The organism is Telluria sp. B2 (genome assembly GCF_051789535.1).
Taxonomy (GTDB): domain Bacteria; phylum Pseudomonadota; class Gammaproteobacteria; order Burkholderiales; family Burkholderiaceae_D; genus Telluria.
Genome location: NZ_CP196525.1, coordinates 848791 through 962628 on the forward strand (window position 1 = coordinate 848791; position 113838 = coordinate 962628).

103 protein-coding genes and 1 pseudogene (2 of these 104 cut by a window edge) are annotated in these 113838 nt (G+C 65.4%); 61 read left to right on the top strand and 43 right to left on the bottom strand.

The window, feature by feature from the left end; translation table 11 throughout:
• The 4 genes and pseudogenes from ACSUZJ_RS03865 to paaX all read right to left on the bottom strand — a co-directional run.
• Positions 1-1099 (bottom strand): annotated as a pseudogene (locus tag ACSUZJ_RS03865) (ATPase domain-containing protein); it reaches 418 nt to the left of the window's first position.
• A 181-nt stretch (positions 1100-1280) separates the two neighbouring features.
• Complete coding sequence (locus ACSUZJ_RS03870; protein ID WP_499413465.1) at positions 1281-1514, bottom strand: hypothetical protein; 234 nt, start codon at positions 1512-1514, stop codon at positions 1281-1283.
• Between the two features lie 66 nt (positions 1515-1580).
• Complete coding sequence (locus ACSUZJ_RS03875) at positions 1581-2714, bottom strand: M14 family metallopeptidase (RefSeq protein ID WP_499413467.1); 1134 nt, start codon at positions 2712-2714, stop codon at positions 1581-1583.
• Between the two features lie 145 nt (positions 2715-2859).
• Positions 2860-3789, bottom strand: a complete 930-nt coding sequence (gene paaX, locus ACSUZJ_RS03880; RefSeq protein ID WP_499413469.1) for a phenylacetic acid degradation operon negative regulatory protein PaaX — start codon at positions 3787-3789, stop codon at positions 2860-2862.
• Positions 3790-3894: 105 nt separating this feature from the next.
• Here paaX and paaA point away from each other — a divergent pair, with 105 nt between their 5' ends.
• From paaA to ACSUZJ_RS03945, 13 genes are all read left to right on the top strand, one after another.
• Positions 3895-4884 (top strand): 1,2-phenylacetyl-CoA epoxidase subunit PaaA, encoded by a 990-nt coding sequence (paaA, locus tag ACSUZJ_RS03885; protein WP_499413471.1) that lies wholly within the window; start codon positions 3895-3897, stop codon positions 4882-4884.
• Between the two features lie 136 nt (positions 4885-5020).
• Entirely contained in the window at positions 5021-5305 is a 285-nt protein-coding gene (gene paaB / locus ACSUZJ_RS03890; protein ID WP_020651929.1) for a 1,2-phenylacetyl-CoA epoxidase subunit PaaB, read from the top strand.
• Between the two features lie 8 nt (positions 5306-5313).
• Positions 5314-6066, top strand: coding sequence for a 1,2-phenylacetyl-CoA epoxidase subunit PaaC (gene paaC / locus ACSUZJ_RS03895; protein WP_499413474.1), 753 nt, complete (start codon positions 5314-5316; stop codon positions 6064-6066).
• Positions 6066-6584 (top strand): 1,2-phenylacetyl-CoA epoxidase subunit PaaD, encoded by a 519-nt coding sequence (paaD, locus tag ACSUZJ_RS03900; protein WP_499413476.1) that lies wholly within the window; start codon positions 6066-6068, stop codon positions 6582-6584. Before paaC ends, paaD begins: the two co-directional genes overlap by 1 nt.
• Positions 6585-6608: 24 nt before the next feature.
• Positions 6609-7685 carry a 1,2-phenylacetyl-CoA epoxidase subunit PaaE gene (paaE, locus tag ACSUZJ_RS03905; protein WP_499413478.1) on the top strand — a complete coding sequence of 359 codons (1077 nt, stop codon included), beginning with the start codon at positions 6609-6611 and terminating at the stop codon, positions 7683-7685.
• A gap of 145 nt (positions 7686-7830) precedes the next feature.
• Entirely contained in the window at positions 7831-8622 is a 792-nt protein-coding gene (gene paaG, locus ACSUZJ_RS03910) for a 2-(1,2-epoxy-1,2-dihydrophenyl)acetyl-CoA isomerase PaaG (protein ID WP_499413480.1), read from the top strand.
• Positions 8623-8624: 2 nt separating this feature from the next.
• Entirely contained in the window at positions 8625-10187 is a 1563-nt protein-coding gene (paaH, locus tag ACSUZJ_RS03915) for a 3-hydroxyacyl-CoA dehydrogenase PaaH (RefSeq protein WP_499413482.1), read from the top strand.
• A complete protein-coding gene (gene paaI, locus ACSUZJ_RS03920; RefSeq protein ID WP_499413484.1) occupies positions 10180-10641 on the top strand; it encodes a hydroxyphenylacetyl-CoA thioesterase PaaI in 462 nt (153 codons plus the stop codon). The genes paaH and paaI overlap by 8 nt, the downstream gene beginning before the upstream one ends.
• A 24-nt stretch (positions 10642-10665) precedes the next feature.
• Entirely contained in the window at positions 10666-11982 is a 1317-nt protein-coding gene (paaK, locus tag ACSUZJ_RS03925) for a phenylacetate--CoA ligase PaaK (RefSeq protein ID WP_499413486.1), read from the top strand.
• Positions 11983-12001: 19 nt separating this feature from the next.
• The gene (gene pcaF / locus ACSUZJ_RS03930; protein ID WP_499413488.1) at positions 12002-13207 is read left to right on the top strand and encodes a 3-oxoadipyl-CoA thiolase; all 1206 of its coding nucleotides are present in this window, start codon (positions 12002-12004) and stop codon (positions 13205-13207) included.
• 2 nt (positions 13208-13209) lie between these two features.
• Positions 13210-13809: a phenylacetic acid degradation protein PaaY gene (locus tag ACSUZJ_RS03935; protein WP_499413490.1), complete on the top strand. Its 600-nt coding sequence runs from the start codon at positions 13210-13212 to the stop codon at positions 13807-13809.
• A 74-nt stretch (positions 13810-13883) separates the two neighbouring features.
• Positions 13884-15935, top strand: coding sequence for a phenylacetic acid degradation bifunctional protein PaaZ (gene paaZ / locus ACSUZJ_RS03940; protein WP_499413492.1), 2052 nt, complete (start codon positions 13884-13886; stop codon positions 15933-15935).
• A 54-nt stretch (positions 15936-15989) separates the two neighbouring features.
• Positions 15990-16538: a cupin domain-containing protein gene (locus ACSUZJ_RS03945; RefSeq protein ID WP_499413494.1), complete on the top strand. Its 549-nt coding sequence runs from the start codon at positions 15990-15992 to the stop codon at positions 16536-16538.
• Between the two features lie 136 nt (positions 16539-16674).
• Here the strand turns inward: ACSUZJ_RS03945 and ACSUZJ_RS03950 are convergent, their stop codons facing one another.
• From ACSUZJ_RS03950 to ACSUZJ_RS03960, 3 genes are all read right to left on the bottom strand, one after another.
• On the bottom strand, positions 16675-17451 hold the full coding sequence (locus ACSUZJ_RS03950; protein ID WP_499413496.1) for a 3-hydroxyacyl-CoA dehydrogenase NAD-binding domain-containing protein: 777 nt from the start codon (positions 17449-17451) through the stop codon (positions 16675-16677).
• Positions 17452-17548: 97 nt separating this feature from the next.
• Positions 17549-19129, bottom strand: a complete 1581-nt coding sequence (locus ACSUZJ_RS03955) for an isocitrate lyase (RefSeq protein ID WP_499413498.1) — start codon at positions 19127-19129, stop codon at positions 17549-17551.
• 390 nt (positions 19130-19519) lie between these two features.
• Positions 19520-20263 carry an alpha/beta fold hydrolase gene (locus ACSUZJ_RS03960; RefSeq protein ID WP_499413500.1) on the bottom strand — a complete coding sequence of 248 codons (744 nt, stop codon included), beginning with the start codon at positions 20261-20263 and terminating at the stop codon, positions 19520-19522.
• A gap of 189 nt (positions 20264-20452) precedes the next feature.
• Between ACSUZJ_RS03960 and ACSUZJ_RS03965 the strand changes: the two genes are divergently transcribed.
• Complete coding sequence (locus tag ACSUZJ_RS03965; protein ID WP_499413502.1) at positions 20453-20896, top strand: TMEM175 family protein; 444 nt, start codon at positions 20453-20455, stop codon at positions 20894-20896.
• Between the two features lie 209 nt (positions 20897-21105).
• Here the strand turns inward: ACSUZJ_RS03965 and ACSUZJ_RS03970 are convergent, their stop codons facing one another.
• The 3 genes from ACSUZJ_RS03970 to ACSUZJ_RS03980 form a co-directional block, all read right to left on the bottom strand.
• Entirely contained in the window at positions 21106-21774 is a 669-nt protein-coding gene (locus ACSUZJ_RS03970; RefSeq protein ID WP_499413504.1) for an HAD-IA family hydrolase, read from the bottom strand.
• Positions 21775-21851: 77 nt separating this feature from the next.
• On the bottom strand, positions 21852-22079 hold the full coding sequence (locus tag ACSUZJ_RS03975) for a hypothetical protein (RefSeq protein WP_499413506.1): 228 nt from the start codon (positions 22077-22079) through the stop codon (positions 21852-21854).
• Between the two features lie 72 nt (positions 22080-22151).
• A complete protein-coding gene (locus tag ACSUZJ_RS03980; RefSeq protein WP_499413508.1) occupies positions 22152-22955 on the bottom strand; it encodes a lipid II flippase Amj family protein in 804 nt (267 codons plus the stop codon).
• A 335-nt stretch (positions 22956-23290) separates the two neighbouring features.
• On the opposite strand from ACSUZJ_RS03980, the gene rsgA reads away from it, so the two are divergent.
• Positions 23291-24319, top strand: coding sequence for a ribosome small subunit-dependent GTPase A (gene rsgA / locus ACSUZJ_RS03985; RefSeq protein ID WP_499413510.1), 1029 nt, complete (start codon positions 23291-23293; stop codon positions 24317-24319).
• Between the two features lie 59 nt (positions 24320-24378).
• Here rsgA and argH read toward each other — a convergent pair whose 3' ends face one another.
• Positions 24379-25776 (bottom strand): argininosuccinate lyase, encoded by a 1398-nt coding sequence (gene argH, locus ACSUZJ_RS03990; protein ID WP_499413512.1) that lies wholly within the window; start codon positions 25774-25776, stop codon positions 24379-24381.
• Between the two features lie 131 nt (positions 25777-25907).
• On the opposite strand from argH, the gene ACSUZJ_RS03995 reads away from it, so the two are divergent.
• The 5 genes from ACSUZJ_RS03995 (at position 25908) to ACSUZJ_RS04015 (ending at position 30467) form a co-directional block, all read left to right on the top strand.
• Positions 25908-26531, top strand: a complete 624-nt coding sequence (locus tag ACSUZJ_RS03995) for a hypothetical protein (protein WP_499413514.1) — start codon at positions 25908-25910, stop codon at positions 26529-26531.
• Between the two features lie 86 nt (positions 26532-26617).
• The gene (locus ACSUZJ_RS04000; protein ID WP_499413516.1) at positions 26618-27055 is read left to right on the top strand and encodes a GNAT family N-acetyltransferase; all 438 of its coding nucleotides are present in this window, start codon (positions 26618-26620) and stop codon (positions 27053-27055) included.
• A 69-nt stretch (positions 27056-27124) separates the two neighbouring features.
• Positions 27125-28336, top strand: coding sequence for a cyanophycinase (locus ACSUZJ_RS04005; RefSeq protein WP_499413518.1), 1212 nt, complete (start codon positions 27125-27127; stop codon positions 28334-28336).
• Between the two features lie 69 nt (positions 28337-28405).
• A complete protein-coding gene (locus ACSUZJ_RS04010; protein WP_499413520.1) occupies positions 28406-29821 on the top strand; it encodes an IgA Peptidase M64 in 1416 nt (471 codons plus the stop codon).
• Between the two features lie 157 nt (positions 29822-29978).
• Positions 29979-30467, top strand: coding sequence for a hypothetical protein (locus tag ACSUZJ_RS04015; protein ID WP_499413522.1), 489 nt, complete (start codon positions 29979-29981; stop codon positions 30465-30467).
• A gap of 431 nt (positions 30468-30898) precedes the next feature.
• Here ACSUZJ_RS04015 and parC read toward each other — a convergent pair whose 3' ends face one another.
• Together parC and ACSUZJ_RS04025 are read right to left on the bottom strand one after the other, a co-directional pair.
• Positions 30899-33226, bottom strand: a complete 2328-nt coding sequence (gene parC, locus ACSUZJ_RS04020) for a DNA topoisomerase IV subunit A (RefSeq protein ID WP_499413524.1) — start codon at positions 33224-33226, stop codon at positions 30899-30901.
• 161 nt (positions 33227-33387) lie between these two features.
• Positions 33388-35385, bottom strand: a complete 1998-nt coding sequence (locus ACSUZJ_RS04025) for a DNA topoisomerase IV subunit B (RefSeq protein ID WP_499413526.1) — start codon at positions 35383-35385, stop codon at positions 33388-33390.
• Between the two features lie 280 nt (positions 35386-35665).
• Here ACSUZJ_RS04025 and ACSUZJ_RS04030 point away from each other — a divergent pair, with 280 nt between their 5' ends.
• From ACSUZJ_RS04030 to ACSUZJ_RS04040, 3 genes are all read left to right on the top strand, one after another.
• Entirely contained in the window at positions 35666-36478 is an 813-nt protein-coding gene (locus tag ACSUZJ_RS04030; RefSeq protein ID WP_499413528.1) for a response regulator, read from the top strand.
• Positions 36479-36554: 76 nt separating this feature from the next.
• On the top strand, positions 36555-37541 hold the full coding sequence (locus ACSUZJ_RS04035) for a gamma-glutamyl-gamma-aminobutyrate hydrolase family protein (RefSeq protein WP_499413530.1): 987 nt from the start codon (positions 36555-36557) through the stop codon (positions 37539-37541).
• 249 nt (positions 37542-37790) lie between these two features.
• Positions 37791-38126 (top strand): hypothetical protein, encoded by a 336-nt coding sequence (locus tag ACSUZJ_RS04040; protein WP_499413532.1) that lies wholly within the window; start codon positions 37791-37793, stop codon positions 38124-38126.
• 127 nt (positions 38127-38253) lie between these two features.
• Here the strand turns inward: ACSUZJ_RS04040 and ACSUZJ_RS04045 are convergent, their stop codons facing one another.
• Complete coding sequence (locus tag ACSUZJ_RS04045; RefSeq protein WP_499413534.1) at positions 38254-39390, bottom strand: YbdK family carboxylate-amine ligase; 1137 nt, start codon at positions 39388-39390, stop codon at positions 38254-38256.
• A complete protein-coding gene (locus ACSUZJ_RS04050; protein ID WP_499413536.1) occupies positions 39380-40570 on the bottom strand; it encodes a cation:proton antiporter in 1191 nt (396 codons plus the stop codon). The genes ACSUZJ_RS04045 and ACSUZJ_RS04050 overlap by 11 nt, the downstream gene beginning before the upstream one ends.
• A 314-nt stretch (positions 40571-40884) precedes the next feature.
• Here ACSUZJ_RS04050 and ACSUZJ_RS04055 point away from each other — a divergent pair, with 314 nt between their 5' ends.
• Positions 40885-41481, top strand: coding sequence for a CPBP family intramembrane glutamic endopeptidase (locus ACSUZJ_RS04055; RefSeq protein ID WP_499413538.1), 597 nt, complete (start codon positions 40885-40887; stop codon positions 41479-41481).
• Positions 41482-41737: 256 nt separating this feature from the next.
• Here ACSUZJ_RS04055 and ACSUZJ_RS04060 read toward each other — a convergent pair whose 3' ends face one another.
• The 3 genes from ACSUZJ_RS04060 to ACSUZJ_RS04070 are packed head-to-tail and all read right to left on the bottom strand — an operon-like array spanning position 41738 to position 44353.
• Complete coding sequence (locus ACSUZJ_RS04060; protein WP_499413540.1) at positions 41738-42910, bottom strand: vWA domain-containing protein; 1173 nt, start codon at positions 42908-42910, stop codon at positions 41738-41740.
• A 4-nt stretch (positions 42911-42914) separates the two neighbouring features.
• Positions 42915-43502 carry a GNAT family N-acetyltransferase gene (locus tag ACSUZJ_RS04065; protein WP_499413542.1) on the bottom strand — a complete coding sequence of 196 codons (588 nt, stop codon included), beginning with the start codon at positions 43500-43502 and terminating at the stop codon, positions 42915-42917.
• A complete protein-coding gene (locus tag ACSUZJ_RS04070; RefSeq protein WP_499413544.1) occupies positions 43499-44353 on the bottom strand; it encodes an AAA family ATPase in 855 nt (284 codons plus the stop codon). Before ACSUZJ_RS04070 ends, ACSUZJ_RS04065 begins: the two co-directional genes overlap by 4 nt.
• 202 nt (positions 44354-44555) lie before the next feature.
• Here ACSUZJ_RS04070 and ACSUZJ_RS04075 point away from each other — a divergent pair, with 202 nt between their 5' ends.
• The 3 genes from ACSUZJ_RS04075 (at position 44556) to ACSUZJ_RS04085 (ending at position 46923) form a co-directional block, all read left to right on the top strand.
• The gene (locus ACSUZJ_RS04075; protein ID WP_499413546.1) at positions 44556-44891 is read left to right on the top strand and encodes a c-type cytochrome; all 336 of its coding nucleotides are present in this window, start codon (positions 44556-44558) and stop codon (positions 44889-44891) included.
• Between the two features lie 11 nt (positions 44892-44902).
• Positions 44903-45244 carry a c-type cytochrome gene (locus ACSUZJ_RS04080; protein ID WP_499413548.1) on the top strand — a complete coding sequence of 114 codons (342 nt, stop codon included), beginning with the start codon at positions 44903-44905 and terminating at the stop codon, positions 45242-45244.
• Positions 45245-45402: 158 nt separating this feature from the next.
• On the top strand, positions 45403-46923 hold the full coding sequence (locus ACSUZJ_RS04085; RefSeq protein ID WP_499416426.1) for a SulP family inorganic anion transporter: 1521 nt from the start codon (positions 45403-45405) through the stop codon (positions 46921-46923).
• A gap of 94 nt (positions 46924-47017) precedes the next feature.
• Here ACSUZJ_RS04085 and ACSUZJ_RS04090 read toward each other — a convergent pair whose 3' ends face one another.
• The 3 genes from ACSUZJ_RS04090 to ACSUZJ_RS04100 all read right to left on the bottom strand — a co-directional run bounded on the left by ACSUZJ_RS04090 (position 47018) and on the right by ACSUZJ_RS04100 (position 49840).
• The gene (locus ACSUZJ_RS04090; RefSeq protein ID WP_499413550.1) at positions 47018-47446 is read right to left on the bottom strand and encodes a DUF1841 family protein; all 429 of its coding nucleotides are present in this window, start codon (positions 47444-47446) and stop codon (positions 47018-47020) included.
• An 84-nt stretch (positions 47447-47530) separates the two neighbouring features.
• Positions 47531-49084 carry a retroviral-like aspartic protease family protein gene (locus tag ACSUZJ_RS04095; RefSeq protein ID WP_499413552.1) on the bottom strand — a complete coding sequence of 518 codons (1554 nt, stop codon included), beginning with the start codon at positions 49082-49084 and terminating at the stop codon, positions 47531-47533.
• Between the two features lie 129 nt (positions 49085-49213).
• Positions 49214-49840 carry an RNA pyrophosphohydrolase gene (locus ACSUZJ_RS04100; protein WP_499413554.1) on the bottom strand — a complete coding sequence of 209 codons (627 nt, stop codon included), beginning with the start codon at positions 49838-49840 and terminating at the stop codon, positions 49214-49216.
• A 204-nt stretch (positions 49841-50044) separates the two neighbouring features.
• Between ACSUZJ_RS04100 and ACSUZJ_RS04105 the strand changes: the two genes are divergently transcribed.
• From ACSUZJ_RS04105 to ACSUZJ_RS04130, 6 genes are all read left to right on the top strand, one after another.
• Positions 50045-51775 (top strand): proline--tRNA ligase, encoded by a 1731-nt coding sequence (locus tag ACSUZJ_RS04105; RefSeq protein WP_499413556.1) that lies wholly within the window; start codon positions 50045-50047, stop codon positions 51773-51775.
• 35 nt (positions 51776-51810) lie between these two features.
• The gene (locus tag ACSUZJ_RS04110; protein WP_499416428.1) at positions 51811-52434 is read left to right on the top strand and encodes a lytic transglycosylase domain-containing protein; all 624 of its coding nucleotides are present in this window, start codon (positions 51811-51813) and stop codon (positions 52432-52434) included.
• A 134-nt stretch (positions 52435-52568) separates the two neighbouring features.
• Positions 52569-53207, top strand: coding sequence for a hypothetical protein (locus tag ACSUZJ_RS04115; RefSeq protein ID WP_499413557.1), 639 nt, complete (start codon positions 52569-52571; stop codon positions 53205-53207).
• The gene (locus tag ACSUZJ_RS04120) at positions 53204-53803 is read left to right on the top strand and encodes an RES family NAD+ phosphorylase (RefSeq protein ID WP_499413558.1); all 600 of its coding nucleotides are present in this window, start codon (positions 53204-53206) and stop codon (positions 53801-53803) included. The genes ACSUZJ_RS04115 and ACSUZJ_RS04120 overlap by 4 nt, the downstream gene beginning before the upstream one ends.
• A gap of 84 nt (positions 53804-53887) precedes the next feature.
• Positions 53888-55366 carry an alkaline phosphatase gene (locus ACSUZJ_RS04125; RefSeq protein ID WP_499413560.1) on the top strand — a complete coding sequence of 493 codons (1479 nt, stop codon included), beginning with the start codon at positions 53888-53890 and terminating at the stop codon, positions 55364-55366.
• Entirely contained in the window at positions 55366-56766 is a 1401-nt protein-coding gene (locus ACSUZJ_RS04130) for an alkaline phosphatase (RefSeq protein WP_499413561.1), read from the top strand. Before ACSUZJ_RS04125 ends, ACSUZJ_RS04130 begins: the two co-directional genes overlap by 1 nt.
• A gap of 351 nt (positions 56767-57117) precedes the next feature.
• Here the strand turns inward: ACSUZJ_RS04130 and ACSUZJ_RS04135 are convergent, their stop codons facing one another.
• Together ACSUZJ_RS04135 and ffh are read right to left on the bottom strand one after the other, a co-directional pair.
• Positions 57118-57531 carry an SWIB/MDM2 domain-containing protein gene (locus ACSUZJ_RS04135; protein WP_499413562.1) on the bottom strand — a complete coding sequence of 138 codons (414 nt, stop codon included), beginning with the start codon at positions 57529-57531 and terminating at the stop codon, positions 57118-57120.
• 243 nt (positions 57532-57774) lie between these two features.
• Positions 57775-59142 (bottom strand): signal recognition particle protein, encoded by a 1368-nt coding sequence (ffh, locus tag ACSUZJ_RS04140; RefSeq protein ID WP_499413563.1) that lies wholly within the window; start codon positions 59140-59142, stop codon positions 57775-57777.
• A 271-nt stretch (positions 59143-59413) separates the two neighbouring features.
• On the opposite strand from ffh, the gene ACSUZJ_RS04145 reads away from it, so the two are divergent.
• The 10 genes from ACSUZJ_RS04145 (at position 59414) to ACSUZJ_RS04190 (ending at position 72277) form a co-directional block, all read left to right on the top strand.
• Positions 59414-60385, top strand: a complete 972-nt coding sequence (locus ACSUZJ_RS04145; protein WP_499413564.1) for an ABC transporter substrate-binding protein — start codon at positions 59414-59416, stop codon at positions 60383-60385.
• Between the two features lie 60 nt (positions 60386-60445).
• A complete protein-coding gene (locus ACSUZJ_RS04150; protein ID WP_499416430.1) occupies positions 60446-61234 on the top strand; it encodes an ABC transporter permease in 789 nt (262 codons plus the stop codon).
• 1 nt (position 61235) lies between these two features.
• The gene (locus ACSUZJ_RS04155) at positions 61236-62042 is read left to right on the top strand and encodes an ABC transporter ATP-binding protein (protein WP_499413565.1); all 807 of its coding nucleotides are present in this window, start codon (positions 61236-61238) and stop codon (positions 62040-62042) included.
• Positions 62043-62311: 269 nt separating this feature from the next.
• Entirely contained in the window at positions 62312-63124 is an 813-nt protein-coding gene (locus ACSUZJ_RS04160) for a cytochrome C assembly family protein (protein ID WP_499413566.1), read from the top strand.
• A complete protein-coding gene (locus ACSUZJ_RS04165; RefSeq protein WP_499413567.1) occupies positions 63121-63378 on the top strand; it encodes a PP0621 family protein in 258 nt (85 codons plus the stop codon). The genes ACSUZJ_RS04160 and ACSUZJ_RS04165 overlap by 4 nt, the downstream gene beginning before the upstream one ends.
• Positions 63375-65105: a sensor histidine kinase gene (locus ACSUZJ_RS04170; protein ID WP_499413568.1), complete on the top strand. Its 1731-nt coding sequence runs from the start codon at positions 63375-63377 to the stop codon at positions 65103-65105. Before ACSUZJ_RS04165 ends, ACSUZJ_RS04170 begins: the two co-directional genes overlap by 4 nt.
• A gap of 12 nt (positions 65106-65117) precedes the next feature.
• Positions 65118-66566 (top strand): sigma-54-dependent transcriptional regulator, encoded by a 1449-nt coding sequence (locus ACSUZJ_RS04175; RefSeq protein ID WP_499413569.1) that lies wholly within the window; start codon positions 65118-65120, stop codon positions 66564-66566.
• Between the two features lies 1 nt (position 66567).
• Complete coding sequence (locus ACSUZJ_RS04180) at positions 66568-66738, top strand: hypothetical protein (protein ID WP_499413570.1); 171 nt, start codon at positions 66568-66570, stop codon at positions 66736-66738.
• A gap of 591 nt (positions 66739-67329) precedes the next feature.
• Complete coding sequence (locus ACSUZJ_RS04185; RefSeq protein ID WP_499413571.1) at positions 67330-70269, top strand: ribonucleoside-diphosphate reductase subunit alpha; 2940 nt, start codon at positions 67330-67332, stop codon at positions 70267-70269.
• Between the two features lie 895 nt (positions 70270-71164).
• Entirely contained in the window at positions 71165-72277 is a 1113-nt protein-coding gene (locus ACSUZJ_RS04190) for a ribonucleotide-diphosphate reductase subunit beta (RefSeq protein WP_499413572.1), read from the top strand.
• A 777-nt stretch (positions 72278-73054) separates the two neighbouring features.
• Here ACSUZJ_RS04190 and ACSUZJ_RS04195 read toward each other — a convergent pair.
• Complete coding sequence (locus ACSUZJ_RS04195) at positions 73055-73597, bottom strand: hypothetical protein (protein ID WP_499413573.1); 543 nt, start codon at positions 73595-73597, stop codon at positions 73055-73057.
• A gap of 106 nt (positions 73598-73703) precedes the next feature.
• Between ACSUZJ_RS04195 and ACSUZJ_RS04200 the strand changes: the two genes are divergently transcribed.
• Together ACSUZJ_RS04200 and ACSUZJ_RS04205 are read left to right on the top strand one after the other, a co-directional pair.
• Positions 73704-74651 carry a transcriptional regulator gene (locus ACSUZJ_RS04200; RefSeq protein ID WP_499413574.1) on the top strand — a complete coding sequence of 316 codons (948 nt, stop codon included), beginning with the start codon at positions 73704-73706 and terminating at the stop codon, positions 74649-74651.
• A 152-nt stretch (positions 74652-74803) separates the two neighbouring features.
• The gene (locus ACSUZJ_RS04205) at positions 74804-75337 is read left to right on the top strand and encodes a YggT family protein (RefSeq protein WP_499413575.1); all 534 of its coding nucleotides are present in this window, start codon (positions 74804-74806) and stop codon (positions 75335-75337) included.
• A 168-nt stretch (positions 75338-75505) separates the two neighbouring features.
• On the opposite strand, the gene ACSUZJ_RS04210 is transcribed toward ACSUZJ_RS04205, so the two are convergent.
• From ACSUZJ_RS04210 to ACSUZJ_RS04245, 8 genes are all read right to left on the bottom strand, one after another.
• Complete coding sequence (locus ACSUZJ_RS04210) at positions 75506-76447, bottom strand: carbohydrate kinase family protein (RefSeq protein WP_499413576.1); 942 nt, start codon at positions 76445-76447, stop codon at positions 75506-75508.
• A 6-nt stretch (positions 76448-76453) separates the two neighbouring features.
• Positions 76454-78154, bottom strand: a complete 1701-nt coding sequence (locus ACSUZJ_RS04215; protein WP_499413578.1) for a zinc-ribbon and DUF3426 domain-containing protein — start codon at positions 78152-78154, stop codon at positions 76454-76456.
• A gap of 12 nt (positions 78155-78166) precedes the next feature.
• Positions 78167-79123 carry a 50S ribosomal protein L11 methyltransferase gene (gene prmA, locus ACSUZJ_RS04220; RefSeq protein WP_499413580.1) on the bottom strand — a complete coding sequence of 319 codons (957 nt, stop codon included), beginning with the start codon at positions 79121-79123 and terminating at the stop codon, positions 78167-78169.
• Entirely contained in the window at positions 79120-80508 is a 1389-nt protein-coding gene (gene accC, locus ACSUZJ_RS04225; protein WP_499413582.1) for an acetyl-CoA carboxylase biotin carboxylase subunit, read from the bottom strand. Before accC ends, prmA begins: the two co-directional genes overlap by 4 nt.
• Before the next feature lie 92 nt (positions 80509-80600).
• The gene (gene accB / locus ACSUZJ_RS04230) at positions 80601-81074 is read right to left on the bottom strand and encodes an acetyl-CoA carboxylase biotin carboxyl carrier protein (RefSeq protein WP_499413584.1); all 474 of its coding nucleotides are present in this window, start codon (positions 81072-81074) and stop codon (positions 80601-80603) included.
• A 97-nt stretch (positions 81075-81171) separates the two neighbouring features.
• Positions 81172-81603 (bottom strand): type II 3-dehydroquinate dehydratase, encoded by a 432-nt coding sequence (gene aroQ, locus ACSUZJ_RS04235; protein ID WP_499413586.1) that lies wholly within the window; start codon positions 81601-81603, stop codon positions 81172-81174.
• Between the two features lie 129 nt (positions 81604-81732).
• Positions 81733-82308 (bottom strand): TlpA family protein disulfide reductase, encoded by a 576-nt coding sequence (locus ACSUZJ_RS04240; protein ID WP_499413588.1) that lies wholly within the window; start codon positions 82306-82308, stop codon positions 81733-81735.
• On the bottom strand, positions 82305-82937 hold the full coding sequence (locus tag ACSUZJ_RS04245; RefSeq protein WP_499413590.1) for a hypothetical protein: 633 nt from the start codon (positions 82935-82937) through the stop codon (positions 82305-82307). Before ACSUZJ_RS04245 ends, ACSUZJ_RS04240 begins: the two co-directional genes overlap by 4 nt.
• 76 nt (positions 82938-83013) lie before the next feature.
• Here ACSUZJ_RS04245 and mpl point away from each other — a divergent pair, with 76 nt between their 5' ends.
• The 5 genes from mpl to ACSUZJ_RS04270 all read left to right on the top strand — a co-directional run bounded on the left by mpl (position 83014) and on the right by ACSUZJ_RS04270 (position 87895).
• Entirely contained in the window at positions 83014-84384 is a 1371-nt protein-coding gene (gene mpl, locus ACSUZJ_RS04250; protein ID WP_499413592.1) for a UDP-N-acetylmuramate:L-alanyl-gamma-D-glutamyl-meso-diaminopimelate ligase, read from the top strand.
• Complete coding sequence (locus ACSUZJ_RS04255) at positions 84381-84980, top strand: YqiA/YcfP family alpha/beta fold hydrolase (protein ID WP_499413594.1); 600 nt, start codon at positions 84381-84383, stop codon at positions 84978-84980. Before mpl ends, ACSUZJ_RS04255 begins: the two co-directional genes overlap by 4 nt.
• Positions 84981-85045: 65 nt before the next feature.
• On the top strand, positions 85046-85561 hold the full coding sequence (locus tag ACSUZJ_RS04260; RefSeq protein WP_499413596.1) for a chorismate--pyruvate lyase family protein: 516 nt from the start codon (positions 85046-85048) through the stop codon (positions 85559-85561).
• Positions 85558-87600: a ribonuclease catalytic domain-containing protein gene (locus ACSUZJ_RS04265; RefSeq protein WP_499413598.1), complete on the top strand. Its 2043-nt coding sequence runs from the start codon at positions 85558-85560 to the stop codon at positions 87598-87600. The genes ACSUZJ_RS04260 and ACSUZJ_RS04265 overlap by 4 nt, the downstream gene beginning before the upstream one ends.
• A gap of 22 nt (positions 87601-87622) precedes the next feature.
• Positions 87623-87895, top strand: a complete 273-nt coding sequence (locus tag ACSUZJ_RS04270) for a hypothetical protein (RefSeq protein WP_499413600.1) — start codon at positions 87623-87625, stop codon at positions 87893-87895.
• Between the two features lie 36 nt (positions 87896-87931).
• Here the strand turns inward: ACSUZJ_RS04270 and nhaA are convergent, their stop codons facing one another.
• Positions 87932-89143 carry a Na+/H+ antiporter NhaA gene (gene nhaA, locus ACSUZJ_RS04275; protein WP_499413602.1) on the bottom strand — a complete coding sequence of 404 codons (1212 nt, stop codon included), beginning with the start codon at positions 89141-89143 and terminating at the stop codon, positions 87932-87934.
• Positions 89144-89428: 285 nt separating this feature from the next.
• Between nhaA and ACSUZJ_RS04280 the strand changes: the two genes are divergently transcribed.
• From ACSUZJ_RS04280 to corA, 4 genes are all read left to right on the top strand, one after another.
• The gene (locus ACSUZJ_RS04280; RefSeq protein ID WP_499413604.1) at positions 89429-90280 is read left to right on the top strand and encodes a TonB family protein; all 852 of its coding nucleotides are present in this window, start codon (positions 89429-89431) and stop codon (positions 90278-90280) included.
• Positions 90277-91101, top strand: a complete 825-nt coding sequence (aroE, locus tag ACSUZJ_RS04285) for a shikimate dehydrogenase (RefSeq protein ID WP_499413606.1) — start codon at positions 90277-90279, stop codon at positions 91099-91101. The genes ACSUZJ_RS04280 and aroE overlap by 4 nt, the downstream gene beginning before the upstream one ends.
• A gap of 5 nt (positions 91102-91106) precedes the next feature.
• Positions 91107-91829: a monofunctional biosynthetic peptidoglycan transglycosylase gene (mtgA, locus tag ACSUZJ_RS04290; protein WP_499413608.1), complete on the top strand. Its 723-nt coding sequence runs from the start codon at positions 91107-91109 to the stop codon at positions 91827-91829.
• A 190-nt stretch (positions 91830-92019) separates the two neighbouring features.
• The gene (gene corA / locus ACSUZJ_RS04295) at positions 92020-92994 is read left to right on the top strand and encodes a magnesium/cobalt transporter CorA (protein WP_499413610.1); all 975 of its coding nucleotides are present in this window, start codon (positions 92020-92022) and stop codon (positions 92992-92994) included.
• On the opposite strand, the gene ACSUZJ_RS04300 is transcribed toward corA, so the two are convergent.
• The 5 genes from ACSUZJ_RS04300 to ACSUZJ_RS04320 all read right to left on the bottom strand — a co-directional run bounded on the left by ACSUZJ_RS04300 (position 92995) and on the right by ACSUZJ_RS04320 (position 97574).
• Entirely contained in the window at positions 92995-93663 is a 669-nt protein-coding gene (locus tag ACSUZJ_RS04300; protein WP_499413612.1) for a class I SAM-dependent methyltransferase, read from the bottom strand.
• A 59-nt stretch (positions 93664-93722) separates the two neighbouring features.
• Positions 93723-94292 (bottom strand): hypothetical protein, encoded by a 570-nt coding sequence (locus tag ACSUZJ_RS04305; RefSeq protein ID WP_499413614.1) that lies wholly within the window; start codon positions 94290-94292, stop codon positions 93723-93725.
• 247 nt (positions 94293-94539) lie between these two features.
• The gene (locus tag ACSUZJ_RS04310; RefSeq protein ID WP_499413616.1) at positions 94540-95853 is read right to left on the bottom strand and encodes an MFS transporter; all 1314 of its coding nucleotides are present in this window, start codon (positions 95851-95853) and stop codon (positions 94540-94542) included.
• Between the two features lie 68 nt (positions 95854-95921).
• On the bottom strand, positions 95922-96167 hold the full coding sequence (locus tag ACSUZJ_RS04315) for a GFA family protein (RefSeq protein WP_499416432.1): 246 nt from the start codon (positions 96165-96167) through the stop codon (positions 95922-95924).
• 189 nt (positions 96168-96356) lie between these two features.
• Positions 96357-97574, bottom strand: coding sequence for a YeeE/YedE family protein (locus tag ACSUZJ_RS04320; protein WP_499413618.1), 1218 nt, complete (start codon positions 97572-97574; stop codon positions 96357-96359).
• A gap of 291 nt (positions 97575-97865) precedes the next feature.
• Between ACSUZJ_RS04320 and ACSUZJ_RS04325 the strand changes: the two genes are divergently transcribed.
• Entirely contained in the window at positions 97866-100211 is a 2346-nt protein-coding gene (locus ACSUZJ_RS04325; protein WP_499413620.1) for a TonB-dependent receptor domain-containing protein, read from the top strand.
• Positions 100212-100378: 167 nt separating this feature from the next.
• Here the strand turns inward: ACSUZJ_RS04325 and ACSUZJ_RS04330 are convergent, their stop codons facing one another.
• The 4 genes from ACSUZJ_RS04330 to thiD form a co-directional block, all read right to left on the bottom strand.
• Positions 100379-100870: a hypothetical protein gene (locus tag ACSUZJ_RS04330; RefSeq protein WP_499413622.1), complete on the bottom strand. Its 492-nt coding sequence runs from the start codon at positions 100868-100870 to the stop codon at positions 100379-100381.
• Positions 100839-101645 carry a glycoside hydrolase family 19 protein gene (locus tag ACSUZJ_RS04335; protein ID WP_499413624.1) on the bottom strand — a complete coding sequence of 269 codons (807 nt, stop codon included), beginning with the start codon at positions 101643-101645 and terminating at the stop codon, positions 100839-100841. Before ACSUZJ_RS04335 ends, ACSUZJ_RS04330 begins: the two co-directional genes overlap by 32 nt.
• A gap of 81 nt (positions 101646-101726) precedes the next feature.
• Positions 101727-103025 (bottom strand): glutamate-1-semialdehyde 2,1-aminomutase, encoded by a 1299-nt coding sequence (hemL, locus tag ACSUZJ_RS04340; RefSeq protein WP_499413626.1) that lies wholly within the window; start codon positions 103023-103025, stop codon positions 101727-101729.
• An 18-nt stretch (positions 103026-103043) separates the two neighbouring features.
• Positions 103044-103868, bottom strand: coding sequence for a bifunctional hydroxymethylpyrimidine kinase/phosphomethylpyrimidine kinase (thiD, locus tag ACSUZJ_RS04345; RefSeq protein ID WP_499413628.1), 825 nt, complete (start codon positions 103866-103868; stop codon positions 103044-103046).
• Between the two features lie 95 nt (positions 103869-103963).
• Here thiD and ACSUZJ_RS04350 point away from each other — a divergent pair, with 95 nt between their 5' ends.
• From ACSUZJ_RS04350 to ACSUZJ_RS04375, 6 genes are all read left to right on the top strand, one after another.
• Positions 103964-104116 carry a rubredoxin gene (locus ACSUZJ_RS04350; protein ID WP_091876441.1) on the top strand — a complete coding sequence of 51 codons (153 nt, stop codon included), beginning with the start codon at positions 103964-103966 and terminating at the stop codon, positions 104114-104116.
• A 331-nt stretch (positions 104117-104447) separates the two neighbouring features.
• Positions 104448-104843 carry a response regulator gene (locus ACSUZJ_RS04355; protein WP_499413630.1) on the top strand — a complete coding sequence of 132 codons (396 nt, stop codon included), beginning with the start codon at positions 104448-104450 and terminating at the stop codon, positions 104841-104843.
• A 19-nt stretch (positions 104844-104862) separates the two neighbouring features.
• Positions 104863-105231 (top strand): response regulator transcription factor, encoded by a 369-nt coding sequence (locus tag ACSUZJ_RS04360; protein WP_499413632.1) that lies wholly within the window; start codon positions 104863-104865, stop codon positions 105229-105231.
• Positions 105231-105767, top strand: a complete 537-nt coding sequence (locus ACSUZJ_RS04365) for a chemotaxis protein CheW (RefSeq protein ID WP_499413634.1) — start codon at positions 105231-105233, stop codon at positions 105765-105767. Before ACSUZJ_RS04360 ends, ACSUZJ_RS04365 begins: the two co-directional genes overlap by 1 nt.
• Positions 105768-105849: 82 nt before the next feature.
• Entirely contained in the window at positions 105850-108102 is a 2253-nt protein-coding gene (locus ACSUZJ_RS04370) for a methyl-accepting chemotaxis protein (RefSeq protein WP_499416435.1), read from the top strand.
• A 14-nt stretch (positions 108103-108116) separates the two neighbouring features.
• The gene (locus ACSUZJ_RS04375; protein ID WP_499413636.1) at positions 108117-113537 is read left to right on the top strand and encodes an Hpt domain-containing protein; all 5421 of its coding nucleotides are present in this window, start codon (positions 108117-108119) and stop codon (positions 113535-113537) included.
• 103 nt (positions 113538-113640) lie between these two features.
• Here the strand turns inward: ACSUZJ_RS04375 and ACSUZJ_RS04380 are convergent, their stop codons facing one another.
• Positions 113641-113838, bottom strand: the end of a protein-coding gene (locus ACSUZJ_RS04380) for a cryptochrome/photolyase family protein (RefSeq protein ID WP_499416437.1). It continues 1266 nt past the right edge of the window; only the last 198 of its 1464 coding nucleotides appear in the window; the start codon falls outside the window, past its right edge; the stop codon is at positions 113641-113643.

Genomic DNA, 113838 nt, shown 5'->3' on the forward strand with positions numbered 1-113838 from the left:
CGCACGCCGTGCAGCTCGACTGCGTCGCGCAGCATCTGGGCGAATTCACCGGGCGAGAGTTCGGCCGGGTCGATGTGGGAGATGCGCAGCTGGCCATTGTCGACGTAGGGGCGCAGGTTCATGCCGAGCGCCGCGCTGCGCGCGAAGAAGGTACCCAGGCCCTCGTCGAACAGGTAGAAGGATGCCTTTTCGCCGCGCTCGAGCGCCGCCAGCAGGCAGCGCACCGAGAGGGTGGTCTTGCCGATGCCCGATGGCCCCACCATCAGGGTATTCGTGCCGCGCACCAGGCCGCCGCCCAGCAGGCGGTCGAAGCCGACCGCGCCGCTGGAGCTGACGGCCGGCGCGAAGTCGCGAATGTGCTCGGCCGCCACCAGGCGCGGGTAGATGACGATGCCGCCGGTGTCCAGGTTGTAGTCGTGGAAGCCGCCGCGGAAGCGGATGCCGCGCATCTTGACGATGTTCACGCGGCGCCGCTCCTTGCCGAATTCCTTGGCGATCTGCTTCAGGCTGATGACGCCGTGGGCGATGCTGTGCAGGTGCTGGTCCGAGGCGCTGGATTTATCGTCGAGCAGCAGCACGGTGCAGGCGCGCGCCGCGAAGAACTGCTTGAGCGCGAGGATCTGGCGCCGGTAGCGCAAGGGATTCTGGGCCAGCAGGCGCATCTCGGACATGCTGTCGAACACCACGCGCACCGGCTTCAGGCCGTCGACCTCGTCCATCACCTTGCGCGTGGTCTCGCCCAGCTCGACCTCCGAGGGGTGGAACACCGACTGCTGGGAATCGAGGTCGAGCGCCTCGTCGCCGGCCAGCTCGTGGATCGCCAGCGCATCGAGCGACCAGCCATGGCTGGCAGCGACGGCGCGCAGTTCGTCCGCGGTCTCCGACAGGGTGATGTACAGGCCGCTCTCGCCGCGCGCCACGCCGTCGAGCAGGAATTGCAGGCCCAGCGTGGTCTTGCCCGTGCCCGGCGTGCCCTCGACCAGGTAGACCCGCTGCGGGGTCAGGCCGCCGCCAAGATGTCGTCGAGGCCGGGGATACCGGTGGACATGCGCGGGGATGCGCCAGGGAGTGCGCCGTGCGAGGGGGATGCGGTGTTCATGAACGGCCTATGGATGGGGCGGGATCAACTGCTGCGCCGCTGGCGGCATGGAGCCGTCGCATCCCGACCGGTTGTGATGGCCCCGCCGGCATCTGCCGGCATTGCCGATAATGCATTATAGAGTGCTTCGGCAAACGCAGGCTCCCGCGACGCGTTGCCTAACGGCCACAATATCTGCCGTTCAGGCGGCCTCGATACGGCTCAGGCGCTGGCCGTAGATACCCCAGGTAACGTCGACGCCGTCGACCTGGCCGCGCAGCGCCCAGCCGGTGCCGATTTTCTCGACCGTGATCTCGGTCTCGAGTTCCTTGGCGACCTTCTCGGCCCAGCCCCGGGCAGCGCCCTGGCCCTTGAAGAGCTCCTGGCCGTTATAGATGACGGTGGCGTCGAAGACGGGTGCGGCGAAAACGGACATGATGTGCTGGTCTTAAAAAGGGAAAAGAAAATGCCCCGGCAGGCGGGGCATCGTCGGATGAACTGCTTACTTGATCGCGCGGACCGACTGCAGCACCGGCTGCAGCACCGCGGCGCCGAGGCGGGCGCTGCGCGCGCCGTCCCAGCCGACCTGCGGGTCCGGATCGTTGGCGTTGTCCTTGAACGGCAGTTCCAGGGTCAGCGACAGGCAGCCGAAGGCGTGGGTGATGTGGGGCGAACCCATGGTCAGCGTCTCTTCGGTGTAGGGCGATTCGCCGTAGCCGTGCACGTCCTGGAAGTCCGGGCTGGCGATCTTGAAGTCGGCGATGAAGCGCTTCTGCGCCGCGGCCTGTTCAAGCGTGAAGTTCGGCAGGGATTCGCTGCCGGCCACGAAGACATACGGCAGGCCTTCGTCGCCGTGCACGTCCAGGCACAGGTCGACGCCGGTTTCATGCATCTTCTGCTTGACCAGGAATACTTCCGGGCTGCGTTCCATGGTCGGGTTCAGCCACTCGCGGTTCAGGTTGGCGCCGGCCGCGTTGGTGCGCAGGTTGCCGCGGACGGAGCCGTCCGGATTCATGTTCGGGACCACGTAGAACACGGTCTCGTTCAGCAGCTGGCGCCCGAACGGGTGGGCCGGGTCGAGCAGGGCGTCGAGCATGCCTTCGACGAACCACTCGGCCATGGTTTCGCCCGGGTGCTGGCGCGCGATGACCCAGACCTTCTTCTTTTCCGGCGACGGTTCGCCGATGACCAGCATGTTCAGGTCGCGGCCGTCGACGGTCGAACCCAGGTCGACCATGCGCACGTGCTCGCTCATCTGGGCGCGGTCGAGCAGCTCCAGGTGGCGCTCCCAGGAGTAGGGCTCGAAGTAGGCGTAGTAGACGCTGTCCATGCCCGGGGTGTGCTCGATCGTCATGACCTGGCCGTCATAGGAAGTCGGCACGCGGAACCAGTTGACGCGGTCGTAGCTCGCCATTGCCTGGTAGCCTTCCCAGCCGGCCGGATAGGCGGCCTGGCCGGCGTTCAGGAAGCGGATGGTGCAGGCCTGGCCTTGCGCGCCCTGGAGGCGGAAGTAGAACCACTGGATGATGTCGGCGTGCGAATCCTTGCGGATGTTCAGGTCGATGGCGTTCGCGCTCGTGGCGTTCACGACCTCGATGGCGCCAGCGTCGAACTGGCTGCTGATCTTGATAGACATGGTGTGTCCCGGGTGAATGGCGTAAAGCCGAGATGATACCCGGTTTCGTGCGGCATGAATCGGGTGGAATCAGGTTTCAGGGCGCGGATGACGCGACTGATGATACAGCGTGGACACCTGTGTCCACGCTGTATGGAACGCCTGATCAGCCGCGCAACCCGCCAAAGCGCTGATAGAACGCCTCGTCCGCCGCCGGCGCCGCCTCATCCTCGCGCCGCAGCACCGCATCGATATGCAGCTCGGCCTGCGCATACACCAGCAGGTACACCGCACGCGCCACCTCGTAGGCATCCGACCCCGGCCAGGGATCGAGCAGCAGCTCGACCGGCAGCAGCGGGTCGTGCAGCTGCAAGCGCCGGTAGGCGTGGATCAGCAGCGAGCGGATCGCAAACGCCGCCCGCGGCGCCACCTCGCCTTCGTCGCGCAGCAGGGCGAGGAGCGGGGTGAAGCGGGCAATGAAGTCGCGGTAGCTTTGCGCCACGGCGGTCAGGTCCCAGCCTTCGTCCACCAGTTCGCGCAGCGGCCGCGAACCGGCGTCCGGCAATTCGGCCGCCGTCAACACGAACACCTTGCCGCCGGCCCCGGTGCGCGCCAGGGCGTTGGCCAGGCCGTCGACGTCGGCCGCCGGATGCGCCAGCAGGCCCGGCCCCAGCATGGCAAAACCTTCCCACTGCAACTCTTTCCTCACCGCCGTGCGCAGTTCACCGTCGATGCTGCCGTTCGGCGCCAGGACCAGGGTCCAGCGGCCGTCCCAGTGCAGTCCGGGCGGGGCGTAGATGCGGCGGTCGGCGCGCTGGAAGCGCGGCAGCGACTTCGGATCGAAGGCGTAGCGGCTGCGCCGGCCCTCGCGACTGGCCGTGAGCCAGCCTTCCTGCACCAGGCGGAACACGCTGGTGCGCAGCAGGCGGTCGGTCACGCCGAGCGGGCCGAGCAGCTCGATCAGGCTGCCCAGCCAGGCCGCGCCGCCGTGCGGCGCGATGGCGTCCCCCATCACGGTCATGACCAGGGATTTCGAGCGTGGCGGATCGATGGCGAGGCAGTGGGCAATCCACTCGTGGCTGGTCATTTGCTTCATGGAATCCTGTCGCTGTTGCTTCTCAATATGATTCAAAATTTCGGTGTACATCTCGTTTTTTGTATCGTATTATCCTTTCACGATGTTTGCAATGGGAGACAGACCATGTACGCGCAGATGGTGGAAACGGGCCTGAAAAAGGTCCAGACGCAAGATGACATGAGTGCCGAGGAACAGGCATTCCAGGCCCGTATCGACGAGGGCATCAAGATCGAGCCGAAGGACTGGATGCCCGAGGCTTACCGCAAGACCCTGATCCGCCAGATTTCCCAGCACGCGCACTCCGAGATCGTCGGCCAACTGCCGGAAGGCAACTGGGTCACCCGCGCGCCTACGCTGAAGCGCAAGTCCGTTCTGCTGGCCAAGATCCAGGATGAAGCCGGGCACGGCCTCTACCTGTACAGCGCCGCAGAAACCCTGGGCGTCTCGCGCGACGAACTGCTCGCCGCCCTGCACTCGGGCAAGGCGAAGTACTCGAGCATCTTCAATTACCCGACCCTGAGCTGGGCCGACATGGGCGCGATCGGCTGGCTGGTCGACGGCTCGGCCATCATCAACCAGATCCCGCTCTGCCGCTGCTCCTACGGTCCCTATGCACGCGCCATGATCCGCGTCTGCAAGGAAGAGTCCTTCCACGCGCGCCAGGGCTACGACATCATGATGAGCCTGGCCAAGGGCACGCCCGAGCAGAAGGCGATGGCGCAGGATGCCCTGAACCGCTGGTGGTGGCCGTCCTTGATGATGTTCGGCCCGTCGGACGCCGAATCGGTGAACAGCGCGCAGTCGAGCAAGTGGCGCATCAAGCTGTTCTCGAACGACGAACTGCGCCAGCGCATGGTCGACCAGACCGTGCCGCAGGCCGAATACCTGGGCCTGACGATCCCCGACCCCGACCTGAAATGGAACGAGGAGACCGGCCACTACGACTTCGGCGAGATCGACTGGAGCGAGTTCCACAACGTCCTCAAGGGCAACGGCCCCTGCAACCGCGAGCGCCTGCGCACCCGCGTGAAGGCGTATGAAGACGGCGAATGGTTCCGCGACGCCCTGGTCGCCCACGCCGAAAAAAAAGCCGCCAAAAAAGCCGCAGCATAAATAGCTGCGGCGGCTAACCGTAGGGTGGGCACTCCGTGCCCACGCGTTACGCACGGCTCCTTGCACCGCCGGCGTTAAAACGTCGCCCGCAAAACGGGCAGCACCAGAACAAACACCAGCATCACTGGAGACAACCATGAGCAAAGAATGGCCCCTGTGGGAAGTTTTCATCCGCAGCCAGCACGGCCTCGCCCACAAGCACGTCGGCAGCCTGCACGCCCCTGACGCCGAGATGGCGATCAACAACGCACGCGACGTCTACACCCGCCGCAACGAAGGCGTGTCGATCTGGGTCGTGCGCGCCGCCGACATCGTCGCTTCCAGCCCGTCCGACAAGGAAGCGCTGTTCGAGCCGGCCAACAGCAAGGTCTACCGCCACCCGACCTTCTTCCCGATGCCGGAAGAAGTGAAAAACCTGTGAGCGCGGCCATGGATGCAAAGATCGAGTATCTGCTGCGCCAGGGCGACAACGCCCTGATCCTCTCGCAGCAGCTCTCCCAGCTCTGCGGCAAGGGCCCGGCCCTGGAAGAAGACATGGCCCTGACCAACGTCGCGCTCGACTTATTAGGTCAAACGCGCATGTGGCTGACCTACGCTGGCGAGCTCGAAGGCAAGGGGCGCGACGAAGACCGCCTCGCCTTCCACCGCGACGCCCACGAATACCGCAACGTCCTGCTGGTCGAGCAGCCGAACGGCAGCTATGCCGACACGATGATGCGCCAGTTCTTCTTCGATACCTGGCACTACTTCCTGATGCAGGGCCTGCTGAAGTCCAGCGACCGCCGCATCGCCGAAATCGCCGAGAAATCGGTGAAGGAAGTGACTTATCACCTGCGCCGCAGCGGAGATCTGGTGGTGCGCCTGGGCGACGGCACCGACATCAGCCACGCGAAGATGCAGACGGCGGCCGACGAACTCTGGATGTACACCGGCGAGGTGTTCATCTACGACGAGATCGACAACGCCATGGTCGAGCAGGGCATCGCCCCGCCGGTCGAGGGCCTGCGCGCCGCTTTCCTCGAGCACGTCGGCGAGATCTTCGCCGAGGCCACGCTTACCATGCCTGCCCCCGACGCCTGGATGCAGCGCGGCGGCAAGCAGGGCCGCCACAGTGAACACCTCGGCTACATCCTGGCCGAGATGCAGTTCCTGCAACGGGCCTACCCGGGAGCGGAGTGGTGATGATTGCCCAGGGCGTCAGCATCGAGCAGGTCTGGACCTGGCTCGGCGAGGTGCCCGACCCCGAGATCCCGGTGATCTCGGTGGTGGACCTGGGCATCGTACGCGACGTCGCGTTTGACGGCGACGAGTGCGTGGTAACGATCACACCGACCTACTCGGGTTGCCCGGCGATGCAGGTCATTTCGGACGCGGTGAGCGAAGCCCTGCATGCGCGCGGCATCGACAAGCTGCGCATCGTGACCCAGCTGTCGCCCGCCTGGACCACCGACTGGATGAGCGAATCCGGCAAGGCCGCCCTGAAGGGCTACGGCATCGCGCCACCGGTACAACAGGCAATCGACATCAGCGGCCTGCGCGGCGGTGTCAAACGGTCTGCTTTCGTCGAGCCCGAAGTCGCCTGCCCGCATTGCGGCTCGAAGCATACCCAGCTGACCAGCCAGTTCGGCTCGACCCCGTGCAAGGCCTTGTACAAATGCCTGGATTGCCGCGAGCCTTTCGATTACTTCAAGTGCCATTAAAGCAAGCGCATTAAAGCTTAAACTATGAGCAAATTCTATCCACTGACTGTCGCCAAGGTGAAGCACGAGACGCGCGACGCGGTCGCCGTCACCTTCGCCGTGCCGCCGGAACTGAAACAGACCTTCGCCTACCAGCAGGGCCAGCACCTGACCCTGCGCGCCATGATCGACGGCGAGGACGTGCGCCGCTCCTATTCGATCTGCTCGGCGGTGCAGGACGAGCAGCTGCGCGTGGCGATCAAGCGCACCCCGGGCGGCCTGTTCTCGAGCTGGGCCAACGAACACCTGCAGCCGGGCGCCACCCTGGAGGTGATGCCGCCGATGGGCCACTTCAACGTGCCGCTCGACCCGGATAGCGAACGCCATTACCTCGCCTTTGCCGCCGGCAGCGGCATCACGCCCATCCTGTCGATCATCAAAACGACGCTGCAGGCCGAGCCAAAGAGCCGCTTCACCCTGGTCTACGGCAACCGCGCCTCGTCTTCCGTCATCTTCCGCGACGAGCTGACCGACCTGAAGGACATGTACATGGGCCGCCTCAAGCTCGTCTACGTGATGAGCCGCGAGCAGCAGGACATCGAGCTGTTCAACGGCCGCATCACCGGCGAGAAGTGCAGCGCCTTCCTCAAGCACTGGATCGACATCAAGGACATCGACGTCGCCTTCATCTGCGGTCCGGAAGACATGATGCACGGCGTCTCCAGGTCGCTGCAGGAAGCGGGCATGGCGAAGGAGAAGATCCGCATCGAGCTCTTTGCCGCCAGCATTCCCAAGCACGAGCACAAACCGAGGAAAATCGAGGTGGGCGCCGCGCACCAGACCGAGGTCACCGTGATCATGGACGGCAGCGCCGCCAGCTTCACGATGGACAAGGACAAGGAATCGATCCTCGACGCCGGCCTGCGCGCGGGCATCGACATGCGCTACTCCTGCAAGGGGGGCGTCTGCTCGACCTGCCGCTGCAAGGTCGTCGAGGGCAATGTCGAGATGGACGTGAACTACGCGCTGGAAGACTACGAGGTGGCGCGCGGCTTCGTCTTGTCCTGCCAGGCTTTCCCGATCACGGACAAGGTCATCGTCGACTTTGACCAGCACGAGTAACCGGTGGCTCGATAAACCTACTGCGCGTCGGATTTTTGACCTGCGATGCTCGCTGTACTACGCGTACAGCTGCGCTTCTCGGCCAAAACTCCTTCCGCTCGCTACGGTTTCTCGAGTCACCTAACAAAAACTGGAGGAGACATCCATGAGCTACGAATCGATCATTTTTACGATCGAAGACGGCGTCGCCGTCCTGACCCTGAACCGCCCCGACCGCCTGAACAGTTTTACCCAGGTCATGCACCTCGAAGTGCGCGACGCGCTCGATAAACTCCAGGCCGACAAATCGGTGCGCGTGCTGGTGCTGACCGGCGCCGGCCGCGGTTTCTGCGCCGGCCAGGACCTGGCCGACCGCGCCGTGGCGCCGGGCGCGCCTGGCGTGGACCTGGGCGAATCGGTCGAAAAATTCTACGCACCGCTGGTGATGACGCTGCGTAGCCTGCCGATACCGGTCATCTGCGCCGTGAACGGCGTGGCCGCCGGCGCCGGCGCCAACCTGGCCCTGGCCTGCGACATCGTGCTGGCCGCCAAGTCCGCCAGCTTCATCGAAGCCTTCTGCAAGCTGGGCCTGATCCCGGACACCGGCGGCACCTGGCACCTGCCGCGCCTGATCGGCCACGCCCGCGCGACGGGCCTGGCCATGCTGGGCGAGAAGCTCACGGCCGAGAAGGCCGAGGAGTGGGGCCTGATCTGGCGCTGCGTGCCGGACGAGGCGTTGATGGACGAAGCCCTGGCCATGGCCGAGCACTTCGCCAGCGCACCCACCAAGGGCCTGGCCTTCACCAAGAAAGCGCTGCAGGCCAGCTATACCAACACCTTGCCTGAACAGCTGAAGCTCGAAGGCGAGATGATGCGCGAGCTGGGCTACAGCCACGACTACCGCGAAGGCGTCGCCGCCTTCATCGCCAAGCGCCCGGCCCAGTTCAAGGGGGAGTGAGCATGGAAGCACTCGCCAAGGGCAGCGTCGTGGCCGTGATCGGCAGCGGCGCGATGGGCTCCGGCATTGCCCAGATCGCCGCCGCCAGCGGCCATGAGGTGCGCCTGTTCGACACGCGGCCTGAAGCTGCCGCGAAAGCCATCGATGAGATCGGCAAGGTCTACGCCAAGCTGGTCGAGAAGGGCCGCATGGGCGCCACCGAGGCCGACCTGGCGCGCGAGCGCCTGCAGAAGGTCGATTCGCTGGCCCAGGTCGCCGATGCCGCCCTCGTTGTCGAAGCCATCGTCGAGAACCTGGATGCCAAGCGCCAGCTCTTCACCGAGCTGGAAGGCATCGTCGGCGAACGCTGCATCCTGGCGACGAATACCTCGTCGATCTCGGTCACGGCGATCGCCAAGCCGCTGCGCCGTCCCGAGCGCCTGGTCGGCATGCATTTCTTCAATCCGGTGCCGCTGATGGCCCTGGTCGAGGTGATCAGCGGCCTGGCCACCAGCAGGGAAGTGGCCGACATCGTCCATGCCACCGCCGAGGCCTGGGGCAAGGACCCGGTGCATGCGAAATCGACGCCCGGCTTCATCGTCAACCGCGTCGCGCGTCCCTACTATGCCGAGGCGCTGCGCCTGCTGCTGGAACGCGCCGCCGATCCGGCAACCCTGGATGCCATCCTGCGCGACTGCGGGGGCTTTCGCATGGGTCCCTTCGAACTGATGGACCTGATCGGCCACGACGTCAACTTCTCGGTCACGCAATCGGTGCACGCCGCCTACTATGGCGACCAGCGCTACACGCCCTCGATCCTGCAGCAGGAGCTGGTGAATGCCGGCTTCCTCGGCCGCAAGACGGGGCGCGGCTTCTACCGCTACGGGGACGATGCCGCGAAACCGGCGCCCCGGGTCGAGCCGCAACAGGAGCGCCCGAGCACGGTCGGCATCAGCGTGCGCCGCGAAATCACCAACAGCATCCTGAGCCCGATGGAAGCGCGCCTGAGCGCCGCCGGCTTCACGGTCACGCATCACGAACCGCTGGCCGGCGCCGAGAAGCACGAAGCCCCGGCCTTCCACTGCAACGGCGCGGCGATCTTTCTCACCGACGGCCGCAGCGCCACCGAGCGCGCCGCCGCCAACAACCACCCGAACACGGTGGTCTACGATTTGCTGCTGGATCACGCCAAGGCGACCCGCATCGCGCTGGCGCGCGCCGACCAGTGCAGCGATGAAGCCTACTACTCGGTGGTCGGCATGTTCCAGGCCGCCGGCTTCGACGTTTCGCGCATCGACGACGTGCCCGGCATGGCCGTGATGCGTACCGTCGCCATGCTGGCGAACGAGGCGGCGGACGCAGTCAACCAGGGTGTGTGCAGCGCCATCGCGGTCGACATCGCGATGCAGAAGGGCGTGAACTACCCGCGCGGGCCGCTGGCCTGGGCTGATGCTGTCGGCATCGGGCATGTCGTGACGGTGCTGGCGAACCTCGCCGCTACCTATGGCGAAGACCGCTACCGCGTTTCGCCGCTCTTGCGCCGCAAGCTGGCCGCCAACCCGACCGGAGCCCGATTCCATGCATAGAGAACACCAAGGCAATCAACTGCACGACCCGCAGGCACTGGCCGAACTGGCCGGCAAGACGATGTACGAACGCGATCCGGCCAGCCAGGCGCTGGGCATGACGCTCGATGCGATCCGGCCCGGCTATGCGCGCATGAGCATGCGCGTGCGCGCCGACATGCTCAACGGGCATGCGACCTGCCACGGCGGCTTCATCTTCATGCTGGCCGACAGCGCCTTTGCCTTCGCCTGCAACTCGCACAATTTCAACACGGTCGGCGCCGGCTGCACCATCGACTACCTGTCCCCGGGCCGCGAAGGCGACCTGTTGACGGCCGAGGCGGTGGAGCAGGCGCTGCTTGGTAAGACCGGCGTCTATGACGTCACCGTGACCAATGCCGAAGGAAAGACGATTGCGCTCTTCCGCGGCAAGTCGCACCGCGTGAGCGGAATGGTGGCCGAGATCACCGATTGACAAAAAGCTGAGAAGGAGACACAGATGGTCCAACGCATTCCCTCGCCAGGCGAGCTGGAACCGATCGAACGCGCCAGCCGCGACGAACTGCAGGCCCTGCAGCTCGAGCGCCTGAAATGGTCCCTGAAGCACGCCTACGAGAACGTGCCGCACTACCGCCAGGCCTTCGACGAAGCCGGCGTACATCCCGAGGACCTGAAAACCCTCGCCGACCTGGCGAAGTTTCCGTTCACCGAGAAGAAAACCCTGCGCGACAACTACCCCTTCGGCCTGTTCGCCGTGCCGCGCGAGCAGGTGGTGCGCGTGCACGCCTCGTCGGGCACCACGGGCCGTCCGACCGTCGTGGGTTATACCCAGCGTGACATCGACACCTGGGCCGGCGTGGTGGCGCGCTCGATCCGCGCGGCGGGCGGCCGTCCGGGCGACATGGTGCACGTGGCCTACGGCTATGGCCTGTTCACGGGCGGCCTGGGCGCGCACTACGGCGCCGAGCGCCTGGGCTGCACGGTGGTGCCGATGTCGGGCGGGCAGACCGAGAAGCAGGTGCAGCTGATCTGCGACTTCAAGCCCTCGATCATCATGGTCACGCCGTCCTACATGCTCAACATCGTCGAAGAGTTCAAGCGCCAGGGACTGGACCCGGCGCAGTCTTCGCTGAAGGTCGGCATCTTCGGCGCCGAGCCCTGGACCAACGAGATGCGCCGCACGATCGAAACCGAGGCCGGCATCGATGCGGTCGACATCTACGGCCTGTCCGAAGTGATGGGCCCGGGCGTGGCCAGCGAATGCATCGAGAGCAAGGACGGTCCGGTGATCTGGGAAGACCATTTCTACCCCGAGATCATCGACCCCGACACCGGCGAAGTCCTGCCCGACGGAGAGGAGGGCGAACTGGTGTTCACTTCGCTGTCCAAGGAAGCCCTGCCCATCATCCGCTACCGCACGCGCGACCTGACCCGTTTGCTGCCGCCGACTTCGCGCTCCATGCGCCGCATGGGTCGCATCACCGGCCGCTCGGACGACATGCTGATCATCCGCGGCGTGAACGTGTTCCCGAGCCAGATCGAGGAGCTCGTGCTGAAGATGCCGGCGCTGGCGCCGCAGTACCAGCTGGTCGTCGCCAAGGACGGCCACCTCGACACGCTCGAAGTGTTCGGCGAACTGCGCGAAGCCGGCCTGCCGCCGGACACCGTCGATGCGCTGTGCCGTGAACTGCAGCACTGCATCAAGACCTATGTGGGCGTGACCACGAAAGTGACCCTGATGCCGCCGATGGGCATCGAACGCACCATGACCGGCAAGGCCCGGCGCGTGGTCGACAAGCGCCCGAAGAACACCTGAAGAACACGAGGAGAGAATCATGCTTGACGCATTCATCTGCGACGCCATCCGCACCCCCTTCGGCCGCTACGGCGGCTCGCTCGCCTCGGTGCGCGCCGACGACCTGGCGGCATTGCCGATCGCCGCCCTCATCGACCGCAACAAGGGCGTGGACTGGACCATGGTCGACGACCTGTACTGGGGCTGCGCCAACCAGGCCGGCGAAGACAACCGCAACGTCGGCCACATGGCGGGCCTGCTGGCAGGGCTGCCGCCCGAGGTGCCGGGCAACACCATCAACCGCCTGTGCGGCTCCAGCCTGGACGCCATTGGCATCGGCGCGCGCGCCATCCTGTCGGGCCAGGCCAACCTGGTCATCGCCGGCGGCTCCGAGAGCATGACCCGTGCGCCCTTCGTGATGGGCAAGGCGGAGAGTGCTTTCTCGCGCGCGGCCAAGATCGAGGACACCACCATCGGCTGGCGCTTCGTCAACCCGCTGATGAAGGCGAAGTACGGCATCGACTCGATGCCGGAAACGGCCGAGAACGTGGCCAGGGATTTCAACATCAACCGTCTTGATCAGGACGCGTTCGCGATCCGCAGCCAGCAGCGCTGGGCGCGCGCCAACGCGGCCGGCCTGTTCAAGGACGAGATCGTGCCGGTGACGATCCACAGCAAGAAGGGCGACTCGCGCGTGTTCGACACCGACGAGCACCCGCGCCCGGACACCAGCATCGAAGCGCTGGCGAAACTCAAGGGCGTGGTGTCGCCGGACGGCACCGTCACCGCTGGTAACGCCTCGGGCGTGAACGACGGCGCCTGCGCCGTGCTGATCGCATCCGGCGCCGCCGCCGAGCGCTTCGGCCTGACCCCGCGCGCCCGCATCATCGGCATGGCCACCGCCGGCCTGCCGCCGCGCATTATGGGCTTCGGTCCGTCGCCGGCGACGAAGAAGGTGCTGGCGCAGACGGGACTCACCATCGGCCAGATGGACGTGGTCGAGCTGAACGAGGCCTTTGCCTCGCAGAGCCTGGCCGTGCTGCGCGACCTGGGCCTGCCCGACGACGGCGAGCACATCAACGCGAACGGCGGCGCGATCGCCCTCGGCCACCCGCTGGGCGCATCCGGCGCGCGCCTGGTGACGCATGCCGTCTACCAGCTGCAGCGCACGGGCGGGCGCTACGCGCTGTGCACGATGTGCATCGGCGTCGGCCAGGGCATCGCCCTGATCATCGAAAGGGTCTGAGCATGGTCAAGGTCTACGAGATCGACGGCGTGCGCCCGGTCGTGCACCCCACGGCCTACGTGCACCCGACCGCGGTGCTGATCGGCGATGTCATCGTCGGCCCGCGCTGCTACATCGGCCCGCTGGCATCCTTGCGCGGCGACTTCGGCCGCCTGGTCCTGGAAGAGGGCGCCAACGTGCAGGACACCTGCGTGATGCACGGTTTCGAGGACGGCGAGACCGTCATCGAGGTCGACGGCCACATCGGCCACGGCGCCGTGCTGCACGGCTGCCGCGTCGGGCGCAACGCCATGGTCGGCATGAACGCGGTGGTGATGGATGGCGCCGTGGTCGGCGAGGAAGCCATCGTCGCCGCGATGAGCTTCGTGAAGGCGAAGATGATCATCCCGCCGCGCAGCATGGTGATGGGCACGCCGGCGCGCGTGATGCGCGAGCTGAAGCCCGAGGAAATCGCCTGGAAGAGCTTCGGCACCCGCCAGTACCACCAGCTGACCGAGCGCTCGATGAAGACCATGCGCGAAGTCGAAGCTTTTACGGAGATCGAACCGAACCGCCCGGTCTTCGATTTTTCCAACAACGGCGGCCACGTACCAAAAGAATAACGAAGCCACCGCAGTGGCAACCGTAGGGTGGGCGCCCGTGCCCACGCGTGACCTCTGCACATTGGAGACATAAAATGCACCAACCAAGCACCCTGCAAAGCTGGATCGGCGGCCGCTGGATCGGCCAGGAAGCCGCCACCCCCCTGCACAGCGCCCTCGACGGCCAGCTGGTCTATCACACCCACGCCGAAAAGATCGACTTCGACGAAGCCGTCACCTACGCCCGCAAGACGGGCGTTCCCGGCCTGATGAAGCTCGACTTCCAGACCCGCGCCCAGCGCCTGAAAGCCCTGGCGCTCTACCTGATGGAGCGCAAGGAAGAGCTGTACGAGATCTCGCACCTGACCGGCGCCACGCGCCCGGACAGCTGGGTCGACGTCGAAGGGGGCATCGGCACCCTGTTCGCCTATGCCAGCATGGGCTCGCGCGAGCTGCCCTCATCGAACGTGCTGCACGAGGGCCCGGCGCTGAACCTCGGCAAGCGCGGCGGCTTCGCCGGCACCCACATCCTGGTTCCGAAGGGCGGCCTGGCGGTGCACATCAACGCCTTTAACTTCCCGATCTGGGGTCTGCTCGAAAAATTCGCACCCAGCTTCCTGGCCGCCATGCCTTGCATCGGCAAACCGGCCACCGCGACCAGCTACCTGACCCATGCGGTCGTCAAGATGATGCATGAATCCGGCCTGCTGCCGGACGGTGCGCTGCAGCTCGTGATCGGCTCGACCGGCGACCTGCTGGACCGCCTGACCGGCTTCGATGCCGTCACCTTCACCGGCTCGGCCGACACCGCCGCCAAGCTGCGCGCCAACGCGAATCTCATCAAGGAATCGGTCCCGTTCACTGCCGAAGCCGATTCGCTGAACGCCGCCATCCTGGCGCCGGACGTGACGCCGGACGACCCCGAGTTCGACCTCTTCGTGAAGGAAGTCGCGCGCGAGATGACCGGCAAGGCCGGCCAGAAGTGCACGGCGATCCGACGCATCATCGTCCCCGAGCAGCACGTCGATGCGCTGGGCGAGCGCCTGCGCGAGCGCCTGGCCAAGATCGTGGTCGGCAATCCGAAGCTGGAAGGCGTGCGCATGGGTGCGCTGGCTTCCATGGACCAGCACCGCGACGTGAGCGAGCGCGTCGAGATGCTCGCGCGCGGCAACGAGGTCATCTTCGGCGCCCACCATGGCTTCAACCCGGTGGGCGAAGGTGCTGCGTCCGGCGCCTTCTTCTCGCCGACCCTGCTCCTGTGCCGCAACGCGTCCATCAACGCCGCCGTGCACGACATCGAAGCTTTTGGGCCGGTCAGCACCATGATGACCTACCGCGACATCGACGAGGCGCTGGACCTGGCCGCGCGCGGCCGCGGCAGCCTGGTCACCACGCTGGCGACCAAGGACCCGGCCATCGCCGCGCATGCGGTGCCGATCGCAGCCGCCTCGCACGGCCGCGTGCTGATCCTCGACCGCGAAGCCGCCGTCGACAGCACCGGCCACGGCTCGCCGCTCCCGCAGCTGAAGCACGGCGGTCCGGGCCGCGCCGGCGGCGGCGAAGAGCTGGGCGGCATCCGCGCCGTCAAGCACTTCCTGCAGCGCGCGGCGGTACAGGGTTCGCCGACCATGCTCACGGCCGTGACGGGCGAGTATGTGCGCGGTGGCGCCGTGAAAGAGTCCGAGATCCATCCTTTCCGCCGCTGGTTCGAGGACCTGGAAATCGGCCACTCGCTGCTGACCCACCGCCGCACCGTGAGCGAGGCGGACATCGTCAACTTCGGCGGCATCTCGGGCGACTACTTCTACATGCACTTCGACGAGATCGCGGCCAAGGACACCCAGTTCGGCAAGCGCATCGCCCACGGCTACTTCGTGCTGTCGGCCGCGGCCGGTTTGTTCGTGTCGCCGGCGCCGGGCCCGGTGCTGGCCAACTACGGCCTGGACAACCTGCGCTTCGTTGCGCCGGTGGCGATCGGCGACACCATCCGCGCGCGCCTCACCTGCAAGCGCAAGGTCGACCGGAATCGCACCGACGAGCAGGGCCGTGGCCAGGGCGTGGTGGCCTGGGACGTGCAGGTCACCAACCAGAACGACGAACTGGTGGCAAGTTACGATATCCTGACGCTGGTGCAGAAGCGCGGCTGACGGGAGCTACCTACCGGTCACAGCCGCGGCCCAAACAATCCACAAGGAGCAAGTATGTCGCGGCTAGACCTGAGCGTTATCCCGGTGCTGACCGGCACCAAGTATCCCGATCCCTTCGCCGAGATCGTCAATGGCCGCAGCCGCCAGGCGCTGGGCGAGGCCGGCGGCCTGACCCAGTTCGGCGTCAACCTGGTCGAGCTGAAGCCCGGCGCGGCCTCGTCGCAGCGCCACTGGCATAGCCACGAGGACGAGTTCGTGATGGTGGTGTCGGGCGAACTGACCCTGGTCACCGACGAGGGCGAAACCCTGATGCGCGCGGGCGACTGCGCGGCCTTCCCGGCGGGCAAGCCGAACGGCCACCATCTGGTGAACCGCAGCTGGGGCAATGCGCTGTTCCTGGCGGTCGGCCCCAACATTCCCGCTGACCGCGCCACTTATCCCGATATCGACCTGATGTACGACGGCACGACCGACAGCTATACGCACAAGGACGGCACGCCGTATCCGAAGCGCGATGCGGCCGCGCAGTCCCTCGGCACCGTGGCGCCAGCCCCGCCGCTGGAAGAGCACACGCTCGAGCCGCGTACCTATCGGCACGAATAAGAGTCGTGCCGCAGCCCGACGCCTGATCGCGGCGTATGGGATCATCGGGTGCGGCCGGGCGAGCGCTCATTGCGTGCGCCTCTTCTGCGTGGCCGAGAAGCGATTGCCTACGTGACTGGGACTGCCGCGAGCCAGACTATTCCAGTACCTGATCGGTGCCAGGAACCGCGGCGACTTTATGAAGTTTCCGGGCAAGTGCGATCACGGTGGCCAGGCTTGCACCTGAAGTGTCCTTGCCTGGCACGATCTTCCATATCTCCCCTGTATTCGAAGAAGACGAGACATGCAAACCAAGCACGTCGCCCGCACGCCGCGTGCACCCGGCGATGTGGTCGATGCCGGCATCCGAAGCCAGGGTCGCCAGGACGGCGCCTGACCTGGCAACCTGGTCCAGCCGGCGAAACAAGTTCTCTTTGCCTGCCCTGTCGGTACACGCTGCGTCGACAATCAGGTCACAGTCTTTCAGATGATGAAAGTTTACCGTGCCTGCCAGCAGTGCCATGCGCCTGTCGCGCTGTTCCGGCCCAAGCTCGCCTTTCGCGACCGCGGTCCGGTAACCCGACCGGGCATGCTCGATTGCCTGGTCGAGCGACGCGCGCTCGCGTTCGAGGAGCGTCACCGGGACGTCGGCATCGAGCAGGCTCACCGCGAGGCCGAGGCTCATGGGATTGGCGCCGATGATGCCAACCCGGCCGACCGTTCGAGCACCGTGCGGCGGCAGGTCGGCAAGAAGATCGGCGCAGTAGGACGAGAAAGCGGCCGGTGTGCGGGCCGATGTGGAAACCGGCCGGTCATCGTCGGAGACCTGGTGGCATTGGTTCAGGTCGTGGCCGAACGCATGGACCGGGCAGTTCCACGGCGCCACGCCTGCGCTGGCAAGCGTGGCGCGGACCTCGTTTTGCATACTGTTCATGTGGATTCCTTGATAGGGAGAGTGCGATGCCCGATGTGCAGCCCTGCTGATCAGGCAGCACGGGCTCGCCGTGGCGAGCCCGTGCGTGCGCATTTCCTCAGAACTGGTTCATGGTGTTGAGTTTTCCGGAAGCCTTCAGCGCTGCTTCGCCGCTGAAGTATTCCTTGTGATCGTCGCCCAGGTCCGAGCCCGACATGTTCTGGTGCTTGACGCAGGCGATGCCCTGGCGGATCTCCTTGCGCTGCACGCCGGCCACGTAACCCAGCATGCCCTGCTCGCCGAAGTATTCCTTGGCCAGGTTATCCGTCGACAGTGCGGCGGTATGGTAGGTGGGCAGCGTGATCAGGTGATGGAAGATACCGGCTTCGCGCGATGCGTCGGCCTGGAAGGTGCGGATGCGTTCGTCGGCTTCGCGCGCCAGTTCCGAGTCGTCGTATTCGGCGCTCATCAGCTGCGAGCGCTCGTAGCGCGACACATCGGCGCCCTCGGCCTTCATGCTGTCGAAGACCTGCTGGCGGAAGTTCAGGGTCCAGTTGAATGACGGGCTGTTGTTGTAGACCAGCTTCGCATTCGGCATCACCTTGCGGATTTCCTTCACCATGCCGCCGATCTGGGCGATGTGCGGCTTTTCCGTTTCGATCCACAGCAGGTCGGCGCCGTTCTGGAGCGACGTGATGCAGTCGAGTACGCAACGCGCCTCGCCGGTGCCTTCGCGGAACTGGAACAGGTTGCTGGGCAGGCGCTTCGGACGCAGCAGCTTGCCGTCGCGCTTGATGAGCACGTCGCCATTCGTCATCGCATCGAGCGATACCTCTTCCACGTCCAGGAAGCTGTTGTACTGGTCGCCCAGGTCGCCCGGCTCGCGGGTGTAGGCGATCTGCTTGGTCAGGCCCGCACCCAGCGAATCGGTACGCGCCACGATGAGGCCATCGTCCACGCCGAGTTCGAGGAAGGCGTAGCGCACGGCACGGATCTTGGCGAGGAAGTCTTCGTGCGGCACGGTGACCTTGCCGTCCTGGTGCCCGCACTGCTTCTCGTCCGACACCTGGTTTTCGATCTGGATGCAGCAGGCGCCCGCTTCGATCATCTGCTTGGCCAGCAGGTAGGTAGCCTCGGCATTGCCGAAACCGGCATCGATGTCGGCGATGATCGGCACGACGTGGGTGACGAAATTGTCGATCTTGTCCTGGATCGCGGCGCGCGCTGCGCCTTCCGCGGCGTCGAGCTGGCGGAACAGGCCGCCGAGTTCGCGCGCATCGGCCTGGCGCAGGAAGGTGTACAGCTCCTTGATCAAAGCGGGCACCGCCGTCTTTTCATGCATCGACTGGTCGGGCAGTGGGCCGAATTCCGAACGCAGCGCGGCAATCATCCAGCCCGACAGGTACAGGTAGCGGCGCTCGGTATTGTTGAAGTGCTTTTTAATGGAGATCATCTTTTGCTGGCCGATGAAGCCATGCCAGCATCCCAGCGACTGGGTGTATTTGGACGGGTCGGCGTCGTAGTTCGCCATGTCGCGGCGCATGATCCCGGCGGTGTAGCGGGCGATGTCGAGGCCGGTCTGGAAACGGTTCTGTGCACGCATGCGGGCTGCGGATTCGGGGTTGATCGCATGCCAGCCATTGCCGTGCTGTTGCTTGAGACTGGTGATGGCCTGGATATCGTTCTGGTACTGGGACATGATGAACTCCATAAGAAAGAATCGAAATCTCCTGCGTTCGCCGCTGGCGGTGCTGCGCGGCGAATCGTGAGCGGATGAGTTCATCATAGACGCAATTCGGCGGTCGATCTTCTATCTTATATAAGAGTTCAGCAGATATTTTTACTTGGAGATTCAATGGCTTGCAGATTTTATTTCATGATGCGGAAAGTTATTTTGCAGAACGGGATTTTATGGCAGGGTTGAGCTGCATTAAACTTCACGATGTGAAATGGCATTTGGCCGTGTGAAAATGATTGCTCTACCGGAGTATTGAAAAGGCGGACCGCTGCGCAGCGATGACCACGCGTTCTTGAGCGCAGTCCGTCAGGCGTTCCTGAACTGGGCGCTTCTTGACGCCACGACGGAAAATCACTGTGCGTTCTTCTGCCTATGGAGAAACGCTTCGATTGCCTTGACCAGCGCCTCGGGCTGCTCCAATGGCAGCATGTGTCCCGACTGCTCAATGACCGTCAGCGCCGCACCAGGAATGGCTGCAGCCAGCGCTTCGGTTTCCTGCGCACTGCGTAGCGGGTCCTGCGCTGCCGCGATCACCAGCGTCGGACAGGTCAGCGACGCCGCCGCAATCCCATCCCGCTGCAGCCCGGACTGCACCACCATCGCCTCGTAACCGAGCCGCCTCCCCATCTCCCTGATCCGCGTCACCAGCTCCCTGTCGCCGCGCCGCTCCGGGTGCAGCGACTGCGCAATCGCCCCCATGCTCAGGCCGCGGAAAGTGGCAGGATCGAGCGCCCTGATGGCATCCTCTTTGGCCTTGGCGCGTTCGGGGCTGTCGACCTCGAGCGAGCTCGCCACCAGCACCAGCGCCGCCACGCGGTCCGGAAACAGCTCGGCCACTTTCCGGGCGATATAACCGCCCAGGGAAAAACCGACCAGCACGAAGCGTTCCGGCGCAGCCTGCGCCACGCTGCGCGCAATCTCTTCCGTCGTCACGCCAGGCGCCAGCGGCAGGCGATGAATCGGGGCGTCCCATTGCAGCCGGTCGACGGCCTCGTCCCACAGGGACTCGTCAAGCATGTAGCCCGGCAGCAGGACCAGGGGCAGGGATAGGGCGGGAATCTTCATCTCATCATCCAACTCAAACATGGTTTTCATGCTGCCGGCATGACCGGGCAGCGCTGTTTTCCGACATTCGAAAATTTCGATGCTATATCGGAAAATTCCCCGTTTTTCATTTCTATTTTAGCTACGCATAATGTCTACATCGCAGAAGACATGAGGCGATACAGAGCGTAAGGCAGCTGAACGGCGGTCGAGACCACCTCGGTCGCCGACCTGGCCGGCGTGCTGCCCGGCTGGCTGCGCTATGGGCTCAGCTTCGTGTACGTGGGCATCTACTGGGTCAACCACCATGCCCTGTTCGAGCGCGTGGCAAAGGTGGACGGCGCCGCCTTGTGGGCCAACCTGCACCTGCTGTTCTGGATGTCGCTGATTCCCTGGGTGACCGCCTGGGCCGGCGAGCATCCGATGGCGCCGGTGCCGGTGGCGCTGTACGGCGTGGTGCTGCTGCTGTGCTCGATCTCTTTCATGCTGCTGTCCTGGCGCCTGGACGTGGAAGCAGGCGAACACCCGATGTCTTGGGGCAGCCGCAAGAACCGGGTGTCGATCCTGCTGTATGCGGCGGCCATCCTGCTGTCGCTGTGGTACGCGCCGCTGGGCGCCGCGGTTCACGTGCTGCTGGCGCTGCTCTGGCTGATGCCGGAGGGGCCAAGGCAGGGCAGCGCGTAGGGTGGGTACTCCATGCCCACGCGTTTCGGTCGTATCTCCCGGACTCGTGCGGGGAAACGTCGCGCGCACGATATCACTGTGCCGGGCTTCCAAAATCTTCAATTGGTTTGTGACTGACGGATGCTTCACGGGCGACGTGCCTCGGTTACTGGCCACCGGAGAAGTCCGTAACGCGTGGGCACGGGGTGCCCACCCTACAATGTGCCGCTTCAACCACGCTTGCGCAGCACGCGCAGGCCATCCGGGCCGGCCTCGGCGCGCAGGTCGGCGTAGTCGAGCACGGCGGGGACGGTGATTTCCAGCGGATGCGTGTGGGTGACGGTGACGACGATGCTGTCCATGCCGGCTGCGGCTGCCGACTTCAGGCCGGTCAGCGTGTCTTCGAACACCAGGCAATCCGCCGGCGCCACGGCGAGCTTGCGCGCGCCCAGGAGAAAAGGATCGGGCGCCGGCTTGCCGTGCTCGACATCTTCGGCCGCCACCAGCAGGTTTTTCGACGGCAGGCCGGCGGCGGCGAGGCGCGCCTTGGCCAATGCGCGCGGCGCCGAGGTGACGATGCCCCAGCGCTCGGGCGGCAGGCTGGCGAGGAAGGCGGCGGCGCCGTTGATGGCCTCGATGTCGGCCACGTCCTCGATCTCGGCCGCCGTGATCCAGGCCGCTTCCGCGATCGGATCGACGCCGGGCAGGCCGAGCTGGCGGATGGTGTCGTGGGTGCGCTTGCCGTGCAGGGTCGGCAGGAAGGTCTCGACGTCGAGGCCGTGGCGCGTGGCCCAGGCGCTCCAGACGCGCTCGGCCGAGCGGATCGAGGTGAGCAGGGTGCCGTCCATGTCGAACAGGAAGGCGGCGTAGGCGCGGTCGGGGAGGGTGGTCTTGTTCACTTGCTGGGCTTTCTCGGTAGTGCGGATCAGCCGGCTAGTGTAGCCGTCCGGCGTGCACCATGGCGGACGCCTGGGTCCTAGTCCAGCTTGCGCGCATAGCGTTCGCGCACCACCTGGCTGATATAGGTCGACAGGCCGCTGCCCTGGGTGGCCAGGCGCTGCATTTCGGTAATGTTGTCCGCACCGGCGCTCTGGTCGGTGTAGAGGTAGCGGTCGCCGCCCCTGAACTCGACCGTGATCGAGCGCTTGCCGATGTCATAGGCAACGACGCCGGATTCGCCGCTGCGGTTCTTGTAGCGCTGCATGTGATTTCCCTGCGATATGGTTTGCAAGGAGTCTAGCGCCAATACCGGGAGGCCTTCTGTTGGCGGTTCAACTTACAGCGCCTGCGCCACGAAGACGATCAGCATGGCCGAGGGCACGAACAGGAGCTGCGCCAGCAGGGTCCCGGCCAGGCGGCTGCCGACCAGCCAGACGATGGCCCCGCGAAACTCGGCCTCGCTGAGCCGCCCTTCGACCACGTCATCGGTCATGCCCGACAGGTGCGGGTCGATGAACACCGCCATCATGATGGTCGCCCCGCCATTGATGATCGAGGACAGGGTGCTCGAGGTCACGCGCACCGCCGGGTCCAGCGCACCCGCGTACAGGGCGGCGAACACGCCCACGGTCCAGAGCGCGCTGGCGCCGACGTTGAGCAGGGTAATCGACCACGACACGCTGCGGGTGCTGCGCAGGCTGCCGACGTGCGAGGCCGCCGGCAGCGTGGCCGCGTCCTTCACGAAGGACAGGCCGCCCTTGAAGAAGCCGTGCAGGATCAGCTTCGGCACCGAGCGGTGGACCTGGAAGTGTTCGACCGCGCGGCAGAACACGCGCTGGAAAGTCGGGATCAGGAGGGCGCCGGCGACGGTGGCCAGCGAGGCCGAGACCAGCAGCCAGCGGAAGTCGGCCAGCAGGTCGGTCGTGAGCGTGCCGGCCAGGTTCGATTCGACCCGCTTCGCCAGAAAAGGCCCGAGGAAGGAATTCGAGGTGCGCGAGACCAGCACCAGGATGCTGAACAGGGCGAAGGAAACGGCGATGCGCCGCGTGCGCACCCCCGCGATGCGCACCGAATAGGCCAGGGTGCCGATCAGGTGGATGACAAAGGTGAGGAAGCAGATCAGCCAGAGCTGGGTGTCCATGCGTGGGCGGCGTCGTTGTCGAGCAAGCATGCTGACATCGAACGAGGCACGCGGCAATAAAAATTCCTCGACTGAGGAAAGACGGGTTAGCCCTTGACGCTCCGGCAATGCCCCGCCAGAATGGGAGCTCATTCACACCACCCGGGAGACGCAGCATGAACCAGCCTGATACCGTCCTCCGGTCGGCCGCCTGACCCGTTCCCGCACTGCTCGTTCATCACGACGATGTCGCGGGCGCGTTAGCGCCGACCTTCCATTTTTCGAATCCGCTGCGCCTTTGACGCGCAGCCGCCTGCGCACGCCTGTTGCGCTCATCGAACTGGAAAAACCTCGTCATGATCGACATCGATTTCCCGACCCTGCACGGGATCGGATTCAAGCAGCATTTCGTTTCACAACTCGCAGCAATCCCGCCGCAGCAGCGCCTGGCCCGCGTCACCGCCGTCCAGCGTGACTGGATGAGCCTGACCGATGGCAGCGCGGCGTTCAGCGCGCGCCACCTGCGCCACACCGGGCCTGCCGTCGTCGGCGACTGGGTGCTCGTCGCCGAAAGCGGCGGCGAGTACGGGATCGCCACCGTCCTCGAACCCTTCACCAGGCTGACGCGCCGCACCCCCTCGGGCCGGCAGGTCCTGGTCAGCAACGTCGACACGGCGCTGTTGCTGATGGGGCTAGACAACGATTTCAATCCACGCCGCATGGAGCGCTACATCGCGCTGGTGCGCGCCTGCGCGGTGGCGCCCGTGATGGTGCTGACCAAGGAGGACATCGGCGCCGACGCCGAAGAGAAGATTGCCCGGTTGCGCCAGCGGATCCCGGCCGACGTGCCGGTACTGGCGTTGCATCCGGCCGAACAGGACGACAGCGGCCTGCTGGCGCCCTGGCTGGGCGCAGGCCAGACGCTGGTGCTGCTGGGTTCCTCGGGTGTCGGCAAGTCCACGCTGACCAATGCGCTCACCGGCAGCGGGCAGGCGACGGGCGGCACCCGTCATGGCGACGACCGCGGCCGCCATACGACCACGGCGCGCTCGCTGCACCGCTGCCCGGGCGGCGCCTGCATCATCGACACGCCCGGATTGCGCGCATGGCAGCCGGATGCGGACGAGGAGGCGCTGGAGCTTTCCTTCGACGATATCGCCGCGCTGGCCAGGCGCTGCCAGTTCCGCGACTGCAGCCACGAGAGCGAACCGGGGTGTGCCGTGCGGGGAGAAGTCGATGCGGACCGCCTGCGCAACTACCGCAAGCTGCTGCGCGAGTCGCGCCGCGCCGAGCAGACGCCGCTGGAGCGCATTGCCGCGCGCGGGAAGTGGAAAACCTTGATGAAGGAAGCGAAGCAGCGCGGGCGGGACAAGCGCGGAGGGTAAAAAGAAAAAGCGGCATGGTGGAGCTGCCGCCCACCATGCCGCCGGCTTTTCAGCGCAACTTATTCTGCGAGCTGGCCGCGCACGCGCTCGATCGCCTTGCGCACCTGGTTCGGCGCGGTACCGCCCACGTGGTCGCGTGCGGCCACGGAACCTTCCAGGGTCAGCACGGCGAACACGTCTTCCTCGATCAGCGGCGAGAAGCCGCGCAGGGTCTCGAGCGACATGTCCGCGAGGTCGCATTTCGCGTCGTCGCAGGCACGCACGGCATGCGCCACGGCTTCGTGGGCGTCGCGGAAGGGCAGGCCCTTCTTGACCAGGTAGTCGGCCAGGTCGGTCGCGGTGGCGTAGCCCTGCAGGGCGGCGGCGCGCATGTTCTCGGCCTTGACCGTGATGCCGGCGGCCATGTCGGTGAAGATGCGCAGGGTGTCGAGCACGGTGTCGACGGTGTCGAACAGCGGTTCCTTGTCTTCCTGGTTGTCCTTGTTGTAGGCCAGCGGCTGGCCTTTCATCAGGGTCAGCAGGGACGCGAGGTGGCCGTACACGCGGCCGGTCTTGCCGCGCGCCAGTTCCGGCACGTCCGGGTTCTTTTTCTGCGGCATGATCGACGAGCCGGTGCAGAAGCGGTCGGCGATGTCGATGAAGCCGACGCGCGGGCTCATCCACATGACCAGCTCTTCCGACATGCGCGACACGTGCATCATGATCAGGGACGCGGCGGCCGTGAATTCGATCGCGAAGTCGCGGTCGGAAACGGCGTCCAGCGAGTTGTGGCAGACGTCCTCGAAGCCCAGGGTCTTGGCCACGCGCAGGCGGTCGATCGGGAAGGTGGTGCCGGCCAGCGCGGCGGCGCCCAGCGGCAGGCGGTTCACGCGGCGGCGCGCGTCGATCATGCGCTCGGCATCGCGGCCGAACATTTCCACGTAGGCCAGCATGTGGTGTCCAAACGTGATCGGCTGGGCCACCTGCAAATGGGTAAAGCCCGGCATGATGGTGTCGAAGTGGCGCTCGGCCAGGTCGGTCAGGGCGCTGCGCAGCCCGTTCAGCAGGGCGACGATGTCGTCGATGGCGGCGCGCACGTACAGGCGGATGTCGGTTGCGACCTGGTCGTTGCGCGAGCGGCCCGTGTGCAGGCGCTTGCCGGCGTCGCCGACCAGTTCGGTCAGGCGCTTCTCGATGTTCAGGTGCACGTCTTCCAGGTCGAGCAGCCATTCGAAGCTGCCGGCCTCGATTTCTCCCTTGATCTGCGCCATGCCGCGCTCGATCTCGGCGCGGTCCTCATTGCTGATGATGCCTTGCGCCGCCAGCATCTCGGCGTGGGCGAGCGAACCCTGGATGTCGAACAGGGCAAGGCGTTTATCGAAGAACACGGAGGCGGTGTAGCGCTTGACGAGGTCGGAAACGGGTTCGGAGAAACGGGCCGACCAGGCTTCGGCTTTCTTGGAGAGTTGTGCAGTCATGGGGGAGGTTCCGGTTGATTTATTCGATTATAAACCGCGGTGCAGGCCGCATGCCGGACCCGGGCGCGGATGACAAGGGGGCGAAAATCGCGGATTATTCGTTTGTTAACCGCATACGCAATGGAGAAACCATGATTCGACGCTGCATACCGCTCGCCCTTGCAGCCCTGCTTGCCAACGCCCAGGCCGCCCAGCCTCCGGTCCAGACGCTGCCGGAGCCGCAGGTTACGGCCGAGCCGCCGCACGTCCAGCCGCCGGCCCCGCCCGCCGCGCCCGCTGCCCGGCCCCACGCCCCGGCCGTCAGGGAAGCCGACGGCGCCTCGGTCAACTCCACCGTTGCGGCGCTGTATGAAGTCATTTCCGGCCCGGCCGGCGCGCCGCGCAACTGGAACCGCATGCGTGCCCTGTTCGCGCCCGACGCCAGGCTCTCGATGATCACGCCACAGCCGGGCGGCGGTTTCGCCCTGCGCGCGATGACGGTCGAGGATTACATCAGCCGCAACATGAGCGCCTTCAACACCTCCGGCTTCTACGAGCGCGAGATTGCGCGCACGACCGACGCCTATGGCCAGCTGGTACACGTGTTCAGCACCTATGAACTGCTGCGTGCGCCGCACGACACCAAGCCTTTCATGCGCGGCATCAACAGTATCCAGCTCTACCACGACGGCAGGCGCTGGTGGATCGCCAACCTCGTCTGGCGCGCCGAAGACGCCAGCCTGCCGCTGCCGGAACGCTACCTGCAGAGCCGCTGAGAGGGGGCACGCGCGCACACGCAATCGGAACTTGTCGATTGTGCAAACGGCGCTAGAATTGGTTTTTTCGCCAGATTTCCAGGCAGATGACTACCAACGACTCCAGTTTCCAGGTCAGTACCGACCAGTCGCGGCTCGACATCCCGATGATCTACCGCTTCCTCAGCGAACAGTCGAGCTGGGCCGTCGGCATCTCGCGCTCGCTGGTGGAACGCGCGATCGAGAATTCGCTCTGCTTTGGCGCCTACCTGGACGGGCGCCAGATCGGCTTCGCGCGCGTGGTCACCGACTTTGCCACCTTCGCCAACATGGTCGACGTGTTCGTGTTGCCCGAGTACCGCGGTCACGGCTACGGCAAGCAGCTGGTGGCGGCGGTATTGCGCCATCCGAGCCTGCAGCGCCTGCGCCGTTTCACGCTGGCCACGAGCGACGCCCACAGCCTCTACGAGCGTTTCGGCTTCACGTCTCCGAGCAAGCCGGAGACCTTGATGGAGCGCTATTTCCCGAACATTTACCTCTCCTGAGCGGTCTCAACATGGCGACATCCTTCTCGAATCAGGCTTACGCTTGTCCTGTCCGAGAAGGAGCGCCGCATGTTCCGCTTTGCTGTTCCTGTCGCGTTGACCTTGGCCTTGCTGGCGAGCATGCCCGTGCACGCCGCCGAGCCGCCACCGAAGGGTTCGCTGGTCATCATTGGCGGCGCGCTGCGCCCGGATAACAGCGCCGTCTGGGAACGCATTGTCCAGCTCGCCGGCGGAAAGGAGGCGCGCATCGCGGTCTTCGCTTCCGCCTCGGCCAACCCCGAAAAAGCCGGCGCCGGCCTGGTCGAACGCCTCAACAAGTACGGCGCCAAGGCCTTTTTCGTTCCGGTCGCCGTGCGCCTGACCGGCACCGACTACCAGGCCGCCGCCGACAATCCCGAACTGGCAGCCGCGGTACGCTCCGCCGGCGGCGCCTATTTCGCAGGCGGCGACCAGGCCCGCATCACCCGCGCCCTGCGCCGGCCGGACGGCTCCAACACCCTGGTGCTCGACGCGCTGTGGGACATGTACCGCCGCGGCGGCGTGATCGCCGGCACCAGCGCCGGCGCCGCCATCATGAGCAGCACCATGTTCGGCCACCCCAAGCCGGTGCTGGCCACCCTCAAGCTGGGCCTGACCGACGGCCAGGAAATCACGCCCGGCCTGGGCTTCATCGGCAACGACGTCTTTGTCGACCAGCACCTGCTGGTACGCGGCCGCTTCGCGCGCATGCTGCCGGCGATGCTGCAGAAAGGCTACAAACTGGGCCTGGGCATCGACGAGAACACGGCGATGGTGGTGAGCCCGAACCGCGACGTCGAGGTGCTGGGCTACAAGGGCGCGCTGGTGGTCGACCTGTCGGGGGCGAACGCGAAAAAGGGACCGTTCAACGTCAGCAACGTGCGCCTGAGCTACCTCGACAACGGCGACCGCTTCAACATCGCCAGCCACACTTTTACGCCCGCTCCGGACAAGGCCGACGGCCGCCTCGACCCGGCCCGGCCCTACTACCGCGAGCCCCTGTTCTCGGCCGACATCCTCGGCAACAGCACCGTGGTCGACCTGATGGGCAAGCTCATCGACAGCGACCAGCCGGAAGCCATCGGCCTCACCCTCGACAGCGCCAATTCGGTGCAGCCGGACCTGGGCTTCGAGTTCAAGTTCTCGCGCACCGGCGAGAGCGTGGGCTATATGTCGGCCGCGACCGAAGCCTATTCGGTCTACAACGTGCGGCTGGATATCCGGCCGATCGTGGTCAGAAGGCCGTTGTATCAGTACAAGTAGGCGGGTCATTCATCCTGTCCATGGACAGGATTACAATGCATGCCTTTCCCACCTCAACAGGAAAACCGCATGCTCCGCTTTCTTGCCGCAGCGCTGACGCTCGCCACGGGCGCCGCCTTTGCCCAGCAACCTGCCACGGTCCGCCTTGATTACACCCACAGCGGCAATGCCCTGTCCGACAGCTACGCCATCGAGCGCGTGCTGATCGAGCCGCTGCCCTGGCCGGGCGACATGGCGAAGAACTTCGACGAGACCAACCGCGGCCAGAACCGGGTCGAGGTAGTCGACGCGAAAACCGGCGACCTGCTGTATTCGCGCGGCTTCTCGACCGTCTTCGGCGAGTGGCGCACGACGGAGGAGGCGAACCGGCTCAGCCGCAGCTTCAGCGAGTCGGTGCGTTTCCCGAAATTCGAGCGCCCGGTGCGCGTGCGCATCCTCAAGCGCGACGAGCGCAATGCCTTCTCGGTGGTGTGGAGCGTCGACGTCGACGCCAATGCCCAGGACGTGGTAAGGCAGCAGCCGGCGGCCCCGGCGAAACCGATTCCCATCCGCGTCAGCGGTCCCTCGCCGCAAAAGGTCGACCTGCTGATCATGGGCGACGGCTACACCGCGCAGGACATGCAGAAATTCGAAGCGGACGCGCGCCGCCTCTCCGCCCACCTGTTCACCGTGTCGCCCTTCAGGGAGCGCGCGAACGACTTCAACGTATGGGCGCTGGCCTTGCCTACCCAGGAGTCGGGCATTACCCGTCCATCGACGGGCGTGCACCATGCGTCCCCGCTGGGCACGCGTTACGACATCTTCGGCAGCGAGCGTTATGTACTCACCCTGGATAACCGCGCGCTGCGCGACATCGCCCAGCACGCGCCCTACGAGTTCATCGAAATTTTGGTGAACAACGAGACCTATGGCGGCGGGGGCATCTTCGGCCAGTTCAGCACGGCGGCGGCAAGCAACGACTGGGCGAATTACCTCTTCGTGCACGAGTTCGGCCACCATTTCGCGGGCCTGGCGGACGAGTACTACACCTCGCCGGTCGCCTACCAGGCCGCAAGCACGCGCATGGAACCGTGGGAGCCGAACGTAACGGCCTTGCGCGATCCGGCCCACATCAAATGGAAACAACATGTAACGGCCGGCACGCCCTTGCCGACGCCCTGGCCCAAGCTGGAATACGAAAAAGAGTCGCGCGCCTACCAGAAAAAGCGCGCGGCGCTGCGTGAAAAGAATCGTCCGGAAAGCGAAATGAACGCGCTGTTCCGCGAAGACCTGGCGCGTACCAAAGCCCTGTTCGAGAAGCAGCCGTACCGCCACGCCATCGGCGCATTCGAGGGGGCGAACTACGAAGCGACGGGTTACTACCGGCCGGCGATGCAATGCATCATGTTCGACCGCAGCGAGCAGTTCTGCCCGGTATGCCGGGACGGCATCGGCGACATCATCGACCTGTATGCGGGGCCGGGTTCGGGGCTGGACCAGCGCTGAAACACCTTGTTTCAACTCAACAGGGGTCTGTGTGATGGCGAACAGACCCTGGTGTGACCGAGGCCTATTCTGGTGGCGTACTTAATAAAAAATTAAGCGAAAAACACAAACGCAGGCGCAGACCTGCAACCCCACCATAAAACCGAAAGGACACACCATGAACAAACTGCTCGCCACCCTGATCGCCGGTTTCGTCGCCACCAGCGCCTATGCCCAGACCACCGTCACCCCGGCCGCTACCGAAGCCGTGGTGAAAGCCGAAGCGAAGGCCGAGGCCGACATCGCCAAGGCCGAAGCGAAGGAAGCCAAGGCTGCTGCCAAGGCCGACGAAAAAGCCACCAGGGCCATCGCCGATGCCCAGGAGAAGAAAGCCAAGGCCCACGCCAAGGCCGTGAAGGCGCATGCCGACGCCGCCGAGAAAGTCACCAAGGCCGATCCGGAAGACCGCGCCGAGGCGCTCGCCAAGGCCCAGGAAAAGGTATCGGAAGCGAACCTGAAGGCCGAGAAGAAAATGATCAAGGCCGATGAGAAATCGCTGAAGACCCAGGTCGATGCTGCCGCCGACAAGGCGACCGCCGCCGCCAAGACCGAACAGGTGCGCGCCGAGGCGATGGCCGACGTGCACAAGGCTGCGGCCAAGAAGTAATCTTTTGGGCGGATGATGAAATGCCGGCGTGGTGCCGGCATTTTTTGTTGGTGCAGCGCTGTTGCGGCTTCGGATGAGCACCACCGCGTGGGTTCGAAAACCCACCCTACGGGTCGTGCGAGCAATGCGGGTCGTGTTCTGCTGATCGACTACGGAACTGCCGTATAGCGTGGACTCGGGAGTCCACCCTACAACAGCCTTGGTTTTCGTAGGGTGGGCTCTTGAGCCCACGCGGTGCAGCAGTTCCACAATCGAACAGTGTGAAATGATTCGTACCGTACGCAATACCGTAGGGTGGACTCCCGAGTCCACGCGGTACGGCGCTTCCGCAATCGACAAGCTGACAACGATCCCGCGACACCCGCACGCCCCAGAAACAACAAAGCCGGCTTTCGCCGGCTTTGTCACCTACACGCGACGATCAAGCGCGCTTACTCGCCCGTCGCCCGCATCGCCAGGTCGCTTGCCTTCAGCTTGGCCGACAGCGGCTTGCCCTTCTTGGCGCGCTTGCCGAAGTGCGGCTCCAGGCCTGAGGCGTAGAGCTCGACCACGCGCGGCTTGGAGCCGGCCCAGGTGCCGATCACGTTCACGCCTTTCTGGCTGATCGGTTGCGCGGCCAGCAGCTTTTCCTTCGGCTCCAGGTCCATCAGCGTCACGCCGCGCCCGCCATTGGTCAGCACCTTCATCTCGTCGATGCCGAACACCAGCACGCGGCCTTTTTCCGACAGGCAGGCCACGGCGCCGGCATTGTCCGCGATCACGCGCGGCGGCAGCGGCACGGCGCCTTCATCGAGGGTGATGAAGGACTTGCCGCCCTTCAGGCGGCTGACCATGTCGCCGGCCTTGGTGATGAAGCCGAAGCCGTTCGAAGTCGACAGCAGCAGCCGCGTCTCGCCATTGCCTGCGAAATAATGCAGGATGCGCACGCCGCCGGACAGGTCGACCAGGGTCGTGATCGGCACGCCATCGCCGCGCGCTCCAGGGAGCGCCGCCACCGGCACCGAGTACACCTTGCCGTTGTCGCCGATGCCCAGCAGGGTGTCGACCGTGCGGCATTCGAAGGCATTGCCCAGCGAGTCGCCCGGCTTGAAGGTGAACTGCGCCGGATCGTGTCCGATGCCGGTGCGCGCGCGCACCCAGCCCTTCTCGGAGATGATGACGGTGACCGGCTCGTCGACCACCTTCTGCTCGGCCACGGCCTTCTGCGCTTCCTCGATCAGCGTGCGCCGGGCGTCGCCGAACTGCTTCGCATCGGCCTCGATCTCGCGGATGATGGTGCGCTTCATGGTCGAGGGATTGGCCAGGATGTCTTCCAGCTTTTCCTTTTCGTTGCGCAGCTCGGCCAGCTCCTGCTGGATCTTGATCGCTTCCAGGCGCGCCAGCTGGCGCAGGCGGATCTCGAGGATGTCCTCGGCCTGGCGCTCGGACAGGCGGAAGCGCTCGATCAGGGCCGCCTTCGGCTCGTCCGAGTTACGGATGATGGCGATCACCTCGTCGATGTTCAGCAGGACGGTTTCGCGGCCTTCCAGGATGTGGATGCGGTCGTTGACCTTGCCCAGCTTGAACTCGGTGCGGCGCCTGACGGTTGTGAACCGATAATCGATCCACTCCTGCAGGATTTCGACCAGGCCCTTCTGGCGCGGACGGCCGTCGCCGCCGATCATCACCAGGTTGATCGGGCTCGAGGTTTCAAGCGAGGTATGCGCCAGCAGCAGGAGCATGAATTCGGTCTGGTCCTGGTTCTTCGACTTCGGCTCGAACACCAGGCGCACCGGCGCGTCGCGGCCGGATTCGTCGCGCATCGTGTCGAGCGCGCCGAGGATGGTCTGCTTCAGGGCCAGCTGCTCGGGCGTGAGGGTCTTCTTGCCCAGCTTGACCTTCGGGTTGGTCAGCTCTTCGATCTCCTGCTGCACTCTAGCAGCCGAGGTGCCCGGCGGGAGTTCCGTCACCACGGCTTGCCACTGACCGCGGGCCAGTTCCTCGATCTTCCAGCGTGCGCGCACCTTCATCGAACCGCGGCCGGTGGCGTACATGTCGGCGATCTGGGACGCCGGGGTGATGATCTGGCCGCCGCCCGGGAAGTCCGGGCCCGGGATGATGGTCATCAGTTCGGCGTTCGAGATCTTCGGGTTGCGGATCATGGCGACGGTGGCGTCGGCCACTTCGCGCAGGTTGTGCGAGGGGATCTCGGTGGCGAGACCCACGGCAATGCCGGAGGCGCCGTTGAGCAGCACCATCGGCAGGCGCGCCGGCAGGGTGCGCGGCTCGTTGGTGGTGCCGTCGTAGTTCGGCTGGAAGTCGACCGTGCCCATGTCGATCTCGTCGAGCAGCAGGCGCGAGATCGGGGTCAGGCGGGCTTCGGTGTAGCGCATCGCCGCGGCGCCGTCGCCGTCGCGCGAGCCGAAGTTGCCCTGGCCGTCGATCAGCGGGTAGCGCAGCGAAAAGTCCTGGGCCATGCGCACCAGCGCGTCATAGACTGACTGGTCGCCGTGCGGGTGCAGCTTGCCGAGCACGTCGCCGACCACGGCCGCGCACTTGCGCGGCTTGGCGGTGGCGCCCAGGCTCAGTTCGTTCATCGCGTACAGGATGCGGCGCTGGACCGGCTTCTGGCCGTCCGAGACGTCGGGCAGGGCACGGCCCTTGACGACCGAGACCGCGTAGTCGAGGTAGGCGCGCTCGGCGAAGGTGGACAGGGTCAGCGCTTCGACGTCGTCGGCCGGTTCGCTGGCTTGTTCAAAGAGGCTTGCTTGGGTAGACATATTCTGTGTGTTCGATTCTTGTTGAGCGGAGCGCGGAGCGATTCGATTGTTCTGGCGGTGTACCGCGTGGACTCGGGAGTCCACCCTACAAAAGCGGGGTTGCGTAGGGTGGACACCTGTGTCCACGCGGTCTTTCGTGCCTCAAAACACCCCGAAGGCCATCAAATATCCGCTTCCGTCTCGTTACCGTGTTCCTCGATCCATGCGCGGCGGGCGGCCGCTTCGCCCTTGCCCATCAGCATGTTGAAACGGGCCGAGGATTCGCCGTGGTCGAAGTCGCCCAGCGACACCGGCAGCAGGCGGCGCGTGTCCGGGTTCATGGTGGTTTCCCAGAGCTGCTCGGCATTCATCTCGCCCAGGCCCTTGAAGCGGGAGATGCTCCAGGAACCTTCCTTCAGGCCTTCCTTCTTGAGCTTGTCCTCGATCGCCAGCAGTTCGCCGTCGTCCAGCGCATACAGCTTCTGCAGCGGCTTCTTGCCGCGCGCCGGCACGTCGACGCGATACAGCGGCGGACGCGCCACGCAGATGTGGCCGTGCTTGAAGAGCGCCGGGAAGTGCTTGAAGAACAGGGTCAGCAGCAGGACCTGGATGTGCGAGCCGTCCACGTCCGCGTCGGACAGGATGCAGATCTTGCCGTAGCGCAGACCGGTGAGATCCGGCGAATCGCCGTGCGAGTGCGGATCGACGCCGATCGCCACGGAAATGTCGTGGATTTCGTTGTTCGCGAACAGGCGGTCGCGGTCGGTTTCCCAGGTGTTCAGGACCTTGCCGCGCAGCGGCAGGATGGCCTGGAATTCCTTGTCGCGGCCCATCTTGGCCGAACCGCCCGCCGAGTCGCCCTCGACCAGGAAGAGTTCGTTGCGGGTGATGTCCGAGGATTCGCAGTCGGTCAGCTTGCCCGGCAACACGGCCACGCCCGAGGACTTCTTCTTCTCGACCTTCTGCAGCGAACGCATGCGCGACTGCGCCTGCTTGATCACCAGGTCGGCCAGCTTCTTGCCGTATTCGACGTGCTGGTTCAGCCACAATTCCAGCGGCGGCTTGGTGAAGGTCGAGACGAGTTTCACGGCGTCGCGCGAGTTCAGGCGCTCCTTGGTCTGGCCCTGGAACTGCGGGTCCAGCACTTTTGCGGACAGCACGAACGAGACGCGCGCGAACACGTCTTCCGGCAGCAGCTTGACGCCCTTCGGCAGCAGGCCATGCAGTTCCACGAAGCCTTTCACGGCGCCGAACAGGCCGTCGCGCAGGCCGGACTCGTGGGTGCCGCCGCTCGGGGTCGGGATCAGGTTGACGTAGGACTCGCGCACGATCGCGCCTTCCTCGGTCCAGGCGACTACCCAGGCCGCGCCTTCGCCTTCGGCGAAACCTTCGTCGCCGGCGGCGGCGTACTGCGCGCCTTCGAACAGCGGGATCAGGGTTTCGCCATTCGAGCTCGAGGCCAGGGCTTCGGTGAGATAGCCGCGCAGGCCTTCGTCGTAGCGCCAGGTCTGGACGTCGCCGGTCTTGGCGTTGGTGAGGGTGACGGTCACGCCCGGCAGCAGCACGGCTTTTGAGCGCAGCAGGCGCTGCAGTTCCGTCATCGGGATGTTCGGCGAGTCAAAATATTTGCCGTCCGGCCAGGCGGTGACGCGGGTGCCGTTCTTCTTGCCGCCGCGCTCGAACGGCGCGGAGGTGAGGGGCTCGATGACTTCGCCGTCGGCGAACACCAGGTTGTGCACGCCGTTGCCGTCTTCGGTCTTGCGCCAGACGGTGATTTCGAGGCGCTTCGAGAGCGCGTTGGTGACCGAGACGCCGACCCCGTGCAGGCCGCCCGAGAAGGCATAGGCGCCGCCCGAACCCTTGTCGAACTTGCCGCCGGCGTGCAGGCGGGTGAACACGATCTCGACGGTGGAGACGCCTTCTTCCGGGTGCAGGCCGACCGGGATGCCGCGGCCGTCGTCCTCGACGGTGATCGAGCCGTCGGTATTGATCGTCACGCCGATGTTCTTGCAGTGGCCGCCCAGCGCCTCGTCGGAGGCATTGTCGATCACTTCCTGGATGATGTGCAGCGGGTTCTCCGTGCGGGTGTACATGCCCGGGCGCTGCTTCACGGGTTCGAGTCCTTTCAGGACCCGGATGGATGATTCGCTGTAATCGGTTGCGGTTTTCTTGGTGGCCATGCTGATCAGTGTTTTTTCGAATGCCTGCGCATTCTATATCTTGTCGGAAGGAAAAAGCAGGAATGGCGTGACCGATTGTTCTTGTCAACGCACTCGAACGTGACTAGATTGATACCCATGCTTGCTACGTCGGGGCGGCCCTGGAAACCGCCGAATGGGAGACATCGGCCAGACTGGTACTGTACATGCGTACAGTATTCAATGCAAGGTTTGGGATGCGCCACGTAGCTGAACGCACAACAATGGGAGCCCGGAAGTCGCGCGTCCCGGGTCGATCATCATGTCTGTACAGAAGATTCCAACTGCCGTACGCCTGCTCGGCTTCGACCAAGGCGAATCTGAACGCATTGCCGCCATGCTGGCTGCGGCGCCGCGGGCAGGGCCGTGCTACGTCCGCCTGCATGACGACAGCCTGCAGGAACCCGACCTCTACCTGGTCGACGGCGAGAATCCGGCCGCGCTGCTGCGCCTGGGCAGCATGCGCAGCATGCCGCTCGCGCTGCAGGTGGGCGGCGCCGACCATGGCCTGGCGCGGCTCGCCCGTCCCTTCGATGCCGCCACCTTCCATACGACGCTTGCCCACCTGGTCGCCGAGCGCCGCCGCGCGCTCGAATTGCTGTGCGCACGTGGCGAACCGCCCCTGCCGGAACGCCGGCGCCGCCAGCGCCTGGCCGACGACACGCTCGGCGTCGATGGCGAGGCGCTGCGCCAGCCGCCGCGGCCGGACAAGGTCCTGATCGTCGACAAGGAAGGCGCCTTCCGCGACCACATGGCGCGCCTGGTCGGCGAACGCCGGCTGGCCATTGCCTGGACCGACAGCGCAGCGACCGCGGTACGCCTGTGCGACGAAACCCAGGTCGGGGTGGCGATGATCAATACCTCGACTCCCGGCATCGATCCCTACGCGCTGTGCAGCGCAATCAAGGCCCAGGAAGGCGCGGGGCGCACGGCCGTCGTGTTCCTGGTCGGCCGGGCCTTCCCCTACGACACCGAGCGCGCGCATTCGGCCGGCGTGCGCGGCCTGCTCGACAAGCCGGTGGCGGACCGTAGCCTGGTGGCGATCCTCGCACGGCTGACCTCGATGCCCGCCTGAGGCGGTACGCGCACAGCTGTGTGATTTTGTTACAACTTCGAATCGTGCGCTGCCATGGCGCGGCTATATTGAAGTCATGGCAGACGATCATCAACAACAGGGTGGCGAGGCTCCCGGCCCACCGCTGGAAACCCGCGCCGACGCCCCCGAACGTGTTCCCGACCGCCGCTCCGCCGATGGCCCGCCGCGCTACCAGCGTCCGGGCGATACGCCATTTGCGCTGGCCGGACGGGTGCTGTCTTCGCGCTGGCGCAACCTGCGCGACCGCTTCAGCCGCGACTTCATGCGCCGTACCCTGCGCATCGGCGTGTCGGCCCGCATCTTCCACCCCGAACCGGGCGCAACCGGCCTGCGCAGCAAGAACCTGCAATACCTGGAAGAGTCGATCGCGCAGTGGGTGATGTCGCGCGACGTGCTGGTGTTCATGATCCCGACGGTGAACACCAATGGACTGCTCCACCCCAGCAACATCACGCTGCGCCACTATGCGCGCCACCTCGACGGCCTGGTGCTGCAGGGCGGGGCCGACGTGTCGCCGCAAACCTATTCCGAGACCCCGACCCGCCCCGAGTGGAGCGGCGACCGCGCACGCGACCTCTACGAGCTCGAACTGCTGCATGAATTCGTCGAGGCCGGCAAACCCGTGCTGGGCGTTTGCCGAGGCTGCCAGCTGATCAACGTCGCCTTCGGCGGCACGCTGTACCAGGACGTGGCGACCAACCTGCCGGAGGCGCTGGCCCACGTGCACACCGACTACGACGCCCACCGCCATGCGATCGAATTCCCGCCGGGCTCTTCGCTCGCGCGCATGTTCCCCAAGGCGCAGCGGCCGACCGTGAACTCGATCCACCACCAGGCGGTCAAGGAACTCGGGCGCGACATCCGCATCGAGGCGGTGTCCTACCCGGACGGCGTGGTCGAGGCGATCCGCTACGACCGCGCCGATTTCGTCATGGGGCTGCAGTGGCATCCGGAGTTCCACCGTGCGGGCGGGACGGATTTGCTCGATTGCACGCCGGTGCTGGACGAATTCTTGCGGGCGGCGCGCGAAACCAGGTTGTAGCAGCGGCGCCGGTATTCGAGCGGTGAGACAGCGTGGACTCGGGAGTCCACCCTACGACACCCCGCTCTTGTAGGTGGACACCTGTGTCCACGCTGTCTCACGCTACGCATCACGCCACCGTATCCGCCAAACCCATACGCACGCACGCTTGCGAAATCGCTTGCATCCCATCCATCCCTTGATTACCATTGAATGAGAATGATTCTCATTCAATTGAATCGACAATCACTGTCCAAGGAAAGGGCTGCCATGCAAGAAAAACCGAACGAGTACGCCATGCCGTCGGCGCAGGACATGCGCCACCAGGACGCGGTGATGATCGCGTCGCTGCTGCACCTGATGTCGCACTACACCGCACGCGACGACAACGACCGCCCCTGTGTGCGCCTGGCCTCGGTCATCGAGCGCCACCTGTGCGCGCTGGCGCGCCTGCCCGAACTCGATCCGGTGCTGCGCGCCACCTGCGAGCAATTGTGCGAGAAGTGGGCCGGCATGGTCGACGACGGCATGCCGCGCCCGACAGCGAAACCCGGCTTCCTGGAGCGCATCATGCGCGGCGGCCGCCTCGGCGCCAATCCGGCCTGAACCGCGGCGTAGGGTGGTCGGCTCCACCCGTGACCGATGATTATCCGCACCGCTTGCGCCGCCCACGCGTCGATCGTTGGCCGCAAGATCATCGCGCCCGATCACGAAACCGATCATCGAGGGAAGATCAGCGCCGCCAGAACCGCCGCTCGCCCCGGAACCAGTTGATCGCCGCATGCACGATCGCCTCGACGCTGCCTTCGCGTTCGTACTGCTGGCGCAGCAGGGTGGCGTCGCTGCCGCCGGCGGCCGCCGTGGCAAGGTGCTGCAGGGCGTCGATGCTGCCCAGCTTCTCGGCGTGCGGCTCCATCTTGCGCAGGGTGGTGAGGATGTCCTCGCGCAGCGACACCGTCTCGTAGGTCTTGGGGTGGGTGATCGCGCCGTCCAGGCCGAAGCGGCAGGCCTGGAAGCGGTTGTAGTTGTAGACGAGGTAGTCGTCCTCGACAGGCGGTTCCTCGGTCCGCTGCAGCAGGTAGCTGCACAGCGCCTGCAAGTAGGCCGCCAGGGCAGCTGCGCGCTGCACCGTCAGCGGGGTGTCGCAGACGCGCAGTTCGATGGTGCCGTATTCCGGTTTCGGCCTCAGGTCCCAGTAAAAATCCTTCATGCTCTTGATGATGCCGGTGCGTTCCATCTTGCCGAAATAAGCGGTCTCGAAATCGCTCCAGCTCAGGGTGAAGGGCGCGCGCCCGCTCATCGGGAAGGCGAACACGGAATTCAGCCGGGCCGAATCGAACAGGCTGTCGTGGCCCTGCACGAAAGGCGACGAAGCCGACAGCGCAATGAAGTGCGGGATGTAGCGGTTAAGGGCATGCAGCAAATACATGGCGTTGTCGCCGTTGCCGCAGCCGATGTGCACGTGCTGGCCGAACACGGTGAACTGCTTGGCCAGGTAGCCGTACAGCGAGGACAGGTGCTCGAAGCGCGGCTTGGCGAAGATCTTCTGTTCCGACCAGTGCTGGAACGGATGGGTGCCGCCGCCGGCGATGCCGATATTGAGCGTGTCGCCGGCGGCAACCAGGGTGTCGCGGATCTCCAGCAGTTCGGCCAGCAGCGGACCGTATTCCGAATGCACGCTCGAATTAATCTCGATCATGCTCTCGGTGATCTCCGGCGTGACGTTGCCGGGGAAGGGCTTTCGGGACAGCAGGTGCAGCAGGTCCGGGCTGGCCGCCGTCAGGTCGAAGTCGGACAGGCTGACGAGCTGCAATTCGAGCTCGACCCCGAAGGTGAGCGGCGTCGATTGGGCAAAGGGTTCAAGCGGCATGGCGGATCTCCGGCGCTTCGTGCGCCCAGACCAGGGCGCGCTGGATGATGATGGGGCCGAACACTTCGAGCAGCATCGTCACCGCCGCCACCGCGCGCAGTTCGTCCACGATGGCCACCCCGGCCAGGCGCGCGTGTTCCAGCAGCAGGATGACGAACACCGACAGCGGCGCCAGCGCCACCCCGGCGAGGAAGCCCTTGCGCCAGGAAATGCCCGACAGGTGGGCAAAGGCGGTGACGCCGGCGGTCTTGGTCAGCAGGCGCGCCAGCACCAGCACCACGGCCAGCGTGGCGCCGGCCACGACCTCCTGCCAGTCGAGGGTCGAGGCCGCGAACACGAACAGCAGGATGGTGAGCAGTTCGCCGAGCGCGCCGAAGTTGCGCTGGGCCTGGCTGAAGGCGACGCGGCGGTGGCGCGCGACCAGGCCGAAGGCCAGGGTGGCGACCACCGGAGACAGCCCGCCGGCATAGGAAATCGCCACCAGCAGGATCACCGCGATCGCAAAGGCGACGGTGGCGTCGTGGCGTGGATTGCCGATCGCACGCAGCAGCGCCGGCACGACCAGGCCGAACACGGCGCCGCTCAAGGCCGAGATCGCCAGCATGACCAGGCTGTTCAGGAGTGCGTCGCCCAGGTCCTCGAAGGTGCGGAAGATCCAGAAGCCGACCACGGCGTTAAAGGCGAACACCGCCAGCACGCAGTTCTGCGCCGACAGGTGCAGCACGCGCTCGGTCACCTGGCCGGAACTGCGCTGCTCGTTGATGACGCGCACCACGGTGGCGGGCGAGGTGGCCATGGCCAGCGAGGCCAGCATCAGCGCGGTCAGTTGCGGCGTGCCGAAGGCAAGCGCGATCAGGTAGACGGCGAGGAAGGTGGCGATCGATTCGACCAGGCCGGCAACGCCGATCCAGGGATTGGCGCGCAGCCAGCGCAGGTTGATGCGGTAGCCCAGTTCGAACAGGATCAGGCCGAAGGCGACATCGGCCAGCATCGGTATCGGGCCGGCGTCGGGCGCCGGCAGGACGCCGAGCTGGGGACCGGCCAGCGCGAAGCCGACCACTCCGTAGAAACTGATGCGTGGCAAGCCCGTGAAACGCTGGCCGAATTCCCCGGCTATCCAGGCGATGGCAATGGCGAAGGGCCATGCGAGGCTGGTCAGGATAGTCAGCAGGTCGGGCATGCAATCTCCTGGAAAGGGAAGGGTGGACGGTTTTGTAAATATTACAAGCAGGCGCCGCGCGCACGATTGGGGTCGCCAGGGTGCTGCGGCTTGTCTTGATATTAATGTTTGCAGCGATGGCGTCCGTGCTCGCACCAACAGACGCGACGGCGAGACGCAACGGCGAGACGCGACGGCGGCCGTGGGCGGCTGCCTTCGTTGTCATCGGCCCTGCTGCTGGCTAGAATGGCGGGCATTGTCTTCACCAGACTGTCATCCGGCCCGAGCGCCGCCTATTTCTCATCCGTCAACCACGCGTTGACTTCTCGCCCAACATGTCTTCCCAACCGCCCATCCAGTCCCAAGTCCGTCCGCCGATCCGCCTGACCGCCCAGCTTCTCACCTGCGTTGTTTTCTGCATTCTGGCCGCCCTGATTATCCTCGTGGCGCAGGACGAACCGCTGTCGGTCCTGACCGGCCCGATGAGTGCCGGCAACCAGTTCCTGTTCGGCCTCGCGTTGTCGGCGCTGGCGGCGATCGGCTCGTATGTGAGCTTTCGCCTGACCGCGAAATCGGATGCGACGCACAAGACGATCGCGGCCTATTCGCGGCTGGATTTGAGCGGCCTGAATCCGGTCTGGGTCAGCCTGGCGGCCGCGGTCGGCGAGGAGCTGCTGTTCCGCGCCGCGCTGCAGCCGCTGCTCGGCGTCTGGATCACCTCGATCGTCTTCCTGCTGACGCATACGCCGGTATACCAGTTCCGCAAGCTCGACCGCGCGACCCTGGTGCAGGCGGCCGGTGTGTTCGGCGCCAGCGTGGCGCTGGGCTTTATCTACCAGTACGTCGGCCTGCTGGCGGCGGTGCTGGTGCACGTGGTGATCGATGTGGTGGGGCTGTACGTGGTGCGCAATGCGCTGCGCGTGCGAGGATGAGTTAGCGGTGACAGTAGGGTGGGCACCCCGTGCCCACGCGGAAGCTTGCACGGTGTCGGCGCATGAACGCGGCCGAGACGGTGGCGATGTGGTCACGCGTTCGCGGTGCACCCGGGACGCCGCCGCAGGAGCGCGACGGTTCGGGTTTGAATAGCGCTGACGCTGTGCATGCTTCCGCGTGGGCACTCCGTGCCCACCCTACGTTCCGGCCACCGTGATTCAAGCGGCGGCTATCCTTGCCGAGGCTTGATAAAGCTTACTTGCTCAGCAGCCGCATCGCCCGCTCCAGCCCTTCGAGCGTGACCGGGAACATGCGGTTGTTCATGATCTGGCGGATGATCGTGATCGACTGGCGGTACTGCCACAGGCTTTCCGGCTCGGGATTGAGCCAGGCGAATTTGGGGAAGGCGTTGCAGAAGCGCGCCAGCCATTCGGCGCCGGCTTCTTCGTTGTTGTACTCGACCGAGCCGCCCGGGGCCATGATCTCGTAGGGGCTCATGGTGGCGTCGCCGACGAAAATGATGCGGGTGTCGGGCGGGTACTTGCGCAGCACGTCCCAGGTCGGGAAGCGCTCCGCGTGGCGGCGCCGGTTGTTCTTCCACAGGTAGTCGTAGACGCAGTTGTGGAAGTAGTAGAACTCCATGTTCTTGAATTCGCTCTTCGCCGCCGAGAACAGTTCCTCGGTGCGCTCGATGTGGTCGTCCATGGTGCCGCCCACATCCAGCAGCATCACCACCTTGATGCGGTTCTTGCGCTCGGGCTGCATGCGGATGTCGAGGTAGCCGGCGTTGCTGGCCGTGGCGCGGATGGTGTCGTCCAGTGCCAGTTCATCGAGCGCGCCATGGCGCGCGAAGCGGCGCAGGCGGCGCAGCGCGACCTTGATGTTGCGCGTGCCCAGTTCGCGCTCGTCGTCGTAGTCCTTGTACGAGCGCTGGTCCCAGACCTTCACCGCCGTGCGGTTGCGGCCCTGGCCGCCGATGCGCACGCCTTCCGGGTTGGTGCCGCCGTGGCCGAAGGGCGAGGTGCCGCCGGTGCCGATCCATTTATTCCCGCCTTCGTGGCGCTCCTTCTGCTCCTTCAGCAGTTCGTTGAGGCGGTCCATCAGCTTGTCGTAGCCGAATTTTTCCAGCGCCGCCTTCTGCTCGGGCGTGAGCTCGCGCTCCATGCGCTTGATCAGCCAGTCGAGCGGGATCTCGCCCTTGGTCGTGTCGAACACGGCCTCGATGCCCTTGAAGTAGGCGCCGAAGGCGCGGTCGAACTTGTCGAAGTGGGCTTCGTCCTTCACCAGGGTCAGGCGCGCCAGGTAATAAAACTCGTCGAGCGAGGGGGCGATGACGCTTTTTTCCAGGGCCTCGAGCAGGGTCAGGAATTCCTTGATCGAGACCGGGACCTTGGCGTTGCGCAGCGCGAAAAAGAAGTCGATCAGCATACGGTTATCCGGCGTGCCGGTTCAGTCGGTCGTGCAGGTGCGCCTTGATCTCCGGCCATTCGCCGCGCACGATGCTGTAGATGACGGTGTCGCGCACGGTGCCGTCGCGGCGCAGGCCGTGGTGGCGAATCACGCCATCCTTTTTCGCGCCCAGGCGTTCGATGGCGGCCTGCGAAGCATGGTTGAAGTTATCGGTGCGCAGGCCGACCACGGCGCAGCCGAGCGTGTCGAAGGCATGCGACAGGAGCAGCAGCTTGCAGCTGGTGTTCACGTGGCTGCGCTGGACGCTTCTCGCATACCAGGTGTAGCCGATCTCGACGCGGCCAATGTCCGGCACGATGTCGTGGTAGCTGGTGCTGCCGAGTATCCGGCCGGTCGAGGCGTCGCACACCGCGAAAGCGAGGCGGCTCGGCGTCTCGAGCGCGGCGTGGACATAGGCTTGCGTGCGGTGCGGTTCGGGCACCGAGGTCACGCGCAGCTTCCACAGTTCGCCATCGGCCGCAGCAAGCCGCAGGCCGTCGACGTGCTCCAGGCTCAAGGGTTCCAGCCGCACGCCGTTGAATTCGAGCGCGGTCGGCTCGGGACGGATCATCGGTTGGTCCTCGACATGTAGACCAGGCGCTCGAACAGGTGCACGTCCTGCTCGTTCTTGAGCAAGGCGCCGTGCAGCGGCGGCACCACGGTTTTCGCATCTTTACTATGCAGGGCTTCGGCCGGGATGTCCTCGGCCATCAGCAGTTTCAGCCAGTCGAGGAATTCCGAGGTCGACGGCTTCTTCTTGATGCCGGGGACGTCGCGCACTTCGTAGAAGCTTTGCAGCGCGGCGGCCAGCAGGTCCTGTTTCAGGCGCGGGAAGTGGACCTTGACGATGTCGGCCATCGTGTCGCGGTCCGGGAATTTGATGTAGTGGAAGAAGCAGCGGCGCAGGAAGGCGTCCGGCAGTTCCTTCTCGTTGTTCGAGGTGATGATCACCAGCGGGCGGTGCTTGGCCACCACCATCTCGCGCGTCTCGTAGACGTAGAACTCCATGCGGTCCAGCTCGCGCAGCAGGTCGTTCGGGAATTCGATGTCGGCCTTGTCGATCTCGTCGATCAGCAGCACCACCGGCTCGGGCGAGGTGAAGGCCTGCCACAGCACACCCTTGACGATGTAGTTGTGGATGTCGCGCACGCGCTCGTCGCCCAGTTGCGAGTCGCGCAGGCGCGAGACGGCGTCGTACTCGTACAGGCCCTGCTGGGCCTTGGTAGTGGATTTGACGTGCCATTGCAGCAGCGGCATGTTCAGGGCGGCCGCGACTTCCTCGGCCAGCATGGTCTTGCCGGTTCCCGGCTCGCCCTTGATCAGGAGCGGGCGCGCCAGCGTCAGGGCGGCGTTCACGGCCAGTTTCAGGTCATCGGTGGCGACGTAGCTGTCGGTTCCTTCGAAGCGGGCTTGGGCTTGCATGGGCGTCTTTGGTGAAAGAGGAAATCTTGAGTATATGCCAGAACCTGGCAGGCAGTGCGGGCGCGCCGGGAGGGCGCACGACGTTGGTAGACTGCAATCTTTTGTTGGGCTAGAATCGGACGGTTGGTACTTTTGCTAATGTTTTGCGGTAGCGGTTTTTGTGCGGTAGCGGTATTCGATTACAACTTTTGCGATTCCCACCATGAAAAAACTTTTAGCTGTACTCGCCCTGGGCGCTTGCGCCGGCGCTGCGTCGGCTGCGGACGTCGTCGGCAACCCGAAGGCCGCGCCAGCCAAGATCGAAATGTGCATCGGCTGTCACGGTATTCCCGGCTACAAGTCCGCCTTCCCCGAGGTCTACCAGGTGCCGATGATCGGTGGTCAGTCGGCCAAGTACATCGAAGCCGCGCTGCATGCGTACAAGAAGGGCGAGCGCAAGCATCCGTCGATGCGCGGCATCGCCGCCAGCCTGTCCGACCAGGACATCGCCGACGTTGCCGCCTACTATTCGCAGCAGACCGCCCAGAACCGCAAGTGAGGACAGCCGCCATGAAAAAACTGATCATCGCGCTGGCCCTCGGCGCCGTTTCCTTCAGCGCAGCCGCCGCGGACGTCAAGCGCGGCGAAGAGCTGGTCAAGAAATACAACTGCGCTTCCTGCCACGGCGCCGACTTCAACAAGCCGATCGACCCGAGCTATCCGAAGCTGGCCGGCCAGCACGCCGACTACATCGCGCACGCCCTGAACGCGTATAAACGCGGCGGCGACCAGACCAACGGCCGCAGCAACCCGATCATGGCGGGCTTCGCGAAGCCGCTGTCGAACCAGGACATGATCGACATCGGCGCCTATCTGGCGAGCCTGCCGTCGCAGCTGGTGGTGAGCAAGTAAGCTAGCGGCGGCTCTCGTAGGGTGGGCACAGGGTGCCCACCCTACGGGACGCTCCCGACATATAATTCGTTACCGAATCAATCGATCCCCCGAAGCCGGCCTGACGCCGCTTCGGGGGATTTCGTTTTTCAAGCGCTTGCGCCTTTTGCTGGAGTCTCATCTTGCAGTCCGCTTCACATTCCCACCTACCTGCCTACCTCAAAACCAACCTGCTCAGCGGCCTGACCGTCGCCCTGGCCCTGGTTCCCGAAGCGATCGCCTTTGCGCTGGTCGCCCATGTCTCGCCCCTCACCGGCCTGTACGCCGCGGTGCTGGTGTCCTTCATTACCTCGGCCTTCGGCGGCCGGCCCGGGATGATCTCGGGCGCCGCCGGCGCGCTGGCCGTGGTGATGGTGGCGCTGGTGGTCGAGCATGGCGTGCAGTACCTGTTCGCCGCGATCGTCCTGATGGGCATCCTGCAGATGCTGTTCGCCGCCGCGCGCCTCGGTAAATTCATCCGCATGGTGCCGTATCCGGTCATGCTCGGCTTCGTGAACGGCCTGGCGCTGGTGATCTTCATCGCCCAGTTCGGGCACTTCAAGGTCGGCGGGCAGTGGATGCAGGGCGCCCAGCTGTTCACCATGCTCGGCCTGGTGGCCGCGACCATGGCCGTCATCTACGTCACGCCGCGCATCACGAAGGCGGTGCCGGCGACCCTGGTCGGCATCCTGGTGGTTACGCTCGGCGCGGCGCTGCTGGGCATCGAATCGAAGACCGTCGGCGACCTGGGCTCGATCGGCGGCGGCCTGCCGGCGTTCGCCGTGCCCGACGTGCCGTTCAACCTCGAGACCCTGAAAATCGTGTTCCCGTATTCGCTGGTGCTGGCGGGCGTGGGCCTGATCGAGTCGCTGCTCACGCTCACCCTCGTCGACGAGATCACCGAGACGCGCGGCCAGCCGAACCGCGAGTGCATGGCGCAAGGCGCGGCCAACGTCGTCACCGCCTTCTTTGGCGGGATGGGCGGCTGCGCGATGATCGGCCAGAGCATGATCAACGTGAACAACGGCGCCTACGGCCGCCTGTCGGGCATTTCGGCCTCGCTGTTCCTGCTGTCCTTCATCCTGTTCGGTTCGAGCTGGATCGAGCAGATCCCGCTGGCGGCGCTGATCGGCGTGATGTTCGTGGTCTGCGAGAAGACCTTCGAGTGGGGCACCTTCCGCATGATCGGCAAGGTACCGCGCGCCGACACGGTCGTGGTGGTGCTGGTGGCGGCGATCACGCTGATTTTTGATTTGGCGGTGGCGGTGCTGGTGGGCGTGGTCGTCTCGGCGCTGGTGTTCGCCTGGCAGCATGCGAAGCAGATCGCGGTGAAGACGAGCGTCGACGCCCAGGGCTGGAAGGTCTACGAGCTGCAGGGCACGCTGTTCTTCGCCTCGATCGCCAACTTCAACGAGCTGTTCGCGCCCAAGGACGATCCGCAGGATGTGGTGGTCGAGTTCCGCAACGCGCGCGTGGTCGACCACTCGGCGATCCAGGCCATCGACGCGCTGGCCGAGAAATACCGCGCGCTGGGCAAGCGCCTGCACCTGCGCCACCTGAGCCCGGACTGCCGCGAGCTGCTGGACAAGGCGAAGGACATGATCGAGGTGAACGTGCTCGAAGATCCGCGTTACCGCGTGGCGGACGATAAACTAGGTTAAGTTGAAAATATGATACAAAAAAGGCGGCCTCGGCCGCCTTTTTTGTATCAGGTAGGGTGGGCACGGAGTGCCCACCCTACGGAAACGATATTTCTTAACGCGTCGCGCGCCGGCGCACGCACTCGATGTAGGCATCGGTGTCCGGCGGCACGCCATTCCTCTGCGACTTCCAGATCATCTCGCCCAGGCACTCCATGATCTCGTGGTGGGCGTCGTGCTCGCCGATCTTCTGCACCAGCAGGTCGTGGGCGGCCTTGATGCCGCGCGGCTGGTCGATCGAGACCTGTTCGGCGATCGACAGGTGCATCGACAGGTGCAGGAAGGGATTCGGCTTGCCGCCCTCGACCGAATAGTCGCGCGCGACCGCTTCCTCGGCATCGAACAGTTCGTCGTGGTATTCGGGATGCTGGACGATCCAGTCGGCGGCGATGGCGTCCATCGGCGTGAGCACTTCGCCGGCGCGTTGCTTGCGGAAGGCTTCACAGAAAAAGCGGCGCACGTCGTGCGAGGACGGAGTGAACATGGCTGGGAATCGAAAGCGGTGGGGAAGGGCGCCATTGTAGCGCGATGGCGCCGGGCTTGCCGGCCACCGGCCGGGCTGCTGCTTTCAGCGCGTCTCGTCTTCCGATTGCACCGCATGGCTGCCGGTAACGGATGCCGCAGGCCGGCATTCCTGCCTGCTTTGCGCAGCGATCGTTTCCGCGCGCTCGCCATTGTCGTGCGCGCGGTACCATTCCGTCATCGACACCAGCGCCTGGCAACGGCGTGTCGCCGCATGGACCCTGTCGCCGCTGGCCTGCTTCAGGAGGCCGTTCTCGTCGATCTTGCCGAGGTAGAAGGCGGCGATGGGCGCCGGCCACGCGTCGTCCTTGCTGCGCGCGAAGGCAGTGCCCAGCTCGGTCCTGGCGAGTTCCGGCTGCGCGCTGCGCACGCGGGCAAGGTAAAGCCACAACGCAGCCGGCCGGTTCGCGGGCAGCTTGTCAAGTCCGGCGCGCAGGCGGGCGGCCGCCTGCGCAGGCTCGCCCTGCAGCAACAGTTGACGACCGGTGGCGATGTTGGCATGCGCGTTGCCGCCGAGCGCAGCCTTTTCGAGCCAGCCAATGGCCAGGGCGGGATCGCGGGCGACCTTCTTGCCTGTCGCGTACATGCTCGACAACATCATCTGGGCATCCGTATTGCCTGCTTCGGCCTCGGCCTGGATCCACGGGGCGAGCCTGTTGCCCTGGTCGAAGGGTTCGCCCCCGACGTAGGAAAAATAGAGCTTGCGCTGACTCAAGGCAAATAGCACCCGGTGTGATCGCAGGAAGTCGGCGCCAAGCAGTACGTCAATGCTGTCAAGACCTTCCGTCACGCTCACATCAGCGTTCCGAATCGTTTCTTCTCCTATCTGGAACGTCTCGAGGACCGTATGCCAGCGCGTCATCCTGTTCTCGCCCACGCCGACGACGTCGGCAGCACGCTTGACGCCGGGTGCGTCCAGTTTCAGTCCTGCACGCCGCGCCGCCGCGAGCGAGATGGATGACACCTGCGCGCCGGTGTCGATGATGGCGCGCATCTTCTGGCCGTTGACGAGGACGGTAAAAGGCGGGTTCGGGCTGTGGTGGATATTGGCTTCAAGCGGGACGGCGAGCGCCGCAGGATCCCAGTAGCCGAGGTGGTCGTCGGCGCAGTTGATCGGCTGGAAAAACTTGAGTTCTTTGCTGGCCAGGGATATTTCGAGGTCGGCCTGCATCAGGAAGGGGGCGCCGAGGATGGCGTCGTAGGAGGGGGCAGCGCCAAAGTCCGACAGCACGCGCATGGTCCCGGGCTCGCTGCGCGCGGAGCCGGCCACGAACTCCTGGACCTGGGTCTGGTAAATCGACGAGAAGCCGCCAACGCCCTGGGCAACCCGGCCCGTGTTGCTCAATCTCATATTGCGACGCTCGGCGCCGCGGCGGGTCAGGAAACTATCGTAGGCGCCAGTGTCGACCAGCATGAGCGCCGGCGTGCCATTGATGACGCCCCTGGTCGTGATTTCCAGGTAGGGGCCTGTGTAATGTAAAGGCAACTTCGCGATTGCCACGTAACGGCAACGGGGCGCTTCGTCGCCAGCGGCGCGTGCCTGCTGGGCGGACAAGGCCAGCAGGAGCGAGGCGAGCATGCAGGTAAGGATCGGCTTCATGCCGATGATTCTACGGGGGAAGTTTCAAAGATCGCAATCTGCAATTGATTGCAAAAGAAAAAGGCAAGCCCCGCCGCGTGCGCGGCGTGCTTGCCCTTCGGCGCTACGATCGATGAGTTACCGTCGCAACTATTTTTCCGGCGTCAGCAGCAAGGATGGTTCCGCTGCCGCTTCGCGCGCCTTGGCGACTGCCTTGGCCGCCGCCGAGGAGGCGTTGCCCGGGCCGCGCGGCTGGCGCAGGTAGCGGGCGCTGTGGCGGCGCTCGCCGTTCGCGCTGTTCGCCGGCCAGGTGATGAAGCGCGACAACTCCTGCAGCGCCTTCTGGTAGACATCGCGCTTGAACTCGATGACCACGTCCAGCGGCACCCAGTAGTCGTGCCAGCGCCAGGCGTCGAACTCGGGATGGTCGGTCAGGCGCAGGTTGACGTCGTTGTCGCGCGCAACCATGCGCAACAGGAACCAGATCTGCTTCTGCCCGCGGTAATGGCCGCGGATCTCGCGCTTGATGAAGTGGTCCGGCACCTCGTAGCGCAGCCAGTCGCGGGTGCGGCCCACGATCCTGACGTGCTCCTGGCGCAAACCGATTTCCTCCTCGAGCTCGCGGTACATCGCCTGTTCCGGCGTCTCGCCGTATTTGATACCCCCTTGCGGAAACTGCCACGAGTGCTCGCGCACCCGCTTGCCCCACCACACCTCGTTGTTGGCGTTGAGCAGGATGATGCCGACGTTGGGGCGGAACCCTTCACGATCGAGCATAAGTGCACCTCGAAACTTTCTGCGGGCCTCTGGTCCTTTGCCTTTTTTTCTATAAATCCATGTGTCAGCCGTGCCTTCCGATAACGAAAACGGCGGCGGCTGCGTGTTCCGGACCCATTTGTACAAAGATTGGACGCATCAGCCAGCTAATCCTTTAAAATTAGGTCGATTATAACCCTCTCTTTTTAAAAAGAATTCATCGATATGCGCGCCTCACGATTTTTTATTTCAACTCTTAAAGAAGCGCCATCCGACGCCGAGATCGTCAGCCACAAACTGATGATGCGGGCGGGGATGATCAAGCGCCTCGGCTCGGGCATCTACACCTACATGCCGACCGGCCTGCGGGTGATCCGCAAGGTCGAAGCCATCATTCGCGAAGAGATGAACAAGTCGGGCGCCCTCGAACTCCTGATGCCGGTCGTGCAGCCTGCCGAACTGTGGCAGGAAACCGGCCGCTGGGACAAGATGGGGCCGGAGCTGATGCGCGTCAAGGATCGCCATGGGCGCGACTACGCGATCCAGCCGACCTCGGAAGAAGTCGTCACCGACGTGGTGCGCAGCGAGATCAAGTCCTACCGCCAGTTGCCGCTGAACTTCTACCACATCCAGACCAAGTTCCGCGACGAGCGTCGTCCGCGCTTCGGCCTGATGCGCGGCCGCGAGTTCACGATGAAGGACGCCTACTCCTTCGACCGCGACCTCGAAGGCATGCAGAAGTCCTATCAAGTGATGTTCGATGCCTACACTCGCATTTTTAATCGTTTTGGCCTGAAGTTCCGCGCGGTAGCGGCCGACAACGGCGCCATCGGCGGCACCGGCTCGCACGAGTTCCACGTGATCGCCTCGACCGGCGAAGACGCGCTGGTCTACTGCCCGACGTCCGACTACGCGGCCAATATGGAAGCGGCCGAGGCGCTGGCGATCGGCGAGCGCGGCGCGGCCACGCAGGAAATGAAGAAGGTCCCGACTCCGGGCAAGACCAAGTGCGAAAGCGTTGCCGAACTGCTCGGCCTGCCGCTGTCGCAGACCGTCAAGACCATCGCCCTCACCGTCGAGAAGGAAGAAGACGGCAAGGTCAGCAAGGAATACTGGATGCTGCTGCTGCGCGGCGACCACGAACTGAACGAAGTGAAGGTCAACAAGGTCCCGGGCCTGGGCGCCTACCGCTTCTCGACCGAAGCCGAGATCCAGGAAGTCTACGGCACCGTGCCGGGCTACCTCGGTCCGGTGAACCCGAAGCTGCCGGTGCAGATCGTTGCCGACCGCACCGTCGCCAACATGGCGGATTTTGTTTGCGGCGCCAACGAGCTCGACTTCCACATCACCGGTGTGAACTGGGGCCGCGACCTGCCGGAGCCGATGGTGGCCGACCTGCGCAACGTGGTCGAAGGCGACGCCTCGCCGGACGGCAAGGGCGTGCTGGCGATCGAGCGCGGTATCGAAGTCGGTCACGTGTTCCAGCTCGGCACTGCCTACTCGGCAGCCATGGAAGCGACCTTCCTGGATGAAGCCGGCAAGCCGGCGCCGCTGCAGATGGGCTGCTACGGCATCGGCGTGACCCGCATCCTGGGCGCGGCGATCGAGCAGAACTTCGACGACAAGGGCATCATCTGGCCGGACGCCATTGCGCCGTTCACGCTGGTGCTGTGCCCGATGGGCCTGGACCGCAGCGAGATGGTCAAGGAACAGACCGAGAAGCTGTACGCCGAACTGCTGGCGGCTGGCGTCGACGTGATCGTCGACGACCGCGGCCTGCGTCCGGGCGCCATGTTTGCCGACTGGGAACTGATCGGCGTGCCGCACCGCATCGTCATCGGCGAGCGCGGCCTGAAGGAAGGCAACCTGGAATACCAGGGCCGCCGCGACACCGAAGCCACTGCCGTACCGGTAGCGGACATCACCGGCTTCATCAAGGGCAAACTCGGCCAGTGAAGCTGAAGCAGGTCCACAGCCGGGCGCGCGTCCGGCTGGGCAGAGTCGCGTTCGCCATTGCGCTTGCGGCGGCACTCGTCGCGGGCGGCGCCGCGCATGCCGGCAACCAGAAGGAAGAGGCCCTGGCCGATTCCGTCCGCCTGGCGCTGTCGAACGCGATCAACGACGCGCGTCCCCCGAAACCGGTGTTCCGCGACGAAGCGGCGCGGCTGCGTTACCAGCAATGGTTCAACGAGATGTCGGGGCGGCTGAAAAAGCGCATTCCCGACGATTTCTCGCGCACCGAGTTCCTGGAAGCGGCCTGGTACGAGGCGACCCGCGCCGGGCTCGATCCGGGCCTTGTGCTGGGCCTGATCCAGGTCGAATCGGCCTACCGCAAGTACGCCGTGTCGATTGCAGGCGCGCGCGGCTACATGCAGGTGATGCCGTTCTGGACCAAGGTCATCGGCGACAGCGACCGCCGCAAGCTTTTTCACATGCAAACGAACCTGCGCTACGGCTGCTCGATCCTGCGCATGTACATCGACATGGAGCGCGGCAACCTTTATCTTGCGCTCGGCCGCTACAACGGCAGCCGCGGCAAGCCCCAGTATCCGAACGCGGTGCTGGCGGCGTGGAAGAAATGGGAATTCAATCCAACGGCGGTGGCGTCGCGCTAGGTAATCAGTTAGTCAGTTGGTTAGTTAGCTAGCTAGCTAGCACTACCTGTCTGCCTACCCGCGTTTCTTTGGTTGCGCTGGTTGCTTTGGTTGCTTCTTGGGTGTAGCATCGACTCACATCCCAGGAGGCCGTCATGAATGCAGCGATCGCAGTACGGATTCCGTCCGAAGCAGAAGCGCGCAGCCTCGACCCCGCCGGTCAGGAGCGTTCCTCTTTCATTCTCCAGGTGCATCGTCCGATGTCGCCTTCTCTCCTCGAACAGTTACATGAGGTCCTGGCGACGCTCGATTCCGAGACGAATCTCGTGCCGGTGGAGCCCGTGATGGAATTCATCGACCTCGACGAGCCGGCCGGGCGCGAGGACCCGGTGCCGGCGCATGTCCGCGCCAACCGTGCAGCAATGCGCGAGGCCTCGCTGCGCGGCGAGGCGCAACTGCGCAAATGGAGCGAGGATGGCACGCTGGTCGAGGGCAGGCGGATCCAGGATGCCTGGGGCATCACCCGCCAGGCCCTGGACAAGGCGCGCGAACGCGGCGAAATCTTTTCCTTCCGCATAGGCGGCCAGCATTTCTACCCGGCGGAAGCCCTGCACCTCACGCGCGAACACCTGGCCCGGATCATCGAGGCGCTCGGCCCGGCCAGTGCGGCAAGCAAGCTGATCTTCCTGAGGCGCCAGCATGGATCGCTTGGCGCTGCGACGCCGGCAGAGGCAATCGAGAAAGGAAGATTGGCCGACGTCCTGCGGCTGGCGCAAGCCTGGACCCAGAGTTGAGCGCGTCGCTCCCCGACTTTGCCGCGGCGCAGGCCAGGGGCGCACTCGACTTCGTGATGACCGATGTCGCCACCTTGCAAAGATTGACGCGTTTTCCCGCAACCGAACCCTGGTGGGGGGCCACCGTGCGTTACCGGTTCGACGATCCGCTCGGCCGTTTTGGCGTCAGCTATGCGGCGGAGTCCCTCGACGTCGCTTTCGCCGAGACCGTGATCCACGAAATCGCGTCCTTCGAAGACGGCGGCTGGCTGGTCCCGCTCGAGGACATTGCCGAGCGCTGGGTCGTGCGCTACCAGCGCCCCGATCCGATGTTGAAGCTGCTCGACCTGACCGGCGCCGCCCTGAAGCGCCTGGGACTGAACAACGACGTCTGCGCGGCCGGCGACTATGCCTACACCCAGCGCCTGAGCCGCGCGGTGCACGAACAGGTGCCGCAAGCCGACGGCATCAGCTACGTCAGCAGGCAGCTCAATACCCGCAAAGCAGTGGCGCTGTTCGAGCGCTCGGGCGTACGCTGCGTGCAGGCCGCCGAACCGCTCGAGAGCCATCCGGACTTGGCGCGCCTGATCAAGCTGTTCGGTGTCCAGCTCATTTAAGTAGCTACAAAACCGCAACATGACAAACGAACCACAAGGGCGCAGAGCGGTGTAGACTGCCCGCTTTCCATTCCAGGGTTCACTATGCGATTGACCACTCTCGCCGGCGCCAGCCCGCTGTTGCTGGTACTGCTCGCCGGCTGCGCGTCGACCGGCACGGCGCCGCAGCAGGCCGCCGTCGGCACCGTCCAGGCCGACCCCATTCCTCGCGCCAAAAACGTCATCTTCTTCCTCGGCGACGGCATGGGCATCAACACGCTCACCGCCGCCCGCATCTACGCCGTCGGCGAAGACGGCGAGCTGACCATCGACACCTTGCCGGAATCGGCTTTTGTTAAGACCTTCTCGAACGACGCCCAGGTTACCGACAGTGCGGCCTCGATGTCGGCCTATATGACGGGAGTGAAGCAGAACAATGGCGTGATCTCGATGTCCTCGGACACGCGTTCGATCTCGCCGGTGGCGGACGCCAACGGCAACAAGCAGGTGAGCCGCTGTGAGAACGGCCGTCCGGTGCCGACCCTGGCCGAACTGGCCAAGGCGCAGGGCATGGCCGCCGGCGTCGTCACCACTACCAGCGTCACCGATGCGACGCCGGCCGCCACCTACGCCCACGCCTGCCACCGCAAGATCGAATCCGACATCGCGGCAAGCCTGGTGCCGGGCGGCGCCGGCTACAACGCGGCCCTGGGCAGCAATGGCCTGGACCTCGTGTTCGGCGGCGGCGCCCAATTCTTCGCGCCGGTGGCCCAGGGCGGCAAGCGCGCCGACGGCCGCAACCTGGTCGAGGAGCTGAAGGCCAAAGGCTGGCGCTACGCCTCGACCACCGCGGAGATGCAAGCCCTGGCCGCGAGCTCGCAGCCGGCCCTCGGCCTGTTCGCCCAGAACCACTTCACCTATGAAGCAGCGCGCGACGCCGCAAAGCAGCCGGCGCTGGCCGACATGACCGCCAAGGCGATCGACATCCTGTCGCGCAACCCGAACGGCTTCTTCCTGGTGGTGGAGGGCGGCCTGATCGACCACGCGCTGCACGCCACCCTGGCCAAGCGCGCGCTGCAGGAAACGGTCAGCTACAACGCGGCCCTCAAGGTCGCCATCGACAGGATGCAGGCCATCGATCCGGGCCTGAAGAACACCCTGATCGTGGCCACCGCCGACCACGACCATACCTTGCTCATCAACGGCTATTCGCCGCGTACCGGCAAGACGACCCCGGCCAACCCGGGCGTGCTGGGCCTGGTGCGCAGCCTGCCGGACGGGAAGGTCCGCCTGGACAAGGACGGCGCGCCGTTCACGATCCTCGGCTTCGGCACCGGCGAACACCGGGTGCAGGGCAGCCGCAAGGGCGTGCAGCTGACCGACGAGATCGCGGCCGGCGACGACTACCACCAGGAAGCGGTGGTGCGCACGCGCACGGGCGCCGAGACCCATGGCGGCGCCGACGTGTACCTCGGCGCGATTGGCGCCAATGCCGAGCTGTTCCGCGGGACCATCGACAACACCCGCGTTTTCAGCCTGATCAAGACCGCGGCCGGTTTGTCGGCGCCAGAGGAGAACAAGTAATGAACAAGACCCGCATCACCGCGCTGCTGCTGGCGGCCTGCTGCAGCCTTGGCGCGCAGGCGCAGACTGGGCCCGCCGCCAGCACCCCTGCCAAGGCAACGGCGAAAAACATCATCTTCTTCCTCGGCGACGGCATGGGCGCGACCACGATCACCGCCGCGCGCATCTTCAAGGCGGGCGAGGACGGCCTGCTGAACTTCGAGCGGCTCGACCGCACCGCGCGTATCAAGACCTATTCGGCCGACGCCCAGGTCACCGACAGCGCGCCTTCGATGGGCGCCTACATGACCGGCGTGAAGATCAACAACGACGTGATCTCGATGAAGGACGCCAAGCCGGTGGCGCCAGGCAAGGACGCCAACGGCAACCCGACCATCGACCGCTGCGGCGCGAGCAACGGCAGCGCGCCCATGACCATCCTGGAGCTGGCCAAGGCCAACGGCAAGGCGGTCGGCGCGGTCACCACCACCGAGCTGACCCACGCCACCCCGGCCTCGACCTTCGCCCACGTGTGCGACCGTGACATGGGCCATACGATTGCCCAGCAGGTGGTGCCGGGCGGCGCCGGCTACAACACGCGCCTGGGCGACGGTGTCGACGTGCTGATGGGAGGCGGGAAGATTCACTTCACGCCTTTCGATGCGAAACGCAATCCGAAGGGCCGCGGCGACGGGCGCGACCTGCTGGCCGAACTGGGTGCGCGCGGCTATTTTGTCGCCAACACCCGCGCCGACATGGCGTCAAGCCGCGTCGGCCGCAAGTTCGTCGGCATCTACGCCGACAGCCACCTCGACTATGCATCGAAACGCCGTCCCGCGCAGCCGACGCTGGCCGAAATGACGGCCAAGGCGATCGAGCTGCTCTCCGCGAATCCGAAGGGTTTCTTCCTGATGGTCGAAGGCGGCAAGATCGACCACGCGCTGCACGAGACCAATGCGCGCAACGCATTGGTCGAGACCGTGGCCTTCGACGAGGCGATCCAGACCGCGGTGGAGCGCATGCGCGCCATCGATCCGGGCTTGGAGAACACGCTGATCGTCGTCACCGCCGACCACGACCACACCATGGTCCTGAACGGCTACCCGAAGCGCGGCAACCCGGTGCTCGACATCGTGCGCGGCTACGCCAACGGCGAGCCGACCCGCGACGCCGACGGCAAAACGTTTACGACCCTGGTCTTCGGCAACGGCCCGAACCGCCCGGACCTGCGCGCCGACGTCGACAGCGCCACCGCACTGGCCGAGGACTATCACCAGGAAGCCGGCGTGCGCTGGTCGAGCGAATCGCACGGCGGCGGCGACGTGAAGCTGTACGCGACCGGCGCCGGGTCCGCACCGTTCAAGGGCACGATGGAGAATACCCGCGTGTTCGATTTGATGAAGGCGGCGTTCGGGTTTTAAGCTCCCCGGCTGGGATGCTGTCGTTCGTAGGGTGGGCACTCCGTGCCCACGCGGACACATGCGTTTTGCCAGCAGCATTTCAGCTAAACAGGGTGCAGTTCGACAGCGTTACCAAATGATCGTTGCGAACGCTTTCACGCTTCTGCAAGCGGCGCAGCCATGCCGCGAAAGCGTGACTCGCCATGCAGTCCTCGCCGCCGCGGCTCCAGGCTAACGCGATGCATCCTTCCGCGTGGGCACGGAGTGCCCACCCTACGGGTTCCGCCGCGGTTATTATTCGCCAAAAACAAAAAGCCCCGATCACACGACCGGGGCTTTTTACGTTCAGGCTTTTGGACAGCCAGGCTTTTCTTATTTCAGGTGATTCGAAATGAGCTTGGTCATTTCGAACATCGACACTTGTTCCTTGCCACCGAAGACGGCTTTCAGCTTGTCGTCGGCGTTGATCATCTGGCGGTTGTCTGCAGCCTGCAGGTCCGCTTTCTTGATGTATTCCCAGACCTTCTTGGTCACTTCCGTGCGTGGCAGCGGCTTGTTGCCGACCACTGCAGCCAGCTCGGCCGACGGCGTCAGCTCTTTCATGAAAGCGGCGTTCGGCTTGCGTGCCGCAGCCGGCTTCTTTGCTGCCGCGGCCTTCGGCGCTGCTGCCTTGGCAGGAGCTGCTGCGGCCTTCTTCGCCGCAGGCTTGGCCGCCGGCTTCTCCGACGTCTTCGCAGACGTCGCCTTCTTTGCGGGCGCTGCTGGGGATTTCTTGGCTGTTGCCATCTTCGAGCCTCCTAAACGAACATATGTAAAAGTTGCGCAATTCATCGCACGGCTTATATTGGTGGCGTTTTAGCGTTCCTGCAAGTCTTTTTCACCATTTTTTCACTCTATTCGATTCAAAATTCCGGGTTTGGACGCCGGGCGTACCAATAGAGTGAAAATCCACGCAAAAACCGACGTAAAAACGCCGCGCCAGGCAGGTGCCGGGCGCGGCGTTCAAAGGGCAAAAGCGGGGAAAAACGCCTAGCGCATCCCGGGCATCATGCCCTTCATCCCGCGCATCATCTTCATCAGGCCGCCGCCCTTGAGCTTCTTCATCATGGTCTGCATCTGGTCGTACTGCGTCAGCATGCGGTTCACTTCCTGCACCTGAACGCCGGCGCCGGCGGCGATGCGGCGCTTGCGGTTGGCCTTGATCAGCTCCGGCTTGGCGCGCTCCTGCGGCGTCATCGAGTCGATGATGCCGACCATGCGCCGCACCTGCTTCTCGGCCTGGTCCATGTTGGCGCCGGCCGCCGCCTGCTGGAACTGCGCCGGCAGTTTGTCGAGCAGGCCCGACATGCCGCCCATCTTCTTCATCTGGGACAGCTGCGCCTTGAAGTCGTTCATGTCGAAACGGCCACCGGACTTGATCTTGTTGGCCATGTCCTGGGCGGCCTTCTCGTCGACGCCCTTGCGCGCTTCTTCGACCAGCGCCAGGATGTCGCCCATGCCCAGCACGCGGTTCGCCATGCGGGCCGGATCGAAGGCTTCCAGGCCGTCCAGCTTTTCCGACACGCCGGCGAACTTGATCGGCTTGCCGGTCACGTGGCGCACCGACAGCGCCGCACCGCCGCGCGAGTCGCCATCGAGCTTGGTCAGCACGATGCCGGTCAGGGGCAGGGCGTCGTTAAAGGCCTTCGCGGTGTTGATCGCATCCTGGCCGAGCATGGCGTCGACCACGAACAGGGTCTCGATCGGCTTCACGGCGCCGTGCACCGCGGCGATCTCCTGCATCATGGCTTCGTCGATGCCGAGGCGGCCGGCGGTGTCGATGATCAGGACGTCGTGGTAGTGCTTCTTCGCCCAGTCGAGGGCGTTCTTCGCGATGTCGACCGGCTTGTCCGACGCCGTGGTCGGGAAGAAGTCGGCGCCGACCTGCTTGGTGACCGATTCGAGCTGGGCGATAGCCGCAGGACGATACACGTCGGCCGAGACGGTCAGGACCTTCTTCTTCTTTTGCTCCTTGAGGTATTTCGCGAGCTTGCCGACGGTGGTCGTTTTACCGACACCCTGCAGGCCGGCCATCAGGATGATCGCCGGCGGCTGCTGGGCGAACGACAGCTGGGTCGCTTCCGGGCCAAGGTCGGCGCCCATCAGGGCGGCCAGCTCGCGCTGCACCACGCCGACCAGGGCCTGGCCCGGGCTGAGCGAGCCGATGACTTCTTCGCCCAGCGCTTTCTCTTTGACTTTGGCGATGAATTCGCGCACTGCCGGCAGCGCCACGTCGGCCTCGAGCAGCGCGAGGCGCACTTCGCGCAGCATCTCGGCGGTGTTCGCTTCGGTCAGACGCGCCTCGCCGCGCATGGTCTTGACGACCTTGGCAAGGCGTTGGGTAAGGTTATCTAGCATGTTCTACCTGACTCTATATATAAGACGGCATTCGGAAAACCGCCATTTTACCCTGCGCAAGACACCTTCGCCCGCCGCTGCCGCGCTGATTACGCCTTTTTTCAGGGCGTGTTATGTCTTGTGTCACAACTGTTCATTGTCACGTTTGACACATCTAACATTCCCATATAGCCTTTTCCCACCGGCATCATAACCAGACAATGATGGCGGCATTCCGGCACCACCGAAGCAGCCCACCGATTCTGACGAAGCGCATTAACGGAGACATGGCATGACTAAAGTGTTCGGCAAGACCCTGATCGCAATGACCCTGCTGGCCGCGGCTGGCGCCCAGGCCCAGGAAGTGGTCAGGCTGGGCAACCTCAAGTTCGCGCACTATGGCGCCGTCTCGTACATCAAGGAAATCGCGCCCAAGTGCGGCATCAAGGTCGAGGAGAAGATCTTCCCGAAGGGGCTGGACGTCATGCAGGCGATCATCGCGGGCGAGCTCGATGTCGGCACCACCGCCTCGGAGGCGGCGATCTCGGGCCGCGCCGGCGGCGCCCCGATCTATGTCGTGGCCGGTTTCGCCAAGGGCGGCGCGCGCCTGGTCGCAAGGCCCGACCTGAAGATCACCAGCGTGCCGCAACTGAAGGGCAAGCGCGTGGGGGTGACGCGCGGCGGCATCCAGGAAGTGCTGCTGCTGGCCGAACTGGCCAAGCACAACATGAAAGCCGACGCCGCCCCCGGCAAGGACGTGCAGCTGGTGTTCCTGCCCTACGCCGACCTGAACCAGGCGCTGCTGGGCAAGCAGATCGACGCCATGATGCAGTCCGAACCGCAGTCTTCGCAGGCCATCAACAAAGGCTTCGGCGCCGAGGTGCTGAAACCCTACGACACCCCGATCGGCGAACCGATCCGCACCATGGTCATGACCGAGAAGTTCTACAAGGAGCGCCGCCCGGTCGCCGAAAAATTCATGCGCTGCTTCGTGCAGGCCACCAAGACCTTCATCGACAACAAGGGCCTGGCCGAGAAATACGTGCGCGAAGTCGTGTTCAAGGGCCAGATCACGACCGACGATTTCAACGACGCGATCGGCAATTCCGAATACTCCTACGACATCACCCCCGAGCACATCCAGATCACGACCGACACCATGGTCAAGACCGGGGTCGGACGCATGAGCAAGCCGCCGGTAGCTGCGGACTGGGTCAAGACCGACCTGCTGGACGCGGCCAAGAAAAGCCTGAACATCAAGTAAGTCAACCCAGTCACCGGGGGCGACATGAAAAAGCGTAATTGGCGCGAAATCGGCATCGGCATGGTCGTGCCGGTGCTGGCGATCGGCGTCTGGCAGTGGGTGGCGAGCATGGGCTGGGTCAATCCCCAGGTGCTGCCCTCGCCGCTGGCGGTGTGGGAGCGGTGGGTGGCCTACCTGCTGCCGCTGACGCCGTACGAAAGCTATACCGACGGCGGCTGGTGGCACTGGGCCTTCTCGGGCGAGCTGATCGTCGATACCCTCACCAGCCTGTACCGGGTGGTGGTGGGCTTCCTGGTCGGCGCCGGCCTGGCGCTGCCGCTCGGGCTGGCGATGGGCGCGAGCCCGGCCGTCTACGCCTGGTTCAATCCGCTGGTGCAGATCCTGCGCCCGATTCCGCCGATCGCCTACATTCCGCTGGCCATCCTGTGGTTCGGGCTGGGCAATCCGCCGGCCGTGTTCCTGATCGCGCTCGGCGCCTTCTTCCCGGTGCTGATGAACACCATCGCCGGGGTGCGCCACGTGGACGGCATCTACCTGCGCGCGGCGCGCAACCTGGGGGCGGGCGGCGTCACCATGTTCGTGCGCGTGATCCTGCCGGCCGCCGTGCCCTACATCCTGTCGGGTGTACGGATCGGCATCGGCACCGCCTTCATCGTCGTCATCGTCTCCGAGATGATCGCGGTGAACAACGGCCTGGGCTACCGCATCCTGGAAGCGCGCGAGTACTTCTGGTCCGACAAGATCATCGCCGGCATGATCACGATCGGCATGCTGGGCCTGGCGATCGACATCGGCATGAACCGCCTGAACAACTATCTGCTGCGCTGGCACCGCGGCCTGGAGCATTGAAATGGACGCAGCGAAAGCAATCCATATCCAAGTCAACGGGGTGAGCAAAGTGTTCTCCAGCGAGGATCGCCAGGTAGTGGCGCTGCAGGACATCAACCTGGAGATCCCGCGCGGCCAGTTCACCTGCCTGCTCGGACCTTCCGGCTGCGGCAAGTCGACCCTGCTCAACGCCGTGGCGGGCTTCTCGCCGCCGACGGGCGGCACGATCCTGGTCGACGGCGCGCCGGTGGCCGCGCCCGGGCCGGACCGCGGCATGGTGTTCCAGGAGTATGCGCTGTTTCCCTGGATGACGGTCGAGCAGAACGTCGGCTTCGGGCTGGACATCAAGGGCATGCCGAAGGCCGAGATCCGCCGCACCGTGGGCGGGCTGCTGGGCATGCTGTCGCTGTCGGACTTCCGCCAGCGCTACCCGAAGGATTTGTCGGGCGGGATGCGCCAGCGCGTGGCGATCGCGCGCGTGCTGGCGCTCGATTCGCCGATCATGCTGATGGACGAGCCCTTCGGCGCCCTGGACGCGCTCACCCGGCGCAACCTGCAGGACGAGCTGCTGCGCATCTGGGCCGAGCTGAAGAAGACCATCCTGTTCGTCACCCACAGCATCGAGGAGGCGATCTACATGGCCGACCGCATCGTGGTGATGACCTACCGTCCCGGCACGGTCAAGCGCGACATCATCGTCGACCTGCCGCGCATGCGCGATCCGGCCGCGCCCGAGTTCAATGCCCTGAAGCGCGAACTCGGCCAGCTGGTGATGGAGGAGCAGCAGCGGCATCACAGCGACGAGCTGAGGATGGCGGCGGTGGATTGATCGGTAGGGTGGGCACCCCGTGCCCACGCGGTACGGGCTTGTCCTTGCACCCTTGGCCGTGACGATTCGCTCGGGAACGTGTGCGGTGGATGGGGACGCTGGCGGGATGTTTGCCGGGACGCCGCGTAATTGCCGAGAGCTCGACAGGAATGGAGCAAACAATGGTCGCCGTTCCGCGTGGGCACAGCGTGCCCACCCTACGCCGCTACAACCGGAAAGGCGGGGGAGGGGGCTGCCACCGCCATTTCCCGATGGTGTAGACTGCCGGTATGCAGAACACCCTCTTTTTTGCCGCGGCCTTCCTGTACGCGGCCTGCGCCCTGCTGCCGTCGCGCCGGGGCGCCGTCATCTCTGGTGTCACCGCGCTGGCCTGGCTGGTCCACGCCGCGGCGCTGGGCAGCGCCGCCTTCGGGCCGGGCAGTTTGCGCATCGGCTTTGCCATCATGCTGTCGGCGGCCCTGTGGGTCTCGGTGGCCGCCTACTGGATCGAGAACCGCAACTTCGCGCTCGACGGCCTGCGCCGCCTGGTAATGCCCTGCGCCTTCGGCGCGGCCCTGCTGCCGGCGCTGTTTCCCGGGGCGGTCATGGCGGTCGAAAGCCAGTCGAGCGCCTTCGGCTGGCACGTGGCGGTGGCCGTGCTTGCCTACAGCACGCTGACCATCGCCGCCTTCCATGCGGTGTTGATGGCGCTGCAGGAAACCCGGCTGCATGCGCGCACGGCAACGACCGGCGGCGGCGGCTGGTTCGCCGGCGCGATCGACCAGCTGCCGGCCTTGCTCACCATGGAAAAGCTGCTGTTTCGCCTGATCGGCATCGGCTTCGTCCTGCTCAGCCTGACCGTGCTGTCGGGCGTGGTGTTCTCGGAGCAGCTGTTCGGGCGCGCGATGCGCTGGGACCACAAGAACGTGTTCGCGCTGCTGTCCTGGATCCTGTTCGCGGCCCTGCTGGCCGGACGCCACTGGCGCGGCTGGCGCGGCAAGACCGCGCTGCGCTTCACGCTGGCGGGCTTCGCCACGCTGGCGCTGGCCTATGTCGGCAGCCGTTTCGTGCTCGAAGTCGTCCTGCACCGGGGGATCGCATGAGCCGCCTGCTGTTCTGGATCGCCCTGATCGTCCTGATCGGCTTCGCGGTGCGCGCCAAGCTGCGCGCCGCCGCGCGCCGCCACGACGAGCGCATGCCGCCACGTCCGAGCGCCCCGCCGCCGGGCACGCAGATCGAAAACATGACCCGCTGCGCCCACTGCGGCCTGCATTTCCCGGCTTCCGAGGCGGTACGCGCCGACGGCCTGGACTACTGCAGCCCCGGCCATGTGCGCCTGCCGCCGGCGAAGCCTTGAAGATCCGCTGGCCGGCGCTGTCCACGCAGTCGCGCACGACCTTCTGGCGCTCGCTGCAGGCGCTCAACGTCACCCGCATCGTCATCGGGGTGGTGCTGCTGCTCTACCTGGCCTTCGACGTGCGCGATGGCCGCGCCGGCGCCGACCCGGCCTATGCGCGCACCTGTTTCGCCTATTTCGGCGCGGCGGTCCTGTTCGCGCTGGTCACCACCTTCTGGAAGCGCCGCTTCCCGGCGCAGCTGGCCTGCCAGATCGCGGTCGACCTGGCCGCGATCTCGCTTTTGTACCTGGCGGCCGGCGGCGTGCGCAGCGGCCTGGGCATCCTCTACCTGTTCCCGCTGGCGGGCGCCGCCATCCTCGCGCCCCTGCTGCTGGCGCTGTTCTCGGCCTCAATCGCCTCGATCTTCATCCTGCTCGAAGCGTCCTGGCAGCTGTTCACGCGCGAGGGCGAGCCGCCCATGATGCAGGCCGGGATGTACGGCGTGGCCTTCTTTGCCGTGGTCCTGCTGGTCAACCGGCTGGCGGCGCGCCTGATCGGGCAGGAGGAGCTGGCGTCCCAGCGTGGCCTCGACCTGCAGGTGCAGCAGTCGATCAACGAAATCGTGATCGCCGACGTCGGCGACGGCGTGCTGGTGCTCGGCGCCGACGGCGCCATCCACACCGCCAACCCGGCCGCGCGGCGCATGCTGGGGCTGGAGACGCCCGCCGGGCTGCGCCTGGATGCGGTGCACGGGCTGGAGCCGGTGGCGGGCGCCTTTGCGCGCTGGATAGGCGCCACCGGCACGTCCCCGGTCCTGGCCGCGGTCGAGCCGGTCGAAGGCGAAGCCGGGCCGGACGAAGCCTGGGTCATCCTGAAACCCTTCCAGGAAGCGGCGAATGGCGCGGCGGCGGCGAGCGCGCGGCGCGACCAGCCGGCCCACCTCAAGCTGCGTTTCGCCCGCGTCGACGTGGGCGCCGGCGTGCCCGCGCGCAGCGTCGTCTTCATGCAGGACGTGAGCGCCATCGAAAACCAGGCGCAGCAACTGAAGCTCGCCTCGATGGGCCGGCTCACGGCCAGCATCGCGCACGAAGTGCGCAATCCCCTGTCGGCCATCGGCCACGCGACCGCGCTGCTGGCCGAGGACCTGCACGGCAAGGCCGAGGTGCGGCTCCTGAAGATCATCGGCGACAACGTGGCGCGCGTGAACCGCATGGTCGAGGACATCCTGCAGCTCTCGCGCAAGGCCCAGCCCTATGCCGAGCCGATTGGGCTGGGACGCTTCCTGGCCGAGCTGAAGGCGGAGTTCTGTGAAACCCAGGATCTTCCTGACGAGATGCTCTGGCTGGGTGGCGCCGGCGCGATCGAGGTGCGCTTCGACGGCCTGCACCTGCGCGAAGTGCTGGTCAATCTGCTCGGCAACGCGATCCGCTATGCCAGCCGCAAGCCGGCCAGCATCCGCATCTGGCCCGAGCTCGACCCCTTCGGCACGCTCGAGCTGCACGTGCAGGACGACGGCCCCGGCATCACGCCCGAGGTGCGCGCCCACCTGTTCGAACCCTTCTATACTACGTCGAGCAAGGGTACGGGCCTGGGCCTGTACCTGGCGCGCGAGCTGTGCCTGAACAATGGCGCCAAGCTCGACTACGAGTACCGCTACGATCCGGCCGCCAGCGGGCCGCACAAGGCCAGTGGCCGTTTTGTCATCACCTTCGCCCAGCCGGCGGCGGCTGGCGCAAATGGACAATAAAGGAAGGCAGTCATGAGTTCACCCCGCATCCTGGTCGTCGACGACGAAGCCGACCTGCGCGACCTGCTCGAGATCACGCTGGTCAAGATGGGGCTGGACGTCGACTGTGCGGCCACGCTGCGCGAGGCGCGCCGGCTTGTCGACGACAACAGCTATGCGCTGGTGCTGACCGACATGCGCCTGCCCGACGGGCTCGGGCTGGAGCTGGTGCGCGAGGTGTCGGCCAGCTCGAAGACGCCGATCGCCGTCATCACGGCCTTCGGCAGCGCCGAGAACGCGGTGGTGGCGCTGAAGGCCGGCGCTTTTGATTACGTGTCAAAACCGGTGGTGCTCGACGAGCTGCGCGTGATGGTGCGCTCGGCGCTGAAATTGTCCGAGACTCCGGCCAGCGCGGCGGCGGGGGAGGGCGGGACCGGTTCCCGCCTGATCGGCAACTCCCAGGCGATGCAGGCGCTGCGCGCCCAGATCGCGCGCCTGGCGCGCTCGATGGCGCCGATCGCGATTACCGGCGAGTCCGGCGCCGGCAAGGAGCTGGCCGCGCGCGAGATCCATGCGCAAAGTTCGCGCGCATCGAAGCCTTTCGTCGCCGTGAACTGCGGCGCGATCCCCGAGAACCTGATGGAAGCCGAGTTCTTCGGCTACCGCAAGGGCGCCTTCACCGGCGCGGCCGAGGAGCGCGACGGCTTCTTCCAGGCGGCCAACGGCGGCACCCTGATGCTCGACGAGGTGGCCGACCTGCCGCTGGCGATGCAGGTGAAACTCCTGCGCGCGATCCAGGAGCGGCGCGTGCGCAAGATCGGCGCCACCCTGGAAGAGCCGGTGGACGTGCGCATCATCAGCGCCACCCACAAGGATCTCGCCAAATGCGTGGAGAACGGCAGCTTCCGCCAGGACTTGTTCTACCGCCTGAACGTGATCGAGCTGGCGCTGCCGCCCCTGCGCGAGCGCCTCGACGACCTGCCGGTGCTGGCGAACGCGATTCTCGCGCGCCTGGCGGGACCGGGCGGCGCATCGCTCGGGCCCGGCGTACTCGACGCCCTGCGCGGCTATTCCTTCCCCGGCAATGTGCGCGAACTCGAGAACGTGCTGGAACGCGCGCTGGCCTTTGCCAACGATGGCGTGATCCAGGTCGAGGACCTGTCGCTGAAGGCGGCGCGGCCGGCGGAGGGCGCGCGTGCCTGGGAGGCGCCCGCGCCGGCCTTGCCGCCCACGCCGGCCGAAGCACCCGCGTCGCCGGCCGCGGCGCCGCTGCCGGAACCGGGCGTGCCGGTCGCGCTCGGCCCGGACAGCCTGCCGAGCAACCTGCCGGCCTACCTGGAGCAGGTCGAGCGCGACATCATCCAGCGCGCGCTGCAGCAGACCCAATTCAACCGCACCCGGACCGCCAGCCTGCTCGGTATCAGCGTGCGCCAGCTGCGCTACCAGATGCAGAAGCTGGATATCCAGGCACCGGAGAACTGACATGCCGAAACTCTTGCGCTATGCCGCCCTGGCGATCGCCCTCATCGCCGCGCTGATGTGGATGAGGCACGAAGCCGCAGTCGACAGTTGCCTGGACGCCGGCGGGCGTTGGGACAATGGTCTGGGCGAATGCGTGCAGGTTCCGTCCTCGTCCGGAGGCGCGGCCATGTAGCATGGAACGGCTTGCGGCTGCCGCGCGGCGACGCGTCGCCCGCCAATCGTGACACGTTCAGCAGTTGATAGTTATCAAAAAGTGTTGTCTTTTCGCCAGTGCAAAACGATGCACTGCGCACCGTTGTTGAGCACCAAACAAGACCGCTGAACAAGTCTTGAGCAGCATGTTAGTGCTCACTCACCCGCGATGGCGCATCTTTTGGCTGAGCCCCGATTGTCAAGAGGTGCGCGGCCAAAAAACGCCAGAAATTGAGAATTTATTCACTTGCACGGCTGCGCGCGCAGGTACTACAATTAGTCCCATCTCAATGTACAGTACTAGATATAGTGGTAGCGGAGTCAACAGTAACACCCGGTAGCCCAGCCTTGTGGGCTGTCAGCCGGTAGCCGCTGACCCAGCAGTATCGCACTTGCTTCGCATTTGCTTCACATGCAATAAATATCCGTAAGCAATAATATTGCCCGGCTTGGCTTTGCCCGGCTGGCAGGGACTTTTTTTCGCTTTTTTAAATAATGGTTGGCTGTTCGCACGCGCGGACGGCCGATTGGAACAACCGGCGGCAGCACGACTGCCCTTCCTGGAGGCTCAATGCAGACATCCCAAGACATTTCAATCCACCCGCAAGCGGCACCAGGAGCGGCAGCCGGCAGCGCTAACGCAGCCGAGATCGCCGCACGCGGCGACTACCGCATCATCCGCCGCAACGGCGCCGTCGTGCCCTTCGAGCCGAACAAGATCTCGGTCGCGATGACCAAGGCCTTCCTGGCGGTCGCCGGCGGCCAGGGCGCCGCGTCGGCCCGCATCCGCGAGCTGGTGGAAGAGCTGACCAATAACGTGGTCGCCGCCCTGATGCGCCGCCAGCCGAATGGCGGCACCTTCCACATCGAGGATGTGCAGGACCAGGTTGAACTGTCGCTGATGCGCTCGGGCGAGCACGATGTCGCGCGCGCCTACGTGCTGTACCGCGCCAAGCAGATGGAAGAGCGCCGTGCCGCCAAGGAAGCCGCCGGCGCCAGCGCCATCCAGGCGCCGCAGATCCACGTGGTCGATGGCGGCGAGCGCCGTCCGCTCGACGTCAACGACGTGCACGCCCTGGTGAACGCCGCCTGCGCCGGCCTGGAAAAGCACGTCGACGCCGACGCCATCGTCGCCGAAACCCTGCGCAACCTGTACGACGGCGTGCCGGTCGAGGAACTGCACAAGTCCGCCATCCTGGCCGCCCGCGCCCTGATGGAAACCGATCCGGCCTACAGCCAGGTCACCGCGCGCATCCTGCTGCACACGATCCGCAAGGAAGTCTTCGGCAAGGAAGTCCCGCAAGCCCAGGCTGCCGCCGAATACGTCACCTACTTCCCGCAATACATCGCCAAGGGCATCGCCAACGAGCTGCTCGACGAAGAGCTGGGCAAGTTCGACCTCGAGCGCCTGGCGAAAGCCATCGTCGCCGACCGCGACCTGCAGTTCGGCTACATCGGCCTGCAGACCCTGTACGACCGCTACTTCCTGCACGTGCGCGAAACCCGCATCGAGATGCCGCAGGCCTTCTACATGCGCGTTGCCATGGGCCTGGCCCTGCGCGAAGCGGAGCGCGAAGAGCGCGCCATCGAGTTCTACAACCTGCTGTCGTCGTTCGACTTCATGAGCTCGACCCCGACCCTGTTCAACTCGGGCACGCGCCGCTCGCAGCTCTCGTCGTGCTACCTGACCACCGTCGGCGACGACCTGGAAGGCATCTACGACGCCATCAAGGAAAACGCGCTGCTGTCGAAGTTCGCCGGCGGCCTGGGCAACGACTGGACCCCGGTCCGTGCGCTGGGTTCGCGCATCAAGGGCACCAACGGCAAGTCGCAAGGCGTGGTTCCCTTCCTGAAAGTGGTCAACGACACCGCCGTGGCGGTGAACCAGGGCGGCAAGCGCAAGGGCGCGGTCTGCGCCTACCTGGAAACCTGGCACATGGACATCGAGGAATTCCTCGACCTGCGCAAGAACACCGGCGACGACCGCCGCCGCACCCACGACATGAACACCGCGAACTGGATTCCGGACCTGTTCATGAAGCGCGTGATGGAAAAGGGCCACTGGAGCCTGTTCTCGCCGAGCGAGACGCCTGACCTGCACGACAAGGTCGGCCGTGCTTTCGAAGAGGCGTACGTCGCCTACGAAGCCAAGGCTGCACGCGGCGAAATGACCGTGTACAAGAAAGTCGAAGCGCTCGACCTGTGGCGCAAGATGCTGTCGATGCTGTTCGAAACCGGCCACCCATGGATCACCTTCAAGGATCCGTGCAACATCCGTTCGCCGCAGCAGCACATCGGCGTCGTGCACTCGTCGAACCTGTGCACCGAGATCACCCTGAACACCAGCGCCGACGAGATCGCCGTCTGCAACCTGGGCTCGGTGAACCTGCCGCAGCACATGAAGGGCGATGGCCTGGACCACGTCAAGCTGCAGAAGACCATCCGCACCGCGATGCGCATGCTCGACAACGTGATCGACATCAACTACTACGCCGTCGAGAAGGCGCGTAACTCGAACCTGCGCCACCGCCCGGTCGGCATGGGCATCATGGGCCACCAGGACTGCCTGCACATGATGCGCGTGCCGTTCGCGTCGGAGAAAGCAGTCGAGTTCGCCGACAAGTCGATGGAAGCCGTCTGCTACTACGCCTACCTGGCCTCGACCGAGCTGGCCGAAGAGCGCGGCCGCTACGAGACCTACGCCGGTTCGCTGTGGGACCGCGGCATCCTGCCGCAGGACTCGATCAAGCTGCTGGCAGAAGAGCGCGGCGGCTACCTCGAGCAGGACACCAGCGAATCGATGGACTGGACCGTGGTGCGCGAGCGCATCAAGCAGTTCGGCATGCGTAACTCGAACTGCGTGGCGATCGCTCCGACCGCGACCATCTCGAACATCATCGGCGTGTCGGCCTGCATCGAGCCGACCTTCCAGAACCTGTACGTGAAGTCGAACCTGTCGGGCGAATTCACCGAGATCAACTCCTACCTGGTGCGCGACCTGAAGGCACGCGACCTGTGGGACGAAGTGATGATCGCCGACCTGAAGTACTTCGACGGCTCGCTCTCGAAGATCGACCGTGTGCCGCAGGACCTGCGCGACATCTACGCCACCGCGTTCGAAGTCGAGCCGAAGTGGCTGGTGGAAGCGGCATCGCGCCGCCAGAAGTGGATCGACCAGGCCCAGTCGCTGAACATCTACATGGCCGGCGCTTCGGGCAAGAAGCTGGACGAGACCTACAAGCTGGCATGGCTGCGCGGCCTGAAGACCACCTACTACCTGCGCACCATCGCGGCGACGCACATGGAGAAGTCGACCACCCGCACCGGCGCGCTGAACGCGGTGCCGGTCTCGGGCGGCCTGTCGGCGGGTCATGCTGCGCCTGCAACGTCTGCGGCTCCTGTGGCGGCGGCTCCGGCTGCTGCAGCCGCAAGTGCGGAAGTGGTGGAAGGCACGGCCTGCTACCTGCGTCCGGGCGACGCTGGCTTCGACGAATGCGAAGCTTGCCAGTAAGTGAATAGAACCCTGTTCGGCGATGTGCCGGATAGGGTCTTTGTATGTTATTCGAAGGAGCCGCCTGATGGCTGAGTACAGGCGAGCCCGCTAGCTAGGTAGCGCGCGGGAACTCAATTTTGTGTTCCCCAAAAGGAAAAGCGCCCAACGAGTTGCAGCTCGATGGGCGCTTATAAAAGAGGCCAAATACAGCCATGGGTCTCTCTTGAACTACTTGCGATGGTGATCGCTAGGTGAAGGATAATAAACGTCGGAGCCTAGTAAAGCAAGGATCAAGTTGGTAGTGGCTGGACACTAAGTAAAGGAGCAACAGATGAAAATCTGCCCACACCCAAAGCCAGTGCATGTGAACCCATACACCCGTTTCCGCCTTGGTAAGTTGGAAACTGTATGCGAACACTGCCGATCAACCCCTAACAGCTAAGACCGTCGGAGGAGGGTGAGGTTTGCCCTTCTCCTAATGATCGAAGATCCAGTCAATATAAGGACATCAATGACGTTTAACTCCAAAAAATCTTCTGCGGCCCTCGCTTCTCAGGCCGCAGCTACACTGCGGGACAGCAGTGCCTCGGCCATCGCTAGGCAACTCGCAGGTTCAGTCTTGTCGCAAGCGCAGAGCGCCAATCAGACAGGCAAAGCGATGGAAACCAAAGCATCTCAAGTCCTGCAGAGCGCGAAATACAACGAGCAGACGAAGGCGTTTGCAGCTTCACTCGTGTCTCAGTCCAACAAGCCCCGATAGATCGGGTAGCGGCAGGTCAATGCACGATCTTGCCGCTTTTTGCATGGGGAGATTACGAGCTAGGGTCCAGCAGGGCTCGCGTAATACAATGAACGATTTGGTTGCATCACTCGATTAGGGGGTGCGGTTATAAACATTTAGAGGAAGAACATCATGGCTCTGTCATGGGACGATGAACCAACCAGCGCGCCTGCTCCACGCGCACCAATCGTCGGCGCCCCGGAAGGCGCCACCGCCGCCGACGTCGCCAAGCGCGTCAACGCCGACGACAAGCGCATCATCAACGGCCAGACCGACGTCAACCAGTTGGTGCCGTTCAAGTACAAGTGGGCATGGGACAAGTACCTGGCCGGCTGCGCCAACCACTGGATGCCGCAGGAAGTGAACATGCAGCGCGACATCGAGCTGTGGAAGAGCCCGAACGGCCTGACCGAAGACGAGCGCCGCATCGTCAAGCGCAACCTGGGCTTTTTTGTTACCGCCGACTCGCTGGCCGCGAACAACATCGTGCTGGGTACCTACCGCCACATCACCGCGCCGGAATGCCGCCAGTACCTGCTGCGCCAGGCCTTCGAAGAGGCGATCCACACCCACGCCTACCAGTACATCGTCGAGTCGCTCGGCCTGGACGAGCGCGAAATCTTCAACGCCTACAACGAGATCCCGTCGATCCACGACAAGGACCAGTTCCTGATCCCGTTCATCAACGTCCTGACCGATCCTGAATTCAAGACCGGCACCCTGGAAAACGACCAGAAGCTGCTGAAGTCGATCATCGTCTTCGCCTGCCTGATGGAAGGCCTGTTCTTCTACGTCGGCTTCACCCAGATCCTGGCGCTGGGCCGCCAGAACAAGATGACCGGCGCCGCCGAGCAGTACCAGTACATCCTGCGCGACGAATCGATGCACGTGAACTTCGGCATCGACCTGATCAACACGATCAAGATGGAAAACCCGCAGCTGTGGACCCCGGCCTTCCGCGAAGAGCTGAAGACCCTGTTCCTGCAGGCCGTCGACCTGGAGTACCGCTACGCCGAAGACACCATGCCGCGCGGCGTGCTGGGCCTGAACGCCCCGATGTTCAAGGGCTACCTGCGCTTCATCGCCAACCGCCGCGCCGTGCAGATCGGCCTCGATCCGCTGTTCCCGAACGAAGAGAACCCCTTCCCGTGGATGAGCGAGATGATCGACCTGAAGAAGGAGCGTAACTTCTTCGAGACCCGCGTGACCGAGTACCAGACCGGTGGTGCGCTGAGCTGGGACTGATCCTTTCTCAGGTACGATGACAAAAAGCCCGATGAGCGATCATCGGGCTTTTTTCTTTTTGGCCGTCGTCCGGCCGGGCGCTGCCACTTGCGGCAGGACTTCCGGGCCATGTCGGCACTCCGGCGGCAGGCGGACCTCGGCGCAAACACGCCTTTCCGCGCGCCGGAGTCGGTTCGTGACATATGCGACTTCATATGGTCAAAGACGATATCGAGCGATGCGCTGGTGAAGATCCGCATGCAGCTACCTTCCGCGCTGGACCAGGATCGTCGATGCGCGCGATCTTATATAAAGGACGAGCCGCCAGGTCCGGCTGGACGCTGGTTCGTGCAGCGGCTGAAGAATCGTGAAATGCAGGAGGCCTGATGGAATAAGGCGCGCTTTGAAACGACGATAGTGCGAAGCGCGCGGATATGCGTTGGAATGTTGACTGCTTCGGTGTTTATCGCTACGAATTTAATGTGCGCGGGTTGCGCACTGACAAGGTTTTCGTGTACTTTACGTGATTGAATTTGTCAAAGTGTGAACATGGATTTTTTTGCATGCTCACCGGCAAACAAAACCGATCGAAAATGGGACGCTAATTCATTTTAGTATGCACTTGAGCGCAGCGAAAAGAACAAGCCGCACTGCCTGATCGAGTTCAGGCAAGGCGGCTTTTTCTTTTCGCGCCCGCAAGGGTAGCGATGTGAAAAAAGCTGGAAGAGTGGGTGTCCCGCGACGTTGGCTGAAGCGCTGCAATTGTGAGGAGTTGCAGCAGTTCAGCTGGTGCCGTATTCATTGGCAGTAACCGACCGGTTTGTGCCGATGAATAATTCGCCCGACGCAACGTAACGGTCGGACGGGTTTAAACCTTGTAGCGTATTTCTCATCGCAGAGAAGGAGAATAAAAATGGCAACAGCCGCTAAGAAACCAGCAGCAAAATCGGCAGCGAAGACTGCCGCCAAACCGGCGGCAAAAGCTGCCGCAGCAGAGAAACCAGTCGCCGCCAAACCGGCAGCGAAAGCGTCGGCGAAGGCCGCCGCCAAACCGGCTGCAAAGCCGGCTGCAAAGAAAGCCGCGGCACCTGCAGCCAAACCGGCAGCAAAGAAAGCTGCAGCACCTGCAGCCAAACCGGCAGCAAAGAAAGCTGCAGCACCTGCAGCCAAACCAGCAGCAAAGAAAGCTGCAGCACCTGCAGCCAAACCAGCAGCCAAGAAAGCCGCAGCCAAGCCGGTAGCAAAAGCAGCGGCAACCAAGGCAGCCGCGAAACCGGCAGCCAAGAAAGTCGCAGCTCCGGCAAAGACCGCAGCGAAGGCTCCGGCCAAGTCGGCAGCCAAGACCGCAACCAAGGCTCCGGCCAAGGCAGCCGCAACCAAGTCCGCCGCTAAGGCTCCGGCCAAGGCAGCGACCAAGACCGCAGCTAAGGCTCCGGCCAAGGCAGCAGTGACCAAGACCGCAGCGAAGGCTCCGGCAAAGGCAGCCGCAACCAAGACCGCAGCGAAGGCTCCGGCGAAAGCCGCCGCAACCAAGACCGCAGCCAAGACTCCGGCCAAAACCGCAGCGACCAAGACCGCAACCAAGGCTCCGGCCAAAGCCGCAGCGACCAAGACCGCAGCCAAGACTCCGGCCAAAGCCGCAGCGACCAAGACCGCAGCCAAGGCTCCAGCGAAAGCCGCAGCGACCAAGACCGCAGCCAAGGCTCCAGCGAAAGCAGCAGCGACCAAGACCGCAGCGAAGGCTCCGGCGAAAGCCGCTGCAACCAAGACCGCAGCCAAGACTCCGGCCAAAGCCGCAGCGACCAAGACCGCAGCCAAGGCTCCGGCGAAGACCGCCGCAACCAAGACCGCAGCCAAGGCTCCGGCGAAGGCAGCCGCAACCAAGACCGCAGCAAAGGCTCCGGCCAAAGCCGCCGCAACCAAGACCGCAGCGCAAGCTCCGGCCAAGTCGGCAGCGACCAAGACCGCAGCCAAGGCTCCGGCGAAGACCGCCGCAACCAAGACCGCAGCCAAGGCTCCGGCGAAGGCAGCCGCAACCAAGACCGCAATGAAGGCCGAAGCCAAGCCGGAAGCTGCAACCGAAGCCAAGCCGGCAGCGCCGGCAGTCAAGGCCGAGGCAAAGCCTGAAGTGAAGGCCGAAGCGAAACCAGAAGCCAAGGCTGAAGCGAAGCCGGAAGCGAAGGCCGAAGCCAAGCCTGAAGCGAAGGCGGAAGCCAAGTCGGCCGCCAAGGCGGCAGCCAAGAAGCCTGCAGCTAAGAAGCCGGCTGCAAAGGAAGCCGAGGCAAAGCCGCAAGAAGCGAGCGGCGAAGCCAAGCCGGCTGCTCCGGCGCCGGCAGCGAAGACCGTGCTGGCGCCGGCCGCCGCATGGCCGTTCCCGACCAGCAGCCGTCCGTAACGGCAGGTCGCGCCCGCTTAGGGCAAAATGCCGCTGTGTGATATGTTCGCACAGCGGTTTTTTTTTCGAATCTATTTCAGTAGGCTGGGAGCTGATCGCTTGCCGCCAGCAGACCTTCCTACCGAAATAGGTTTTTATCTCAAGGAGTCCTCGTGCTGCCCATTCTTCAGTTGATCGTCGATACCGCTGCCAGCGTGCTGGGTGCGGTGCTGCTTCTGCGTTTCTGGATGCAGGCCATCCGGGTGCGTCCGCCTGCGTCCGTGGCACAGTTCACGTTCACACTGAGCGACTGGCTGGTCAAGCCGCTGCGCCGCGTGGTGCCGGGCGCCGGCGGCTACGACTGGGCGAGCCTGATCGGCGCCTTCCTGGTCGTGTTGCTGGCAACCTGCATCTACCTGCTGGTCGGCGCCAGCGGCCAGGAGGTCTTCCTGCTGGCGCTGGCGCGCTTCGTGAAGTGGATCATCTACGGCTTCGTCGCGCTCCTGATCATCGAGGCGATCTTCAGCTGGGTCAATCCGCATGCGCCGCTGGCGCCCTTCGTGCACGCGCTGAACGACCCGCTGCTGCGGCCGATCCGCCGCGTGGTGCCGCCGGTCGGCGGGCTGGACCTGTCGGTGCTGGTGGCGGTGCTGCTGCTGCAGATTGCGCTGTACGTGCTGCGGACGCTGATTCCGGGGCCGTATTGAGGCGATTGGTTCGGATGTGAAAATGGGCAGCTCAGGCTGCCCATTTTTTTGCTGTACGTTCGTTGGCTTGCGCCTGGCGGTGCGAGCGATGCCTCGCTGTACGTGGCGTCGGTGTGGACACGTAATGCGTGGGCACGGAGTGCCCACCCTACGGTCCGTGTACCGGTCTTACTTGAAACGGTAGCCGAAAGCGGCTTCGAACTTTTGCTCGATCTCGGCGGGGGTGAAGCTGTGGTTCTGGCCGCCCTGGTGGCCGATCTTGATCGAGCCCAGCAGGCTGGCGATGCGGCCGGTGGTCTTCCAGTCGTAGCCTTGCGCGATGCCGTACAGCAGGCCGGCGCGGTAGGCGTCGCCGCAGCCGGTCGGGTCGACCACGGCCGCCGCCGGCACTGCCGGGATGTCGTAGCGCTCGCCGCCGGCGTAGATCTCGGAACCCTTTTCGCCGCGCGTGACGATCAGCGCTTCGAGGCGCGAAGCGATCTCTTCGAGCTTGAGGCCGGTACGGTCCATGACCATCTCGAACTCGTAGTCGTTCGCGGCCAGGTAGGTGGCCTGGTCGATGAAGGTGAGCAGCTCTTCGCCGCTGAACATCGGCAGCTGCTGGCCCGGGTCGAACATGAAGGGGATGCCCTGCGCGGCGCAGTCGCGCGCGTGCTTGAGCATGCCGTCGCGGCCGTCCGGGGCGATGATGGCCACGCGCAGCGGACCGCAGTCGGCCACGTTGTTCTCGTGCGAGAACTGCATCGCGCCCGGGTGGAAGGCGTTGATCTGGTTGTTGTCCTGGTCGGCCGTCACGAAGCACTGGGCGGTGTAGGCGTCGCCGATGGTCTTGATGGCGCGGGTCTTGATGCCGAAGTTGCGCAGGCGCTCGAGGTAGTCGCCGCCGTCCTGGCCAATGGTCGCCATGATCAGCGGATCGCCGCCCAGCAGCTTCAGGTTGTAGGCGATGTTGGCCGAGCAGCCGCCGTATTCGGTGCGCAGGGTCGGCACCAGGAAAGAGACGTTCACGCGGTGCAGCTGGTCAGCCAGCAGGGTGTCGGCGAAGCGGCCGTGGTACTGCATGATCTTGTCGAATGCCAGCGATCCGCAGATCAGGGTAGGGTGAGTCATGTTCGGTCAGGGATAAAAGACGGCGATGTGGTAGCCGGATGGTTGAAGGTCGTCCACGCGGAAGTGGAGCTTGATCGCTTGTTCGGTGCGAGGAGCCAGGCCATTGGTCGCTGGCATGCCGGCTGTGAGATAGTCGCGCGGCGCGAACACGCGGCGCACCAGCGGCTTGTCGTTGGCGTCCGTCAGGGACAGTTCCAGGCTCGGCCAGGCCTGCGCCACCGCGCCCTGGTTGCGTAGCTGGGTGGTGAAGGCATAGGCGCCGCCGCCGAGCGTGGTCAGTTCGCCGGTCTCGATGACGAGGTTGTCGATCTGCGCCGGCAGCTCGACGCGGCAGCCCAGCACCGCGCAGCTGGAAACCAGCACCGGCTTGGCGGCCGGGAAGCGCGCGGCCAGGGCATTGCGGAAAGTGAAGGCGCCTTGCGCGACCAGGACCAGCAGAAGGACGAGCGAGCCGGCCAGCATTGCGATCTTGCGCGTGCGCCCGCTCTGCTCCTGCTGGCGGCCACGCCGGACGAATTCCGGCTCGTCGCTCTCGGGCACGCGGATCTTCGGGGGCGCGTCGATTTTCGTCGGCGTCAGGCGCGAGCGGCGAGCGGCGGCCTTTTCGGCGCGGCGCGCGGCCGGCGTGCGGGCGACCGGCGGCGCGCTCGGCACGCCTGGCGCATGGGTATTGATGACGCTGGCGGCGGCTTCGCGCATCGGCAGCGGCGGCGCATCGCTGGCGCGCGGCACCGCGGCGGCGGACACCGGTTCGGGTTCGTGGTCCGGCAAGGGCTGCGCGACCAGCTCTTCGTCCACGGGCAGGCCGAAGCTGGGCTCGATGCGTCCCGGCGCCGTGGCAGCAGGCGTACGGACGGGTTTCTGCGCGGCCGCGCGCAGGGGCGCGGCAGGAGCAGCTGGCGCCGGCTCGGCATGCACCGCTTCGGCGGCTGCCGGCTCGGCGGATACCGGTTCGGTTGCCGTTGCCGCGTGTGCCGCAACGCTGCTCTCCGTTGCGGTCTCGTCTTGTGCCGTCGCCGGCATTGCTTCGGCCTCGGCCGCTACCGGTGCGGCAGGCGGCTCCCCGGCCACAGGTTCGGGTTCGGATGCGGCAGGCGCCGGCGCTTCCGGCGCCGCTTCGGCCACCGGCGCGGCAACGGCCGCGATCTCCACGGCATCCGGTGCAGGCTGCAGCGGCTCGTTCTCTTCAGCGACCGGCGGCTCGGCAGCCGCCGCCGGCGCTTCGTGCGCAGAGGCCGCCGGGACAGCCTCGTCCTTCGCATCGACTTTCGGCAGGATGCCGAAGGGATCGAAGGTATGGTCGAAGTCGAGCGTGTAGACCGGCTGTTCGTCGAAATCTGTCGTGCCCGGTGCCGCGCCGTCGGGCGCCGCATCGGCGCTGTCCGCAGGACCGTCGACGATGGTGAAGGGCAGGGGATCGGGTTCCGGTTCGGCCACCGGAGGTTCAGCCACCGGAGCGGCGGGAACAGGGGACGGTTCGGAAGAAACTGCAGGTTCGGAGGGGAGGGCAGGGGCGGCCGGCGCACTGGAAGGCTGCGGCGCTACCGGCGCGCGCGCCGGCATTGCATCGAGGTCGACCAGGGTGGCGCTGCCGTCGAAGATCTCCTGGCAGGCGCCGCAACGCACGATGCCCCCACGTAGCTTGAGCTGGTCCGAGGCGACCCGGAACATCGTGCCGCAGTGAGGGCATTGTGTGGCGAGCGCCATGCCGGGCTCTCCTTAAGCGCTGGTTGCGGAGCGCGCGGCCGGTACCGTGTCCTGGCCGAGCGTGCCGTGAAGGGCGACCCAGCCGTCCTGCTCGGCCCAGACGCCCAGCTTGATGAAAGGTGCGTAGGCGGCGGCCACTTCCTCGGCCTGGCGCGCCAGCACGCCCGACAGGATCAGCGAACCGCCCGGCGCCACGCGGCCGGACAGCATCGGCGCCATCAGCTTCAATGGGCTCGAGAGGATGTTGGCCACCACGATGTCGAACTGGCCCTTGGCGTGGCGCTCGTTCGGCGCGACGGCGAAGGCGTCCGGCAGGTAGAAGTCGATCTCGCAATGATTGCGCTCGGCGTTCGACTTCGCCGACTCGATCGCCTGCGGGTCGATGTCCACGCCTGCCACGTCGGCGGCGCCGAGCTTCTTGGCGACCATCGCCAGGATGCCCGAGCCGCAGCCGTAGTCCAGCACCGATTTGCCGGGCGCCGGGTGTGCTTCCAGCCACTCCATGCACAGGCGGGTGGTCGGATGGCTGCCGGTGCCGAAGGCCAGGCCCGGATCGAGTTCGAGGATCAGGGCGTCGGGATTCGGCGCCTCGTGCCAGCTCGGCACGACCCAGATGTTCTTGCCGATGTGGATGGGCTCGAACTGCGACTGGGTCAGGCGCACCCAGTCGGCGTCCGCCACCGAACGGGTGGTGAATGCCGGGACCGTGGCCAGCTTGATGGCGGCCGCCGCTTCCGCGACGATGGCCGCCTGGTCCGCGTCGGTGTCGGTCAGGGCGACCACGCGGCTGTGGTCCCAGGCCGCTTCAAGCGGTTCCATGCCCGGCTCGCCGAACAGGGGGTTTTCCTGGTCCGTGCCTTCGTCGGCGTCTTCCACCGACACCGACAGCGCGCCCGCTTCCATCAGGGCGTCGGAGAGCGCCTCGGCGTGTTCGCGTGCGATTTCGATGACGACTTCAGTCCAGCTCATGCCTCAGCCTTGTTGTTGGTGCCCAGGGCGATCTTGGTGTCCGGGCGGTTGGCCAGCTTCTGCTCCAGGTAGTGGATGTTGGTGCCGCCTTCGATGAAGCGCGCGTCCACCATCAGCTCGCGGTGCAGCTGGATGTTGGTGAGGATACCCTCAACCACCATTTCCGAGAGCGCAATTTGCATGCGGCGGATGGCCTGCTCGCGCGTTGCACCGTAGGAAATTACCTTGCCGATCATCGAGTCGTAATGAGGTGGAACATAATATCCCGCATACGAGTGCGAATCGACACGGATGCCAGGGCCGCCCGGCGGGTGCCAGCCGGTGATCTTGCCTGGGGATGGCGTGAACTTGAACGGGTCTTCGGCGTTGATACGGCACTCGATCGCGTGGCCCGACAGCATGATGTCGCGCTGGCGGAAACGGAGTTTTTCGCCGCAGGCGATACGGATCTGTTCCTGCACGATGTCGATGCCGGTGATCATTTCAGTGACCGGGTGTTCGACCTGCACGCGGGTGTTCATCTCGATGAAGTAGAACTCGCCGTTCTCGTACAGGAATTCGAAGGTGCCGGCGCCGCGGTAGCCGATCTTGCGGCAGGCTTCGGCGCAGCGGTCGCCGATCTTCTCGATGAGTTTACGCGGGATGCCCGGCGCCGGCGCTTCTTCGATGACTTTCTGGTGGCGGCGCTGCATCGAGCAGTCGCGCTCGCCCAGCCAGACGGCGTTCTTGTGCTCGTCGGCCAGCACCTGGATCTCCACGTGGCGCGGATTTTCCAGGAACTTCTCCATATAGACTTCCGGATTGCCGAAAGCGGTGCCGGCTTCGGTCTTGGTCATCTGCACGGCGTTGAGCAGGGCAGCTTCGGTGTGGACCACGCGCATGCCACGGCCGCCACCGCCGCCGGCGGCCTTGATGATGACCGGATAGCCGACGCGGCGCGCGGTCTGGATGATTTCCTTCGGGTCGTCCGAGAGGGCGCCGTCCGAACCCGGCACGCAAGGCACGCCGGCGCGGATCATGGCCTGCTTGGCCGAGACCTTGTCGCCCATCAGGCGGATCGAATCGGAACGCGGGCCGATGAAGACGAAGCCCGACTTTTCCACGCGCTCGGCGAAGTCGGCGTTCTCGGACAGGAAGCCGTAGCCCGGGTGGATCGCTTCGGCGTCGGTCACTTCGGCGGCGCTGATGATGGCCGGCATGTTCAGGTAGCTCAGCGCGGACTGCGCCGGGCCGATGCAGACCGATTCGTCGGCCAGCTTCACGTACTTGGCGTCCTTGTCCGCCTCCGAGTGAACGACCACCGTCTTGATGCCCATTTCGCGGCAGGCGCGCTGGATACGCAGCGCGATTTCACCACGGTTGGCGATGAGGATTTTTTCAAACATGGTTAGCTTCGGTGTATGAGAGAAAGCCGGCGTCGGGCGCCGGCTGGGTTCGGATCATGGGCCGCGAAGAAATCACGGCCGGGGCAGGATGCTTAGCCGATCACGAACAGCGGCTGGCCGAATTCGACCGGCTGGCCATTTTCCACCAGGATCTTGGTCACTACGCCCGACACGTCGGCGTCGATCTCGTTCAGGAGCTTCATCGCTTCGATGATGCACAGGGTGTCGCCTTCCTTGATGTTGGCGCCGACTTCGACGAAGGCCGGAGCGCCTGGCGCCGACGAACGGTAGAAGGTGCCGACCATCGGCGACTTGACCACGTGGCCGGTCGGTTCGGCGGCAACGGCTGGAGCCGGAGCGGCCGCCGGGGCGGCAGGCGCTGCGGCTGGGGCGGCCGGCGCCGAGTATTGCTGCACGCCGCTCGGCGGCAGCATCACCATCTGGTTCTGGGGCATTGCGGACGACTTGACGATGCGAACCTTGCTCTCGCCTTCGGTCACTTCGAGTTCAGCGATGTCCGATTCGGCGACGAGGTCGATCAAAGTCTTGAGTTTACGAAGATCCATGTGAAACCCCTTGGAATTATTTGTGTTTTAAGAGTATGCGAAGCGCCAAACGGAGGGCGCATCCGCGCATGATGCGTGAAGTTGACGTAGATTAACGCTATTTAAGCGCAAAGTCGATGGCAAACCGATATCCGTCCACGCCCAATCCGCAGATCGTCCCGCGCGCGATCGCCGCCAGGTACGAGTGGTGCCGGAATTCTTCACGCTGGTAAATGTTTGAGATATGTACCTCAATAAACGGGATCGCCACCGCGGCCAGCGCATCGCGCAAGGCCACGCTCGTGTGGGTCAGCCCGCCAGGATTGATGACAATCGCGTCCACGCCTTCGTCACGGGCGGCGTGGATGCGGTCGATCAGCGCACCTTCGTGGTTGCTTTGAAAGCAGGAAAGCGATCCACCCGCTGCAGCAGCCTGAGCCGTTGCAGCGCTTTCGATGTCGGCCAGCGTTGCTGCGCCGTACACCGCAGGCTCGCGGGTTCCCAACAGATTCAGGTTGGGACCGTTGAGCAGCAGTAGCTTTTTCGCCATGTTTTTGTAGAGTCTATGCTCGAAAGTGACGCATTTTGCCGCCAACAATACGTATTGGCAAGCAATAAAATTCAGTGCGGATAAGCGCGACTTGGGCGGAGTTTGGAAAAGAACGACCGTTCGCGAGTCCTACAGCGCCGCCAGGTCCGTCTTCAGCTCGTCGAAGTTCAGCTTCCCCAGATAGGTCTTCCTGACCTGGCCATCGGCGCCGATGAGGACGGTGAAGGGCAGGCCGCCATTGGTATTGCCGAAGCCGCGCGACAGTTCGGTCCCGCCCATTCCGCCCACGTACAGCGGATACTTGATGTTGTGCCTGGTGGCGAACTCGCTCATCGCCGAGGGGGAATCGATGCCGATGCCGATCACGTTGAAACGCCGTTGTTCTCCCACCTTGGCTTCCTCGTTCGCCAGCGCCGACAGCTCGGGCATTTCCTGCACACAGGGACCGCACCAGGTCGCCCAGAAGTTCACCAGCAGCGCCTTGCCCTTCCATTTATCGAGGGATTCCGGCTTGCCGGCCAGGTCGTTGAGGGTCTGCGCATATAAATTAGTCGAGGCCGTGTGGGCCGGGCCACCGGTCGGGGCGATGGCGGTGCTTATCGGGCCCTGCGGGCCCTGCGCCTGGTTCCTGACCCCGAGATAAGCGCCGAGCGCGCCAAAGAGTACTGCCACGACCGCGAAGGCGGCCAGCTTCTTTTTATTCATTCGTCCTGTTCCAGAGATTCGTCCGTCGTCATCAAGGCGCGCAGGCCGGCGGCGTCGACGCGCTGCAGGCGGCCATCGGCGCGCGGCTTGAGGGCCCCACGCAAGTCATGAAAATCGTACAACTCAGCGTGCACGGCCTCCTTATGCCACAGGAAGCTCACCGTTTCAACCGGCTCGTGACGTGCACCCTTGAAATGCGGGGTTTCGGAAATCTCTATATTGACGTTGCGGTTCAGGAGGAAGATCTCGACTTCCTTGGCGCTGTCGGCGAACAATTGCAGGTGGATGTCGTCGTGCTCGCCGGCGGTGCCGTTCAGGACGGCGCCGGTAAGATAAGGACGGAAGTCGCCCAGCGCATCCATCACCTGCAGCGCGGTCTCGCGCAGCCGGCGCAGGCGTTCGCCATGGGCCGGCCCGCCGAACAGGGACTGGTACTTGCGCACCTCGTCCTCGATCTGCATGTTGTCGGGCATCAGGTTGGGGGCCGGCTGGTCCACGCCGAGCACCTGGCGGGCCGCTTTGCGGCGGGCGGTGGCGTAGTCGGCGCCATCCTGGGCGATCATGCGCGCGGCCGTTGCGGCAATCTCGGCGCGCAGCTGGAGTAGGTCATTATTCTGGCTTGGCATCATGAGGCAGATCATACTCTTGAAAGGAAAATGGCATCGCGTCGGGTAGAATCGCGTATTCGCTTTTTTCCCCACGACCATGCACATTCATATCCTCGGCATTTGCGGCACCTTTATGGGCGGCCTGGCGGTCCTGGCCAAGGAGGCCGGTCACCGCGTTACCGGTTGCGACGCCAACGTCTATCCTCCGATGAGCACCCAGCTCGAAGCCCAGGGCATCGAACTGATCCAGGGTTACGGTCCGGAGCAGGTGTCGCTGAACCCCGACCTGTATGTGGTCGGCAACGTCATGACCCGCGGCAATCCGCTGATCGAGGAGATCCTGAACCGCGGCCTGCCTTATGTGTCGGGCCCGCAGTGGATTGGGGAACATATTCTGCGTAATAAATGGGTGCTGGCCGTGGCCGGCACCCACGGCAAGACGACCACCTCGTCGATGCTGGCCTGGATCCTGGAAGACGCGGGCTATTCGCCGGGCTTCCTGATCGGCGGCGTGCCGATGAACTTTGGCATCTCGGCGCGCCTGCAAGGCGCGACCGATTCCGACTTCTTCGTGATCGAGGCCGACGAATACGACACCGCCTTCTTCGACAAGCGTTCCAAGTTCGTGCACTACCACGCCAAGACCGCCGTGCTGAACAACCTGGAATTCGACCACGCCGACATCTTCCCGGACATCGGCGCCATCGAGACCCAGTTCCACCACCTGGTGCGCACCGTGCCGGGCGTGGGCCGCCTGGTCGTGAACGGCGACGAAGCCTCGCTCGCGCGCGTGATCAAGCGCGGCTGCTGGAGCGAGAAGGAAAGCTTCGGCCTGTCCGAAGGCGTGAACTGGTCGCTGGTCGAGCATCCGGGCGGTTCCAGCTTCGACGTCGTGTTCAATGGCGAAGTTCAAGGTACTGTCCACTGGGAACTGACCGGCAAGCACAACCGCTCGAATGCGCTGGCCGCGATCGCCGCCGCCCGCCACGTCGGCGTGCCGGTGGCGCAGTCGGTGGAATCGCTGTCGCGCTTCCAGAGCGTCAAGCGCCGCATGGAAGTGCGCGGCGTCGTGAAGGAAGTGACCGTCTACGACGACTTCGCCCACCACCCGACCGCGATCGCCACCACGGTCGGCGGCCTGCGCCAGAAAATCGGGACGAAGGGCCGCATCCTGGCCGTGCTCGAGCCGCGCTCGAACACGATGAAGCTGGGCGCCATGAAGGATGCGCTGCCGGGCAGCCTGAAGGACGCGGACCTGGTGTTCGGCTTCGGCAGCCAGCAGGCGCTGGGCTGGTCGCTGGCCGACGCCCTGAAGCCGCTGGGCGCGATCGCCCACAGTTTCGACCAGATCGACTACATGGTGCAGGCCATCGTGCAGGCCGCCCAGCCGGGCGACCACATCCTCGTGATGAGCAATGGCGGCTTCGGCGGCGTGCACCAGAAACTGCTCGAGGCCCTGGCGAAATGATTCTCTACCTCCACGGCTTCCGTTCCTCGCCGCGCTCGTTCAAGGCGCGCGTGGTGCAGGAGAGGATGACGGCTGCCGGACGCGCGGGCGAGCTGATCTGTCCGCAGTTGCCGGCCTCGCCGAAGGCGGCGATGGAACTGGCCCTGCTGCTGGCCGAGCGCCATGCGCCGGACAAGCTGGCCATCGTCGGCTCCTCGCTGGGCGGCTTCTATGCCACCTGGCTGGCCGAGCGCCTGGACGTGCCGGCGGTGCTGCTGAACCCGGCCGTCGATCCCTTGAAAGACCTGGAGAAGCACGTCGGCGTGACCACGGCCTGGCACTCAAGCGAGCCGTTCGAGTTCCGCCGCGAATACATCGACGAACTGGCCGAACTGAAAGTGGCGCGCATCACCCGTCCCGAACGCTATTTCCTGTTGGCTGCGACCGGCGACGAAGTGCTGGACTACCGCGACATGGTGGCGCACTATGCGGGCGCACGCCAGCATGTGATTCCCGGCAGCGACCACGCGATCTCGGAATTCCCGCAGTACGTGGACGAGGTGCTGGCCTTCTGCCAGCCGGAGGTCGACTGGGCGGCAGCAGGCAAGGCGCAGTGAGGAGTGCTTCGCTGCGCCGGGCGCGATGGCATCGCCACGCCGGGGCCGTGGGCGCCCCGCAAGCCATGCGCGACTGGCTGACGACGAAGGGTTCGCTGACGGCGCGCCTGGTGGGGAGCAGCGCGGCCTTCCGCGTGAAGCGCCTGCACCAGCACGCGGCGCTGTGCGCGCTGGAAGAGGTGGGACCGATCGGGCTGCCGCGGCGCGAGCGGGTGTGGGAGCGCGAAGTGCTGCTGTGCTGCGACGGCAAGCCGGCGGTGTTCGGCCACACCGTGGTGCCGATGTCGGCCACGGCGACGGACTGGCCGCTGTTTTCGGCGCTGGGTGAACGTTCGCTCGGCACGACGCTGTTTTACGACCCGCTGGTCGAGCGCGGGCCACTGGAATTTGCGCGGCTGCGCCGCGGCCATCCGCTGGTCGACAGGCTCGATAGCGCGCTCGGCGGCGAGCTGCAAGGAAACGTATTTTATGCGCGGCGTTGTGTCTACCGCCGCCATCAAGGCCTGCTGATGGTCACCGAGGTATTCTTGCCGGCGGTACTCGATCTGGGCGCAACACATATAACGCGAAACGAAACATGAATGTATTTTTTGAAGAGTCGGGCGATTTCAAGGTCGGCTCGGTGCTGTCCCAGGCAGGCGAGGCCTATCAGGTGGAACTGGCGAGCGGCAAGCGCACCAAGGTGAAAGCCAAGGACGTGCTCCTGCAGTTCGAGAAACCCGACCCCGAGTCGCTGCTGGCAGCGGCCAAGGCCATTGCCGCCGACGTCGACCTCGACTTTCTGTGGGAAGTGGCCGGTCAGGAAGAGTTTGGTTTCGCCGAGCTGGGCGCCGAGTACTTCGGCCACGCGCCGCTGCCAAGCGAAGCGGCCGGCCTGGTGCTGGCCCTGCACTCGGCCCCGATCTATTTCTACAAGAAGGGACGCGGACGCTACAAGGCTGCCCCCGAGCAGTCGCTGCGCGCGGCCCAGGCCGGCATCGAGAAGAAGAAGCAGCAGGCGCTGATCCAGGCCGCCTACGTCGAGGAACTGAAGGCCGGCAAGCTGCCGGAAGCGATGGCGACTATCGTCCAGCAACTGCTGTTCAAGCCGGACAAGAACACCATCGAATACAAGGCGCTGGAAACGGCCGCCAGCGAACTGCAGACTTCGGCGCCGCGTCTGATGCTGGCGACGAAAGGCATTGCTTCGCCGAAAGAGCTGCACATGGGCCGCTTCCTGTTCGAGCACTTCCCGCGCGGCGCCGGCTTCCCGGCGCTGCCGGTGCCGAGCGCCCCGACCAATCTGCCGACGGCGAAAGTGGCCGCGTTCTCGATCGACGACGTGACCACCACCGAGATCGACGACGCCTTCTCGGTCGAGCACCTGGACGACGGCACCGTGCGCGTGGGCATCCACATCGCGGCGCCGGGCCTGGCGATCAAGCCGGACGACGAGATCGACAAGATCGCGCGTACCCGTATGTCCACTGTGTATATGCCGGGCGACAAGATCACCATGCTGCCGGACGAGGTGGTGAATGCCTTCACCCTGGCCGAAGGCAATACCTGCCCGGCGCTGTCGCTGTACGCGGTCCTGAACCCGGCCGACTGGTCGGTGGTGTCGACCACGACCCGCGCCGAACTGGTGCCGATCAAGAGCAACCTGCGTCACAACGACCTGGACGATGTGGTCAACGAAGAGACGCTGGAAAACGGCGAAGGCGACTATCCGCACAAGCTTGAATTGGCGCTGCTGTGGAAATGGGCTTTGAAGCTGGAAGCGGGCCGCATGGCCAAGCGTGAAGCTTTTGGCCTGAAGCCCGAGCAGGCGAACCGCGTCGACTTCAACTTCTACGTCGAGGACGACGTGGTCTCCATCGTGCGCAGGAAGCGCGGCGCGCCGCTGGACAAGATCGTCGCCGAGCTGATGATCTTCGCGAACAGCACCTGGGGCAAGCTGCTGCACGACTCGGGCGTGCCGGGCATCTACCGTTCGCAAGGCGCCGGCAGCGGCGCCGGCTGGGCCGCCAAGATGCAGGTGCGCATGGTCACGCACGCCGCGCCCCACCAGGGATTGGGCGTGGACCAGTACGCCTGGAGCACTTCGCCGCTGCGCCGCTACACCGACCTGGTCAACCAGTGGCAGATCATCGCCTGCGCCGAGCACGGCGTGACCGCGCCCCTGGTGGCGCCGTTCAAGCCGCGCGACGCGACCCTGTTCTCGATCGTCTCGGCCTTCGACGCCGCCTATTCGGCCTACAACGACTTCCAGCAGACCATGGAACGCTACTGGTGCCTGCGCTGGCTGGGCCAGGAAAACGCGAAGCAGGTCGATGCCGTGGTGCTGAAGGAAGACGTGCTGCGCCTGGTCGACATTCCGCTGGTGATCCGCCTGGCCGGCCTGCCGCAGGTGGCGCGCGGCGCCCAGGTCAAGCTCGACATCGTGCGCTGGGACGAAGTCGACCTCTCGCTCGAGGCGCGCCTGCTCGAAGTGGCCCAGGCCGCGCCGAGCGAGGAGCTGGCCTTCGAGGAGGAAGAGGGCGATACCGGCGAAGCCGCGGTCGAGGAAGTCGTGGAAGCCGAAGGCGCGGTCGCGGCCATCAGCACCGACGACGCCACCCCGACCGGCGCCCAGCAATAAGCCCAGGGGAGGGCGGCGTATCGTGAAGAGCAGGTCGGTCCGAACGGTCGTGATCGTCACGGCCGTGCTGGTGCTGGGTTACTGGGCGGTCTTCGCCTGGATGGTGGCGCGCTCGCCCTTGAGCTTCGATGCCATCGACTTCGACCACGACGGCTCGGTCAGCTTCGACGAGGCGGACTATGCATCCTCCTTCGGCATGCGCACGATCTACCGCGACGGCAGCAAGTGCATCGAGTATTTTGCCGAGAAAGACGGGGCGGCGCTCAAGCTCGTCTGCCCCGAGCAGCCGCGATAAAGCAGGCCGCCCCCGGCAGGCGGCCGCTTCCCACGTTCAACGCGCGTCCTGCTCCAGGTCCATCGTGTTCGTATCGACGTCCACCGCGGTGGGCGCGCCGAACAGCTTCAGCCACACGAAACCGAGCGTGCCCGCCACCAGCGAGGCCAGCAGGATCGCCATCTTCGAGGCATTGATCACGTCCGGGCTGCCGACGAAGGCGAGGTTGGTGATGAAGATCGACATCGTGAAGCCGATCCCGCCCAGCAGGCCCGCGCCCAGCACATGCTTCCAGTCGAGGTCGAGCGGCAGCTTGCACAGGCCCAGCGCGACCGCGCCCAGGCTGGCCAGCACGATACCGATCGGCTTGCCCAGCAGCAGGCCGCCGAGGATGCCGAGGCTGTTCGTGGACAGCAGTTCCCCGGTCCAGCCTGCGCCGATCACGATGCCCGTATTGGCCAGCGCAAAGATCGGCAGGATGCCGAAGGCGACCGGCGTGTGCAGGATGTGTTCGAGGCGGTGCGAGGGCGATTCTTCGTCGTCTTCGCGCGCGGAATAGGGGATCGCAAAGGCCAGCAGCACGCCGGCAATGGTCGCGTGCACGCCGGATTTCAGCATCAGGAACCACATCAGTGCGCCGCCGACCAGGTAGGGCGCGAGCGCCATGATGCGCAGGAAACGGTTCATGCACACCAGCAGCGCGAACACGGCCAGCGCGCCCAGTAAATACAGACCCGCCAGCTCCGCCGTGTAGAAGACGGCAATCACGATGATCGCGCCCAGGTCGTCCATCACGGCCAGGGCGGTGAGGAAGATCTTCAGCGAGGCCGGCACCCGGCTGCCGAGCAGGGCCAGCACGCCGAGGGCAAAGGCGATGTCGGTCGCCATCGGGATGCCGATGCCGGCCTGGGTCGGCGTGCCGCCGTTGAGCAGGAAGTGGATCAGGGCCGGCACCGCGATGCCGCCGGCGGCCGCCAGGATCGGCAGCATGGCATTGCGGATATCGGAGAGTTCGCCGTTGTACAGCTCGCGCTCGAGTTCCAGCCCGATGAGGAGGAAGAAGATCGCCATCAGGCCGTCGTTGACCCAGTGCTCGACGCTCATGCCGAGCACCTGCATGTGCCAGACGTGCAGGTAGTCGTCGCCAAGGGGCGAATTGGCCAGCAGCAGGGAAATGATGGTGCAGGCGATCAGGACGATGCCGCCTGCCTTCTTGGATTCGAAGAAGCGGGTGAAAGTGCGCGACAGGGCGCGTTGGATGATGGTCATCGGGTGCCTTTCGGGGACGAACGCGTACCGCGTGGCGGCCCGACCAACGCGCATCCTGCCCCACACCGATGTGTGTGCACCCAGGGACATTATACCGGGGATGGGGCGGCCTTCACGCGAGCCGGACTGGCCGACGCCCTCGCATTTCGGAACGCATCGATGGTCCGTTGCCACGCCGCCACCAATCTCCCGCAGTGCCTTGCGGCACGGTAGAATGCCTGGATTCCCTGATCCAAAGCCGTCCGGCGCGCCCGCGTGAAGTCTTCACTACACAACCGACCCCTGATGATCGCTCTTGCCGCCTCGGTGGCGGCGCATGCGCTGCTGCTGGCGGTCCGCTTCGCCGCGCCCGAGGTGTTCCGGATGCAGCCGGCCGACCCCGGACTGGAGGTCATCCTGGTCAACGCCAGGCACGCCAATGCGCCGGCCAAGGCCGAGGCCCTGGCCCAGGCCAACCTGGAAGGCGGCGGCGCCCAGGATGCCGGCCGCTCGAAGTCGCCGCTGCCTGACCTGCGCCGCAACGAGAACGGCGACAGCATCAAGGCCCTGCAGCGCCGCATCGCCGAACTCGAGCAGCTGCAGCAGAACGTGCTCACCCGCGTGCAGCAATCGACCTTCGCCGCTGCGCCGGTGCGCGACAAGGACAAGCCGGACCCGAGCCGAACCGGCCAGGACGAAGTCGACACCGCGCGCCAGATTGCGCGCATGACGGCCGAGATCACCCAGACCATCGAAGACCAGAACAAGCGCCCCAAGCGTACCCACATTTCGCCGAGCACGCGCCAGGTCGGCTATGCCCTGTACTACAAGGCGATGCAGAAGCGCGTGGAAGAGATGGGCACGCTGAACTTCCCACAGCAGAATGGGCGCAAGCTGTACGGCGAGCTGGTGGTGTCGATCCCGGTCTTCCAGGACGGCAGCCTGTACCAGAAAGAGGGCGGCCCGCGCGTCGAGCGCAGTTCCGGCAACCCGGCGCTGGACAAGGCCGCGCTCGAGATCGTACGCCGCGCCGCGCCCTTCGGCAGCTTTCCCCAGAACATGCGCACGGTCGGCAAGGATGACCTGTGGATCGTGATTACCCGTTTTACCTTCACCCGTGAGGAAAAAATGAAGGCCGAATTGCAGGAGGCATCGTGAGTTCCAGTACAACTGATCGATATTGTGTGATCGGCAATCCGGTCGCGCACAGCAAGTCGCCCCAGATCCACGCCGCCTTTGCCGCCCAGACCGGCCAGAGCATCGAATACGGCCGCCGCATGGCGCCGCTCGACGGCTTCGCCGACGTCGTGCGCGACCTCATCGCCAAGGGGTACAAGGGCGCCAACGTCACCGTGCCCTTCAAGCTGGAGGCGGCAGGCCTGGCCACCCGCCTGGAAGAACGGGCGCGCGCGGCCGGCGCGGTCAACACGCTGAGCTTTATCGACGGCGAGATCGTCGGCGACAACACCGACGGCCCCGGCCTGGTCGCCGACATCGTGCGCAACGCCGGCGTGGCGCTGGCCGGCAAACGCATCCTGCTGCTGGGCGCGGGCGGCGCGGCGCGCGGCGTCGTGCTGCCTTTCCTGCAGCAGGGGCCCAAGGCCATCCTGGTTGCCAACCGCACCCGCGCGACCGCCGATGCGCTGGTGGCCGACTTCCAGGACCAGGTCACCGAAGTGAAGGCCTGCGGCTTCGAAGACATTCGCGGCGCCTTCGACATCGTCGTCAACGCCACCTCGGCCAGCCTGAGCCAGGAAATGCCGCCGGTCCCGGCCTCGGCTTTTACGAAGGACACGCTGGCGCTGGACATGATGTATGGCGACCAGCCGACCCCCTTCATGCAGTTCGCGGCAAAGCAGGGCGCCCGGACGCGCGACGGCTTCGGCATGCTGGTCGAGCAGGCCGCCGAAGCGTTTGCGATCTGGCGCGGCGTGCGCCCGGATACCCATGATCTCCTGACGACTTTGCGAACAAAATAATAACGATGGCAAAAAAAGGCAATGCGGGCGGCGCCCCGAACAGGCGCCGCTGGATCAAGTGGATTTTCCTGGGGCCGATCCTGGCCGTGCTGCTGCTTCAGCTCTACTTCTTCGTGCAGGTCTGCTGGTTCGTGTACTTCAACCCGAGTTCGACCAGCTTCATGCGCCAGCAGCTCTCGGAACTGCGCGAAAAGAACCCGAACGCCCAGCTCAAGCACGAGTGGGTGCCCTACGAGCGCATCTCGAACAACCTCAAGCGCGCAGTGGTGGCTTCGGAAGACGCGAATTTCGCCGACCATCCGGGCGTGGACTTCGACGCGCTCGAACGGGCCTACGAGCGCAACAACCGCAAGCACAAGGTCGTCGGCGGCGGCTCGACCATCACCCAGCAGCTGGCCAAGAACCTGTTCCTGTCCGGTTCGCGCAGCTACCTGCGCAAGGGCCAGGAGATGATCATCGCCTTCATGCTCGAGTCGGTGATGAGCAAGCGCCGCATCCTCGAGGTGTATTTGAACGTGGTCGAGTTCGGCCGCGGCGTGTTCGGCGCGGAAGCGGCGGCGCGCTATTACTTCCGCACCTCGGCGGCCAAGCTGGCGCCGGCCCAGGCGGCGCGCCTGGCCGTGATGCTGCCCAATCCGCGCTATTACGACCGCAACCGCAGCACCAATTACCTCGTCAAGCGCACCAACCTCATCCAGCGCCGGATGAACGCGGCCGAGTTGCCGTAACGGGCACCCGGTCAAGCCCATGGGGGCCTTGCATCGTCGACAAGGCATGCCGCCCCGGGGCTTTTGCCGGGCGCTTCAAAATTCGCTGAAAAAACGCTGAAGGCGGGGCAAAACCGTTGTTTCGGGGTGGCCGGCCTCGGGGCTAACGGGTACACTTGCGTCAGTTTTGATTCCGGCCGAGAAAGCGCGCATGATCAATGTATTTGTCCTACAAAATGGCCGACTGAACCAGGTACCCATCGCTTCGCGCGCCGACCTGGAGAACGTCACGCCTGTCTGGGTCGATCTCACCGACCCGGACGATGACGAGCGCGCGTGGGTCAAGACGATCTATGGGGTCTCGCTGCCGGGCGAGGACGAAGTCTCGGACATCGAGGCCTCGGCCCGCTACTACGAAGCCGAGAACGGCGACCTGCACCTGCGCACCGACTTCCTGCGCGAGGAAGAGGACGGCCCTTCGCGCGTGATCACGGTCGCTTTCATCCTGTCGGGCAAGATGCTGTTCTCGGTACACTCGGACGACCTGCCGGTGTTCCGCCTGGTGCGCATGCGCGCGCGCTCGCGCCCGGGCTCGATCGCCGACTACATGGACGTGCTGCTCGACCTCTACGCCACCGACGCCGAGTACTCGGCGGACGCGCTCGAGGGCATCTACGAGAGCCTGGAAGAAGTCAGCCAGCGCGTGCTGCAGAAAGAATTCTCCGACCAGGACGCGGCCGCCGCGCTGAACGCGATCGCCCACGAGGAAGACCTGAACGGCCGCATCCGCCGCAACATGATGGACACACGCCGCGCGGTCAGCTTCCTGATGCGCGGCCGATTACTCAATTCGGAACAGTTCGACGAGGCGCGCCAGATCCTGCGCGACATCGAATCGCTCGATGGCCACACTTCCTTCCTGTTCGACAAGGTGAACTTCCTGATGGACGCCACCGTCGGCTTCATCAACATCAACCAGAACAAGATCATCAAGATGTTCTCGGTGGCCTCGGTGATCTTCCTGCCGCCGACCCTGATCGCCAGCATCTACGGCATGAACTTCAGCAAATGGTTCCCGGAGCTGAACTGGACCTATGGCTATCCGTTCGCGCTGGGCCTGATGGTGGCCAGCGCGATCGCGCCGCTGCTGTACTTCCGCCGCCGCGGCTGGCTGAAGCTGACCTGATCACTCCGGCAGCTGAGCTACCAGGATCAGCGAGACCGGCTTGCCGGTCTGCGGATGCAGAGGCTCGCGCATCTCGCGCACATGCAGTCCATTGGTTTCGAACAGCGCGATCCAGCTCGATAAAGTGCGGAAATACCAGGGCGGTGCGTCCTGGAAGCCGCTGTTGAACCCCGCCCAGCTGCCTTCGCGCCAGCCGTCGACATACGGCGCGTCGCCACAGGCGGCGACAGGATGGACGGTCTGCACGACCAGGTGGCCGCCGCGGCGCAGGTAGGAAGGCGCGGCCCGGAACAGGCCGCTCACGGACGCGTTCCCGATCAGCGAGAAATTGCAGACGGCGAGGTCAACCGACAGCGCCAGTTTTCCTTCGGCGATTTCTTCGTAGGACAGCAGCCGGAAGTCGCCGCCGCCGGCCGCGCGCGCCGCTTCGACCAGGCCGGGAATCGCATCGGTCCCGACCATCTGCACGTCCGGCAGCGCCCGCACCAGCCAGCCCTCGCCGCAACCCAGGTCGAGGCCGGTTTGCGGCGCATGGGCGCGCACCGTATCGACGATGGCGTCGTTGGTGACGAGCGTGCGGGTTGCGATTTCTCCGTTGCGCACGGCGGCGACCCAGGGATCGGTATTGCGGTTCCAGGAAGCGATGATCGAGGCGTCAAACTGGTCCATCGTGCGCTCCAGAGTCAAAAGCGCATTATGCGGCAGCTCGAGCGAGCGCGGCCGCTCTTCTAATAAAGATGGGGATCCACATCGCGGGGATCGGTCAGCTTGATCAGGCTCTTTGCGATGGTCAGCACAATAAGAATGCCCACGATATCGCCGGTGATCATCGCCGTCAGCGCAGTCCAGTCGACCAGCCCGGTCTGGACCCACATGAAGGCATGATGAAAAACAGGACTCATGAGGCCGCACAGCACCCCGGTAATCAGGAGCCGTTGCGCGGTCAGGTTCCCGAGGCGTGGCCCCAGATTGAACCAGTGTTTTGCGAAAAGATATGCGAGGTAAGGACCAGCCGCCCCGGCGACCGCGCCGCTGATCGCACGCACCTCATCCTGGAAGAAGAAGTGGTGGAAGTTGAGATAGAAGCTTGCCAAGAGCAGGCCGACAAAGCCGGCAAACCCGAAGAACAGCGTTGCCAGCAAGCGGATGCCGGCGGGGAGGAAGACCCAGTTGACCCCCTTGCTTCGCTCGAACTGAATGAACGCCAGCTCGTTGATCCAGTTCAGCCCGAGAAACGCGATGACGGTGATACCAACATAAGCGAGCTGGATTGCGCCTCTTTTTTTCAAGCTGGTCATCGTCGTGTGCAGGGGCTTATGATATTGCGTAATTGCAATATATTGTAACCTCCGCCAGGCGAATGGCGCTACTGTAAGCGCGCCTGATGAAACCTTCAGGTCAAGGAGTGCTGGCACCCAACGCGGCAATGGAGACAAGCGGCCTGTACGGCCAGGCGCCGCGACGGGAGACCGGACCGACCTTTACTGCAAACGCCAATGCAGGCCCGGCCGAAAAGTGCCCGGCCTGCATCAGCAGCAAATCAGCTTACCGGTTGACCAGGCTGCGCGGTTGCAACAAGGCGAGCAATGCGCCCACCATCAAGGCCGCCGACACGACATACATTCCCGCATCGGTGCTTTGTGTCACGTCCTTCATCCAGCCGATGATCGACGGGCTGACGAAGCCTGCCAGGTTGCCGACGGAGTTGATCATGGCGATGCCGGCAGCGGCCGCGGTGCCGCCGAGGATGGAGCTCGGATACGTCCAGAAGACCGGCATGGTGGCCAGCAGGCCGGCGGTACCGAGCGATAACGCGGCCATGGCCAGCGTGACATTGTCGCCGTAGATCGTGGCGAGCAGCAGACCTATGCCGCCCAGGCCGCTTGCGACCGTAAAGTGCCAACGGCGCTCACGGGTGCGATCTGCGCTTTTCGCAATCGCCAGCATGGCGATCACGGCGAAGCCGTAAGGGATGGCTGTCAGCAGGCCGACATCCAGCGCATCCTGGACCCCGGCCGCCTTGATCAGCGTCGGCAGGTAAAAGCCGACACCATACAGGCCCATCATGCAGCAGAAGTAGATCGCGGCCATCAGCCAGACGCGCGGATTGCCGAATACGCCGGACAGCGCGTGATCCGCTTTCCCAGTGTTCTCCTTCGCGATATTCTCTTCGAGGAGCTGTTTCTCTTCGTTGCTCAGCCACTTGGCATCACGGATCTTGTTAGGCAAATAGAAGATCGTCATGATGCCCAGCACCAGCGACGGCAGGGCTTCGATCAGGAACATCCATTTCCAGCCTGACATCCCATGGAAACCGTTCATGGAATTCAGGATCCAGCCCGACAACGGCCCACCGACCACGCCCGCAATCGGGATGCCGATCATGAACAGCGCATTCATGCGGCTGCGCCGCTGCGCGGGGAACCAGTACGTCAGATACAGCACGATGCCGGGGAAGAAGCCGGCCTCGGCAACGCCCAGGAAGAAACGCAGCACGTAGAACATGGTCGGGCTGGTCACGAACACCATCGCCCCGGACAGGAGGGCCCAGGTGATCATGATGCGGCCAATCCAGATGCGCGCGCCGACCTTGTGCATGATGATATTGCTGGGGACTTCGAACAGGAAGTAGCCGATGAAGAAAATGCCGGCACCGAGTCCGTAGATGGTTTCGCTGAATTGCAGGTCGTTCAGCATCTGCAACTTGGCGAAGCCCACATTGACGCGGTCCAGGTAAGCCGCGACGTAGGAGAGAAAAAGGAAGGGCAGCAGCCGCACAGTAACCTTGGCATAGGTACTGGCTTCCATCTGCTCGCGCTGCGCCACTCCGGCGCCCTTCGACAGGATAGGGGAACTCATGTATTAACCTTGCATGATGATATGTATAAAGCACTGACCGGCTGGCGAGCGCGGCTCATTATATGTGGTCAGGACGACATCCGGCTGCACGGATCCCTGAGCGGAAGCCATGAGGACCTGGTGCCGGTTTGCAGTTCGGTGTCGACCGTGCCGGTGAACGGTGTGTCCAGGGTGCCGAGGGTAATCGCAATGCGCTCGGGCGTTTCCTCGCTGCGCCAGAGCAGCGTGGAGCCGCAGCACTGGCAGAAGGCGCGCCGGCCGTGTTCGGAAGAGGCATGTTCGGTGATGAAAGCCTCGCCGCGTTCGATCCTCAGCCGTGTAGCATGGACGACTCCTCATGGTCAGGCGTCCAGACATGTGGAGGATGAACCGAATCCGTCTGGGGCCACCGCCACGTCCCAGGGGAAAAAGGAGCGGCTTGATCCGCCGCTACCCGATGAAATACAGCCAGGCTGCCTTCGCGCCGTGAACACGTTCACGGCGCGAAAGTCAGCGAAAGCAGCTTAGCAGGCCGCCAGCTTCACGCGCTCGACTTCCAGCCCGAACAGCGGACGCAGGCGCGTGCCGATGACGTTGCCGGCGAAGGCGAACACCAGCCACAGCCAGCCGTGCAGGCTGCCCGAGATGATGCCGCTGAAGTAGGCGCCGATGTTGCAGCCGTAGGCCAGGCGGGCGCCATAGCCGAGCAGCAGGCCACCGACGACGGCGGCGATGAAGGAGCGCAGCGGCAGCTTCCACACCGGGGCGTAGCGGCCGGCCAGGGCGGCGGCCAGCATGGCGCCGAGCACGATGCCGATGTCCATCACCGAGGTCACATCCTTCGAGATCGGCGCGGCCAGGGCGGCGGCATTGGCCTTGGTCGACCAGTAGGTCCAGCTCGCCACATCGATGCCGATTGCCGAGGCAGCCTTCGCACCCCACAGCGCAAAAGCCGAGGTCACGCCCCAGGGACGGCCGGCCAGGGCCAGGGTCGCAAAGTTCAGCACTACCAGGGCCAGGGCGCCGGCGACCAGCGGCCAGGGGCCGCGCAGCCAGCGCGGGCCGTGCACCGGTTTCGCGTCCGGGCTGACGAGGCGACCGTGGCGGCGCTTTTCGACCACCACCGTGATACCCGCGATCAGTGCGAACACGGCCAGGTTCAGCAGCAGCGCCGGCGCCAGGCCCAGGGTCTTCACGAGCGAGATCGGCGCCAGCTGCGGCAGCGAGGTCCAGTAGGGCATGTGCGCGGTGGCGATGACGGAACCGGCGATGAAGGCGATCAGCGTGACGATCATGCGGGTGCTGCCGCCGCCGACCGTGTAGAGCGTGCCGGAGGCGCAACCGCCGCCCAGCTGCATGCCGATGCCGAAGATGAAGGCGCCCACGACCACCGAGGTGCCGGCGGGCGAGACCAGGCCGCTGACGGGCGTGCCGAACAGGGTGCCGCTGGACAGGGCAGGGAAGAACAGCAGCACGCCGACGGCGAGCATGATCATCTGCGCGCGCAGGCCGGCGCCGCGGCCATCGGCGATGAACACGCGCCAGGCGGAAGTAAAGCCGAAGGCGGCGTGGTAGAGCGCGACGCCGAGCAAGGCGCCGATCAGGTAGAGCACGGACTGGCGCGCGTCGACGACCTGCGCCAGATACAGGGCGCCGAGCACGATGAAGAGCAGTGCCACGCCGAGCGGTTTCGCGTTGATGTCAACGCGGGGACGAATGGGCAAAGTAGCTGAATTGGACATGGGAAGTAGAAGATCGTAAACACGTAACCCGTTATTTTCGCGCGTTTTTTTCTTTTCTGCAGAAGGCCTCCTGCTGAGCATGTCATTGCCGGGCCGCCGAAACAGGATGGGCAGGGGCCGCGCATGCACGGGCAGCTGGCCGGAGCCCAGCCTTTTACGCTTCTTTACCTTGCGAAATGGTCTATGGATGCAACGGCGTTTTAAAATTGGAACTTTACGCCGCACACTGCGCCATTCAGTCGCGGATGGCGGTGCGAGCGGCGCCACCTCAACGTCAACAACAGCACATCGATGGTCCAACGAAACCGTTCCACCCAAGCCGGCGCCGCGCCGCGCCGGCGTGCCCTCCATCTCGCCGTGCTTCTGGCCGTCTGCGAGCTGGCCGCCATCCGTCCGGCCCTGGCGCAAAGCGCCGCCGCCGCACAAACCGGCGCCGCACAACCCGCATCAACCGCACCGGCCGCACCAACCGCGCCGGCCGCACCGGCCGCACCAACCGCGCCGGCCCCGATCCAGTCTGTCAACGTGGTCGGCGAACGCCAGAATAACCGCATCGACCGCCAGGTCTATGACGTCAAGCAGGACGTGAACGCATCGAACGGCAGCGCCGCCGACGCGCTCGGCAATGTACCGTCGGTCTCGGTCGATGCCGACGGCACAGTGTCGCTGCGCGGCAGCACGAATGTGCAGATCCTGGTCGACGGCAAGCCTTCGGCCATGCTGCAGGGCGAGAACCGCGGCAGCGCGCTGCAGGCCATGCCTTCCGAGGACATCGACTCGGTCGAGGTGATCAACAACCCCGGCGCCGAATTCGGCAACGAAGGCGGCGGCGGACCGATCCTAAACCTGGTCATGAAGCGCAACCGCCGCGCGGGCGGCTTCGGCGTGGCCAACGCCAACCTCGGCACGGGCGGGCGCTACAACTCGGCGCTGAACGGCGCCTACAACACCGGCCTGTGGGGCTTCCAGGGCGGTGTCCACGTGCGTCACGACGGACGCGATTCAACCTACGAGAACGAGCGCGAACGCATCGACCCGGTCACCGGCGCCACCCAGCGCAGCACCCAATCCACGACCAGCACCGGCCTGAACGACAGCGTCGGCCTGCGCGGCCAGGCCAGCTATAACATCGGCCAGGACGACACGCTGGAAGCGAGCCTGATGTACATGCAGCGCGATAACGACCAGCAGGTGCTGGACCATTACAACGTGGCCGACGGCACGGGTGCGGTCACCAGCGACTACGCGCGCGCCAGCCGCAGGAAGGGCGACAGCAGCAACGGCATGGCCAGCCTGCGCTGGGACCACAAGGGCGAGAAGCTGGGCGAACTGTTCAAGATGGACCTGCGCCTGTCCGGCAGCGAAAACGACAGCGAGACCGACTCCGTCAACACCTATACGGTGATGCCGCCGCGGGCGGCCGACGGTCGCAACCTGCAGGACGTCGACAACCGCACCCGGATCGTCGACTACACCGGCGACTACGAGCGCCCGCTCGACAACGGCGCGATCCTCAAGGTCGGCTACAAGCTGTCCGACACGAAGAGCGAGTTCGACACGCGCTACTACGACTTCGACCTGGCTTCCGGCGCGCAGAGCGTGAACGCGCGCCGTACCAACGCCTTCGAGATCGACGAGCGCAACACCGCGCTGTACGGCTCCTACCAGTGGAAGCTGAGCGAGCGCTGGGGCGCCCAGCTTGGCCTGCGCGCCGAGCACACCGACATGAAGCTCGACCAGGTGACCAGCCGCCTCGAGGCCAATAACAGCTACCTGAACTGGGTGCCGAGCGCCTTCGCCACGTATAAACTGGCCGACCGGACCAATCTGCGCTTTTCCTACGCGCACCGGATCCGCCGCCCGAACGCGGGCGAACTGAACCCCTTCGTGGTCTACCGCGACGAATTGAACGAGTCGAGCGGCAATCCGTATTTGAAGCCGGTGAAGACCGATTCCTTCGAGGTCGGCTACGAAACCAAGGCCGGGACGCTGGACGCCAACGTGCGCGCCTACTACCGCAACGACCGTGACATGATCCGCAGCCGCCAGCTGGCGGTGAGCGACACGGTGATCCTGACCACGCTGGAAAACGGCGGCAGCAACCGCTCCGGCGGCCTGGAATTCACGCTCAGCGGCAAGCTCACGCCGACCCTGTCGCTCAACACCAGCGGCAACGTCTTCCTCGTCGAGCAGCAGCAGATCGACCTGGCCGGTGTCGAGAGCAAGCGCAGCGCCACCTCGGTGAACGTGCGCGGACGCCTGAACTGGCAGATGACGGCGCAGGACCAGGTCCAGCTGATGTTCAACGCCCAGGGCAAGACCCTGACCGGCTACGGCTACCGCGAGCCGAGCGCCACCGCCAACCTGAGCTACCGGCGCAACCTGAGCCAGAGCCTGACGCTGGTGGTGAACGCGACCGACATCTTCGATTCGCAGAAGGCGGAAACCATTACCGATTCGGCCACGCTGCAGGAGCGCGGGATTCGCCGCTACGACGGGCGCATCGTGTTTGTCGGCCTGTCCTGGCGCTTCGGCGGCGTGCAGGCGAACCGCCGTCCGGACGGGCCGCCGGGCGAGGGCTGGCGCGGTGGCCCGCCGCCGGGCGGGTTCGGTGGCCCGGGTGGGCCCGGAATGTAATGAGGTGAAATAAAATTTCATCGAAGTGGCTTGTGTGAAATTTTATTTCGTAGGGTGGACGCCCCGTGCCCACCAGGATTGTTGCCGGTTCCAATTTCGGGTCAGACGTCTTGGCGCGAGCTGTTTTAGGTGGGCACGGGGCGCCCACCCTACGTGTTCCGACGGCGTTATTTGGCCGCTTGCCCCAGCGGCTCGCGAAATCCCGCGCCGCCGTCCTCGCAGCGCAGGTGCCGCAGCAGCTTGCCGCGCCGCTCGACAGTGATGCCGTCCTCGAATTCCGGCGTGGCGCCGTCCTCCGCGCGCCCCACGCGGCTGTAGACGGTGTAGGTGTAGCCGCCGCGCTGGAAGGCGACCCTGGTGATGCCGCCGCCGATGACCGGTTCGGTCTTGACGGTGAAGGCCGGGCGGGCGCGCTGGCCCGGCTGCGGGTAGCGCAGTTCGATGGCTGCCGGCCTGCCGAAGCGGTAGCTCAGTCCTTGTCCGGCACTGGCCGAGCGGCACAGCGAGACGATCTTGCCTTCCACGCTGCAGGCGAACACGACGGGCTCATCGGCCAGGCACAGCGATTCGGCCGGAGCCAGCGCCCAGGCGGACGACGCGGCCCAGCAGGCCAGCGCCACGATCGTCTCATATGCCCAGTGCTGTCTTGATGCTCGCAAGTCGCGCTCCGCGGTCTTCCAGTCCGTTCAGGCCGCCGTTGACGGCACGGGTGACACCCTCGAGGTCGTCCAGGTCGGCAAGCGCATTTACTTTACGCGCATCCCAGTACCAGAAGGCCGATTCGATGGCGTATTTGAGCTCGCTCAGAAGCAAGTCGGGCTCGGCCATGAAATCGCGCGGGTCGCTCGGATCGCGCGCGTTGTGCGCGGCGCTGAAGGCGGCGTAGTTGTCCTTGCCCGTCAACTGGACCAGGCCGCGTCCCCGGTAGCGGTAGCCTTCGCCCGAGGCCTCGCTGCCATTGCCCAGGCGGTCCGCATACACATAGCTGAGCAGGCGCTCGGCATTGCCGGCGTAAACATCCTGCTCGGTCCACAACTTGGGACGCAGGCGCGCCGGCCGGCCGTCGGGGCCCAGGCGGCACTCGTCGCTCGCGCGGTCGTACTGCGCGCGGCCGCCCTTGCAGCCGAAGATCTCGCGCATGCGCGTGGCGGAATAACGGCCGTTCTCCTCGGTGGCGCGCAGGCTGCTCTCGTGCCCGATCTGGGCCAGGAAGTGGGCCATGCGCAGGGCAGTGTCGAGCCCGTAGCGGCGCGCGCTGGCATTCAGGCCGTCGACGATGGCGGCGTAGTAGTCCTCGGGATTGGTGGGTTCGGCCACGCGCAACAGCGCGACGGTGACAAGGATGGGCGCGCTGGCGCTTTGCGGCAGCGGTTGCTGCGCACGCGGCACACGGGAACGGGCCGTGCCGGGAGGGGATCGTCGAAGGCGCGCCATGATCGAGTCCGATTGTTGGACTCATCATGGCACAAGGTAGCCGGCGCGCCGCGTATGCGGCGGCGCCGGATTTGTGCTGGCTTAAGCCAGGCGCGCGAAGACCTTGCGCGCGGCCGCGACCGTTTCTGCGATGACAGCGTCGTCGTGCGCCGCCGACACGAAGCCGGCTTCGAACATGGCCGGCGCAAAGTACACGCCTTCCTCGAGCATGCCGTGGAAGAAGGCGTTGAAGCGCGCCTTGTCGCCGGCCATCATCTGGCCGTAGGAGGCCGGGATGGTCTCGCTGAAGTACATGCCGAACATGCCGCCGACCGAATCGCCGCAGAAGGCGATGCCGGCTTCCTTGGCCGCCGCGGTCAGGCCGGCGATGAGCTTTTCGCCGGTGGCGCTGAGCTGCTCGTAGAAGCCCGGCTCCTGCACCAGTTTCAGGGTGGTCATGCCGGCGGCCACCGCCACCGGATTGCCCGACAGCGTGCCGGCCTGGTAGACCGGGCCGATCGGCGCCATCTTCTGCATCAGCTCGGCCTTGCCGCCGAAGGCCGCCACCGGCATGCCGCCGCCGATGACCTTGCCCAGCGCGGTGAGATCGGGCTTGATGCCGTACATTTCCTGGGCGCCGCCGAGGCCCACGCGGAAACCGCACATTACTTCGTCGAAGATCAGGATGGCGCCGTACTCGGTGCACAGCTCGCGCATGCGCTGCAGGAATTCAGGCATGGCGCGGATCAGGTTCATGTTGCCGGCGACCGGCTCGACGATCACGCAGGCGATCGTGTCGCCCATGGACTGGAAGGCGTCTTCCAGCTGGGCGATGTTGTTGTAGTCGAGCACCAGGGTGTGCTTGACGAAATCTTCCGGCACGCCGGCCGAGGTCGGGTTGCCGAAGGTCAGCAGGCCCGAGCCGGCCTTCACCAGCAGCGAGTCGGCGTGGCCGTGGTAGCAGCCTTCGAACTTGACGATCTTGTCGCGGCCGGTGGCGCCGCGCGCCAGGCGCAGGGCGCTCATGGTCGCTTCCGTGCCGCTCGATACCAGGCGCACCTGCTCGATCGAGGGCACGAGCTTGCAGATTTCCTCGGCGATCTCGATCTCGCCTTCGGTCGGCGCGCCGAAGGACAGGCCGTTGGCGGCGGCGTCCTGCACCGCCTTGATCACTTGCGGATGCGCGTGGCCGACGATGGCCGGGCCCCAGGAGCCGATGTAGTCGATGTAGCGCTTGCCGTCGGCATCCCAGAAATACGGGCCTTCGGCGCGGGTGATGAAGCGCGGCGTGCCGCCGACCGAGCGGAAGGCGCGCACCGGCGAATTCACGCCGCCGGGCGTGCTTTTCTGGGCGCGTTCGAACAGGATGTCGTTGCGGGAGCTGGTTTGTTCGGTAGTCATCTTGGCTTGCCTTTGATTTTATTGTCGGCCCACCAGGGGCAGGGTCCGATAGAAACGGTTGGGGACGAACTTGCCCATGCCGAAACGCTGGGCATGGCGCAGCGCGCCGTAGGTGTAGTCCTGGGCGGCCTGCAGGGCTTCGGTGGCGTCCATGCCCTGCGCCATCAGCGCGGCGAGCGCACCCGAGAGCGTGGTGCCGGCGCCGACGAAAGGCCCCGGCAGGTGCTGCCAGTCGATCGTGGTGACGGCGCCGTCGCGGTCGAACAGGGTGTTGGCGCGGTTGTTGCCGCTGCCCTGGGTGCAGGTGACGAGCACGTACTGGCAGCCGCGTGCGGTCAGTTCCGCCACATCGGCTTCCAGGCTGCCTTCAGCACCCGGTTCGCGCCAGGTTTCGGCCATGCGGCCCAATTCCGATTGCGAGAGCATCAACACGGTCGCCTGGGGCGCGAGGATCTGGCGGATCGCCACCACCGTGTCTTCGTCCGACATGCCGGCGTCGGGCAGGGAAGACAGGAAGGGATCGACGATCAGCGGCACCTCGGCGTAGTCGGACACGATTTCGGCGATCGCCGCGGCCTGCTCGATGCTGGCGATCGCGCCGATCTTGACGGCGGCGACCGGCATGTCCTCGAGCACGACGCGCGCCTGGTCGGCCATCCAGCCGACGTCGATTTCATGCAGGTCTTCGACGCGCGCGCTATCGGCCACCAGCAGGGCGGTGGTGACGGTCAGGGCGTGACAGCCGTGGGCGGCGAAGGTGGCGAGGTCTGCCTGCACACCCAGGGCGCCGACGGGATCGGACACGCCGAAAGTGAGAATCAGCGGAGACGGTTGGTTTTGCACGACGGGTAGATTAAGATACCTGATTCCCCATTTTACTAGATAGAAGGAACGACACCGTGAGTAACGAAACGACGGCGACCGTGTACCAGACCTGGATGTGCCTGATCTGCGGCTGGGTCTACGACGAAGAAGCCGGGGCGCCGGAAGACGGCATCGCGCCGGGCACGCGCTGGGCCGACGTGCCGATGAACTGGACTTGCCCGGAGTGCGGCGCGCGCAAGGACGATTTCGAGATGACGGCCATCTGAGTCGTGGTCGATGACGCTGCGGCGTTAAGTGTAGGACGTAGGGTGGACGGGTCTCCCGTCCACGCGTTCAACTGATGCGAGATCTGACGGCACAGCTACTCTACCGCCAACGATCACCGCGTGGACGGCAGAGCCGTCCACCCTACGGGTCAAAATCGCTGCCTTCCGATCAACTAAGTTATCAAATCCACCCCACCCGATAACTGAATTTCTAGCCCTTCCGACAAGCTCTTCTCTCCTGTATTTGCGCATAGTTGACTTCGAGCAACACATCGCGCACAAGCCGACAGCCCTATGCTATCGTTGCGGTCCATGCTGAAGTGAAACGAACATGACGACATCGCAGCAAGCAAGCGGCCCCACCATCATGGTGATCGACGACAGCAACACGATCCGTCGCTCCGCCGAAATCTTCCTGACCCAGGCCGGCTACCAGGTCGTGCTGGCCGAGGACGGCTTCGACGCGCTCGCCAAGATCAACGACCATCATCCGGCGCTGGTGTTCTGCGACATCCTCATGCCGCGCCTGGACGGCTACCAGACCTGCGCGCTGATCAAGAAGAGCGCGCGTTTCCATGCGACGCCGGTGGTCATGCTGTCGTCCAAGGACGGCCTGTTCGACCGTGCGCGCGGTGCGATGGTCGGCTCGAGCGCCTATCTCACCAAGCCATTTTCCAAAGACACCCTGCTCGCGGCTGTCCGCGAGCACACGGCCTCACCAGCCTGATTCAAGTACGGAGCCCACCGTGGCCATTCAAAAGATCCTGATCGTCGACGATTCCCCGACCGAACGTTTTTACCTGACCGACATCCTGGTAAAGAACGGTTTTTCCGTTTCCACCGCCGACAACGGCGAGGACGCGCTGCTGAAGATGCGCGCCGACCGCCCCGAGCTGATTCTCATGGACGTGGTCATGCCCGGCGCTAACGGTTTCCAGGTGACGCGCTCGATCGCCCGCGATCCCGAGCTGTCGTCGGTGCCGGTCATCATCTGCAGCAGCAAGAACCAGGAAACCGACCGCATCTGGGGCATGCGCCAGGGCGCCAAGGATTACTTCATCAAGCCGGTCGATCCGGCCCAGCTCCTGGCGCGCATTGCCGCCCTGAGCGCTTGATGAACGCCGTGGCGAACGGCGAGGAGCTGGCGCCGGCACCCGCGCGCCGCACCCGCCTGCGCGATTACCAGGCGCAGCTGCTGGCGCGCATGCAGGCGGCCCAGGAGGGCGCGCCCCAGGCCGTGCACCAGCTGGGCGTCTCGATCGGCGGCGAACGCTACCTGCTGGCGCTGGCCGAGGCCGGCGAAATCGTGCCGCCGGCGCCGCTGTCGCGCGTGCCGTTGACCCAGCCCTGGTATCTGGGCCTGGCCAACGTGCGCGGCAGCCTGCTCGGCGTGGTCGACCTGGCGCGCTATTTTGGGCAGGGCAGCGCCGCCGGTCCCGATGCGCGCTTCCTGTCGCTGGCGCCGCGCCTGGGCCTGAACTGCGCACTGCTGGTGACGCAAGTGCATGGCCTGCGCCGCCCCGAAACGATGACGCCTGAAGAGGGCAATCCGGCGCGCCTGCTGGACGCCGAGGGCAATGCCTGGACGCCGCTGTCGCTCGCGGCGCTGGTGCGGGAAGAGCGCTTCCTGCACGTTGGGATATCACAATAACAATCAACCCGCAGGATCAGGAGCCGGAATGGGAATCATGTCGTTGAATTTTTTGTCGAAGGGCAGGAGCGAAGACGAGACCATGCTGTCGTCGCCCGATACGGAGTTCGGTGCCGACATCGCCCTGGCCGGGGCAGCGGACGGCATGACCGGCGGCGCTGCGCTGGCGCCGCAGCACGGCTCGGCCGGTGAAGCGATGCTGCGCCTGGGCCACGCGATCCGGCGCCGCGCGCCTGCCGCCGACGAGGAAGAGGACAACCTGCGCCTGCCCCTGATCGGCCACCTGTCGCTGTCGCGCCAGTTGCGCATCCTGCTGGTCGCTTTCGGCGCCGGCATTCTCCTGACCATCCTGGCGATGTGGCAGAACGCCGCCGGCAACGCCCGCGTCGCGGCCCAGGTCCAGGTCACCAGCGACCTGCTGATGCACTCGCAGCGGGTCGGCAAGGCGGCGCCGAACGCGCTGGCCGGCAATCCCGCATCCTTCGACCAGTTGGCCGAAAGCCGCGCGGAGGTGAACCGCGACCTGCGCCTGCTGACCCAGGGCGGCGACGTGGGCAACGTCAGCGTGCCGGGCGCGAGCGGGCGCCAGAGCGCGCTGCTGGCGCGGGTGCGCGCGACCTGGACCGCGTCCGAACTGGGCGCGGCCAACATCCTGCAGATGAAGCCGGCGCTGATCGGTTTCGACAAGAGCGTGCGCCAGCTCGACGCGCTCGCCTCCGAGATGCTGGTGCTGACCGAAGACCTGATGGCCCAGAACGTCGAACGCGGCGCCAGCGCGCGCGAACTGGCCGCGATCGGCCGCATGATGATGCTGACCCAGCGCCTGGCGCGCGGCGCCAACAGCTTCTTTGCGATCGGCGTGCCGCGCGATGACGCGGCGGTGCGCATCGGCGCCGACAGCGCCGCCTTCGAGCACGCGCTCGAGACCCTGCTCGCTGGCGGCGCGGCCCAGCGCAATGACGACCTGCGCGACAAGCTGGTGCAGCTGCAGACGCGTTTCAACGCCTTCCGCAAGGACTTCACGCCCTTCCTCGACAACCCGACCGCCTACTCGAAGGCGCGTGCCGCCGCGCGCACCATCCACCGCGACAACGAAGAGATGAAGAAGCAGGTCGCCGCGCTGCAGGGCGGCTACCGCGAGCAGCAGTCGTCCTCGAGCGCCTGGTTCTGGCTGCTGGTGGCGGCCTCGATCTTCACGCTGGCCACGGCCGGCTCGATCAGCCGCGTGATGCTGCAGGACTCGCGCAACCGCACCCGCGGCGCCGAGACGCGCCGCCGCGAAGCCGAGGCGATGCGCCAGCTGGCCCAGGCCAAGGAAGAGGAAGCCAAGGCCACCAACGACCAGAACCAGGCCGCGATCCTGCGCCTGATGAACGAACTGCAGGACGTGGCGAACGGCGACCTGACCGTGCACGCCACCGTGTCCGAAGACATCACCGGCGCGATTGCCGACTCGGTCAACTTCACCGTCGAGGAACTGCGCGGCCTGGTGCTGCGCGTGACCGGCACCGCCGAGCAGGTGACCCAGGCCTCGAACGAGGCGCAGCAGATCTCGACCGAACTCCTGGGCGCGACCGAGCAGCAGTCGCGCGAGATCGAGGAAGCCTCGTCGACCGTCCTGCGCATGGCCGGCGAAATTACCGACGTGTCGAAGTCGGCCAACGAATCGGCCGAAGTGGCGCGCCAGTCGGTGGCCGCGGCGGAGCAGGGCGCGAACGCGGTGCAGAACGCGATTCTCGGCATGCACGAGATCCGCGAACAGATCCAGGAAACCTCGAAGCGCATCAAGCGCCTGGGCGAATCCTCGCAGGAGATCGGCGAGATCACCGAGCTCATTTCCGACATTACCGAGCAGACCAACGTGCTGGCGCTGAACGCGGCGATCCAGGCGGCGTCGGCCGGTGAAGCGGGACGCGGCTTCTCGGTCGTGGCGGAAGAGGTGCAGCGCCTGGCGGAACGCTCGGCCGAGGCGGCCAAGCAGATCGGCGCCCTGGTGCGCACGATCCAGACCGATACCCACGACGCCGCCGCCGCGATGGAAAAATCGACCCAGGGCGTGGTCGAAGGCGCGCGCCTGTCGGACGCGGCCGGCGCCGCGCTGGCCGACATCTCGCGCGTCTCGAACCGCCTGGCCGAACTGATCCAGGGCATCTCGTTCGCGACCGGCTTGCAGGCGACGTCCGCCAACGGCGTGGCGCACAATATGCAGCACATCCTGTCCGTGACCGAGCACACCCAGGCGGGCACGCGCCAGACCGCGCAATCGATCCGCCAGCTTGCCGTGCTGGCGCAGGAACTGAAAAACTCGGTGTCGCGCTTCCGCGTCGCCCAATGAGCCGTCCATCGACCATGACTTCTTCCCCGTCCGCGAGCCACTTCGATACAGGTCCCCTGTCCTGGGTGATCGGCGAGATCCGCGACGCGCTCGAGCGCTCCGGCAGCGCACTGCTCGATGCGGCCACGCGTTCGCCGGAGGCGCAGGCGACCCTGCTGCTGCACGCGAAGACCCACCTGCACCAGGCCCACGGTGCGCTGCAGATGGTGGACGTGGAAGGCGTCGGTCTCCTGACCGCCGCCGCCGAGCGCGCGCTCGACGCCTTCAAGGACCGTGCCATCGACTGCACGCCCGAACATGCGAAAGTGGTGCGCGAGGCCTACGGCGCGATCGGCGAATACCTTGACGAGCTGGTGGCGGGCGCCGCGCCGCAGCCGGTGCGCCTGTTCCCGTATTACCGCGCGCTGCAGGAATTGCTGGGCGTGGAACGCATCCACCCGTCCGACCTGATCGCGGTCGACACCGCGGTCACGCTCGACCTGCCGCCGCCCTCGATTGACGCCGCGCCCGACTACGCAGCCTGCCGCGCCCGTTTCGAGAAAGCGCTGCTGCCTTACCTGAAGAGCACGGATCCCGAGGCCCAGCGTCTCCACGCCCAGGCGCTGGCCGAGGCGATCGCGCCGCTGGCCGACGCCAGTGGCGACGCCCGGGCACGCACGTTCTGGAGCGCGCTGCGCAGCTTCGCCGCACTGGTGGCGCAAGGGCGCCTGGCGGGCGACCTCTATGTAAAACAGCTCTTTGGCCAGATCAACCTGCAGCTGCGCCGCCTGTCGCAAGGGCAGACCAGCCTGCCGGACGCGATGCTGCGCGACGCGCTGTTCTTCATCGCCGCCGTTCCCGAGCCCGGGCCCGAGAGCGAAGCGGCCCAGCTGCGGCGCGCCTTCCGCCTCGATGGCGCGGTGCCGCCGGATTATGCCGGGCGCCGCTACGGCAAGGTCGATCCGAACGCGCTGAAGCAAGCGAAGGAAGCGCTGGCCCGTTCGAAATCAGACTGGGACCAGCTGGCGGTGCACCCGGACGACACGCGCGAAGCGGACTTCAACCAGGCGCTGGCTACCCTGGCCGGCGCCAGCGAGAAACTCGGTGCGCCGGCCCTGGCCCAGCTGTTGCGGGAACTCGGCCAGGCGGCCAGCGATTCGATCGCCTCCGGCCGCAGCGACCAGTTCGGACTGGAGATGGCGACGGCGATGCTGTTCGTCGAACACGGCCTGGACCAGGTGCGCCAGCTGCCCCAGGACTTCGACCAGCACGCGGAAGTGGTCGGCCGGCGCCTGCTGGCGCTCGCCGCCGGCGAAACCCCGCCCGACGCCCCCCAGTGGCAGAGCGAACTGGCCGGCCGCATCCAGCAGGGCCAGACGGTGGCCGTGCTGGCCGGCGAAATCAGGAGCGGGCTGCGCCAGGTCGAAAAACTGCTCGACGAGTACTACGACGAGCCGCTGCACAAGCGCGGCGCGCTCGACCAGGCCGCGCCGCTGCTGCACCAGATCGAAGGCGCGCTGCGCATCCTCGACCAGGACGAGGCCGCACGCGCCACCGTCCACGTACGCGACGCCGTGCGCGCCCTGGCGCAGGGCGACGGCGATGTGCTCGCGCAGGCCGCGCCCCTGCACAACATCGCGCGCAACATCGGCGCGCTCGGCTTCTTCACCGACATGCTGGCCCAGAACAGCGAGAGCGCGAGGAGCCGCTTCGCCTTCGATCCCGACGCCGGCCTGTTGCGCGAGCTGGCGCTTGGCGAGACCATCGCGCCCGCCCAGGCAGCCGAGCCGGCCGCCGCGCCGCAGGCAGGCGCCGCCCCCGCGTCCGAGGTGCCCGCCATCGACGCCGAGCTGCTCGAGATCTTCGTGGCCGAAGCCGAGGAGGTGCTGGGCACGGTCGCTGCCGCGCTGCCGGACCTGCGGCGCGACCCAGCCGCGCAGGAGTCGCTGACCCTCGTGCGCCGCGCCTTCCACACGCTCAAGGGCAGCGCGCGCATGGTGAGCCTGGACGAATTCGCCGCCACCGCCGCCGCGCTGGAGCGCGTGATGAACATCTGGCTGGCCGACGGCCGCGCCGCCACGCCCGATCTGCTGGCGTTGGTCGAACACGCGCATGCCGTGCTCGCGCCCTGGGTGGCGGAGCTGGCGCAGGCTGGACAGTCCGCGCGCAGCGGCGCGCCGTTGATCGCGGCGGCGGAACGGGTGCAGGCCGGCGAGCCCTTCGCGCCGGACGGGGAGCCGGCAGCCGAGGCACCGCAGCCGGATGGCATCGCGATCGGGGGCGCAGCGGCCGCGCACGAAGCGCAGGCGCCGCACTCGAACGTCTTTGCCTTGCCGACCGTAACCCGGCCGGCGCCGCCGCCCGACGAAAACCTGCGCCGCGTCGGCACGCTGGAGATTCCTCTGGCGCTGTACAACATCTACATCGCAGAAACCGACGAGCTGCTGCGCACGCTCGAACGCGATTTCGGCGAATGGCGCCACGAACCGGGCCGACCAAGCACGCCCGAGGCGCTGAAGGCGGTGCATACGCTGGCCGGCACCTCGGCCACGGTCCGGTTCGACGCCTTGCGCGACCTGGCCCAGGTGCTGGAGAGCACGCTGGAGCGCCTCGGCGCGCCGGCGCCCACCCTGCAGCCCGCCCAGCATGATGTGCTCGACGTCGTCCTGGCTCGGGTGCGCGAGATGCTGCAGGCTTTCGGCCGTGACGAACTGGCGCCGGCCCAGCCGGACCTGATCGCGCAGCTGGCGGCGCTGCGCGGGCAGCTCGACGCCGCGCAGGCCAACGAAGTCTACGGCGACGTGCCGCAGGACCTGGGCCGCCACCTGGACAGCCTGTTTGCGCAGGCCTACGACAGCCTGCTGGCCGACCCGCCGCAATTCGTGCCATCCGCACCCCCGGCCTCGGCGCCGGCGGCGAGCGCAGCGGCGGCCGCCAGCGACGACATCGACGCGCTGTTCGGCCTCGATGTCGACGAGCTGTTCGACGCGCCGGCGCAGCAGCATGTGGGACCGGCCGAGGACATCGCGCCGCCCGAATCCGCGATGGACGCCGTGACGGAGGACGAGGCCATCGCTGCCGCCGAAGCCGATTTCGGCCCCGATCCTGCCGATGTGCCGGAACCGGAAGCCATCGAGCTGCCGATCAGCCTGGACATCGCCGCACCGGAACCGGAGGCGATCGTGCTGCCGCTGGCCGCCGAGCCGGTGCTGCACGACGAACTCGATCCCGACCTGCTGCCGGTCTTCCTGGAAGAGGCGGCCGACCTGCTGCCGCAGATCGGCAACGGCCTGCGCCAGTGGCAGCAGGACCCGCGCGACACCGCACCGGCGCAAGGCCTGCTGCGCACCCTGCACACGGTGAAGGGCAGCGCGCGCATGGCCGGCGCGATGCGCATCGGCCAGCACACCCACGAGCTGGAAACCCAGGTCGAGAACATGGTCCATGCCGGCACCACCGCGCCGGCCGCGTTCGAGGAGCTGATGGCGAGCTACGACCAGGCGCTGGTCCTGTTCGAGCAGCTGGTCAAGCCGGCCCAGGCCGAGGCCGCGGGCGAAGATGCGGGCGAGGCCCTCGAGCCGGCGCCAGGCAGCGTTGCCGCGCCGGTCCCGGTCGAGCCCCAGGCCGAGGCGCGCACGCCGCTGGTGCGCGTGCGCGCCGACATCCTCGACCGCCTGGTAACCCAGGCCGGCGAAGTCTCGATCACCCGCTCGCGCCTGGAAAACCAGGTGGGCGTGCTGAAGAGCGCATTGACAGATTTCTCGGACAACCTGGTGCGCCTGCGGCGCCAGTTGCGCGAAGTCGAGATGCAGGCCGAGTCGCAGATCGCCTCGCGCATGTCGATTGCCGGCGAGCGCGAATTCGATCCGCTCGAGTTCGACCGCTTCACGCGCCTGCAGGAATTGACGCGCATGATGGCCGAGAGCGTCAACGACGTCGCTTCCTTCCAGGAGTCGCTGGCGCGCACGGTCGACGGCGCCGGCGAGGAGCTGGCCGCGCAGTCGCGCATGACGCGCGACCTGCAGCGCGACCTGATGCGCGTGCGCATGGTGCCCTTCGCCAGCCTGTCCGAGCGCCTGTTCCGCGTGGCGCGCCAGACGGCCAAGGAAACCGACAAGCGCGTCAGCCTCGACATCCGCGGCGGCGGCGTCGAGATCGACCGCAGCGTGCTGGAGCAGATGGCCGCGCCCTTCGAGCACCTGCTGCGTAACGCCATTGTGCACGGCATCGAGCCGCGCGCGCAGCGCACCAGGGCCGGCAAGCCGGAAACGGGCGAAGTGCTGGTGCAGGTCAGCCAGCAGGGCAATGAAGTCGTGCTGCAGTTTTCCGACGACGGCGCCGGCCTGGACCTGGAACGCATCCGCGCCAAGGCGCGCGCGCTGGGCCTGGTCGGCCCGGATGCCGAGCTGTCGGACAAGGATGCAGCCGAACTGATCTTCGCGCCCGGCTTCTCGACCGCCGACAGCCTGACCGAATTGGCCGGGCGCGGCGTCGGCATGGACGTGGTGCGCTCGGAAGCGCAGGCGCTCGGCGGGCGCGTCGTCATCGATTCGAAAGCCGGGCAGGGCACGCGCTTCACCATCCACCTGCCGCTGACGCTGGCCGTGACCCAAGTGGTGCTGGTCGCCAGCGCCGGCAAGACCTATGCGCTGCCCTCGACCCTGGTCGAGCAGGTGCAGCCGGTGCGCGAGCCCGATCTCGCGGCCGCGGCCCAGGCCGGCGTGCTGGAGGTGCAGGGGCAGGTGCTGCCCTTCCACTACCTGCCGGCCCTGCTGGGCGAGGGCGAGACCTTCGAGCCCGGCCTGCGTTCGCGGCCCGTGATGGTGCTGCACAGTGCCGGCGAGCGCATCGCGCTGCAGGTCGACGAGGTGCTGGGCAACCGCGAAGTCGTCATCAAGAACCTGGGGCCGCAACTGGCGCGCGTGCCGGGCATTGCCGGCGCCACGGTGCTGGGCTCGGGCGACATCGTCCTGATCCTCAATCCCCTGGCGCTCGGCCGCAATGCCGGGACGGCCGCGCCGCTGGCCGACGTGGCGATCCAGCCGCCGCCGGCGCACCGCCCCACCGTGATGGTGGTCGACGATTCGCTCACCGTGCGCCGCGTGACCCAGCGCATGCTCGAGCGCGAGGGTTACCGGGTCGCACTGGCCAAGGACGGCGTCGATGCGCTCGAACAGCTGCCGGAAGTACGGCCGGACCTGATGCTGGTCGATATCGAGATGCCGCGCATGGACGGCTTCGACCTGGTGCGCCACGTGCGCAACGACGCGGCGACCCAGGCCATTCCGGTCATCATGATCACCTCGCGCACGGCGGACAAGCACCGCAATGTCGCGATGGGGCTGGGGGTGAACGCCTACTTCGGCAAGCCCTATCAGGAAGCGGTGCTGCTGGCGGCGATTGCGGGGCTACTGGGTGGGGAGATGCCTGAACCAGCAGACAACGCCGGCGCTTGACCCGTAGGGTGGGCGGGTCCCCCGCCCACGCGTTCAGCGGACCGTTGAAACGCCGCGAAAGCTCACCTGCTGGTTGAACGCGTGGGCGGCGAAGCCGCCCACGCTACGTCCCTTCGACTGGCGGCGTGGGTGCTTTGATGACCGCAAACCGCGCCAACGTTTTCTGGCGCGCTTCCTCATGCTTTACGATGGGCGCCGGATAATCGCGCCCCAGCACTACACCACACTCCGCCAGCTCATCGGCCGGCACCAGCCACGGCGCGTGGATATCGCGCGCAGCCAGTTTGCCCAGCTGCGGCAG

Bases quoted from the DNA above. Each gene is read 5' to 3' on its own strand.
- ACSUZJ_RS03995 (WP_499413514.1), top strand. From the start codon at position 25,908: ATGATTCGACGCTGCATACCGCTCGCCCTTGCAGCCCTGCTTGCCAAC.
- ACSUZJ_RS04035 (WP_499413530.1), top strand. From the start codon at position 36,555: ATGGCAGACGATCATCAACAACAGGGTGGCGAGGCTCCCGGCCCACCG.
- ACSUZJ_RS04180 (WP_499413570.1), top strand. From the start codon at position 66,568: ATGCCGAAACTCTTGCGCTATGCCGCCCTGGCGATCGCCCTCATCGCC.
- aroQ (WP_499413586.1), bottom strand. From the start codon at position 81,603: ATGGCGAAAAAGCTACTGCTGCTCAACGGTCCCAACCTGAATCTGTTG.
- ACSUZJ_RS04050 (WP_499413536.1), bottom strand. From the start codon at position 40,570: ATGCCCGACCTGCTGACTATCCTGACCAGCCTCGCATGGCCCTTCGCC.
- ACSUZJ_RS03875 (WP_499413467.1), bottom strand. From the start codon at position 2,714: ATGTCTATCAAGATCAGCAGCCAGTTCGACGCTGGCGCCATCGAGGTC.
- ACSUZJ_RS04040 (WP_499413532.1), top strand. From the start codon at position 37,791: ATGCAAGAAAAACCGAACGAGTACGCCATGCCGTCGGCGCAGGACATG.
- ACSUZJ_RS03950 (WP_499413496.1), bottom strand. From the start codon at position 17,451: ATGAACAGTATGCAAAACGAGGTCCGCGCCACGCTTGCCAGCGCAGGC.
- ACSUZJ_RS04000 (WP_499413516.1), top strand. From the start codon at position 26,618: ATGACTACCAACGACTCCAGTTTCCAGGTCAGTACCGACCAGTCGCGG.
- hemL (WP_499413626.1), bottom strand. From the start codon at position 103,025: ATGACTACCGAACAAACCAGCTCCCGCAACGACATCCTGTTCGAACGC.
- ACSUZJ_RS04025 (WP_499413526.1), bottom strand. From the start codon at position 35,385: ATGGCCACCAAGAAAACCGCAACCGATTACAGCGAATCATCCATCCGG.
- ACSUZJ_RS04325 (WP_499413620.1), top strand. From the start codon at position 97,866: ATGGTCCAACGAAACCGTTCCACCCAAGCCGGCGCCGCGCCGCGCCGG.
- ACSUZJ_RS04210 (WP_499413576.1), bottom strand. From the start codon at position 76,447: ATGACTCACCCTACCCTGATCTGCGGATCGCTGGCATTCGACAAGATC.
- ACSUZJ_RS04375 (WP_499413636.1), top strand. From the start codon at position 108,117: ATGACTTCTTCCCCGTCCGCGAGCCACTTCGATACAGGTCCCCTGTCC.
- ACSUZJ_RS04080 (WP_499413548.1), top strand. From the start codon at position 44,903: ATGAAAAAACTGATCATCGCGCTGGCCCTCGGCGCCGTTTCCTTCAGC.
- ACSUZJ_RS04355 (WP_499413630.1), top strand. From the start codon at position 104,448: ATGACGACATCGCAGCAAGCAAGCGGCCCCACCATCATGGTGATCGAC.
- paaG (WP_499413480.1), top strand. From the start codon at position 7,831: ATGAGCTACGAATCGATCATTTTTACGATCGAAGACGGCGTCGCCGTC.
- ACSUZJ_RS04175 (WP_499413569.1), top strand. From the start codon at position 65,118: ATGAGTTCACCCCGCATCCTGGTCGTCGACGACGAAGCCGACCTGCGC.
- ACSUZJ_RS04115 (WP_499413557.1), top strand. From the start codon at position 52,569: ATGAATGCAGCGATCGCAGTACGGATTCCGTCCGAAGCAGAAGCGCGC.
- ACSUZJ_RS03955 (WP_499413498.1), bottom strand. From the start codon at position 19,129: ATGTCCCAGTACCAGAACGATATCCAGGCCATCACCAGTCTCAAGCAA.
- paaH (WP_499413482.1), top strand. From the start codon at position 8,625: ATGGAAGCACTCGCCAAGGGCAGCGTCGTGGCCGTGATCGGCAGCGGC.
- ACSUZJ_RS04010 (WP_499413520.1), top strand. From the start codon at position 28,406: ATGCTCCGCTTTCTTGCCGCAGCGCTGACGCTCGCCACGGGCGCCGCC.
- ACSUZJ_RS04145 (WP_499413564.1), top strand. From the start codon at position 59,414: ATGACTAAAGTGTTCGGCAAGACCCTGATCGCAATGACCCTGCTGGCC.
- ACSUZJ_RS04280 (WP_499413604.1), top strand. From the start codon at position 89,429: ATGATCGCTCTTGCCGCCTCGGTGGCGGCGCATGCGCTGCTGCTGGCG.
- accC (WP_499413582.1), bottom strand. From the start codon at position 80,508: ATGTTTGAAAAAATCCTCATCGCCAACCGTGGTGAAATCGCGCTGCGT.
- mpl (WP_499413592.1), top strand. From the start codon at position 83,014: ATGCACATTCATATCCTCGGCATTTGCGGCACCTTTATGGGCGGCCTG.
- ACSUZJ_RS04055 (WP_499413538.1), top strand. From the start codon at position 40,885: ATGTCTTCCCAACCGCCCATCCAGTCCCAAGTCCGTCCGCCGATCCGC.
- ACSUZJ_RS04320 (WP_499413618.1), bottom strand. From the start codon at position 97,574: ATGTCCAATTCAGCTACTTTGCCCATTCGTCCCCGCGTTGACATCAAC.
- ACSUZJ_RS04350 (WP_091876441.1), top strand. From the start codon at position 103,964: ATGTGCCTGATCTGCGGCTGGGTCTACGACGAAGAAGCCGGGGCGCCG.
- ACSUZJ_RS04265 (WP_499413598.1), top strand. From the start codon at position 85,558: ATGAATGTATTTTTTGAAGAGTCGGGCGATTTCAAGGTCGGCTCGGTG.
- ACSUZJ_RS04105 (WP_499413556.1), top strand. From the start codon at position 50,045: ATGCGCGCCTCACGATTTTTTATTTCAACTCTTAAAGAAGCGCCATCC.
- ACSUZJ_RS04160 (WP_499413566.1), top strand. From the start codon at position 62,312: ATGCAGAACACCCTCTTTTTTGCCGCGGCCTTCCTGTACGCGGCCTGC.
- ACSUZJ_RS04155 (WP_499413565.1), top strand. From the start codon at position 61,236: ATGGACGCAGCGAAAGCAATCCATATCCAAGTCAACGGGGTGAGCAAA.
- ACSUZJ_RS04130 (WP_499413561.1), top strand. From the start codon at position 55,366: ATGAACAAGACCCGCATCACCGCGCTGCTGCTGGCGGCCTGCTGCAGC.
- ACSUZJ_RS03980 (WP_499413508.1), bottom strand. From the start codon at position 22,955: ATGGACACCCAGCTCTGGCTGATCTGCTTCCTCACCTTTGTCATCCAC.
- ACSUZJ_RS04075 (WP_499413546.1), top strand. From the start codon at position 44,556: ATGAAAAAACTTTTAGCTGTACTCGCCCTGGGCGCTTGCGCCGGCGCT.
- corA (WP_499413610.1), top strand. From the start codon at position 92,020: ATGATCAATGTATTTGTCCTACAAAATGGCCGACTGAACCAGGTACCC.
- ACSUZJ_RS04240 (WP_499413588.1), bottom strand. From the start codon at position 82,308: ATGAATAAAAAGAAGCTGGCCGCCTTCGCGGTCGTGGCAGTACTCTTT.
- ACSUZJ_RS04065 (WP_499413542.1), bottom strand. From the start codon at position 43,502: ATGATCCGTCCCGAGCCGACCGCGCTCGAATTCAACGGCGTGCGGCTG.
- ACSUZJ_RS04100 (WP_499413554.1), bottom strand. From the start codon at position 49,840: ATGCTCGATCGTGAAGGGTTCCGCCCCAACGTCGGCATCATCCTGCTC.
- ffh (WP_499413563.1), bottom strand. From the start codon at position 59,142: ATGCTAGATAACCTTACCCAACGCCTTGCCAAGGTCGTCAAGACCATG.
- paaZ (WP_499413492.1), top strand. From the start codon at position 13,884: ATGCACCAACCAAGCACCCTGCAAAGCTGGATCGGCGGCCGCTGGATC.
- paaX (WP_499413469.1), bottom strand. From the start codon at position 3,789: ATGAAGCAAATGACCAGCCACGAGTGGATTGCCCACTGCCTCGCCATC.
- ACSUZJ_RS03935 (WP_499413490.1), top strand. From the start codon at position 13,210: ATGGTCAAGGTCTACGAGATCGACGGCGTGCGCCCGGTCGTGCACCCC.
- ACSUZJ_RS04185 (WP_499413571.1), top strand. From the start codon at position 67,330: ATGCAGACATCCCAAGACATTTCAATCCACCCGCAAGCGGCACCAGGA.
- mtgA (WP_499413608.1), top strand. From the start codon at position 91,107: ATGGCAAAAAAAGGCAATGCGGGCGGCGCCCCGAACAGGCGCCGCTGG.
- paaB (WP_020651929.1), top strand. From the start codon at position 5,021: ATGAGCAAAGAATGGCCCCTGTGGGAAGTTTTCATCCGCAGCCAGCAC.
- paaA (WP_499413471.1), top strand. From the start codon at position 3,895: ATGTACGCGCAGATGGTGGAAACGGGCCTGAAAAAGGTCCAGACGCAA.
- ACSUZJ_RS04300 (WP_499413612.1), bottom strand. From the start codon at position 93,663: ATGGACCAGTTTGACGCCTCGATCATCGCTTCCTGGAACCGCAATACC.
- ACSUZJ_RS03975 (WP_499413506.1), bottom strand. From the start codon at position 22,079: ATGCAGCGCTACAAGAACCGCAGCGGCGAATCCGGCGTCGTTGCCTAT.
- ACSUZJ_RS04260 (WP_499413596.1), top strand. From the start codon at position 85,046: ATGCGCGACTGGCTGACGACGAAGGGTTCGCTGACGGCGCGCCTGGTG.
- ACSUZJ_RS04245 (WP_499413590.1), bottom strand. From the start codon at position 82,937: ATGATGCCAAGCCAGAATAATGACCTACTCCAGCTGCGCGCCGAGATT.
- ACSUZJ_RS04190 (WP_499413572.1), top strand. From the start codon at position 71,165: ATGGCTCTGTCATGGGACGATGAACCAACCAGCGCGCCTGCTCCACGC.
- ACSUZJ_RS04370 (WP_499416435.1), top strand. From the start codon at position 105,850: ATGCTGTCGTCGCCCGATACGGAGTTCGGTGCCGACATCGCCCTGGCC.
- accB (WP_499413584.1), bottom strand. From the start codon at position 81,074: ATGGATCTTCGTAAACTCAAGACTTTGATCGACCTCGTCGCCGAATCG.
- ACSUZJ_RS04365 (WP_499413634.1), top strand. From the start codon at position 105,231: ATGAACGCCGTGGCGAACGGCGAGGAGCTGGCGCCGGCACCCGCGCGC.
- ACSUZJ_RS04305 (WP_499413614.1), bottom strand. From the start codon at position 94,292: ATGACCAGCTTGAAAAAAAGAGGCGCAATCCAGCTCGCTTATGTTGGT.
- paaK (WP_499413486.1), top strand. From the start codon at position 10,666: ATGGTCCAACGCATTCCCTCGCCAGGCGAGCTGGAACCGATCGAACGC.
- prmA (WP_499413580.1), bottom strand. From the start codon at position 79,123: ATGAGCTGGACTGAAGTCGTCATCGAAATCGCACGCGAACACGCCGAG.
- ACSUZJ_RS04150 (WP_499416430.1), top strand. From the start codon at position 60,446: ATGGTCGTGCCGGTGCTGGCGATCGGCGTCTGGCAGTGGGTGGCGAGC.
- ACSUZJ_RS04015 (WP_499413522.1), top strand. From the start codon at position 29,979: ATGAACAAACTGCTCGCCACCCTGATCGCCGGTTTCGTCGCCACCAGC.
- ACSUZJ_RS04165 (WP_499413567.1), top strand. From the start codon at position 63,121: ATGAGCCGCCTGCTGTTCTGGATCGCCCTGATCGTCCTGATCGGCTTC.
- parC (WP_499413524.1), bottom strand. From the start codon at position 33,226: ATGTCTACCCAAGCAAGCCTCTTTGAACAAGCCAGCGAACCGGCCGAC.
- paaD (WP_499413476.1), top strand. From the start codon at position 6,066: ATGATTGCCCAGGGCGTCAGCATCGAGCAGGTCTGGACCTGGCTCGGC.
- ACSUZJ_RS04125 (WP_499413560.1), top strand. From the start codon at position 53,888: ATGCGATTGACCACTCTCGCCGGCGCCAGCCCGCTGTTGCTGGTACTG.
- ACSUZJ_RS04135 (WP_499413562.1), bottom strand. From the start codon at position 57,531: ATGGCAACAGCCAAGAAATCCCCAGCAGCGCCCGCAAAGAAGGCGACG.
- ACSUZJ_RS04045 (WP_499413534.1), bottom strand. From the start codon at position 39,390: ATGCCGCTTGAACCCTTTGCCCAATCGACGCCGCTCACCTTCGGGGTC.
- paaE (WP_499413478.1), top strand. From the start codon at position 6,609: ATGAGCAAATTCTATCCACTGACTGTCGCCAAGGTGAAGCACGAGACG.
- ACSUZJ_RS04030 (WP_499413528.1), top strand. From the start codon at position 35,666: ATGTCTGTACAGAAGATTCCAACTGCCGTACGCCTGCTCGGCTTCGAC.
- rsgA (WP_499413510.1), top strand. From the start codon at position 23,291: ATGATCGACATCGATTTCCCGACCCTGCACGGGATCGGATTCAAGCAG.
- ACSUZJ_RS04255 (WP_499413594.1), top strand. From the start codon at position 84,381: ATGATTCTCTACCTCCACGGCTTCCGTTCCTCGCCGCGCTCGTTCAAG.
- argH (WP_499413512.1), bottom strand. From the start codon at position 25,776: ATGACTGCACAACTCTCCAAGAAAGCCGAAGCCTGGTCGGCCCGTTTC.
- pcaF (WP_499413488.1), top strand. From the start codon at position 12,002: ATGCTTGACGCATTCATCTGCGACGCCATCCGCACCCCCTTCGGCCGC.
- ACSUZJ_RS04060 (WP_499413540.1), bottom strand. From the start codon at position 42,910: ATGCTGATCGACTTCTTTTTCGCGCTGCGCAACGCCAAGGTCCCGGTC.
- ACSUZJ_RS04090 (WP_499413550.1), bottom strand. From the start codon at position 47,446: ATGTTCACTCCGTCCTCGCACGACGTGCGCCGCTTTTTCTGTGAAGCC.
- paaC (WP_499413474.1), top strand. From the start codon at position 5,314: ATGGATGCAAAGATCGAGTATCTGCTGCGCCAGGGCGACAACGCCCTG.
- nhaA (WP_499413602.1), bottom strand. From the start codon at position 89,143: ATGACCATCATCCAACGCGCCCTGTCGCGCACTTTCACCCGCTTCTTC.
- ACSUZJ_RS04310 (WP_499413616.1), bottom strand. From the start codon at position 95,853: ATGAGTTCCCCTATCCTGTCGAAGGGCGCCGGAGTGGCGCAGCGCGAG.
- ACSUZJ_RS03945 (WP_499413494.1), top strand. From the start codon at position 15,990: ATGTCGCGGCTAGACCTGAGCGTTATCCCGGTGCTGACCGGCACCAAG.
- ACSUZJ_RS04215 (WP_499413578.1), bottom strand. From the start codon at position 78,154: ATGGCGCTCGCCACACAATGCCCTCACTGCGGCACGATGTTCCGGGTC.
- ACSUZJ_RS03870 (WP_499413465.1), bottom strand. From the start codon at position 1,514: ATGTCCGTTTTCGCCGCACCCGTCTTCGACGCCACCGTCATCTATAAC.
- ACSUZJ_RS04335 (WP_499413624.1), bottom strand. From the start codon at position 101,645: ATGGCGCGCCTTCGACGATCCCCTCCCGGCACGGCCCGTTCCCGTGTG.
- ACSUZJ_RS04005 (WP_499413518.1), top strand. From the start codon at position 27,125: ATGTTCCGCTTTGCTGTTCCTGTCGCGTTGACCTTGGCCTTGCTGGCG.
- ACSUZJ_RS04095 (WP_499413552.1), bottom strand. From the start codon at position 49,084: ATGAAGCCGATCCTTACCTGCATGCTCGCCTCGCTCCTGCTGGCCTTG.
- ACSUZJ_RS03960 (WP_499413500.1), bottom strand. From the start codon at position 20,263: ATGAAAACCATGTTTGAGTTGGATGATGAGATGAAGATTCCCGCCCTA.
- ACSUZJ_RS04070 (WP_499413544.1), bottom strand. From the start codon at position 44,353: ATGCAAGCCCAAGCCCGCTTCGAAGGAACCGACAGCTACGTCGCCACC.
- paaI (WP_499413484.1), top strand. From the start codon at position 10,180: ATGCATAGAGAACACCAAGGCAATCAACTGCACGACCCGCAGGCACTG.